Here is a 115,343-nt window from a genome sequence, read left to right as displayed (position 1 = left end):
TATTAATGAAATATACTTGACCCCCACGTTCAATTTCATAAGCTACTGCATCGCGTATCACTTCTTCATTAAACCCTACCACTTGCGTTTCTATGGGGTAACGATTAGGTGGCGGTGTACTGATTACCGAAAGGTCACGCGCTGCCATCAATGAAAACTGCAAGGTTCTTGGGATAGGCGTGGCGGTTAACGTCAGCGTATCTACATTGGTGGCGATGGTTTTAAGTTTGTCTTTTACATTCACGCCAAATTTTTGTTCCTCGTCAATAATTAATAAGCCTAAATCTTTGAACTTAACATTTTTATTGACCAATTGATGGGTCCCGATAACGATATCCAATTGTCCCGACTCTAACTCTTTAACGATTTCTGATTTTTGTTTTGCCGTACGGAACCGGTTAAGATAGTTAACATTTACAGGCAAATCTTTTAATCGAGATTTAAAAGTTCTGTAATGTTGATAAGCTAAAATGGTGGTGGGTACTAAAACGGCTACTTGCTTGCTATTGTCCACAGCTTTAAAAGCCGCACGGATAGCCACTTCGGTTTTTCCAAAACCTACATCCCCACAAACCAATCGGTCCATGGGACGCTCATTTTCCATATCGGCTTTTACATCTTGGGTAGCTTTCAACTGGTCGGGGGTGTCTTCGTAAATGAATGAACTTTCTAACTCATGTTGCAAATAACTATCTGGGGCAAAAGCATAGCCTTTGTCCAAACGTCTTTTGGCATACAATTGAATCAGATTGAATGCAATGTGTTTTACACGAGCTTTGGTTTTTTGTTTTAAAGCCTTCCATGCTCCTGAACCTAATTTGTAGATTTTAGGAGGAGCCCCGTCTTTACCATTATATTTTGATATTTTATGTAACGAATGGATGCTTACATACACGATATCGTTTTCGGCATAAACCAGTTTGATGGCCTCTTGCGTTTTCCCTTCGACTTGAATTTTTTGCAATCCGCCAAATTTTCCAATACCGTGGTCAATATGAGTTACATAGTCACCTACCGTTAATTGATTTAACTCTTTAAGCGTAATATTTTGTTTTTTGGCATAGCCATTTTTGATGGAAAATTTATGGTAACGCTCAAAAATTTGATGGTCAGTATAACATGCCAATTGATTTTCTTCGTCGATAAACCCTTGATACAAAGGGAGTACCACCGTTTCATAATCCTTGGCAAAATGTTCGTGCTGTTGTTCATCCAAACTCTCAAAAATATCATGAAATCGTTTGGCTTGTTGTTCATTGGCACAAAACAGGTAATTTTTAATTCCGTTTTGACGGTTATTTTTCAAATCCTCGAGCAACAAATCGAATTGTTTGTTGAATGAGGGCTGAGGTTTGATATGGAATTCAAAACTTTGTTGGGTTCTAAAAGTAGCCTTTGGTGTTAGTTCAAGTATTGAAAAATTCAACGCTTGCTTGATAAACGCCTGTTGGTTGACAAACAATTCCTCTGGAGAAGCATGTTTGATTTCTTTAGAAAGTTTGGCAAAACTCTCTTCCGCCTTGGCAAATAATTTGTCTAAATTAGCCAAAAGCAAATCCGTATTTTGAATGATTAAAGTTGTTTTCGCAGAAATATACTCCAAGAAACTTTCTCTTTTTTCTTCCAAAAGTTTATTTTCAAAATTTGGGATTATGGTAATCTTATGCTGCGTAGCTATAGACAATTGACTCGCGACATCAAAAGTACGAATACTGTCTACTTCGTTGCCAAAAAACTCAATACGATATGGATGGTCGTTAGAAAACGAAAATACATCTAAAATACCTCCACGGACAGAGAATTCACCAGGTTCTGTAATAAAATCTACTCGTTTAAAATCGTATTCAAAAAGGACTTCGTTGATAAAATCTATCGTTACTTTTTCGCCTACAGCAATTTTGAGCGTATTTTTTTCAAGTTCTTTTTTGGTAACTACTTTCTCAAAAATGGCTTCGGGGTAGGAAACAATGACACAAGGTTTTTTACGAGAATTGATACGGTTTAAAACTTCCGAACGCAACAAAACATTGGCATTGTCTGTTTCTTCAATTTGATAAGGTCTGCGGTACGAACTAGGATAAAACAACACCTCTTGCTCACTCAATAAAGCTTCTAAATCATTTAGTAAGTAGGCAGCCTCTTCTTTTTCATTGGCCAATAACAAAAAAGGTTTATCCGCTTTTTCAAATAAAGCTTGGATGACAAAAGATAAAGAAGAACCTAGCAAACCTTTGACATGGATTTTTTGGTCTCCAGTTAAAGCTTGAGCTATATTTGCGATTTTTGCTTGATGAGCAAACTTTTGTTTTAGGTATTCGGTACTCAAAATGACTTATGATTTTTTAAACTATCAAAAAATCCTGAAAAAATTATCCAGGATTTTTGATTCGTTATTCTTTTATAATTCGTTTAATAAATATCCCTTCTGAAGTTTGAAGTTTCACAATATAACTTCCCTGGGATAGGTTGCTTATATTTATTAATTTATCATGAATAGAGGTTTCATTTTTGATTTTTCTACCTTTTAAATCATAAATTTCGTAACTAGATATAAGCAATGTTTCAGGAACTGTTAAATGAATATGTTCGTTTGAAGGAATAGGATACAAAGAAATTTTATTAGAATCGAACTTGTTTTGAGATAATGTATTTGAGCCCAAAAGACGAACTAAACTCGATGAGGGTTGTGTTTGATAATTGGTGAATTTTCCTGCTACCAATATTTTCCCATCATTTTGAATTTCTAAATCATTAATTTTAAAGTCTGCACCTGCACTAAAATCGTCTATAAAAGCTTGGTTATTGTCAAAAGTTGTATCTAAGCTTCCATCTGTATTTAAGCGTGCTACTCCAATTCTTATTTGAGTTCCTTTAAAATAAACTTTAAGACCTAATAATATTTTTCCATCAGGTTGTAATGCTATTGATTTTAGGCCGTCTAAATAATCTGGAGAAAATAAAAAAGTATTATCTAGAGTTCCATTAGGATTAAGTCGTATTAAATAATCTTTTTCGACACCAGCATTTGAGTAGTGAAAATCACCCACTAATATTATTTTTCCATCGGTTTGTTCAATGATATCATATATTGTTCCGCTAGTAAAACTATTCCCTATTAGAAAAGATGTGTCTAAACTACCATTAGAATTCAATCTTACTAATCTATTTCTTGTGCTACCATTAAAAAGGGTAAACGCTCCACCTATAAGTAACTTACCATCATTTTGCACAATTATTTTTCGAGTGATATTGTTGAAACCAGACCCAATATTGAATGAAGTATCTAGACTACCATCAGTATTAAATCTCTTTAAGTTATCATAAAAATCAGGGTTAGTAAAGAAAAATCCACCAGCTAGTATTTTTCCGTCATTTTGTAAGGAAATGGTGTAAACAGAACCGTTAAATCGTTTGTTAATAAGGAAAGAATTATCAATAGTTCCGTCAGTATTTAAACGAACTAAGTTTTTTATACTATTACCATTATAATTTGAAAAACCACCTCCAACTATTAATTTGCCATCCGTTTGTAAATACGATGTAAGAGCAGCACGATCAAAACCAGTTCCAGTATTAAACGAAGTGTCTTTTGAACCATCATTATTCAATTTAATAATTTTCTTTTCAATTTGATTATTATAAGCATCGAAATATCCAGTTAAAACTGTTTTTCCATCGGTTTGGGTACAGATTGAATTGATTTCATTGTCAAATCCATTTCCAGAACCAAATTTTAGATGGACTTGCCCAAAAATATCTAATTGAATTATTTTATTGTTCGTTTGATTATTATATGTTGAGAATGTACCACCTACAATTGGTCTTTCATTAATATCTAATGCTAAAGTATTAACTGCATTATCAAAACCAGTTCCAACATTAAAATTGTTGTCTAATTCACCAGTACTCGAAACTCGAAAAATATGATTATAATCTTTACCATTTATCGAAAAATTCATAAAACCTTTCCCTGTTATAATATATTTACCGTCTTGTTGAATCGAAATAGACGAAATATCCCAAATGTGTTTTGTCAATGTTGATTGAATAGTAAAACTTGGATCTAATGTTCCATCATTATTTAAACGAATCAAATCACCATTTGCAGATAATAAAATCTTTCCATCTGCAAGTGACTTTACGTAAGCAGCATTATAGGACTGCTGTGCGTAAAAACTAGAATCTTTACTACCATCTGTATTTAGACGCATTAATCCAGAATCTACAGTTCCACCAAATAAAGGACTCAAATACCATGAGACAAGTAATTTGTTGTTTAAATCAAGTGCAAGTGATTTAATATCTATGGTATTATTATTGTTTGCAACTAAACTAGTATCAATATTGAAATCATTATCGATACTACCATCTGTATTTAATCTACGTAAAAGATTCTTAATTTGACCATTGTTAGGATCTCTATAATCAATAGATATAATAATTTTCCCATCGGATTGAAGTAAAATACTCTTAAAATTTGTTATTTGGTTTGATGTTATTTCGATATTTGGAGCAAATGAATTGTCTATACTTCCATCTGAATTTAAACGTAAAAGAAATTTTTGGTTTGAAGTGTTGTAGGTAGTAAATAATCCACCAATTAAAATCTTACCATCTGGTTGTAAGATGATGTCATTTACTGAATTATTAAATCCAGTACCAAAAATGATATTATTGTTTAAACTTCCATCATCGTTTAATGAAATTATTTTAGAATGAATTGTACCATTGTAAGTTGTAAAATCTCCACCAATAAGAACTTTCCCTGATGAGTTAACAACAATTTTGTTTATATTTCCATTGAAACCAGGGTATGCCCCATAGTTGTGTTCTAAATCAGCTTGATTTTGAGCATTTGATGGTACGAATTTTAAAAATAAAAATATAAATAATAGTCTAATTTTCATTTACTTAACCTTTAATAAAATTATTTTACAAATATATATTCTAATTATTATGTTTTGAATTGACTTAAGTCAATTTTACTTTATTTCCTCAAACGATGGAACATTTTCTTGTGGCGTTTTAGCAGGATTTTCAGGCGTAACAGACTCTTTCTTTCCACCTACTTTTTGTATCAAATCCGCTTCACCTTCTTCCATAGGAATTTGGCTACGACGAACGATTTCTTCTATTTGATTGTTAAAAGCATTGACTTCTAAATTCAAATCAGTTACTAATCCTAAAACTCTTTGTTGCGGAATTCGGTCGATGTTTAAAAACATATTTAAAGCTTTCACTTTAGTGACTATGGCAGACAAACGCACTTTTATTTGTGGTTTTTGCAGTCGCACAGGGATAGTGTAGGTCAAGGTATCTGCCTTTTGTACCAAATTCTTTGTTTTAAGTTTAAATGCACTAATCGTACTTTTAGGTTTTTGATTCAACTCATTGTTAAACAAACGCCATTCGTTCCAACTTAAAGCAATGATTTCCGATTCTGGTGTAAGTCGTCTTTCCTGGAAATTCCAAGCTTTATCGAGTGCATTAAAAACCAATTCTTTTTCTTTCAGTGCTTTTTGAATTTCAATTGTATTAGCAGTATCTTCTTTTTTACAAGAAAATAAAAAAACACTTATACATAAAAAGTAAAGAAAAATCCGAGTCATACCAATCCAATTTTGAAAACACAAAAATACACTTTTTGTAGATTCTCTTTTTTTAAAAAGAATGATTTAATTTTTCCTAAGTTTCAATTTAAAAGATTGAATTATTTGAAGTAAATCTATTACGAAAACATTTCTTTTTATATTACTCTTTCTAATTTCCAAAAGTAAAGCCTTGATGTAGCTAAAAATCGAGGTATTAATTTGTTATCTTTGCATACCAAACTAGTTATAAATGGACACGAAAATCTTAATTATTGGCGCTTGTGGACAAATAGGCACCGAATTGACCCAAAAACTACGTGAAACCTATGGCGTAGATAATGTAGTGGCATCTGACATTCGAAAATTAAATATTGATGTGGTAAACGAGGGTATTTTTGAAGTAGTAAATGCCTTAGATTACAATCAAATTGAGTTCTTAGTTGAAAAGTATCAAATTACCGATGTGTATTTAATGGCGGCTTTACTTTCGGCTACAGCTGAAAAAAACCCTGCCTTTGCATGGGATTTGAACATGAACTCTTTATTTCATGTCCTAAATTTAGCTAAAGCTGGAAAAATCAAAAAGATATACTGGCCTTCGAGTATCGCGGTTTTTGGCCCTACAACCCCAAGAGACAATACCCCACAATATACCATCATGGAACCTTCAACGGTGTACGGTATTAGTAAACAAACTGGCGAAAGATGGTGCGAATATTACCACAAACAATACGGCGTAGACGTGCGTAGTTTGCGTTACCCAGGTTTAATTTCTTGGAGTACGCCTCCAGGAGGTGGAACTACGGATTATGCAGTAGATATTTACCACAAAGCAATTACGGAGGGTACATTTACGTCATTCTTGTCAGAAAATTCTGGTTTACCTATGATGTATATGGATGATGCGATCAAAGCAACCATTGGTATTATGCAAGCTCCCGCGGAAGATATTAAAATTCGTTCTTCGTATAATTTAAGTGCTATGTCATTTACACCAGCGGAGATTGCTGAAGAAATCAAAAAACATTATCCAGATTTTACCATTGATTACGTTCCTGATTTTCGTCAGCAAATTGCCGACAGTTGGCCGGCAAGCATAGACGATACTTGTGCAAGACAAGATTGGGGATGGCAAAATGATTTCGATTTAGAAACCATGACCGTAGAAATGTTCAAACAATTGAACGAGAATGTTTACAATAACTAAACTATTTCTTCTCAGATAATTTATCCATTAAAGCGTCTTCTATAGGCGCTTTAATTTTTATCACCGCATCTACATGGTCGTTCGGAATGGTCATGGACAATACATAATGTTTGATTTTCCACTCTTTTCCAACTTTTATCAAAACTCCACTACCACGACAAATTTTCATTTGTGTTTTAAGCAATTCGTCAAACCAAGCCATTTTTTTATCAGCTGAAAAATAAATATGGCGTTCCAAAGCAGAGAAACTCCAAGCTTTCCCTTTATCAAAATACGGTTTGGCAAATGCCATAAAGGCTTTTTTGTCCCAATTTTCAGTAGCATCTGTTCCTATAAAAATAGATTCCTCCGCTAAGGCATTAAAATACATATCAAATTGCGCAGTTGCCGCAGCTTTGTGCCATTGATCTAATAGATTATTAATCTCCGTCATGGTCTTGCTTTGTCCAAAAGCAATTCCAGTCCAACATAAAAATAGGAGGGTGATGTTTTTCATATTTTAAACTCTAATTAGAAACTGCAAATTATATAAAAAATAGTAATATTTTATAACTACACAAATTTGGTTATGCATATCCGTAGGTTTTCCTTTAATCTATTATTTAGTGTATTTAATCTAAAAAATTAAGATTTTTCTTGTCTATTTCTAGATAATTGTTAATTTTAAATAACGTAATTCAATGAAAATTGAATCATGTATCAAATAAACAACTAAACAAATGGACTTAAAAATAATCTTAGAACAACTAAGTAAATTAGTTGATCCGAGCGAAGCATTTATTGAAATTACCAATATTGCTGCCATAAACGACGGAGACGATTTCTTGAAAACCAAGTCGCCCATCTTGTTGTCTATTGTCAATATTGAGGAAGATAAAACACTCAAAAACCAATCGGTTTATATTGCTTCGTCTAACAATCAAACAGATGTTTCAAGGTACAAAAAGCCTACACAGCATCTTATCCTTTCCTTATTGTTTAGTTCCTATAACAAAGATTTGTCGAAGTATTTGGATGGTATTAATAAGTTGAAAAATGTTATTTATTTTTTCCAACAAAACAATTCGTTCTATTATAAAGACGACCATTCTGAACTTATAACCTATGCTACTTTTTTGACTAAAACCGATTCACAAAAGGAACATTATTTCAAAACAACTATCGAAGCCATTAGTTTAACCTCTGAACAGCTCAATCAAATGTGGTCGTATTTAGGGTCTAAATACATGCCTTCTATGTTGTATAAAATGCGTTTGTGCTTCATTCAAGAATCAGGGACTACTCAAGATAAAGTGGTTAAAAAGGCTAAAATTGATTTGTGGGAAAATAATCCTACGAATGTAGCTGGCTTGATTGAATCAGGACAATTTGACTTATAAAAAATAATAAACTAAAAACTTAAATTATGAATGTAAGCTCGTTAAAAACTCCGGGGGTTTATATCAATGAAATTGATGCTTTTCCACCGTCGGTTGCTCAGGTAGCCACAGCCATTCCTGCTTTTGTAGGCTATACGGCTAAAGGGCCAACTACACCCACTCGCATCACTTCTTTGTTAGAATTTGAACAAATTTTTGGAGGGGCTCCCGCTCCCGCTTCTGTAACTGTTGACCTCGATGCAAATCTGAAACCAACGTCAAGTTGTTCCGTGGCAGAGAGTAAATTTAAACTCTATAACAGCCTTCGTTTGTTTTATAGCAATGGTGGCGGTGTGTGTTATATCGTTTCTATAGGCGATTATACGGCATCTATTACTGGGGAGGCTCCATTTATAACAGGTTTAGGGTTGTTGAAAAAATATGATGAACCTACCTTATTGCTCTTCCCTGATGCGGTTAACCTTACTGCACCCAAATTAGGTTTAGTACATCAACAAGCTCTTATGCAATGTGCAGAATTAATGGACCGTTTTACGGTGATGGATGTAAAACAAAGTGCGAATCTAGTAGCGGATAGTGCCGATTTTAGAGATGGTGTAGGGAATCAAAATTTGAAATATGGAGCGGCCTATTATCCTAATTTGCAAACGGCTTTTCCATATAGTTTTAGGTTTAGCGATATTAACGGAACTGCGGTAGGTAAAGTAAATTTTAAAGGAATTTATGCTACTAATGCTACTTTGAAAAATAATATTGAAGAATTTGAAAAAATTATATCAGATTATAATGCGGTAAAAGGGGCTTGGAATCCTACAAATCTAGCTTTGCCTATTGATACTCATGTTAAATTAAAAACAGCTATCGATAAGTGTTGGTCGGCTTTGCAAGTGATGGGACATCCTTCGTCACCTCAAATGACCAGTACAAAATTGCCTCCTGTAGCGCAGGACCAAGTGACAAATTTTTTGAAAATGCACGCGCAAAGCTTGGTAGATTTTAAAATTGCTTACGAAATTCTTAAAAAAGCTGATGGTACTTCTGATGTGGATGATTTAAATAATCTAGATAATAATACCAATTTTACCAGTGTTTGGGGAAATATTTCAGCGTATGCAGAATCGGCTGTAAACCCTTATAAAAACGGAGCGATTAGCAAAAATGTTCCAGTTAATGGCCCTATACCACAGCATGATGAACCCGATTTTCCCAAAATTCAAATTTTAGTAGAAAAGCTATATACAAACATCGTCAATGCAATGAATAATGTATTAAAAGCCTTAAGCGATTTTGTATTATTTGAAGAAAATAATTTGATAGCACAAATTCCAATTTACGATGCTATCCTTGCGAAGCTATCACAATTTATGAATACTGTTCCACCTTCTGGGGCGGTCGTGGGGATATACGCTCAAACGGATGCGACTCGTGGGGTATGGAAAGCACCTGCCAATGTGAGTGTTAATGGTATTCTGGGGTTAACGGACGATGTAAACGATGCCGACCAAGAAAACATGAACATACACGAAACAGGGAAATCTATCAATGCTATTCGCAAGTTTACAGGTAAAGGATTCTTAGTTTGGGGAGGTCGTACTTTGGCGGGTAATAGTAACGATTGGCGTTATGTAAACGTACGTCGCCTAGCCAATATGATTGAAGAATCTGTGAAAAAAGCGTGTATGCAATTTGTTTTCGAACCTAATGTAGCCTCTACTTGGGTAAGTGTGAAAGGGATGATAGATAATTATTTGACCACTTTATGGAATGATGGTGCTTTAGCAGGAGGAAAACCTGAACATGCTTTTTTTGTTGCTGTGGGATTAAACGAGACCATGTCGGCACAAGATATTTTAGAAGGGCGCATGGTGGTAAAAATAGGCTATGCACCTTCACGCCCTGCGGAATTTATTATTCTAGAATTTAAACAAATGCAACAACGTTCGTAGTCAATTATTCAACTAAAAAATTAAAGTTATGCCAAATATGGATTTTCCGCTACCTAAGTTTCACTTTAGTGTAAATTGGGGCGGTAGCAAAATAGCCTTTACTGAAGTTTCGGGTCTTAATAAAGAAATGGATGTCATTGAACATCGTGTGGGGTCTAGCCCTGAATTTTTCAAAAAGAAGATGCCAGGTCTACAAAAACTGAGTAACATCACTTTAAAAAGAGGTGTCTTTATAGGCGATAATGAATTTTATGAGTGGTACAATACGGTGGCGTTGAATACGGTTGAAAAACGTACCATTACCATATCTCTTTTAGATGAAAATCAAGCTCCTAAAGTGGTTTGGACGGTAAAAGATTGTTTTATCGTTTCTCTCAAATGTACCGATATGAAATCGGACGCTAACGAAGCGGCTATTGATACGGTTGAAATTGCTAATCATGGCTTTACTGTCGAATATAAATAACGTGAAGTATGCCTGATAGCAATCCTTTAGTGGGGTTCTATTTTTCGGTAGTCTTTGAGTTAGTACCGCAATTTGCTATAGATACAAAATTCCAAAGTGTCACGGGATTAAAAGTCACTATGGAAACCGAATCCTATACCGAAGGGGGACAAAATCGTTTTAAACATAGTCTCCCTGTCCGGTCAGGGTATCAGGATTTAGTGCTCAAAAGAGGACTAACTACCGATATGTCGGGCTTGTCCATGTGGTGTACCCAAGCCTTAGAGGATTTTGTTTTTTATCCAGCTAATTTAGTGGTAACACTACTCAACGAAAATGGAAATCCTGTCAAAGTATGGTATGTTTCGCATGCAATTCCTTTGAGCTATGAGTTTAGCGATTTAAATGCTGAGGAAAATAAAATTGTTATCGAAACCATTACCCTACGCTATAATTTTTTCAAAGAAATACCTATACCTAGTTTTTAAGATGGCTATAGAAATAAAAGAATTACGAATTAAGGTAACTGTGAATGAGGAAGCGAATCATCAAATGAGTGATTTGAATAGTAATTCGCCTAAATTGAAAGAATTAAAAGCTTCCTTGATACAAGAGTGTACCAAAAAAGTATTAGAACATATTAAAGAAAGAGCAGAACGATGATTAGTGGCTTGTTAGGTATTATAGACAAAATGCGAATTGAGGTTTTTCCTACCAAGGATTATGTCGAACCTCCTAAGAAAACAATTTTTGTTCAATTCAATCCCGAAAAATATTCGTTACGTCACAATGTAGATTTTTGCGACAGTCAAGCGTTGGGAACCTCAGGGACCGATTTGCGTTTCAATAGAATTGAAGGGGAAGAAGTAAATTTTGAGTTCTTATTTGATAGTTCGGGCGTTGTTCCTCCAGGAAAAATAAAAGACGGAAAAGGGGAGGAATCGCTCATGGATAAGCTTGCTGATATAGGCAATGCCCTCATGCCCGCCGTGGTGAATCCCTTTGCGGAAGTACAAACGGTGGAAAAAGAAGTAGAAGAATTCAAAAACCTTTTGATGGGGTATGATGGTGAAACTCACCAAACCTCTTATTTGAAATTGCTGTGGGGAGGCTATACGTTGACCTGTAGACTCAAAAGCATGGAGATTGATTATTCGTTATTCAGAAAAGACGGCAGACCCATTCGTGCTCGCGTAAAATGTGTTTTTAAAGGAACCGTAGATTATAAGGTTATGGTTGCTAAAGAGAATAAATCTTCTCCAGACCTTACCCATCAAAGAACGTTAAAAATGAATGATAAACTCACCCTTTTGGCGGAGGATATTTATCAAAATAATGCCTATTACATTGATGTTGCAAAAAACAACAAACTATTAAGTTTCAGACAAATTGATACAGGTAAAAAAATAAATTTTCCACCTATAAAATAAAATTCAAATGGCCAACGTAAAACCTTTTTATCCTTCTGATACGCTGCTCAAACTGGAATTTCTCATCAATGGAGAAAATTCAGGCTTGGACAATTTAGTCACTGAGGGTAAAGTGCGTTTTGAAATCAATAAAATTCCTTTTGCAAAATTTACTTTTATCAGTTCCGAAGAAGATTATAAAGAAGAAACAGTTTCGCCTTTAAAAAAATTATTTCGTAAACCCGAAGACCCTCCTTTGGAAATCGAAGTTAAGATTGCTTTTGAAAAAGAAATGAAAACCTTATTCAAAGGGATTGTCAAATCGTTAGATTTTGAGCATGAAGGCTGTAATGTAGTGGCTAAAATTGAATGTAAGGATAAAGCGTTGCAATTAACAAGAACTTCTACGGAAGCGGAAAATAATAATCAAACTTTCGAAGAAAAATTGACGACTTTTACTAATAATTTAACCTTGGGCGAAAATTTAAGCGGTCAAACTTGGGGGAGTGAGCATGTTACGCATAACAATACTACCGCTCCTTGGGATTACTTAATTGGATTTTTAGATTCCATAGGTATGTTAGTTACTTTGCGCAATGCCGAATTTAATGCCGTTGATGTATTACAAACGCCACCTACGCCTACCTATATGGCGGAAAATGGTATTAATGTGCATGCTTTTTCAGGCCGTGTAGACCCTGAACGCAGAAGGTCTATGGTAGTCATTCAGCATTGGGATATTGAAACACAAGCAACCACAACGGTTACTTCAGAACAAAATACAGCAGAAAATCCACATACTGTGCGCATAGACCAAACGAACTTGCAACCCGCAACCGTACAGCGCATTGCAGACACTATGGTAGCGAAAAGTAAAATCGCTTCGATTATGGGTAAAGTGACCACATTTGGCAATTTGAAAGCTAAAATTGGTGATTATATAAGGTTTAGTAAGGTCAATCCAGAAATCGATAAAGAGCAATTACTCATTACCACCGAAGAACATAGTATTCAAAACGGCTGTTGGAAAACAGAATTTTCTTATGGTTTAGAAAACGAACGTTCCTTTACTGAAAATACTACCACAGGAATTAATAACAGTCATGCGCAACTAGGGCAAACCAATACCGTTAATGGGCTTCAAATAGGTATAGTCACTCAAATTGTTGAAGACCCTAACAATCAATTTCGTATCAAGGTCAGATTGCCCATGCTTTCTGAAAGTGGTGAAGGGGTTTGGGCGCGCTTAGCGACTTTGCAGGCCGCTAATAATATGGGAAGTTATTTCATTCCTAATATTGATGATGAGGTTATTGTAGGATGTTTAGGCAATAATCCAGATACGCCTGTTATTTTAGGAAGTTTGTATAGTAGTAGTCGAGCAATGCCTTTTCCTATTACGGAGGATAATTTTATCAGGGGTTTTGTGACCAAAGAAGAGTCTAAAATTATCCTAGACGATGAAAAGAAAAGTATTGAAATTAGTACTAAAAAAGGGAATAAAATTACCATTAGTGAGGACTTGAAAGGAATAGTCATCGAGGATGAAAATAAAAACAAAATTACTATGGATGACCAGGGGATTATCATAGAGAGTAGTAAAGATTTGACGTTGAAAGCAAAATCGAATATCAAAATAGAAGGGAGCGCTATTTCAGGAAACGCTTCAGGCAATATGGAATTAAAAGGTTCAATCATAAATTTAAATTAATATGCCAGCAGCAGCACGAGTTACAGATATGCACACTTGCCCTATGGTTACAGGTACAGTGCCTCATGTAGGTGGACCAGTTATTCCAGGAAGTAATTCGACCGTGATTATTGCTGGTATGCCCGCAGCTGTAGTAGGCGATAGTTGTGTATGTACAGGTCCCACCGATGCCATCGTTGCAGGTTCGGGGACGGTGATGATAGGCGGAAAACCCGCTGTGCGTATGGGAGATACGACTTCGCACGGAGGTGTAATTAGTGTAGGTTGTCCTACGGTAAATATTGGAGGTTAATAAGAAGCGCATGAGTAAAAAATCATTTTTAGGAACTGGGTGGTCTTTTCCACCTACATTCAGTAAATTATCAGCAACAGTAGCTACGGTTTCTGATGAAGAAGATGTGCATCAAAGTTTACAAATTTTACTTTCAACACAATTGAAAGAAAGGGTAATGCGGTCTGATTTTGGGTGTGACCTCTCAGCAATGCTCTATGAAAACATCACGTTCACTTTATTGACCAAAATAAAAGAAATTATCAAAAATGCCATTTTACTATATGAACCAAGAATCGATTTGATAAACGTAGAGTTTTATATGCAGGAAGAAGTAAAAGGAGAAATTAAAATTGAGGTAGTCTATCGCATACGAGCCACTAATTCCCGTAAGAATTTTGTTTTTCCTTATTATTTAGAAGAAGGAACTTTTGTTCAAAAATAAATAGCATTACACAAGAAATATACACTTAAACGCTGGTTTAAGAAAACAAACAACAAACAAACTAAAAAAACAAATGAAGGATTGTGCTACAATGCTTTCCATACATGAAGGTATGGGAACTACACAAACTGATAGAATGCTTCAGGCATTAGCTACTGATTTTTTTCAAATAGATGAAAGAAAGACAGAAGATTATATTTTGTTTGTTCAAAAACTTTCAAAATACGTCATTTTTTTCAATGAAACCGATAGCCCTGATGGCGATTGGTCGGTACTTTTTGAAACTGAAAGCACCGCCATACTAGTTTATATTTCTGCTTGGAATATTGAATATGCGGTGCAACAATATGAAATTCAGAAAACAATTATTGCTAAGAACACTGTTTTTTCGGTTCAAAAAAGTATTCTTTTAAATTATTTCCAGCAACTGGAAAAAGAGTATAATCTGCTCCTAGCAAAAGCACAGCGGTTAGATAGTGAAATTCCAGAAAAAGAAAGTTTGATAGGTACGGATTATGCTATTCAAACGCAGTTTGCCACGTTGTACCAACAAATTAATCTAGCAACCGATATCGTTAGCCTATTAGAGAACTATTATTACCTCCGTTGTGTACAACAATTGTTTGGGTTATTAACCACTTGGAAACAATTTGCTACGGCTCCTATTCAACATCAGTTGGAAAATTATGATAAGCACACGCCTCATTACGCATTGTTTTTAGCATTCCTAAAACTCATGGAAGTGGCGAAGGCAAAATTGAATGAGTTTACTAAAAACCAATTGGATTTTTACTATAAAGAGGTTTTAAAAGTACAAAATGAGGCTGCAAAACCTGATTTTGTACACCTCACTCTAGAACCACATAAAGGGACTAAGCCTTTTTTGATTCCTAAAAACACTATTTTTTTAGGGGGCAAAAATGCTTTAGGGCAAAAGAAATATTTTGCAAGCACGGCTGACCAAACGGTGAATGCCATTCAATTGCAATCTTTTTGTAGTGTCCATAGCGATACCACAGCATTGTATAAAGTTCCCGATTTGACAGTTGCAAATGACACGGGAACTAGTTTTGATGTTTTTACCCAAAATCCTATGCTTTTTCAGGAAGGTTTTTTGGTGGCATCTCCTTTACTTTTTTTGCAAAGTGGCGAGCGTACGCTTTTTCTTCGAATAAATGACCAAGATTTAGAAGCTTCAAAGTTTCACTTTTTTATTACTGGAGAAAAGAAAACAATTGAAATTACTGAAAAAACCACGGTTAAAAAAGACCCAAAACAAACAGATACCTACATTCAATTGACTATTCCTGCTACGGAAAAAGCGATTGTACCCTTTGATGCTAAAAAGCATCCCGAATTTTTAGTTGAAACACTTTTTCCAGTGCTAAAAATAGTTCCGGTGAATCGCGAGGTGCTGAAAACAGTAAGTAAAATAGACTTAGAAATAAAAGTTGAAGGATTCAAATCGTTTGTGTTAGAGTCTGATTTTGGCAGTATTAATGTTGAAAAACCTTTTTATCCTTTTGGCGAATTTCCTAAAAATGGAAATGGAATTACCATTGCTTCTAATGAGTTTTTTATGAAGAAAAATGCCAAAGCAACCTTTGATATTACTATGGAATTCAAAACGAAACCCATGGGTAAACCTAAGAAAATTCAAAAGGAAGATAAAAAAATCATCATTTTTTCAGAGAAAAATTGGTTGTATAATAAAGTAGAAACTTTCGAATTGGTTAACGGTTTTTGGTCAAAAAAGGATACTAGTTTGAAACCTATGACGAACGACTATGCTTTACAAGAATATCATTTTGATGAGCTCGTTACTTCAGAAATAGTTTCAAATGGAAAATTTCGAATGGTTTTAGACGACCCCGCTTATGCTGGAGAATCGTATATGCAGAAATACATTAAAGCCAGTGCCGAAAAAACAACCTTGCCCTACAAACCTAAAATTAAAAGTTTTGTCTTTGACTATACCGTGCAGGAAGTCATTCATTTGGGAAAAAATACGGTGAAAGAGAAAATGCTTTTTGGGCAGCATCCATTTGAGTTTTTCAAAGATAAAACAGAAATTTTTTTGAAAGGAAATGATAAAAAAAATCCTGTTGATGTATTTACAGTGGACCCATTTGGTTTCCGAAAAATAACACTAGGCGCATTGAAATTTTCGAACTTAAAACCCAATGAAGGATATATTTATCTGGGGTTTAAAAATGCAAGCTCTAAAGACGGATTAAGTCTTTTGATTCAATTAGAAGAGGGGACTGCTAATCCGCTTTTAGAACCCGCAACTATCAAATGGCAGTATTTATCGTCAAATAGTTGGCTCGATTTTGAAGCAAATGCTATAGGCGACGAAACTTTTTCGTTTACGCAATCGGGTATAGTAGCTATTACAGTGCCTGATTATAAAGCCTCTACAAATACTGTTTTGAGCAAGGAATTGTTTTGGATTCGTATTGCTGTGTCTAATAAGCAAGCGATTTGCAAATGGTTAGGCGTGCATACCCAAGCGTTGAAAGCTGTTTTGACTGATTATGAGCAAATAGGTAGCGTATTTACCGAAATCACACCAAAGGAAACTGTCAGTAAATCCTTTGCTAGTTTAAATGGTGTTAAAAAAATCAAGCAACCGTATGCTTCTTTTGGAGGCAAACTTACAGAGAGTGATACGTTTTTGTACCAACGATTAAGTGAACGTTTGCGTCATAAAAACAGAGCCATTACCTCTTGGGATTATGAACATATTATTTTGCAAGAATTCCCTGAGGTGTATCGAGTAAAAACTTTAAATCACTACCGTTACGATACACAATTGTCTAATGTAGCAGCGGGTTATGTAAGTTTGATTGTGGTAGCAAAATCCTCCCCTACGGAAAATATCAACTGGAAACCCTTGCTAAGTTTAAATAAAATGTTGCAAATAAAAGAGTTTGTCAAAACGATTAGTTCTCCACACGCTCGTATTTGTGTAAAACCGCCTAAACCTGAAAAAGTTGAGTTGCATTTCAAAGTGCGATTTCATAAGACAGCAGGGATGGACAGCCGTTTGTATCTCAAACAATTAGTGCAAACGATAAATGAATTTTTAAGTCCGTGGGCTTATGATGCGGCCGAAGTGCAATTTGCAAATAGTATTGAATTTTCAACCTTAATTCAATTAGTAGATAACCAGCCGTATGTAGATTATATAACCGATTTTAACGTGACCCAATATCTTTTGGATGCGGAATATAATCCTGTTGGCTCGGCTATAAAAAACCTAACAAAAGTGACACCCCAAACGGATTTTACGCTTTTTGTACCCACAGAAACGCATCAAATTCAGGAGATTTAATCGAATAAACAATGGAAACAGCGGACTTTATTACTAAAAATAGAAAACTTTTACCTTCTCAGGATTTCCACTATTTATTCCAAATGGGGCTAACGTATGTGGAAAAACTAGGAGCAAAGTTCTGGACTGATTATAATGCCCACGACCCAGGGATTACCGTGTTGGATATTTTGTGTTATGCCATCACTGAACTGGGCTATAGAACTGATTTTGACATCCAAGATTTGTTAACTAATGCCAAAGGGAAAATAGAAAACAGTACCTTTTTTCCTGCATCCACTATTTTTACCAATGTCCCTCTAACGGCTAATGATTACCGAAAATTATTAATTGACCTAGAAGGCGTTTCTAATGCTTGGTACATTGCTACGCAAACGCAAACCGATAGTTGGGGGTATAATTTGCCTCATGCGTCCGAGACCAAAATTTTTGTCAATAAGCTTGAAGACAAATTGAGTTTAAAAAACAAGGATAAAAAGAATACAAGTTTACCAGAATTGCCCATAAGAGGTCTCGCGAAAATAAAATTAGAGTTAGAAGATGACCCGCTACTGGGGGATTTAAATTTTTTGTTACTCGAATTTGCGTTTTGGAAAGATAATCGTTGGGTCAAAATTAAGATAGTTCCTCAATTCATTGATTGGAACGACCCATTGGCTAAGCTGTTTCAATGGATGGACACCCCAAGTAAGATTACTATTGATAGCGTAAAAAAAATGCAGGATATCGTTTTTTTAGTGGTAAAGCGATATAGTAAACCCAGCGATGCATTACATTTTAGAATTTTTCCAGAAGATGTAAATGAGATGGACTTGATTGTGGCACATTTTCAATTGGAGAAAAATGTGTGCGAGGTCATTTCTAAATTAGAACAAAAAAGAAAACTCATTCTGAATACTTACGCAAAAGTAGTGGAGCGTTTGCAGGACAACAGAAACTTTACTGAAGACTTTCTGTGTGTAGAAGTTGTCGAGAAAGTAGATGTTGCGGTTTGTGCAGATATTGAACTAGAATTAGGCGTGGACCCCGTTGAGGTTTTGAGTCAAGTTCAAATTGCTATCGATACGGTGATATGCCCTAAAATTAATTTTTATACGCTTTCGCAATTGGTTAACGAAGGAATGCATTCGACGGCTATTTTTACGGGGCCTAAACTTACACATGGCTTTATCAAAGAAGAGGAATTGAATAAGGCTCAGTTGCCTAGTGCCATTCATGCTTCAGATATTATTGCGCTATTGATGGCCATTAAAGGGGTGAAGTCAGTTAATAATCTATTGATGACGGCTTACAATAGTTTAGGAAAACCAATTGCAGGAGCTACGAATCAGCGTTGGGTGTTAGCACTGACTGGTGAAGTAAAACCTGTTTTTAATCCAGACCTTTCAAAATTATTATTGTTTCAAAAAAACATTCCTTTTCTTCTTTCAGAAAGCCAACAACTGTTAGTTGACCAAAAAGTGATTTTGCATAAAACACAATTGCAACAAAAGAAACTTCGAGGCACTCGTCAAGATTATGAAATAGAATCGGGAGTGTATTTTGAGCTGGATAAATATTTTAGCATACAAGATGATTTCCCCGTTAATTATGGTATAGGAAAAAATAGCTTGTCTGATAAAGAACCTGATTTACGAAAAGCTCAGGCAAAACAATTAAAAGGATACTTGTACTTTTTTGAGCAAATTTTAGCCGATTTCTTTCATCAATTGTATCATGCGAATAGCCTATTGGATTGTCAACCAATGAGTCAGACCTACTTTCCTAAATTTTTGAGCAAAAACGACTGGAATGGTGCTGATTTTTATTCCAAAATGGTTTTTTCTGCTACGCTTAATGATAAATTATTGCATGGTTTAACCGACGAAGATTTGAATTTGTACGAATCGAAGTCGTTGTTTTATGACCGTAGAAATAGAGCGTTGGACCATTTGTTAGCGCGTTTTTCAGAACGTTTTAACGAATATGTGTTTATGATGTATCAAATTACACAAGATGCATCGGGGACAGGTGTTTTTCCTTTTGATAATGCGGAACTCGTTGAAGATAAGCAGGATTTTTTGAGTGTTTATCCTGAATTAAGTAGTCAGCGCGGGTTGGGCATGAATTACATGCACGCAAGTTACGATACGCAACTTCAAAAATGGAATTTTCATACGTTTTGGAATAGCTTACACCGTGGAGGATACGAGAAACGTGTGGCTCGATTGTTAGGAATTGATGAAATACCCTTGCGAAATATAGTAACCGAGGAAACGCCACAAACCCAATGGACGGTAGAAACAAATCCGATTCATTATGTGTTCAAAATTGTATCGCCTGCCGTTCAATTGATTGAAAAATGGGAGTGGGCTCAACTTCATTTTTTGAATCAAAATTTGTATAAAATAGAATTGGTATCAAGCAAGTTTGGTTTGTATTTGATGAATGAAAATCAAAAAATTGCTCGACTGGATAAGAAATTTGATACGCACGAAGAAGCGTTTGCTTATTTGCAAACCATGATTCGAAAGATGAATCAATACTACGAAAACTTTTATTGTGTCGAACATTTGCTCTTGCGTCCGTTTAATACAAGTCCATGGACAGACGACGAGTTGTTGTCTGTTTGTGTCAACGACGATTGCTTCGATGCCGCAAGCATAGACCCGTATTCTTTCAAAGCGACTTTGATACTGCCAGGTTATTTGTCCCGTTTTCAGAATTTAATATTTAGAAAATATGCGGAGAAAGTTTTTCGTCAGGAAGCCCCAGCGCATAGCTTACTCAAAATTTGTTGGGTAAATAGTTCAGATATGTTAAAATTTCAGAAGGCTTATAGAAATTGGGTAGAAGCTTACGGACACTACCGATTTAAAAAATGCAATCATAGTTTGAAAAAAAGTGATGAGGTTACGTATCACAGCATTTTGAAGGAACTCTTACTAGCTCTGAAGGAGCTGAACACGATATATCCAGAAGGAAATTTATACGATTGTCAAATTAGTGAAACTAAAAACCCAATGGTATTGGGTAGTACCTCTTTAGGAACATTATAAAAAAATAACATGGAAGCATACAACACCTCTAAGTACCCTGTTTTTGAAGCAGACCAAGTTTTAAGTCAGAAAGACCTCAATATGCTTGTTAGTCATTTGGAAGAACAAGACCGAATAGCACGAAAAAATTTGTCAGGTATTGGCATTGTTTGTGGGTTAGAATTGGCTTTCCCTACGTTGGATAGTGTAACTGTAAGTTGTGGTACCGCTGTTACTTCTTTAGGATTTCAAATCAATTGGAAAGAGGTTGTACTAACACACTATCAAGACTATGAGTTGAGTGAACAATTCTTGCAACCAGATTATACTCGCGAACCTTATTTGGAGGCGATTTTCAAATATGTACCCCAATATCAATCGATAAAAAAATGTTATGAGTTATTGCCTACCTCCTCGATTGTGGTGGGTAAAAAGCCTATACCTACTAATTTTTTTGATGATAAACTCATTGTTTTGTTATTAGAAACGAGTTTGATTGATCAAAAAAATTGCGTTACCACGAATTGTGACGATAAGGGGAAAAGAATGGAATTCAACATTCGTCCCTTGGCGGTTAGTCTATCAGCGCTTACACAATCCTTTTTCCGCGAGTTTCCTTTGCCGCAGGTTTATAATACTTTAACTTTTCCACGATATAATGTTCCTTATAAAAATTTAGTAACTTCTGCGCAAGTGTTAGACGGTTTTAATAAAGTACTCGAACCTGCTTTTATAAAAAATCTAACCGATGCTATAGGGGTGTTGTACAACAATCACAAAAACAGTTTACCCGCTAGTTTGAATGTTTTAAATCAAAGTAAAACAACGGTAGACAAGACACTATCTACGTTTAAAAATTCAGTAAGTGTGCAGTATGTATGGGATTGGATTGAAGATATAGTTAATGCTTATAATGAAATCATTAATTTCCAAAAAATAAATCCCGCTTTATGTTGTATCGATGAGAGTTTATTCCCTTTTCATGTGGTATTGGGAGGCAATGCCCCTGAGGATTTGAAATATAGAACACCGTTTTATGCTACCTTGAACGAAAAAGCGAAAGAAGGCGCAAAATTAAAACAGTTGATTCAGCTTTTTGAGCGATTAGCTTTAATTATCAATTCATTTACAATTGACAAAGCAGCTACTATACGTATTACTCCTTCTAATTATGGGAAGTACTCATTGTCCCAAAAAGCAATCCCGTATTATTATACTTCCATTTTAGAGATGAATAAAAAATGGAATCCAGCTTTGACTGAAAAAGGGAAAAACGATACCATTTTGTCGTATCACGCAAGTTTACCTAATTATACGAACAAGCTGGAAGTGCAAAAACCGTTGCTTTTTGATATTGAACCCTATAACTTTTTTAGGGTAGAAGGTCACATTGGTCAAAATTATAAAAAAGCACTTCAAGAATTAAACTTGATTCGCGACAGCTATAACCTGCCTTTTAAAATTACTGCGCTCAATGCCGTTGATTTTATCAACAAAAATATTGATATCATGAAATTTGATGGTCGTTGGGATGATTTGGAAACCGATTATGATTTGGCTCGAAAAAGAGTGTATAACATCACCGAGTTTGTTATCAATTGGATGGACCAACGCAAAAATGTCTTGGAACAAAAGAATCTGATGACTAAACAGAATATTGCGAATTTCAAGAATATTTTAACCCAATTAAAAAATCTGTTAACCAATGATTTAAAAGAGTTTTTGCCTAATTACAAAGCTTTTTATGATATTTTCAAACAACTGAATTTAGTATTTCTCTTCCATAGATGGTGTATACAGCTTTTTAATCCCGATTTGACTTCCTTAGCAGAAGACTTAATAGACCGTATGGATGATATTAACGAACTGTTTCTGGACGACCCTTTTACCGTTATTTATGAAGAAGCTAATTTGAGATGGCAAAAACTTTACAAAGAAATGTTTTTTGGAACTTTTATCAAAAAGCATCCCGGATTAGAACATAAAGCAGGGGTAACTAAGGGAGGAACTTTTGTAGTGGTTTATGTAGATACTACCATTTTCAAAGCTGCGGCTCCTCCACAAAAATATCTTGAATTATTAAATGCAGTAACCGCTTACAAAGACAATATTACCATTGACGATAAAACCAAGGAAGAGATTATTAAAAGCGCAAATTTAACCGATTATCGTTCGCAATTGCCTACCAAGCCAAGTTCAGGAAGCCTAAACAAATGTCAGGAAGAAACGGATAATATTAAGAATGATTTGCTGGCATTGGCGCAGTACAATATGCAAGGGCATTATACCGCAGAAATGTCGGGATATTTATTAGAAAATATCAAAGGTATTTTAGGGTTCGATTTGGGTTCTCTAGCTGATAAAACACCGTATCAACAAATGGTGATAGCTGATTTTTTCTTGCCTTATACCTGTTGCAGTGTGGGGAATACCATAGAAATTAAAATTGAAACGCCTGTACCGCTTAGTATTAGTTTAAATCCGTTGAAATTTTGTAACGACGATAAAAACCAATATGAAATAAAAATTACTGGTAAGACTTCGGGGACATTTACAGGTACGGCAAAAGATGCCTTGGTAAAAAGCGGAGACAAATTCTTTCTGAATCCAAGTCATATATCTGTTAGGCAACCCAAATTTTATACGTTGCAATATGAAGTGGATGGGGAAATGAGTAATATGCTTGAATTTGAAATCAAAACGCCTATTGCCCTGGGATGGTTGGCCGCTAGAGATGCAACCGATGTAAATAAAATTATTTTTTCAAATCCAATAGGAAATGATACACATGAATATGAATTTAATTTTGGTGATGGCAGTAATGTGTTAGTTACTAAAACGAGTTCAATAACTCACGTGTTTCCATTTAGTATGAATAACAAATCATTCAAAGTTTTTATCAAACAATTAGGGGAAGTTTGTATAAATACGCAGGAAATTACAGTGAATATTGTTGCTGATTTTAAATCGGGTGATTTTAATTCTAATGACTTTTTTACAGATAAATAGAAGGTTGAGTGTTCAGTGAACAGGATACAGTGAGCAGTAGTCAGTGAGTAGTAGTCAGTGAGCAGTAATCAGTGAGTAGTAATCAGTATTCAGTTCTTTGAACTTTTAAACGTTGAACTTTTAAACTTTAAACAAATAAAAAAAACTATGGCAACCTATCAACAAATTATAGACAAGATAAATGCAATTACCGACAATGGTAATAATACCGCAGCTGAAGTACGTAGTGTACTGACGGATATGCTTAACTTCAGTGATACTTTAAAACCTTTTGAAATTGGTTCTTCTGATTTAGTTGTTTCTCCTGAAATGACTTATCATTATTCCTTTAGAGGAATTGAGAAAAATATATGTAATCTGTATCTGCTTTTTAATTTAAAGGAAAAAACACTTGCGACCGATGCAGGTGGTTTAACCCAATTGAATATTGAAATTACTAAAGAAGAGTATGAAGTTTTAATCAATTTTATCCCTAATTGGGTATATGTGTCAGGGAAAATTACCCTCTCGACTTATTTAGCTTTTACAGCACCTACCTTACCAGTTGGAATGATAAGATACATCAATTTAGTTTTATATAAAATATTCGAAAAAAATTATATAGTGATTACCACTAGTGTAGCTATTGGTGAAACAATTACTACTTCTTTGGCAATTAATTTTAAAAATTTCAAGATGCCGACCGCAGTAAGAGCAACCGAAGCAAATACGATCTTTTCTGAGAAAAGTATTTTTAATATGAATCCCGATTTATTCAAATAATTATGCATCTTATCCAGCAACATACGTTTGATATTCAGTGTACTTCTCAAGCTTTTGGTCAAGAAGTACAAAGCCAATTGAGTGGTTTGTTGGAACAGTCTTTTTACCCCAAATTAGAACTTTTGTTTCGTAAATACGATGTGCCTCAGCAGTACTGGACTATTGAGGTACTAGAAATCGAAATTCCTGAACTGTCAAAAAGATATTGGAAAGAGGATTTAATACAGAAAATGCTTCAGCAAGCGGAGGCATATTTGACTAATAACCTACCTCATTTTTTTAGTCAAACCAATGATAATGCCCCGCAAACTGGAAATTTTTCTGGAAATGCTACAAAGCAGATGGAGATGAAAAAAAGATTGTTCCTCTTTTTGAAAGAAGGTTTTCTTCCTAGTACTGTTTCCATAAAAAATATTGAGGATTTAATCCAAGAATTGGATTTTGCATCCTTTGAAGTTGCAGAACTTTTGCAACTTTTTAAGGCTGATTTCAATGCCCTTGTTCGATGGGTGTTTGTGCTTAAAAACGAAAATTTTAAAATACAATACAGTAAAGCAAAAAATGAGGCATTATTTATAGAAATAAAAAATATTTGGTTCCCACTTTGGATTAATGAAATGAAAAGGTTTCCTATTGACCACAAATCGATTTTAAAAAGTTTAAACACGGCACATAAAAATCAGTGGGAAGAACTCTTGTTTTGGGCAACAGTACTGTTTCAAGAACAGCAAACGACAGAATTATTTAGCAAATTGAATGGGGTATTACAACGTTTTTTTTCCATATCTATGGAGGAATTGAGGGGCAGTTTTCGGGTGTTTACCTCCAGTAGATTTTCCCAACCTTTACTTTTTAGCAAAGGTTTTTCAACAGCCACAACACAATTCATTCAAACCTGGGAAACTACATTTATCCATCTAAACAAGAATAGGTTAGAAACAGTAGCACTAAAAATGGATTATTTAGATGAGCAACTAAGAGAAACACAATTCATCAAAGAAAACCCATCCTTTTTTATCAATAATGCAGGCTTAGTGCTTTTGCATCCATTTTTGGACCGTTTATTTGCTATGAATGGTTGGACAAATGAAAAGGAATGGGTGGATTATGTAGCGCTTCAAAAAGGCATTTTGAGTCTGCATTTTCTTGTTTTTGGAGAACAACCTATAGATGAAAGTCAGTTGATTTTGAATAAAATTATTTGTGGATTAGCCATTAATGAAGTGGTCGATGTTGCCGTTAGCCTAACCAGCGAGGAAAAAGAAAAATGTGTAAATTTATTAGAAGCCGTTTTAGAACATTGGCATATCATTAAAGGTTCATCCAAAGAAGCTTTACAAGAAACTTTTTTACAACGGGAAGGAAAAATAGAATTGCTTTCGGAGGGTTATGAACTTTGGATAAAAGACCACGGAGCAGATATTTTGTTAGAACAAGTACCTTGGGGAATTAGTATGTTTAAAACCCCATGGATGGAGCATTATATGAATTGTCATTGGAGTCAATAGCAATTTAATAAATGAGAAATCATCTGTTTTTATCAAAACAAGATGAGCGAATAAACAAACAACTAAAAAACAAACAGATGATAACTGCAGCACAAAAAAAGAAAATTTTGCAGGTACTTAATGTTTTTGAAACAGGCACTAAAGAAGGTAAATACGACGCCTTGGTAACCTATCCTGATGGTAAAAACGGTACACGTCAAATCACTTATGGTAGAAGTCAAACGACTGAACAAGGGAATTTAAAAGCCTTAATTGAAAAATATATTGCTAATCAAGGCATTTTTGCTAATGATTTTAAAATTTACGTTTCAAAAATTGGAAAGATTCCCTTAGTGGATGATGCGAATTTTAAAAGCTTACTTCGAAAATCGGCAAGGCAAGATACTATGATGCGACACACTCAGGATGAATTTTTTGATATACTTTACTATCAACCTGCTTTGCATTTTTTTGAAAAAAACAAATTTACCCAAGCTTTAAGTTTATTGGTTATATATGACAGCTATATTCATTCGGGTGGCGTTCCAGCTTTTTTGAGGGAACGATTTCCAGCTAATGTTCCTTTAAATGGAGGTATTGAGCAAGATTGGATAATGCAATATGTACATACTCGACATCAATGGTTAACAAATCATCCTAAGAAATTGCTTAATAAAACAAATTATCGGACTACTTGTTTTTTGCAACAACTTGAAAGTTCCAATTGGGATTTGTCAAAGCCAATCGATGCACATGGAATATTAATTTAAGCTTGTATTGTCAAACTAAAAAATAGGTCTTATGGAATCTAGAAGACGATATTCAGAAACTTTTGGGGCAAGTTCAACTACAACACATTTGTTTAAGCCCGTTGTACAAACAAAATTAGCAGTAGGAGCCTCTAATGATAGTTATGAAACAGAGGCTGATAGCGTGGCTGATAAAGTGATGCAAATGAATAGTTCAGATAGCGCTTCGATAAGCTCAGGACAAACTGCTGTACAGCGTAAATGTGCCGCATGTGAGGAAGAGGAAAAAGTACGAAGAAAACCTTTAGCCGAACATATTACGCCATTAATCCAACGTCACAGTTTAGCCACAGCTGATGCGAGTACAGCTTCACCTCACGTAGAAAGCAAGATAAATAACTCCCGTGGTGGCGGAAGTTTGATGGATAGCGGGACTCGCAACTTTATGGAATCTCGATTTGGAACCGATTTTTCTGATGTCCGAATTCATACAGGAAGTGAAGCCATTCAAATGAGCCGTGAACTCAATGCACAAGCTTTCACCGTTGGGAATGATATTTATTTTAATCAAGGAAAGTACAGTCCTACTACGGATGTTGGAAAACATTTATTGGCTCACGAATTAACTCATACCATACAGCAAAGTGGAAAAGTTGAACGTAAAATTCAGAAATTAAGTGACCCTAATTGTAGCTCAACTACACCAATGCCCGTTTCAGGCTCTTGTAGAGATTGTTTTGTGCATACTTGTTATTCGGAAACATTTATACCCGCAACGAGTGCTGCACTTAATGTTTCGGTCTCGGTAGATTATTGTGAAGACCCTGGAAACACAGGTCCAGAAGATTTTAGTGTTCAAGTTTATAAATGTGGTATGTTGAGTGACACTCGTATCGGTGCTAAACGATTAGGTGGAAACATTCCTGATACACTCACTTTTGCTATAGCAAGTGTTACTCCAGGTGATAAGTACTATATAAAAATTTATTCAAGGTCGCATTTAGGTTTGAATTCCACCTATACTATTTCACAGTAGAGTTTTAAAATTAAAAGGATTTAATTGCCAATGCAACAAACGCAAAACATCAAAGAAACAAATTCTAAAAGTGCTATTGTTAAAACGAACAATACCCCTTTTTTTACACCAGCACCAGTCATCCAAAAAAAGATGGAGATTGGTGCGGTGCATGATGTTTTTGAAGCAGAAGCGGATGCCATGGCAGATAAGGTAATGCAATCGGGAGCTGAATATCATACCTCGTATAAACATACAGGAGCTTTAATTCAAACCAAATGTGCGCATTGTCAGGAAGAAGAAGAGCGTATTCGCAGAAAACCTTTAGTACATTCCATTTCTAATTATATTCAAAAGTCGGCTTTAACGGATGTCGCAAGTGCAGTGGCGCCCACACATATTGAAAGTAGTATTTATAGTTCAAAAGGCGGTGGGCAAAATATGGATACCCAAACGAGAAGTTTTATGGAATCTCGATTTGGGGTCGATTTTTCCTCGGTAAGAATCCATACCAATAGTACTGCTGTGCAGATGAGTCAAGAGTTAAATGCCAAAGCTTTTACAGTAGGGAATGATATTTATTTTAATCAAGGTCAATATAATCCTGATTCTTCTGTCGGGAAACATTTGTTAGCCCATGAGTTGACACATACCATTCAACAAGGGGGAAGCCAAGTAAAAAGACTCCCTTTGCAAAAAACAACACAACCTAAAATACAAAGAGGATTTTGGAGCCGTGTAGGGAATGGAATTGCTGATGCAGCTTCTACTGCTTGGGATTATACTGGTGGAGCGGTTATCCGTTTTGGAGGTAGAGTTATTGAATGGGTAGAAGACCGAGCGGTAGATATTATCAATGAAATTGCCCCTGGATTGATTGACTTTTTGCGTTCAAGTATTTGGGAACCTATCCGTGATATGATTGCAGAAGGATTAGACCGTTTGACCGGTGGTTTATTCTCACGCTTGCAAGAAGAAGGGCTTTCAGGCATTATCCGAGAGTTTGTAGATGCGATACTAGAAACGGTGCAAGGTACGATTGCCGATGCATGTAGGAGTTTTGCGCAACTTGCGGAAAAGGTGTTTAACTTTATCAGAACCTTGAGTGGTGGTGCCTTAGCCCGATTGCGTTCGGTATTTAATCGGGTAAGTGGTTTTTTTAGTGGGATTTGGAATGATTACGCCCAACCTGCCATGAGTGCGATTCGTCATTTTGCGAGCGATGCTTGGAATTGGATAGTAGAAAAAGCCCAATGGCTTTGGGATTTAATAGAACCGATTCGAAATGCTATTGCAGCAGCTTGGAATTGGTTACGTCGTATGTTTAACATTGCTTGGGAAGGTGCTTCTTCGGTTTGGGATTGGCTCGTAGAAAAAGCAACACAAGCTTGGGAGTGGATAAAAAGTGCCATCGAACCTATCAAAACACCTTTGATGATTATCGGTGGAATCTTGATTATGCTTTCGCCACTTGGACCTTTTGTTGCTTTAGGTGCTGCGGTGTACGGAATTTACAGAGCCGTTCAATGGGTTCGCACCAATTGGAATAGTGAAGTAATGGTACGTTTTCGAACTTATTTACAACAAAATATATTAACTCCTATTCAAAATGGCATCGAGCAATTGCGCAGTTTAGTCAACAGTGCATTGAGTTGGATTTCAGGAATGTTTCAACGATTGCAGGCCGCATTTACCTCTTTAGTTAATGCCGTGACTTCGTCTTCGATTTTCGTGTTTTTGAGAGGAATAGTGCAAACCGTAGCTAATGCCATTCAGGATGCTGCTACTTGGGTAGTTACACAATGCCGAAGAATAGGACAGTTTATAGCCAACATCGCACAACGTGTATGGACGCTTATCAGACCCATTGTTTCTTTAGTAGCCAAATTAATTATTTTATCCACTAATCCTTGGTTGATACCTATAGTGTTAATGGCTTGGTATTGGCGTATTTTACCAGATTGTTTTAAACCGCCAATTATCAATTTTGTATTGCGAGTAATGATAGGGGTATTACGAGCTATGCCAAATTTTGCGATGTTCGGAGAAACTTGGCCTCGAGTGAAAACTACCATTATTACATTCTTGCAGGAAAAATTAGAGGCGCCAGATGAGGTAAAAACAGCTGCGGTGAATCGTGTGGCAGTAATGGTTTCTGAAATGGATTTGACTTTATTAAGCAACCAAATTGCAGCGGCCTCAGGGGCACCTGCCGAGTTTGGTGGTCAAATGCAAGAAGAGTTAATTGGTGTGAATTTGAATACGCCTTTGCCTTTTGAGCGTACAACTATGGAAGAACCTTCTTTGGTGAGTCGTCTTGAAAGTTCTGGTATTTCGGAGCATGTAAGTCCGGAAGATGCGGCATTGTTTTCACAAACACAATACTCAAATGAACATATAGGCGTCGATGCAGTTGGAACTTTTGCTCCGTCACCTGAATTAGAGCAAAATATACTCAGTCGTACAGGAGCTGAGGGGGCTGTAGAATTTGGAAATTCTACGGATAGTTCCAGAACGGTGCATGGTATTTTGGGAGAAATGCTTCCTACAGGTATGGAGGGCGAAGGAAACGCAACTGCTGAAAGTGGCGGTTCTACTACAGAGTCGGAAGCAACGACTTCTCCAACGGATGGGGAATCCAGAAGGTTAAGTCCAGAGGAAGAAACAGAACTACGCTTGCAACAAATGATTGACCAAAGTACTCAACAAATGGCTACACAGCCTTGTACAACGGCAAATGCAAGTGAAGGCGGTGGTTCAGCCGATGCTGCTAGTGCTTTTCCAGAAGCGGCACGTTTTGGTCCGCTTACCCCAGCGCAAAGGGCTCGTTATACTTTGAATCAAATGTATAACGGGATGGGACATTGGTGGAACTGTAATAGACATTGGTTGATTCCTACTATTATAGGTACAATTATAGTCGTGGTTTTAGCAATTGTTCTTTCGGGGGGAGCTGTGTTAGAAGCTATTCCAGCTATTTTGAGTGTATTGACCCCAATTATGATTGGAGTAGCGGTAGTACGTGCTTCGTATTATCTTGGAGAATATGTCTATAAGTCTATTTCTGGGGATATTCCAGGAGCGAGTAGGTCATTAGCTAGAGCTTTTGCTGTGGCTGCAGTTGAGGCTATTTTTGCCTTACTAGGAAGTTCAGCCTTTTGGAAAACCTTACGCAATGGTGTAGGTGCTGTGGGAAGAACCGCCGCAAGAGTTATAGGTGGGGCAGGTCGTTTAATAGGAAGTACGGGTAGAGTGGGGGCGGCATTTGTACGGACACTAAGCGCAGGAGGGCGTTATGTTATGCGAACAGTGGGAGCGGTTATTACTCGTGGTAGGTTGATGCTTAGAGGAATACGAGGTAGAATGGGACAAGGATTACGGTCTTTGGAAGAATTTGGTGAACGATTATTGACCCGTATTCGTTTTAGAAGATTCCGATTACGAATAAGAAATCGATGGTTTGTTCTTGAAGGTTACCTTAATCCGTGGGTTATTATTATGGAAGGACCTTTACAAGGACAATTGTCTGAAGTAGATGATTTAGCGGTTGCAGGAAGAAGTGTAGGGGATGATATTGTCTCTGCTGGAGGTACTCGTATGCGCGTGGCATCCTTAGGAGCTGCATCACCAAGAGATTATAGAAGAATTTTTGAAATTTTTCATGGTTTGCCAGAAGGAGGCGCTTCCAATTATGTCATTCACCATTTGGTAGAACAACAAACACGTAATTTTATAAGTCATGTAGATGATTTATTTTTACATTCGGCAGCAAACTTACGGGCTATTCCAAGAGGAGTTGTAAATAGTGTGGTTCATCTTTCTCAAATTAGGGTGATTTGGAACCGTTTCTATACTGTAATGCATACAATGATAGCGGCTGGAACGATGACGGAACGGCAATTGTTTCAAGCTTTGCGACATTTTGAATTGTATACAGATGAATATATTAGAGCTATGTTGCGTATTGCTGAACAAAATAGTCATTTAGCAGATGATGCGTTGCGTGCACTAATGGAAACAGAAAGTAACCTTTGGAGACAAAATCATAATATGCAACAAGCTATTAATGATGCGATAGCTTTTGGTCAACGATTTTAATTTATGGAAAAACAAAAAATTTATGTGCTACATAGCGCTTCGGTTATTGGTATGTTAGGACCCGAGACTGAGACCATCGAAAACAAAATATGCGCACAATGTGCTATAGTTGAATTGCCTTTTCAATATAAAAATGTTCACTTGTATTTAGATAGTTGGAATGCTGAAGATTTAATCCAATCGGGAAATTTATTTTTGGTGAGCGACCAATTAAAAGTTGCTTTAACGAATCATGCTATAAAAGGCTGTGCCTTCGAAAAAATTGAAGTCACCAAAAGTGAGTATTTTTATTCGAGTAATGTTAATCAAGATAATTTGCCTCAGTATTGGCAATTGCAAATAACTAGTCGTTGTAAAGGACCTGAAGTTTGGTGGGAACGTATTCCTTGTGGAAATTGTGACAAAACTAAATGGAAAATTACTAATGCTGGAATAGTTTCTATTTCTGTGCCTTTTAATACAGATGCGGTTCCAACTCGCAAAGTATATTTTGATAGTTGGACGGGAGAAGATATTTTTTATTTAGAAGACCCCGATGTGCCTATAATCACTGAAAAGTTTTTAGAAATTTTAAAGCAATTTAATTGTGAAATGAATATTTTAGAGAGTGATTGGGAGAATTAAATAAAAAAAACTATGCTTTTTGACAACCTAAAAAACTATATCATCGCTCAGTTGAGGTCAGAAGATAAAAATGATATTCAATTTCAAGGGACTTTTTCAGAAGTCTTGCAACATGCTACGACACACGAAGAAGCGTTTTTTTTGGCTTTGGCTTTAGTACCTCATGTGCAACCTTCTTTTTTTGATGCTATCATGAAAGAAGTTTTTCCTGAAGGTGGCGAATTTCCAGAACTAGGAGGTTTGCGCGAAGGAAACCACAGAGGAATGTTACCCACAGCAGAAACAGCATTGTACGTCTTGGCAAAAGATGACCTTAACTACCGCCTACATTTGCAACAATTTTTTACGCCTGAGCATTGGTTTTACCAGAATAATGTATTGTTGTTAGAAGAAGTAAAAGAAGGTTTGCCTTTAACCAGCGGAAAATTAATTATGCCCAAGGAAATAGTCCATTTACTTTGTTACGGAGAGCAAGTAAAGCCAAAGTTTGGGGTGAATTTTCCTGCGAAAGAGGTGAGTACGTTGATGACTTGGAATGATTTAGTCATTAATGTAAGTGTGCAAAATCAAATCAATCAAATCAAATTATGGATAAAGCATCATAAAGCTTTGATAGAGGATTGGGAAATGAAAAAACACATGCTGCCAGGGTATCGTGCGCTATTTCATGGTCCTTCAGGAACTGGGAAAACGCTTACGGCAACTTTACTGGGTAAAGAGTTTCAGCGCGCGGTATATCGGGTCGATTTGTCTCAAGTGGTTTCCAAATATATAGGGGAAACCGAACAAAATCTAGAAAAAATTTTCAATTTAGCGGAGAATAAAAATTGGATTTTGCTTTTTGATGAAGCTGATGCATTATTTGGGAAAAGAACCAGTACAAAATCATCCAACGACCGTTATGCTAATCAAGAAGTAAGTTATTTATTGCAACGGATTGAGAGTTTTCAAGGCTTAGTGATTCTAACAACTAACTTTAAAAACAATATTGATGATGCTTTTTTAAGAAGATTTAATGCTATTATCAAATTTTCGAAACCAACAGTGGAGGAACGAATGCTACTTTGGAAAAAAGCAATTCCTAAAACTATGGCAGTGAATGAAAATTTACTACAGCAAATGGCTAATACTTATGAAATGACTGGAGCTCAAATTGTTTCTGCTATAGTTCATGCTTCCTTACTGGCATTAGAGGAAAAATCTGATTTTTTATCACAACAAAATTTATTATCGGGGGTGCGTGCCGAGTTTGAAAAAGAAGAGCGTCATTTTGCTCCATTAGTTGAATCAAATTATTAGTAGTTTCATTTATTTTAAAAAGCGGATATTGAACTTCAGTATCGGAATGAAAGGAAACTGAATTTACTGTGTTTTTGATGGAATAGTCGTTGTTTATCAACTTTTTGTCGGTTGTAAGTTGTTTGTTTTTAGTGTGAAACAGAATATAGATAATAGACTAAAGTTAAAATATTTGCAGCGTCTAACGGTTTGTTCTCACCCGTTTTGGGTGATGCGTGGTGTTTTTTTTACAATTAAGTTTGCCAAGTTTAATTCTGAAAAATTTTGACAAACTTAAAAAAAAAATGACTATGAGAAAAATTACGCTATTCCTCTCTTTAATTGCAATGATGATTTCTGAAAGAAATCAGGCACAAACCTGTTCGACTTTGGCAGGAAGTGGAGTTTCTGGTACAATGAATGGTTCTGGAACCATTGCTCAGTTTAACTTTCCATTAGGGATTTCAAAAGACGCTCAAGGAGATATTTTAGTTGCTGATTTTGGGAATGGTTCTGTCCGTAAAGTAACCACTACTGGTGATGTTACTACTCCTATTTTTGCTCAGTTTTCTAGACCTCAATATGTTGTGAAAGACTCAGCTGGGAATTATTTTATTATTTGTCAGTTGGATTATAATATATATAAATATAGTACAACTGGAACACTTTCAAGTTTTGCAGGTTCTGCAAGTACGCAAGGGTATTCTGATGGTACAGGGCAAGGTGCTCAATTTAAAAGCCTTAATGGTCTTACTATTGATGCGAACGACAACTTGTATGTATGCGACCAAAATAGAATTCGAAAAATTACTCCTGCAGGAGTAGTAACTACCTATGCAGGTTCTATTTCTTCTGGGAGTACTGATGGTGCTTTGTTAGCTGCTTCTTTCTATAATTTGCAAGGAATAGTTACTGATGGGAATAATAATTTTTATGTAGCAGATAGATTGAATCATAAAATTAGAAAAATTTCTGCTAATGGTCAAGTAACTACCATTGCTGGAAGTGGAGTGTCAGGTTACGCAGATGGACCTGCACTTACTGCAAAATTTAATTACCCTCAAGGAGTGAATGTGGATGCAGCAGGTAATGTTTATGTTTCTGATACTTCAAATCACAGTATTCGTAAAATTGATACTAACGGAAATGTTACTACTTTAGTAGGAAATGGAACTTCAGGAAATGTTGATGGTACAGGTAGTGCAGCACGTTTGTTTTATCCTAATGGGATAGTTTTAGATGCGCAAAATACATTGTATATTGCCGATAGTCAAAATCATAAGATGCGCAAAATTGCACAGAATTTAGCTGTAGAAGATTTTGAATTAGAACGTCAACTTGCGGTTTATCCTGTTCCTGTAACGAATGTTTTGAATATAGTGAATTCGAACGGATTGGTTTTAAATAGTTATAGTGTAATTGATGTTAATGGTCGTAAATTGGTAGACACGACTTTTGAGGCTACCTCTTCTATTGATTTAACTACTTTTACACCGGGAATTTATTTTATCGAATTAAAAACGGAAAAAGGCATTTTAGTGAAAAAGATTATTAAAGAGTAATATGTGTTTTATAAAGATTCTCAGAATATAAATTCAAAGATATTTTTTGGATGAACTATAATATTTGATTTGGGAACAAAATTATAGATTGATAAAAAAAGAGGCTTTCAGATCATTAAAGCCTCTTTTTTTTATTTAAACCACTAAAGCAGGTTGTACCCACTTGAATAATTTTTCTTCCGCTGGAGTAACCATGCGTTCTGCTAAACGGGTCATGCGAGCAGGTAATTTTATTAAATAATCACGCGCTTTTTCAGCTTCGTCTGATAAGTTTGTTACCTTTTCAATTTCCCACTTGTCAATCAATTTCTGAAGAATATCTACATAATCTAAAGCGGTATACACCCCGATACGTTGTGCTGACTCGGAGAATTTCTCAAAAGCGGTACCAATAGCATCCCCTGATTCACGAATTAAATTAGCTGGCATGGTGATTTTTTGCTTCATCATATACTGAAAAGAAAGCATCATTTCACTTGGGTCCACTTGGAAAATTCGGTTCACAAATTCGCTATAAGCTAAATGGTGACGCATTTCATCTCCTGCAATCATGTTACACAGCTTCGCTAATTTTTTGTCTCCATACTGTTTGGCTAACTTTGATACACGCATGTGTGATACATAAGTAGCTAATTCTTGAAAACTCGTAAAAACAAAGTTTTTATACGGGTCTCTATCCGTACCTGGGTCAAAACCATCGTTAATCAAATGTTGCGTTGTGATTTCTACTTCACGCATATTCACACGTCCTGAAAGGTACAAATACTTATTCAACAAGTCGCCATGACGGTTCTCTTCACCTGTCCACTGACGAATCCATTTTGCCCAACCGTTTTCGCCTTCTTGTCCTTTTTGACGTACACCATCCACATCCATTAACCAAGATTCGTAAGTTGGTAAGGCTTCTTCTGTAATGGTGTCCCCAACCAATACTACCCAGAAATCGTAGGGTAAATCCTTAGCTATTTCACGTAATTCTTTGACTTCTTCCATGAAATTTTCGCTTTCTGAATTGGGCAACAAATCGCTTGGTTGCCACATTTTTTCTACGGGAAGCAAATAATTATCTACAAAAGAATCTAAGCTCTTTTCTAGAAACTGCATTACTTCCAAACGCATATTGTGTAATTTATTCATAATAGATATTTAGTGTTTTATATGTTGTTTGATGATGGTTTCTGTTTTTTCAAAAATTTCATCAAACGTATAATCCGATATTTTTAAAGGCGGATGAATGGTATGTTCAATTTTAGTACCTAATCCTAAGGGAAATTTCCCATAACGGTTCATTTTCCAAGAATTATTGATAGATACAGGCAAAAAGTACGCATCAGGCGCATAGCGATACAACATTTTTAATCCATTTACTGAAAACGCCTTAGGCTTTCCATCTTTACTGCGAGTTCCTTCTGGGAAAATGACAACCGAATAATTATTGTCGTTGATAAATTTTCCCACTCTTTGAATTTCCGGTAAAGCTTGTTTAGGGTCTTTACGGTCAATTAATGCAGAACCTCCATATTTTAAATTAAAGGAAACACTTGGAATCCCTTTTCCTAATTCAATTTTACTAATAAACTTGGGATGACATTTGCGTAAAAACCAAATAAATGCAGGTATTTCGTATAAACTTTGATGATTGGCTACGATTATCAAAGGTTTATTGGCTGGAATATTTTCGAACCCTTTAATGTTATAGGTAGTACCTAATACATGTGTACTGCGTATCAAAAACCAATTTAATATAGCCACACTCCAACGGTGAGCGTTATAGCCAAAAAAAGTATAACAAACCCATTGAATTGGATGAAATACAATTAACCAAAAGAAATACAATAAGGCAAATACGAATGATAAAGGGTATGAAATTATTTTTTGCATAGTTTTCGTTTTGGGCAAAAATAATAAATGTCATCTAGCTCTTAACCATCTAGATGACATTTATATAAAAATAACGTTTTGTATTTAGCAGAACTCGTTGTAGGCGTCTCTTAAATTTTCAGCAATAATTTCAGCTGGACGACCTTCAATGTGATGGCGTTCTAGCATGTGTACTAATTCTCCATCTTTAAATAATGCCATAGCTGGCGAAGACGGTGGGAATGGGAACATTTGCTCACGAGCCGCATCAACTGCTTCTTTATCTACACCAGCAAAAACAGTAATCAATTGACTTGGTTTTTTATCGCCTGACAAACTCATCACCGCACCTGGACGCGCATTACGAGCCGCACAACCACACACTGAATTCACAACTACTAAAGCTGTTCCGCCTTGTGCTAATGCATTTTTTACTTCTTCTGCTGTATATAAATTTTGAAAACCATTGCTTGTTAATTCTTCACGCATTGGTTTTACCATTTCTTCTGGATACATATTCTTTTAGTTAAAAAGTTATTGTGGTACAAAGTTACAAAGAATATAATTTTTAAAAACTTTATTTAATAGTAAATTAACGTAAGTATTAATAAATATCTTTAGCGGTTCGATAGGTATTCGCATGTGCCTCAATAATGGTTTTGATTTCGGGCGAATATCCACCGCCCATACTGCATTGCACGGGTATTTCGTAACGCTTGCTCAACGAAAATACTAGCGCATCACGTTGTTTACACCCCGCTAATGTACAGCCTAATTTGCCCAACTTGTCGGTGGCTAAAATATCTACACCACTCAGATAAAAAATAAAATCAGGTTTTTGAGTTTCGATTAACATGGGTAAGGTTCGTTCTAAAATGCTCAAATAATCTGAATCGGTAGTTCCATCGGCAAGCGCAATGTCTAAATCGGAAACTTCTTTTTTAAAAGGGTAGTTACTTTGCCCATGCATTGAAAAAGTAAATACGTTAGAATTCTTTTGAAAAATTTCGGCCGTTCCATTGCCTTGATGCACATCTAAATCCACCATTAAAATCTTCTTAGCCAAGTTATGATTTAATAAATATTGTGCCGCTACAGCTTGGTCGTTTAACAAACAAAAAGCTTCCCCACGGTTACTATAAGCATGGTGAGTACCTCCCGCAATATTAAAAGCAATGCCATCTTTCAAAGCGTTCAAACTTGCAGTAATAGTCCCTTCTGTCAATCGCAGTTCTCTCTCTACTAATGCTTCTGTTAGTGGAAAACCAATTTTTCGAGCTGCTCGAGCATCTAAAGTTAATTGGGTCAAATCTGTCACATATTCTTGTTGATGTACAGTGGTTACATGCGCTAAGTCCACTATTTCAGGCTCAAAGAACATGCAAGCAGTGGCTGTGCCTTCATGGAGTAATTGTTGTGGTAATAGTTCGTATTTCTGCATTGGAAATCGATGACCCTCAGGCAAAGGATGTTTGTAAATGGGATGATAGGCAATCGTGAACATAAATAACTTATAATGAGAAATTACGCATCCATCAATCGCTGAAATTCCTCTACAAAAAGCCCCAGATGATACCCATCTATTAATCCATGATGTACGTGGATGGACATTGGAATATTGTATTTTCCATTTTCTTGTGTAAGTTTCCCGAAAGAAATTTTAGGGCAACTGTCTTCATAAGCAAAGCCTCTGGCGTGGGATAATGAGGTGAAATCTATCCAAGGAATAGCTGAAAAATGAATTAGATTAACAAGAGGAAAGTCTCGGGTAAAAAGTCCTTTGGTGTTTTGTACCCGTTGAATTTCTTGAGTAACAACCTCCTGAAATGCTTGGATTTCTTCCTGCAAAGGCATAAACGAAAACCCAAACGTTTTATCTTCTCGCAATACCGTTACTGAAGCATCTATACGGTCAAAAAGGTATACTTCTTTGTCTATGATGCGCAATCTGAAATTTTCAACCGCATTGACCGCAAGTAATGTTTTATGCAAATAATAAGTAAAAAAAGGAATTTGTATGGCTTTAGCCGTTTGATAGGCTTTCGTACAATCAATGGAAAGGCTTATTCCGTAAAAGGGTTCCTCCATTTGACTAAAGAACTCAAAATGTTCTTTTCTGTTCCATTTTTGTAAATCTATTTTGGTTTTACTTACCACTTGTTTTGTTTAAAAAGTTTAATAATTTTTCTGGTTCCTGTCTATTATCCCAAAAAGCTGTAATAATGATTTTAGTTTCGGTTGGCTTATAAAAAATACTGTAATGTCCTAAAGAAATGACACGTGTATCCTTAAAGTTACTTGGTTTTCCAATAAAAGGTTGCTTTTTCAAAATGGTAACTCTTTCCGAAATACGTTTGTATAAACTTTTTGAATAAGAGGTGTTCTTATTTCGTTCTACCCAATATTCTAAAACATAATCACGCTGAGAAATAGCTGTTTCAGTCCAATATACTTTCAACTGCGCCATCTAACATCTCTTTTTTCGAGTTGTTCTTCGTCAACAATTTTGTTATTTTGGATGTCATTTTCGCTCATGGTGAGCATTTCGATTTGTTCTGAAGTGAGTGCAATTTTTCCTTCAACCACAGACGATTCGAAAATCCCAAAAATAGAGGCTAACAACTCTTCATTTTGAGTCGCTAAAATCTTATCGATTAGATTATTTTTTAAGATTTCTAAAGAGTTCATCTACTGTTGTTTTTATGTAAATTTCTAAAAAAATAAGGACACTACAAAATATTTAAAACTTCTTTAATAGTAGCAACGGCTTTAAAATTTTCATGTTCAATTTCAAAATCAATACGCTCGTATGCCCAAGTAGTATGATACGGAATGTGCACGCCCCAACCGCCAATGTTCAACACTGGTAAAACATCCGATTTTAAAGAATTGCCAATCATCATAAAATCACTTGGAGGGATGTCTAATCGTCCCAACATTTTTGAATAATCCACCTCTGTTTTATCGCTCATGACTTCAATATGATGGAAATAATGTCCTAAACCAGAATCGTGAAGTTTTCGGTGTTGGTCTTTCAAGTCGCCTTTTGTGGCTACAATTAAGCGGTATTTGCCTTTTAATTCCTGCAAAACGGCTTCGACATTAGGGAGTAATTCAACAGGTTTTTCTAGTAATTCTTTTCCAATTTTCAATATCTTCTCAATAGCGTTTCCTGAGATTTGATTCTGAGTCAATTCCAAAGCTGTTTCAACCATAGACAAGGTAAAAGCTTTGATGCCAAAACCGTATAGCGGTAAATTTTTTACTTGATGATTTAAAATCATTTGCAAAATGACTTGATGCGAAGCATAATTATCAAATAGCGCGCAAAATTTTTCTTGGGCTTCATCAAAATAGGGTTCGTTATGCCAAAGCGTATCATCCGCATCAAAAGCGATTATTTTGGGTTTCATCATAGTGCAAATTTTATGAGCGAACCCGCTAAAAATGGAGTGGGTTCAAAAGATATTCAAAAGTACAGTTTTAAAAGTGAATATGGAAATCCATCTTTTCAAGAACTTCTAAACAAAAAACTCCCTCAAATTGAAGGAGTCTTATATTTTTCAATTAAATCAAACATAGGGCATTTTTTGCAACGTTTGGATTCTTTTTTCTTGTATTTTTCACAACATTTTGACTTACACTTTTCTGCTTTTTTGTGTAATTTTTTAGGCTCTTTTTCGTGCTTGTCTTTGCTTTTATGTTTTTCCTTGTTGCTCAAAACCGTTAGGGATTACCGGAAGTGTTATTTTTATTGGTAATCTGCAAAATATCCCTATCAAAAAGATACAAACCGCCTTTATCGTCACCTATCATGTTGATTTTGTCTAGGATGCTCTTAGCCTGGGCTTCTTCTTCTATTTGTTCGGCTACATACCATTGCAAGAAATTGTGGGTGGCATAATCGCGCCCCTCAAAGGTTAAATGCACTAATTCGTTGATGGAATGCGAAACAAATAATTCATGTTTATACAAGGCTTCAAACATTTGCTGAAAGGTATCGAAAGTTGTTTGAGGCATTTTCAAATCGGTTATCAAAGCATGGCCTCCTCTTTCGTTGACATATTTGACCAATTTGAGCATGTGCATACGTTCTTCATCGGACTGTAAATACATAAAACGGGCAATGCCTTCAAAACCGTGAATTTCTGCCCAACATGCCATTGACAAATAAACTTGTGAGGATTCGGCTTCGATACGGATTTGCTTGTTTAAAGCGTCTTCAATACTTTTTTGTAACATAGTTTAGTTGGTTTTCTTATAAAGTTACGAAAAATAATGCTACAAGCTTTCTGAATTATTTACTTCTTATTATTTATAGTTTGCTTTTAAACAGACTCTTTTTTTGATAAATCAGAATGATAAAGCTATTTTAGAATGTAAATAGTCTTATTCATATGAGGGAATCAACATACATAATTGGCTCAAACAACTATATGAAGTAGGCAATTCCTCATTGACAAATGAATCTCCTTTATAGTCTCTGTTTTATTTCAGTGTCTCGTATTCGATTAGGGTTAAAATGGATTTACAATAATGAACGGATTTTTAAGATAAAACTAGGCTTATAGTCATTGTAAAACAATATCTGCATATACAAAATGATCTTCATTTTGGGAAGTTTAATTTGTTAGTTTATTGATAAAAATGCGGAATTATAACGAAGCTCGAAAATAGTGTTTGAAAACGGTACTGGAACAGTGAAAAAAAAAGTGAGTCTGTTGTTATTTTAATATTTCAAGTTCGTAAATTTGGATATAATTGATCTACATTTGAAACCTCAAGATATAAAAATACTACATTTAGATAGTAATCACCCTTTGTTAAGAAATCAACTGGAAACAGCTGGTTTTCAAAACTACGATGATTTTACTTCAACCAAAGAAGCAATAGAAGCTAAAATTTCCGAATATCACGGTATAGTTATTCGAAGCCGTTTTAAAATCGATAGAATTTTTTTAGATAAAGCTACAAACCTACAATTTATAGCGCGCGTAGGTGCAGGTTTGGAAAGTATCGATTGTGATTATGCCATAACCAAAGGCATTCATTTAATTGCCGCCCCAGAAGGCAATCGAAATGCTGTGGGCGAACATGCCTTAGGAATGCTTTTATCTTTATTTAACAATCTAAACAAAGCCAATAACGAAGTCAAATCTGGTCAATGGAACCGTGAAGCAAATCGCGGGTATGAATTAGATGGTAAAACTGTAGGCATCATTGGTTATGGCAACATGGGAAAATCCTTTGCCAAAAAACTCAGAGGCTTTGAAGTAGAAGTCCTTTGTTATGATATCGCTCCCAACGTAGGTGATGCCAATGCACGCCAAGTTACATTACAAGAATTTCAAGATAAAGTAGATGTAGTCAGCCTGCACACCCCTTGGACACCTGAAACCGATAAAATGATAAACACTGATTTTATCAAGGAGCTTTCTAAGCCATTTTGGTTTATTAATACCGCACGCGGAAATAGTGTGGTTACCGTCGACCTAGTGGCTGGTTTGAAAAGTGGAAAAATTTTAGGCGCTGGGTTAGATGTGTTGGAATATGAAAAACTCTCTTTTGAAACACTTTTTGAAGGGGAAAAACCCGAAGCTTTCGAATACCTATTACATGCCCCAAATGTTTTATTAACCCCTCATATTGCTGGTTGGACTTTTGAAAGTAAAGTAGGATTGGCACAAACTATCGTTGATAAAATAATTGCATTATATGAACAAGGTTAGTTATTACATCGTTTTGGCTGTAGGCCTGTTATTGTGCCTTAGCTTTTTTCCACATGCTTTTTTAGGCATGCAAGCGGTCATGGAACATATTGAAAAAGGAGAAATTCAAGCGCCCGCCGCTAATGGTATGCGGATGATATGGTTGTATTCTTCAGTAATGATGTTAGTTTCGGGGATATGGTTGTTGCTATTGGCACAGCATATTTTGATTGGCAGTCATAAAGCACGCTTACAAGTACTCGTTTTGGGCATTGGTTTAGCTATTTTTGGCTTAGGATGCACTTATATTTCCAGAGAAATTGACGCCATGACAGGGTTCACTATTCAAGGTTGTTTGCTGGTTATTGCAACGACATTTACCTATAAAAAAGCACATCATTTATACGAACATCACCAAACAAATTAGAAAATATGAAACGAGTAACAGGTATTGGGGGATTGTTTTTTAAAACAAAAGACCCTGTAGCCATGAACGCATGGTACGGTAAGCATTTAGGCTTGCCCGTTAATGAGTATGGCGCTACTTTTCAATGGAAAGACGAAGAAGGCAACGACGGAATGACCCAATGGAGTACCTTTAAAGAGGATACATCGTACTTTGCCCCCAGTGAAAAACCCTTTATGTTCAACTACCGAGTGGAGAACTTAGAAGAACTGTTAAAAATTTTAGCCTCAGAAGGTGTAACAATTGTAGGGGAAATGCAGACTTATGAGTATGGAAAATTTGGGTGGATTTTAGACCCCGAAGGCAATAAAATTGAACTTTGGGAACCCACCAAGTGACAATACTAAAAAAACAACAATTCATGGAAACAAAGAAACCAAGAGAAGATTGGAACACACCTAACTACGGCAGACCTGTACAGGAAAACAAGAAAGTAATTTGTGGCGTAATGGGGATTTTATTTGGAAGCTTAGGGATTCACAAATTTGTATTAGGCTATACTAAAGAAGGAATTCTTCAAATTATTTTGAACATTTTCTGTGGTCTAGGAGGTCTTATAGGTTTTATAGAAGGTATCGTTTATTTAACTAAAACCGATGAAGATTTTTTTCAAACCTATCAGATGAACAAAAAAGGTTGGTTATAAGAAAAAAGCCCCTAAATGACATTTTAAGGGCTTTTTTTATGAACTCTATGCTTTATGTAGTGTTTATTCTATAAGTGTCGTAGTAAATTTTTTTAGTAACAAAAACAAACTGAATACTGCTCACTGAATACTGACCACTAACTACTACCAATCCCCTCCAGCACCACCGCCGGAGAAGCCTCCGCCACCAAAACCGCCGCCAAAGCCTCCAGAATCGCCACCGCCAGAAGACCAGCTACTTCCACCACGTCCCATACGGCTCAAGATAATAATGTCGCCCAAATCTAAACCTCCGCCAAAACCACCACGGTTATTGCGATTGCCTTTGTTTTTAGAAACGATGATAAGGATAAGTATAACTAGAAAAACAAAAAATAAAATACCACCCAAATCAGGTTCTTGCCCTTTCTTTTTGCGTTCTCCTTTGTATTTCCCTTTTAATGCTTTAAAAATAGCTTCGGCACCTTGGTCAAGACCTGCGTAGTAATTGCCAGTTTTGAATTCTGGAACAATGAAATTTCTTATAATATCACCTGTAATCCCAGCTGTTAAACGGTCCTCAACGCCATAACCAGGTGAAATCCATATTTTGCGTTCCTTTTTTGCTAAAAGCATGATAACCCCATTGTCTTCCTTGGCTTGTCCAATCCCCCAAGTATGTGCCCATCTAGGAGCTAACAAACCTATGTTTTCACCCTTTAAACTTTCAATAGAAATAAATACAATTTGCGTGGTTGTTGAATCGGAATATTTAACCAATTTATCTTCTAATTGACTTTTTTCGCCGTCAGACAATACCTTAGCATAATCGTACACGCTGGTTTGAAATTCAGGTTTTGTCGGAATGTCAAACTGTCCAAAAGTTAAATGGGTGAAATAAAGGAAAGCAAATAAAAGGTATGTGACTTTTTTCAAATTTGCCATTTGTATTAGGGTGGTTCTCATGTTATCCTTTCGAAATAGTGTCAGGTAATTCGTTTTTGTTGCTATGGTCCCAAGGAAAATGTTGCTGTAATTGCTTACCAGCATTCAAAATACCGGCAATAAGCCCTTCTCGGAAATGACCTTCCTTAAAGTTTTTTTGAATGGCATCACGGGTACAATCCCAGAAATCTGTAGGGACAAGCTTATTGATGCCTTTGTCACCGTAAATGGCAAAGGTTTTGGCTTCCACCGCTACGTATATTAGGACTCCGTTATGCAATTCGGTCAAATCCATTTTTAGGAAATGAAACACCTCCTTAGCGCGTTCAAGGGCGGGTAAGGAAGTGTTTTTTTCAATATGCACACGGATTTCCCCTGAAGTCTGTGATTCGGCTATGCGAATAGCATCCACAATAGCTTCTTCATCTGCTTTAGATAAAAAATCTTCTACCGTTGACATTATTTTTTCTCGCTTGCGTTGTCAAAGTTAAATTCCACTTTTGGAGCATTTTGTGCTTGTGGTTCAGCATCAAAATATGGTTTTTCTTTAAATCCAAACCATCCAGCAAATAAACTGTTAGGAAATACACTTACGTGATTGTTGTAAGGTTTGATAGCCTCGTTAAAGCGTGTTCTTGCTGTTTGGATAGTGTTTTCAGTACTTGTCAATTCGTCCTGTAATTTCAAGAAGTTTTCATTAGCCTTCAACTGAGGATATTGCTCCACAGTAACTAATAAACGAGATAAGGCAGAAGAAACCCCACTTTGTGCTTGGTTAAACTGTGTTAATTGCTCTGGTGTAATGTTTGTTGGGTCAACAGTAACCTGAGTTGCTTTAGCACGGGCTTCAATTACAGCTGTTAATGTTCCTTTTTCAAAATCGGCCGCTCCTTTTACGGTATTTACTAAGTTTCCAATTAAGTCATTTCTTCTTTGGTAAGACGTTTGTACATTCCCCCAAGCCTCTTTTACATTTTGGTCTAAAGTAACTGCGGTGTTATTAATTCCTTTAAAATAAGAGTAGCCAATAAATACTACTACTGCAATAATAATCCAAGGCAAAAATTTTCTCATAGTTGTCAAAAATTTAATTTGTAGAATCTTGTTTTAGTTTAATATAAAATTGATAAAATAAATATCCAGAAAGAAAAACCTTCCAAGCAGTGTAAAGATAAACATTAGTTTCGAAATTAAATATCTCAAAATGCGTTGGCATTCCAGACATTTTTTTGATAAAACTTGCTAAAATTAAAATACCTCCTGCTAAGTACAAATAATAAGCTTTCTTCATGTTTTTTGTTTTGCTTATTAGTCGCAGGAGCGGAATTTTTGTTACAAATAATATTTTGTTAAGAATTGATAAGCGTTGAGGTTAGTGTTTTGGAAGGTTGTATTGAAAAAGATAGACTTATTGAATTTTGTATCTTTACAACCCCTCCTTAATCCGTACCAACTGCTCCTTAATACTCTCCAATTTGGTAATAACAGCTAATTTATCCAGCGAAGGTTGTACGCCTTCTTTCAAATGTATTTTAGCGCCCTCTAAAGTAAATCCACGTTCCTTAACCAAATGATAAATCAACTGCAAATTTTTCACATCTTCGGGCGTAAACATACGGTTGCCTTTGGCATTTTTTTTAGGCTTTAATACCGTAAATTCCTTATCCCAGAACCGAATCAGCGACTGATTGACCCCAAAAGCCGTTGCCACTTCACCCATGGTATAATAGCGTTTATTTTCAGGAAGATTAATTTGCATTTTTACTTTGTTTAAGGTTTAAGGTTTAAGGCTTCAAGTTCCCGAACATGGAACTTGAAACCTTAAACTTGAAACAAATTTTTAGTCAAACGACTGATTCTCTTGCGTTGCCATTTTAGCAATTGCTGTGTATTCCACCGCCGAAATATTTCCGTAGTAAAAGTTGATAGGATTAATTTCCTTCCCCCCTTTATGTACTTCATAATGTAAGTGAGGGGCTTGACTACGTCCTGTACTTCCTACAAAACCAATAATGTCACCACGCTTCACACGTTTTCCAGGACGACAATTATAACGACTCAAGTGCGCATACAAGGTCTCGTACCCAAAACCATGACTCACCACAATATGATTACCAAAGCCTGAAGCTCCCGCATCAGCTCTACGTACCACCCCATCGCCCGTTGCATACACAGGCGTACCTGTAGGAGCGGTAAAATCCATCCCTTTGTGCATTTTACGCGCTTTGGTAAACGGGTCGCTTCGGTAACCAAAACCGGATGCCATACGTTTCAACTGTTCGTTCTTCACAGGTTGAATAGCAGGAATCGAACTCAAAAATTTATCTTTAGATTTCGCTAAGGAAAGAATTTTGTCTAACGATTTAGACTGTTCCGCCAACCCTTTTGCTAATTCCAAAACGCGTCCATCAGTACTCGAAATCAACTGTTCGTTATTCATTGCCAACAGGTTTTTAAAACGTGTTTTGCTCACAATTTTCTTTTCCTCTTCCGTTTCACCAGCACTAGCCGTGTTAAAGTAAACTTTGTAAATATTGTTATCACGCTCTTCAATATTGGCTAAAACCTCATTCAATTGGTCAATTTTTTTATTCAAAATTGTATAATTCAGTTTCAAATTTTCCAATTCTCGGGCTTGCATCTTGTCTTTTGGGGTACTGAAATAGCCTAAATCCGATATCAAAAAGAAAAATAAAAATCCAAAAAGTATCGAGGCTAATACAAATAAAACGCCATAACCTAAATTACGCCCTTTTTTAGGCTTTATTTTTCTGTACGCCAGACTTTCGGTGTCGTAATAATACTTAACTTTTTTCGACATAATTTTTTTAAAAAATCCTATTTTTGCACTCGTTATGATGAATTATTTGGTATTTCGTGCAAACGATGTGAGTTGTTAGTAACAAATATATTTTAAACTGATGAAATATCTTAATAAAATGTTTCAAAAATGTAAAGTTCTCTTTCCAACTTTTTTGAAGCAGTATAATTTCGGTGTTTCACAAGTACCGTCCTGCTGTCGGTAGTCGCTTTTTGCTTTGTTTGAAGTCGGTATAAAAACAAACTTTTGTAAAAGCAAAAGAGCTCCAACAATACCTCCATCAGGGCTAATAGAGATAAATAAAATTTTTAAAGATATTTTTTTAGTTTTTTAGTTTTAGGACAACCTTAAACTTTTAAACTTTAAACTTTTAAACAAAAGATTAATGAAATCACAAGACATTCGCAAAGCGTATTTAGATTTTTTCAAAAGCAAAGACCACTTAATCGTGCCTTCTGCCCCTATCGTGTTAAAAGACGACCCAACCCTTATGTTCAACAATTCAGGGATGGCACAGTTCAAAGAATTCTTTTTAGGCAATGGTACGCCTAAAAGTCCACGTATAGCCGATACGCAAAAATGTCTACGTGTTTCAGGAAAACATAACGATTTAGAAGATGTAGGTTTTGATACCTATCATCATACAATGTTCGAAATGCTGGGTAACTGGTCGTTTGGCGATTACTTCAAAAAAGAAGCCTTAGCTTGGGCTTGGGAATTCTTAACCGAAGTATTAAAGTTAGACAAAGACCGTTTATATGTTTCCGTTTTTGAAGGAAACACAGCTGAAAATGTACCGTTTGACCAAGACGCTTTCGATATTTGGAAACAATACGTTTCAGAAGACCGTATCATTTTAGGAAATAAAAAAGACAACTTCTGGGAAATGGGTGACCAAGGACCTTGTGGACCTTGTTCTGAAATTCACATCGACTTACGTACGGAGGAAGAAAGAGCAAAAGTTTCAGGTCGTGATTTAGTAAATGCCGACCATCCGCAAGTGGTAGAGATTTGGAACAACGTATTTATGGAATTCAACCGTAAAGCTGATGGTTCTTTAGAAAAACTTCCAGCACAACACGTAGATACGGGTATGGGCTTCGAGCGTTTGTGTATGGCGATGCAAGGGGTTACGTCTAATTATGATACTGATGTATTTACGCCACTTATCGAGAAAGTTTCAGCGATTACAGGTTTGAAATACACAACAAATGATGTCATTCTGAGCGCAAGCGAAGAAACTCAAAATAAAACCAACATCGCTATTCGGGTGATTGTAGACCACGTGCGTGCGGTTGCGTTTGCTATTGCTGATGGTCAGTTGCCGTCAAATACAGGAGCAGGCTATGTAATCCGTCGTATTTTACGTCGTGCGATTCGTTATGGATTTACGTTCTTAAACAAAAAAGAGCCATTCATCAACGAGTTGGTTGCTGTTTTAGCGACACAAATGGGTGAGTTTTTCCCAGAAATCAAAGCGCAACAAAACTTAGTAACGCAAGTAATCCGTGAGGAAGAAGCTTCGTTCTTACGCACTTTAGAACAAGGATTACAATTGTTAGAAAAAGTGGTGGCTGAAACTTCGGGTAACGAAGTTTCGGGAGAAAAAGCTTTTGAGTTGTATGATACTTTTGGGTTTCCAAAAGATTTAACAGCCTTGATTTTAAAAGAAAAAGGAATGTCGTTTAACGAAAGTGAATTCGACAAATCAATGGCAGAGCAAAAAGCACGTTCTCGTTCGGCTTCAGAAGTTTCAACAGACGACTGGAAGGTATTAATAGACGGAAATGTGGAAACGTTCGTGGGTTATGACCAAACCGAAAATGAAGTAAAAATCACTCGTATTCGTAAAGTAGATTCTAAAAAAGATGGAGTTTTGTACCAAATCGTTTTAGATAATACGCCATTCTATCCAGAAGGTGGTGGTCAAGTTGGTGATAAAGGGGTTTTAGTTTCTGCTAACGAGACGATTGAAATCATCGATACTAAGAAAGAAAACAATTTGATTTTACATTTTGCGAAGCGTTTACCAGAAAATGTGAATGCGACTTTCCAAGCAAAAGTAAATACGGAATTGCGTAGTTTGTGTGCGAGTAACCACTCGGCGACACACTTGTTACACCAAGCCTTACGTACCATTTTAGGAACGCACGTAGAGCAAAAAGGGTCTTTGGTAGCGCCTAACTATTTACGTTTTGACTTCTCTCATTTTTCAAAAGTTACGGAAGAAGAATTACGTCAAGTGGAAGATTTTGTGAATGCACGTATCCAAGAGCAATTGCCATTAATTGAAAGAAGAAGCATTCCGTTTGCACAAGCTATCGAAGAAGGTGCTATGGCATTATTCGGCGAGAAATACGGTGATAATGTACGTGCGATTAAATTTGGAGAGAGTATGGAATTATGTGGTGGTATCCACGTGAGTAATACGGCTGATATTTGGCATTTCAAAATTGTTTCTGAAGGCGCTGTTGCGGCAGGTATTCGTCGTGTAGAAGCGATAACGAATAATGCCGTGAAAGATTTCTTTGCGAAACAAGAAAATTTAATTGCGGAAGTAAAAGAAGCGTTGAAAAACCCACAAGACATTATCAAATCGGTGGTTTCGTTACAAGACGAAAATGCGAAATTGAAAAAGCAAGTCGAGCAATTATTAAAAGAAAAAGCGAAAAACCTAAAAGGTGAATTAGCTTCTCAAATTAAAGATGTAAATGGTGTCGATTTCTTAGCGGTACAAGTTGATTTGGATGCTAATGGGGCTAAAGATTTAGCTTACGAATTAGGACAAAATAAAGATAACTTATTCCTTGTTTTAGCTACCGTGAATGAAGACAAACCCATGTTAACCTGCTATGTTTCTAAAGAATTAGTAGAAGCTAAGAGCTTAAATGCGGGGCAAGTAGTTCGTGAGTTAGGAAAATACATCCAAGGCGGCGGCGGTGGACAAGCATTCTTCGCAACAGCAGGAGGTAAAAATCCAGCTGGGGTGAAAGAGGCTTTGGATAAAGCTGTAGAGTTTGTGAAATAATAATTTAAAAGTCTTTCGGAGTAACAACAATGAAAGACTTTTTTTTTAGAAATTTAAAAATGAGAACTAAAATATACTTGTTGTTACTATTGTTGTGAATACTGTTTTTTCACAACGATATGAAATTATTGAAGGCGATTTAGAAAATTTGAAAGGCATTCAGGTTTTTTCAACTGAATTCAATTATGATAAATTGCAAGTGCATGGTTTCAAATCTGAAGAAGCTTTTTTAAAAGAAAAACTGGAGCAGCGAAAAGACAATCCTGAAAAAGCAGAAGAGTTCAAACGAAATTGGTTTGAAAATCGCGAAAAATATTACAACCCAGCTTTTGTTGCATATTTCAACGATTTATTTAAAAATCAAGAATGTAAAATCACTTCAGAAGCTTCTCATCTTATGAAAGTAAACCTCACTTGGATTTATCCTGGCTATGCTTTAGAACCCGCAAAACTCTCAGCGACGATAGATTTTTATAAGCGAGAGGATCCTTCAAAAAAAATACTTTCCATTCATTTTGATAAAGTTATTGGCTTTGAGAGAAAGACTATCGCGGTAAAGGAACATGAAAGAATTATTGGTGCTTTTGAAAAACTGGCAAGAAATTTAGCCATTCAAATGAAGCGAGTTTTGTAATAGGATACTATGCTCAAAAATACTTGGAGATTGTTTAGTTTTTAATCTTTAGTTAAATTAAAGTGGTCTTTAGTCATACTGAGGAGTAACCATTCAATAACAAGTTTGTTGATTATAAGAAAATTGAAGAGGCTGTCCAAAAAGTTTTGAACAGCCTCATTTATTTTATATATTTTAGAATTTGACAGTTATACCCGTTAAGAAGTTTCTTCCTGCCTGTGGATAGTAGAAATTCTCTGTCACTGCTGGGTCGTTTGATCCTTGCGGGATATAGTAGTAGCTATACGTGTAGCCGTTTGATTCGTATAAACGATTGTACACATTGTTTACTAATAAATTTAAACTGATTTCTGCAAAATTCTTAGGTTTAAAAACATATTGGACAGCTACATTGCCATTGTGATAACTGTCTAACTTCTTACTTTCAGAAGCCGTATTGTCTAAATATTGTTTACCTACAAATTTTTGAATATACGCAATACTCATATTTTTTATTGGGTAAAAAGTAGCTGTTGCTCCTCCTATAAAATTAGGAGAGAAAGAAATGTCGGTATTCTCAAATTTTGTTACTTTGGTCGAATACGTTTCGTTAAAATTCACATCATACTCCGTAACTGCCACCAAATAATCGAATGCTTTAATTTTATTGATACTTTGTGTCAGATTCAATCCTAATTGGAAAAATTTAGTAGGCTGAACAGTAGCTTCAAGTTCAATACCCGCACGGTAACTTTTGCTTACATTTTCACGAATCGGGTCGCCCACTTCATCTAAAGCACCTGTTAGAACCAATTGGTTGTTGTAATGCATATAGAAACCATTTAAATTCACTTGAGCCATTTTATTTTTGAAACGATAACCTACTTCGTAATCAATTAACTGTTCCGCTTTTGGCTCTACTGGGTTTTTAGTCAAATCATTTCTATTAGGCTCTTTATTGGCTACCGCTACTGAACCGTAAATACTATGATTTTTGTGGATATCAAAATTTACTCCTGCTTTTGGATTAAAGAAATTATAGGTTTTATCTACCGAAAGCGTTTTTAAATCACTGCTAAGCCCATTTGTACGATAGTCTACACGTCTTGCCTGTACATCAGCATAAACCAATAATTTATGGAAGAAGGTATAATCTGCTTTTACATATACTGAATAATCCTCCTTTTTTCCTGTTGATTGGTAGTATGGAACATTCGTGACAGGCAAACTAGCATATTTTTGCTTGATTAATTCTCCAAAATGAACCCCATCATATTGATTGTAACCACCACCTAAAGATGCATTGAAGTTTTTATTTTTATAATTCAAAGCATATACAAAGGCATAAAAATCATTATCCAACCATTTTCTACGTACTACATCAGATTTCAGGTTTCCATCAGCATGGTTAGGAAAGTATTTTTTTAATTTTTGCTCTGCTTTAAATTCTTCATAATATCCTTTCCCCTTAGTAAAGTTACCCGAAATAGTTCCAGTTAAATTCGGATTAAATTGGTGCGTTACATGTAATTGATAATGTGTTTGCTCATAATTATCCACCTGATTTTCATAGGTGTAAAAATTATAGGTTCTACCGGCATTCAATAAATTATCTGCTTCTGCGGCAGAAGAATAATTTCTATCGATAAAGGCTTGAATACCCGTCTTATCACCTCTTACAACAGCTTCTGGAGTACCATACCAGGATTGATAAGTAATTTCCTTTCCTCCAAAAACCAAAGCTTTTATAGCGGTTTGTTTCCCTAAAAATCCTGCTTCAGCATAAAAAGATTTTAAGTCGGAAGAAGCACGGTCAAGGTATCCTTCACTGGCAATTTTTGACAAACGTCCCTCAGCATAGAATCCATTTTTAATACCAGAGCCAAAAGTAATATTGTGCTTTCTTGTACCAAAAGAACCCACACTGTGTGATGTACTCGCATAGCCTTCTGCTGAGGGAGTGAGCGTACGCAAGTTTAAACTTGCGCCAAAAGCTCCAGCTCCATTTGTAGAAGTCCCTGCTCCTCGTTGTAACTGAATATCTTGAACCGAAGTCACAAAATCAGGCATATTTACCCAAAACGTTCCTTGGCTTTCCGCATCATTATAAGGAATACCATTTATGGTTACGTTTACTCGTGTAGCATCGCTACCACGCACGCGCAAGCCTGTGTAGCCTACACCTGCACCCGCATCAGAAGTGGTGACCACCGATGGCATTTGGTCTAATAAAATGGGTAAATCTTGGCCTAAATTGGTCTTTTGCAATGCCTCTTTTTTGATAGTCGAATACGCAAAAGGTGATTTTGAGTTCAATCGCGTGGAAGCTACTTTTACTTCTTCTAAGGCGTTGATTTTCGTACTGTCTTGTGTTTTCTTTTCTTGTGCAGTTGTCTTTGAAACTGTTAAGAAAATACATCCTGTTAACAAAACTTTCGCAACCTGCGTGATTACTTTCCAGTTTTGATTACACTTCATTTTTTTCATTCGTTACATTTTGTCACGAATAAAAGGGGCTATTATTCAATGGAATTAATAAATAGCAGCAAAAACTTACAAAGCTTGCTTGGTTTTCCCTTGACAGCATTACCTGTCCAGGTTCGTTGGGTATAATCTCAGCCTGCAACACACAAGCACCCCTTTGAGACGGGCGCAAATTTACGTTAAGGATTTAGATATAGCAAGGATATGGATTGAAACTAGGATCTGATAGTGTAAATACATGATTATCGAATAATTTCTACAGTATAAATTATTGTGTATAAATGAATTATATATACATTGCTTCTCTGAATAAAACCCCAAATTATGAAGAAAATTGTACTTACACTAGCTACACTTGTCTCTTTACAATCCTGTACTTCTGAGCAGATGACAGATAATAAAGAGCAAGCTCAATTTATTAATAGTAATATTTCACAGAAAAATGTAGAACTATATTCAGGGTCTAGGTGGATGGAAAAATTAAATAATAATACTGAAATTGGTAAACTTTCAATTCCTGGCACACATGATTCTATGTCGATTAAAAATTATGCTTTTAGTAGTAATCAGTATGGCACTATAGAAGAGCAATTGGGAGCTGGAGCACGTATTTTTGATTTGCGATTTAATTTTGAAAATGGACAATTCATGGGGTATCATGGAATTGTACGTCTAAATTTGACACTAGAACAAGTAATGGCAACTTTTGAAAAATTCTTAAAAAATAATCCCAATGAATTTATTGTTGCTATTTTTAAAAAAGAAAACAATAATCAAGAAAAGGAATCATGGGTAAAATATTATAATGAAAAAATGCATAATTATGCTCAGCTCGGATTAGTGATGGAGCAATGGAATTCAAACAATAAATTAGTCGATTGTAGAGGGAAAGTATTGCCAATGTCTAGAGAAACCTATACCAATAGTACTTTTGTACAAGGTTGGTCAGGAAATCCTAATTTTTCTAAAACAAATTTAATAGGGAATGGGTTCTATAATACTTTAAACATAAGTGATTATTATCATGTTTCAACAATTCTAGGTGCTTCAATTAACTATAAATTTGAAAAGATTAAAGAAAATATAGATAGAGCTAATGGAAATTCAAGCACACACGATGCGTTTTTGACTTACTGCTCGGGGGCAAGTACATTTGCATATCCTGTGGCTGTTGCTGATCGTGTAAACCCTAAAGTAGCTGAGTATATTCAGCAATCTAATTTGAAATCAGCGGGCTGGATTATGATGGATTTTATTAATTCAGAAAAAGGAAATAAGTTAGCTAATAGTTGTATTCAAACATCAATAACGAATTTTTCAGAATAATATAAAAGCCCTAGGAGAAAATTTCTAGGGCTTTATTTTAATATTTTTTCAATTCGAAACGCGTTCCATCAAAAACCCCATAAGTAAAATAACCAATCCAATCGCCTAAATTCACATACTGCGCATTTCCATTTAAAGTAATCTCCATAGGCAAATGACGGTGGCCAAAAACAAAATAATCATAATGTTTGGTTTCTAATTTGCGTTTGGCATACTGAATCAACCATTCGTTATCTTCCCCTAAAAACTTGACATCTTCTGCTCCCGAAATCATTTTGTTTTTAACCGATAAATATTGCGCTAATTTCACGCCCACATCAGGGTGCAACCAGCGAAACAACCATTTGGAAAACGGATTGGTAAACACTTTTTTCATTCGCTTATAGCCTTTATCCCCAGGCCCTAAACCGTCGCCATGACCAATTAAAAAAAGTTTATTGTTGAATGTAAATTCCTTAGTTGTGTGATACACGGGAATGTTTAACTCTTTTTCGAAATAGTCGTTCATCCAAAGGTCGTGATTACCCACAAAAAAGTAAATAGGAATCCCACTGTCGCGAATCTCGGCTAGTTTGCCTAACACCCGCACAAAACCTTTAGGAACCACCGTTTTATATTCAAACCAAAAATCAAATAAATCGCCTAATAAAAAAATAGCTTCCGCATCTTGTTTGACTTCATCCAGCCATTGTACAAACTTTTGCTCCCGAGGGAAACTCATTTCAGGCGTGGGTGCGCCAAGGTGTTGGTCGCTAGCGAAATATATTTTTTTATTGATGGACACACTCATTAGTAATTGTTTGGGACAAAGATAAAAAGTATTTACTTTTGCTCACCATTAATCAAACAGATGTTTATGACTAAAAAACTACTTTCCATACTCTTTTTACTGGCTACCCAGCTTGTGTTAGGACAGCAATTGACCGCTACAGCTACCTTAATCAAAGATTTATCCTGTGTAGATACTGCTATAATTACAGTAATTGCCTCAGGTGGAACCCCTGATTACGTTTATTCTATTGATGATGGAGCAACTTTTGTGGCTAGTAACACCTTTAGTATATCTAGTGCAGGAATTTATGTAATCCTTGTGAGGGATAAAAATTATAATATAACTACTAGTAATGCTGTAAGTGTTCTTCCAGTTGTTCCACCAACGATAACAACCATTCACACACCAGTTAGCTGTAGTGGAGCTAATAATGGTACGCTCGTTGTTAATACTTTTGGGAATGCTGTACCGTATATTTATACTTTATTTGGACCAGTAATAATTGGTCCGCAAATGAATAACGTCTTTACTTATTTACCAGTAGGTACGTATTTCGTTCAAGTAACAGATGCTAAGCAATGTATAAGTAGGAGTACGGTTACAATCACTCAACCTGCACCGCTAACCGCAACTTATACTATTACCCAAGAAGACGCTTACACTATAACTACTATTACAGCTTCTGGAGGTGTACCGCCTTATCAATATTCTCAAAATGGTGGTGCTTTTACTCCTCTAAATAGATTTGCAAACCTGCCATCAGGAATGTATGTTTTTAATGTTGAAGACTCGAATGGATGCATAGTTGCTTATCCTGTTACCATACCTCCAACCGCACCTATAATAAATAATCCTACCCAAACTTTCCCACAAGGAGCTACACTGGCGGATATCATGGTAAATGGACAAAACATTAAATGGTATGCTACGTCATCAGGAAATAGAGCAATGACTTCTGAATTGCCTTTAAGTACGGTTCTGGTAGATGGAACAACCTATTATGCGACACAAACCGTAAATGGCATCGAGAGTCAGCGTACTGCTATTACCGTAAAAGTAGGCACTTTAAGCAATACCGAAAGTAGCTTTCAACAACTAAAAATATTCCCTATCCCTGCTCAAGAGCATTTGCAAATCACCAATGCTACTATTATAGAATCTGTAGAAATCTATACCTATTTAGGGACAGCCGTAGGGCATTATGAAGTGGCTAGTCAAAATATTTCGTTGGATATTTCAAACTTAGCCTCAGGGGTTTATTTCGCCAAATTAAAAACGAACGAGACTGAAAAGACCGTGAAGTTTATCAAAGAGTAATATAAGTTCAAACAAAAAACCCCAATCTTTTTCGGATTGGGGCTTTTGTATTAATGATGCTTCTTCAAAGAAACATAAGCCATCAGTGTACTTAACAACATTCCAAAGCCTCCCAAAATAAAAGGAGCACCTGCAAAAGGATGCTCAATACTTTCCTGAGTAAAATAATAAAACACATTCGACATAATAGGTGGCCCTATAATAGCTGAAGCACTAATCAAACTCGTCAACGTACCTTGTATTTCTCCTTGTTCGTTTGCGGGCACTTGCCCTGCTATTACCGCTTGTAATGCTGGTCCTGCAATACCACCGAGACAATACGGAATCAGGAAGGCAAACATCATCCAGCTTTGGCTGGCAAAACCAAAAAGAAACATACCTATCGTATACAAAGCCATGCCTACATAGATACTCTTTACATTCCCTAGCTTTGGATTTATCCATCGAATCAAACCACCTTGTACTAGTGCGACTAATAAACCTACCATGCCTAAGGATAACCCTATCATGGTTTCATCCCAATGAAATTGATACATGGTAAAATAACTCCAATTACTTTGCACCGCATGAGAAGCCGTGTGCAACAAGAATACGGCAAGGGTTAATCCAATCAGTTTTGGATATTTTTTTAAACTAATAAAAGCGCCTATCGGATTAGCTCTAGTCCAATCGAAGGCTCTACGGTGTTTTTTGGATAAAGATTCTGGAAGTATGAAATAACCATATAAGAAGTTTAGTAAACATAAAACCGCTGCGGCATAGAAAGGAATACGTGCCCCGTATTGCGCTAATAAGCCTCCAATAACGGGTCCAATAATAAATCCTAAACCAAAAGCTGCGCCAATCATTCCGAAATTCTTGGCGCGATTTTCATCGGTACTGATGTCTGCGATATATGCAGAAGCCGTCGTAATACTTGCCCCTGTAATACCCGCCAATATGCGCCCGATGAATAACCAACTGATGGTAGGCGCAAAAGCCAATAACAGATAATCCAAACTGAATCCAAAAAGTGAAAGCAATAATACAGGACGGCGACCGTATTTATCACTCAAATTTCCTACCAAGGGCGAAAACAAAAACTGCGTAAAAGCATACGCAAAAGTAAGCCAACCTCCATATTGTGCGGCATCACTTACATTACCGTGTATGAGTTCTTGAATTAACTTTGGGGTTACTGGAATGATAATTCCTAAACCTATCACATCTATTAAAAGCGTGATAAAAATAAAACCTATAGCCGCTTGTTTTTGACTTTTCTTCATAGAGCAAATAAACAAAAAAATCCCAAACTCTTTTGAAGTTTGGGATTATAAATAGGTAAGATTGCTTTGTTGCTAGCAATAACTATAATTCTAAAGCTTTTCTTGGATTACCACCCATTAAGATTTCTGCTGGATTTTCTAAAGCTTCTTTCACAGCACATAAGAAACCTACAGACTCACGTCCGTCGATGATACGGTGGTCGTAAGACAATGCTACAAACATAACTGGAGCAATTACGATTTGACCGTTTTTCACTATAGCTCTGTCTACTACATTGTGCATGCCTAAGATTCCTGATTGCGGTGGATTGATGATAGGTGTAGATAACATAGAACCAAAAACCCCACCATTAGAGATAGTGAATGTTCCACCTGTCATTTCATCTACTGTGATTTGACCGTCACGTGCACGAATGGCTAAACGCTTGATTTCAGCTTCAACCCCACGGAACGTTAAGTTTTCAGCATTACGTACTACAGGCACCATTAACCCTTTAGGCCCTGATACTGCAACAGAAATATCACAAAAATCGAAAGACACTTTTTCTTGTCCATCAATCATTGAGTTTACATCTGGGAATAATTGTAAAGCACGGGTTACCGCTTTTGTAAAGAATGACATAAAGCCTAATCCCATTTGGTGTTTTGCTTTAAATTCTTCTTTGTATTCGTCACGTAACGCATAGATAGCACTCATGTCAACTTCGTTGAAAGTAGTTAACATAGCCGTTTCGTTTTTAGCAGATACTAAACGCTCTGCTACTTTACGACGTAACATTGATAATTTTGTTCTTTGAGAACCACGAGAACCTCCTGTAGGAGTACCCATAGAAGCTTTTGCATTTAAAGCATCCTCAGTAGTAATACGACCTGCTTTACCAGTACCTGTAACTGTTGCAGGGTCAATTTCTTTTTCTGCTAATATTTTTTTAGCTGCTGGTGAAGCTGAACCTGTTGCATACGTGGTTGCTTGAACCGGTGCTGCTTTAGGAGCCTCTGCTTTAGGAGCTTCTTCTTTTTTCTCTGCTACAGGAGCTGCGCCACCTTCTGGTTTTGCGGCACTTGTATCAATTAAACAAACTACTGCACCTACAGCTACTGTGTCACCTTCTTCAGCTTTAAGCGTGATGATTCCGCTCATTTCAGCTGGTAATTCTAATGTTGCCTTATCTGAATCAACCTCAGCAATCGCCTGGTCTTTTTCTACATAATCTCCGTCTTGTACTAACCAAGTAGCAATTTCCACTTCCTTGATTGATTCCCCTGGCGAAGGGACTTTCATTTCTAAAATCATATCTTTTTTGTTTAAAGTTGATTTGTTTCAAGTTTCAAGTTGAACTTTAAAAACCTGAAACCTTAAACGTGAAACTAATACTAATTTATTATTTTATTCTTTATTTTCAAATACCATAGCGATGGCATCAGCATGACGTTTCTTAGAACGTGTATAACTTCCTGATGCTGGCGCACTGTACGCTTTAGGTGATGCTACACGGAATTTAACCTCGTTGAAATTCATCAACATAAATCCGTAAGCTCCCATATTTCTTGGCTCTTCTTGTGCCCAAACATAATCCGTTGCGTTTGGATACGAAGCAATAATCGCTTTTAATTGGTCAACTGGTAATGGGAACAATTGCTCGATTCTTACTAATGCCACATCGTTTCTTCCTTGTGCTTCTCTTTCTGCTTTTAAGTCGTAGTAGAATTTACCTGTACAGAAAACCAATGTTTTAACATCCGCTGCATTTACGTGTGTATCATTGATAACTTCTTGGAACGAACCTGTAGCAAATTCTTCAACTGAAGAAACCGCTTCTGGGTGACGCAATAAACTCTTAGGGGTAAAAACCATCAAAGGTTTACGGAAATCTGCCAACATTTGTCTTCTTAACAAGTGGAAGAAATTCGCAGGTGTTGTACAGTCCGCCACATACATATTTTGTTCTGAACAAAGTTGTAAGTAACGTTCCATACGTGCCGAAGAGTGTTCTGCACCTTGGTTTTCATAGCCGTGAGGCATTAAAATAACCAAACCATTTTGGTTGTTCCATTTATCTTCCGCTGCCGAAATGTATTGGTCAATCATGATTTGAGCTCCATTAGAGAAATCTCCAAATTGAGCTTCCCAAATAGTTAATGTTTTAGGCGATGCCATAGCATAACCATAATCAAAACCAACTACACCGTACTCCGATAACAAAGAGTTGTAAGCATTGAAGTAGCCTTTCTTGTTAGGCACATCGTTCAATAAGATTACTTCTTCTTCTGTATCCTCCGTTTTTACTACGGCATGACGGTGTGAGAATGTACCACGTTCTACATCTTGTCCAGAAATACGAACGTTGTAACCTTCCGTCAATAACGAACCATAGGCTAACATTTCACCCATAGCCCAGTCTAACTGGTTTTTCTCAAAATACATCGCTTTTCTATCGTTGATAAGCTTTTGTATTTTGCTGATATATTTTTTTCCTTCTGGTAATTCTGTTACTACTTTAGCGATACCGTCTAAGGTGTCTTTTGCTACTGCAGTATCGATTTTTTCTAACATTTTAGCTTGGTTCGCTTTAGAAAAACCAACCCACTCATCTTGCATAAACGGCTCGATAACTGTTAAAGTTTCTTCGCGCGATGCTGTTAAATTTTCATCCAATTTAGCTTTGTGAGCCTCTTCGATTTCTTTAACATACGAAGTTGAAATCACTCCTTGTTCTACTAATTTAGCACCATATAAATCTCTTACATTTTTATGTCTTGAAAGCGATTTGTATAAAACGGGTTGCGTAAAACGAGGTTCATCCCCTTCGTTATGACCATATTTTCTATAACCTAAAACATCGATATATACGTCTGAACCGAACTCCATACGATATTCTAATGCAAACACCATAGCTTTTACCACTGCTTCTGCATCATCAGCATTCACATGAATAACAGGTGCTGAAGTTAATTTAGCAATATCAGTACAGTAAGTTGCTGAACGAGAATCGGTATAATTTGTTGTAAAACCAACTTGGTTGTTGATGACTACGTGAATGGTTCCTTGTGTTTTGTAACCGTCTAAGTGTACCATTTGTGCAATTTCATACACAATTCCTTGACCAGATACGGCCGCATCACCGTGTACGATAACTGGTAATACTTTATTTGGTTGCGCTGGGAAGAAACGGTCTTGTTTAGAACGTGTGATTCCTTCCACCACAGCGGCTACAGTTTCTAAGTGCGAAGGGTTAGGCACTAAATTGATGTTAATCCCTTTTCCTTTGCGAGTTGTTTTAGGAGTGGTAATCCCCAAGTGGTATTTCACATCGCCGTCAAAATGGTCTTCATCTGCATAGTCTTTACCATCAAACTCACTAAAAATCTTTTTAGGTTCTTTGTCAAAAACATTTGCTAAAATATTCAAACGACCACGGTGTGCCATTCCTAATACTAATTGTTCCACTCCTAATTCGGCAGCTTCCTCAATTAGAATGTCAAAAGCAGGAACAACCGCTTCGTTTCCTTCTAGAGAGAAACGCTTTTGCCCTACGTATTTTGTATGTAAGAAATTTTCGAATGAAACAGCTTCATTCAATTTTTCAATGATAATCTTTTTCTTATCGGCAGTTACCTCATTTGCCATAGCATTGATTTTTTGTTCAATCCATGCTTGCGTTTTAGTATCGCGAATGTATTTGTATTCAAAGGCGATTGATTGGCAATATAATTTCTTTAATAAAGCAATTAAATCAGCCAAAGTCGTTGGATTACCTGCCACTAAACTAGCGGTTTGAAAAACCGTTTGTAAGTCAGAACTTGCTAAGCCATAGTTTTCAATTTCTAAACTAGGTGTGTGGGTTCTTCTATCTCTTACAGGGTTTGTATCGGCAAATAAGTGCCCGTTGGTGCGGTAAGCTTCAATTAATTGAAGTACTCTAATTTCTTTTTGAATTTTATCCGTTAACTGAGCGTTGTTTATAGCTCCTTCCGAAGAAGTTTCTTCACCTGAAAATCCATTTGGGAATTCGTTAGCAAAGTCAAAACCTTGAAAAAAAGCTCTCCAAGATGGTTCAACGCTATCAGGATTTACTAAATATTGGTCGTATAAATCGGCAAAAAAAGCCGTATGTGCTGCGTTTAAAAAGGAAAACCTATCCATAATGCTGTCTGATGACAATTTTTGGTTAAAAAATTACTGCAAAAGTAAAAACTTTTACACGAATATTGCCAACAAAAGAGTATATTTATGTGATTAATTTTTAATTCTTTAAAATAAGTATGAAAAAAATGCGACTAACTATTAAAATGATAATTTTTTCAGCCCTTTGTTTGGTAAATCCTTGTTTGAATGCCCAAGAAGTTTCTAGTTTAGATACTGATTTTTGGGATAAAGTGAAAATAGGAGGAGGTATAGGGGTCAATGTCGGGAATAATTTTACTAACATTGCTATTTCACCTACACTTTATTATAGTTTGACCGAAGAAGTAGCAGTAGGTGCTGGTATAAACACAACTTACATAAAAAGTAATACTTACAATTCTTTACTGTACGGGGTTTCTGGAGCAGTTTTATACAACCCAATAGAAACGTTACAACTCTCGGCTGAAGTTGATCAATTACGTGCTAATATTAGCTATGACACTTATTTAGGTAAAAATGAAAACAATTTTTGGAATACAGCTCTTTTTTTAGGAGCGGGCTACCGCGTTAATAATTTTACAGTGGGAGCAAGGTATAATGTTTTGAATAACAATAATCAAATTTATGCTAATGCATGGATGCCTTTTGTTAGGGTTTTATTCTAATTTGAATGTACTTTCTAAAATAACTTTTTCCCCATCAATAAGTTTTACTTGATAAGTACCTGTTTTCATTTTTTGGACAGGTATTTCTTTTTCAATTTTTTGACTTTTCCCATCGTATTTTATGTAGGCTATTGCGCTATAATCAGCTATACGTTCGCCTGTGGTTGTGGTTTCATTGCTACCTATTATAGAGCCGTCAGGCGCAAATACTTGAATGTATAGAACTTTGTTTTGTGGTGTGGCTAATTCGTTTTCCCCTATTATAAAACTTGTTTTAAGCAGGTTCGTTTTATTTGCTCTATTTTCAAATATCAGTTCGCCTGAGTTTTTCCTTTTGAAAGAATTTCCTTCTAAGTTGTAGTAAGATATTTTGGAAGCTTTAGCTAACTTTTCTCCGTTATCTTGTAATTTTTGGTTTAATTTAAAATTTCTGTTTTCAAGGGTGTCTTTAACTTGTTTGGCTGTGTGTAATTCAGCTTTAGAAGCTGCTAATTCGGTTTTAGTACTATCTATTTGCTTTTTGTACGAATCAATTTCATGCATCAAATAGGCAATTCGTAATTCTAAATTTTTCGAATTCAATTTAATTTGATTTATATTCTTGTCGTCAATGGTTCCAGATTTCAACTGTTTAAGGAGTTGCTCTATTTTAGTGCGCTCGGCTATTAGCTCATTGTTCAAATGTCCTTTTTGAGCGATGGCGCTATCTAGTGCGAGTTTTGTTTTGTTTAAATCATACTCCAAAGCTACCTTTTCACTTCGTAAACCAATAATGATGCCTCTGGAATGATCAGACATTTTATAGATGTAAAATAAGCTTGAGAGTAATAATATGGAAAGTATGGTAATAATAATCTTAAAGCTTTTGTTGTTTATTTGAGACGACATTTAGTTTGTAGGTATTAAGGGTTTGTTTAGATTTTGATCGAGTTTGAAATATAGGCCTATGCCAATTACGCCAGCAATTCCCATGAAAATCCAGTTGTAGTTGAAACTATAGTTTTGTATAATACTAAAACTTAGTTTAGAACTTAGTACTTGTGCAATGCTGAAACTCATGGAATATATGGCCATATAGCGTCCTTCAAAACCAGCTTGTGCTCTAGAGTAGGCAAAAGTATTTCCGAATGAAAAAATAAATATTTGTCCTAAAGTGATACAAATAATGCTTAAAATAAGCACAATAATCCAATTTGCCATTAGTAGAAGAAAGAAACCTAATGCCATAAATATTGCACCTATTTGAAAAATTTTAGTGTTTTGGAATTTTATTTTTTCTAAATAACCAATTATTGGCATTTCTAGAAAAAAAATCAGCAACCCATTTAAAGAAAGTAAGATGCCTATTTGCATTTCATTGAGATTAAATCTTGAAGCGTTAAATAATGGTAGGGTTGTGAAAAGCTGAAAAAATAGTAGCGCTGTTATAAATGTGCCTAACAAAAATATTAGAAAATTTACATCTTTAAAAAATGGTTGTCTGTGCGGGATGTTTTCTTTTAATGTTTGGATGCGAGTGGTGTATATGTCTACTTTACTTTCATCTATTAAAAATAAAAATAGAATTACAGCCAAGATACAACTCACGCCATCTATCCAAAACAAAGGATCGTATGAGTTGTTAGCTATTAGGATGCCTCCTAATACAGGGCCTGAAACCATACCTAAATTTGTAGCCAGTCTAATTAGTGTTAATGCTCGTGTACGTGTTTGTTGATTGCTAAAACAACCTACTGCTACAAAAACAGCTGGTTTATACATGTCAGCTATTGCGGTGATCACAAATAATCCTACGCTGATTTCAACAAAATCATATAAGAACATAAGTGATATAAAACCAAAACCAACCAGTAATAAACTGGTGAGAATAACCGTGTAAAAACCTATTTTATCAGTTAATTTTCCTCCAATCCAATTCCCTATCAATGATCCTAGACCAATGGCGCTCATCATCCAGCCTACCTCCTTCAAGTCGAAGTAAAAACCTTTGTGCAGATAATTGCTTAAAAAAGGCATAACCATAGCGCCAGCTCGGTTAATATAGGTAACTAAAGTTAGTATCCATATTTCTCGGCTAAATCCTTTAAAATTGCTTAAATATTCTTTAATTTTTTTTAACATAATCTGGGGACATGATTGACAAATCTAAAAAAATATAAATAAGTTATAACTGTTTATGTTTTAATTTAACAAAAAATGAGGTTTTCCCGTAATTGCGCATGTTAAATATTTGATTAACTTTATATAGATTTTTTCAAAAACTTATTAACACAAACCTAATTGCTATGAAACGAGTTTTTATACTGTTTTTTATCATGCTCTATGGGTTAAATTTTTCCCAATCAGAGAGCGGAATATATGGCGACTACAACTGGGTTGCTAATTGGACAAATTTCAAATCGAAAGCTACAGAATACAAATCTCCCACCATTATTCTTGCAGGTGAGATCACTGAAAACCGAACGCTTAAAAGAAATCAGACTTATTTACTTACAGGGAAGGTTTATGTGGTTAATAAGGCAATTTTAGAAATCGAAGCAGGAACCATTATTCGCGGTGATTTTGATTCTAATGCGGCTTTGATCATTACTAAAGGAGCAAAATTGATAGCTAATGGAGAAGAAAATGATCCTATCGTGTTCACCTCAAGTAAAAAAGAAAACGAACGAAAACCAGGCGATTGGGCAGGTATTGTCATTATGGGCGAGGCCCCTTCAAATAAATTTACTGGGACTTTAAATCAGGATTTGAATCCTAAATATAATGCATATGGAGGAAGTACTATTTCAAGTTGTTCAGGTGTGTTAAAGTATGTACGTATAGAGTTTGCGGGTAGTAAAACTAAAAATAATGAAGCGTTAAGCGCCTTAACCTTAGCTGGGGTAGGCAATGCCACAAAGATAGAAAATGTACAAGTTAGTAATAGTAAAGGTGATGCGTATAAATTTTGCGGAGGAAACATAGTAGCTAATAAGTTGATTGCAATTAAAAGTGCGTGTAATGACTTTAATTTTACCGAAGGGGTGCAAGCTAGTTTAGAAAATAGCTTGAGTATACGTTGCCCTTTTGTTTCCGCTCAAGGCGCTCCTAAAGTGTTTGAGATTACTAATTATGAAGATTTTAAAAACTCTGATTTATCAAAACCTGTGACTAAAGTGAAAATTAACTTTTCAACTGCAATCCGTTTAAGCGAGAAAGAAAAGGGGTATTTAGACGCTGTAACTTATATTGATACGCAAAGTATGGCAGAAATTTCGAATTCTGTTTTCTCAGGTTTTGAAAAAGGATGCGTTTTTTCAGATAAAATTGATTTCTCTAAATATAAATTTGGAAATCTAATTTTTAGAAATAATATTTTGAATGCTTGCGACAAAAATTTTGTTACTGATAAATTAGAAAATTTTGATCAAGTAAATGATTTGTATTTGAAAGAATCTAACAATATTAAAATTTTAGCACTAGATCCTGTAGCGTTGTTTTATAGTACTGACTTTAAAAGTGCCCCAGATTTAAGAGTAAAATTACAATCAAATGCATTAGCAGGTAAATAATTAATAGGTAATAAATGTTTCATAAATAAAATCCTACTAATTTTACAGCTAAAAACAGATGAGAAGATACTTATTGTTGTGTTTGGGAATTTCTTTTATTGGATTTTCACAAAAATCAAATTTGCAAGCGGGACCTATGGTAGGCTATTGCGAAATGAAAGAAGCGGTTATTTGGTTGCAAACGCAGAATGCCGCACAAGTAAAAATTGAATATTATATTGCGCAGCACCCTGAAAAAAAATGGTATTCTGATACTTATACTACTGCAAAGGATAATGCTTTTACATGTCATGTAAAATTAGAACAGCTTCAGCAAGGGAATAAGTATAGTTATACTATTTACTTGGATGGTAAGCCTGTGAAATTGCCTTATGAAACGAGTTTCGAATCTAAAAAATTGTGGCAATGGCGTGAAAATGCCCCTGACTTTAGTGTAGCATTTGGTAGTTGTACTTATATTAATCAGCCTGAAGTAGATCGTCCTGGTAAACCGTATGGAAGCGAATACGAGATTTTTACAAGCATCAATGCAAAGAATCCAAACATTATGTTGTGGGGAGGCGATAATGTATATTTAAGAGAAGTTGATTTTGATAGTAAAACTGGTGTTTACCAGCGTTATACTCATAGCAGAGCGGTTAAGGAAATACAGCCTTTACTGGCCAAAACGCAAAATTTTGCCCTTTGGGATGATCATGATTATGGTCCCAATGATGCCGACAGAAGTTTTTATCTAAAAAATATAACACAGCAAGCTTTTAAAGACTTTTGGGCTAATAAAACTTACGGTCGTGATGTGGCTCAAACGCAAGGGGTGTATTCTACTTTTAGTTGGGGAGATGCACAGTTTTTTTTATTGGATGATCGGTTTTTCAAATCGCCTAATGATAGAAAAACAGGTGATCGAACTATTTTAGGAAAAGAACAATTGGAATGGTTGATAGATGCATTAAGTAGTTCTAAAGAAACTTTCAAAATTATTGCTATTGGTGGTCAAGTGTTGAATTCTGCTGAAAGGTTTGAAAATTTCGCTATGTACGCTCAGGAAAGAGACTATTTATTGAATGAAATTGAGAAAAATGACATTAAAGGAGTGTTGTTTTTGAGTGGTGATCGACATTTTTCTGAATTATCAATGTTAAAAAGAGGTAGTAAATATCCGCTATATGATTGGACCGTTTCTCCATTAACATCTGGAGCTTCTAATTCAGCGAAAGATGAGGAAAATAAGCATAGAGTAGAAGGGAGCTTGTTTGTACAACATAATTTTGGAATACTTTCTTTTACTGGAGATAAAGAAAATAGACAATTACAGTTAGCACTTTTTGATAAAGATGGTAAGGAACTTTGGAAGAAAATCTTAAGTAAGAAGGAATTAGGGTATTAATAACGATTCCTAAACCATACTTTTTGCCATTCTCTTTTTAAGATTAAAAAAGAAACCTGCTCGGCGAGTTCAACCAAATCAGAACCGTCGAGCTTTTTTATTTCCGCCTCCGAGACATCTATGATATAAAGGAGATTTAAATATTCGGCAAATTTGTGTTGTATCAACTTATATATCTTTTCATGTAATGCCAACTTTAATGCAATAGGACTTAGCTGTTCAGGAAGTGACAAGGATTCATTAGCTAGAAGGAAATCTTTTTCTAACTGTATCACTAATTGTTGATACAGCGCTTCCTTTTGAGCTTCTGAAAGTAGTAAATCGGTGTTTTGTGGAACTATATATGACATTTTTTTCTAAAATATAAACTCAGAGTTAACAAGTGAATCCTCATTTTCTGCAACCTTATCCAAAAATAAACTAAAATTCACTGTGGTCAGATTTTTAAATGGAATTAATTTGAATTCTTGTTTTTTATACGTGTCGTCAATTACTAATTTCCAAATCCGTTTATCATTTGAAATGTAACTAGTTCTTGTTAATTCCTTTATACTGTTTAATTCATAACTAGCTAATACAGTGCTGTCAGCAATGATATAAAGATTAGAATCATCAAAATAAGCCTTATCTCTAGAATAAACAAATGTCTCGATTGTGTTCGAAGCTATATGCGCCTCTATATCTGTTAATTCCCAAAGATTCAAACCTGTATTTTGCTTAAATTCTTCTTCTTTTTTATTGCGTAGTTCTTCAAAAAAAGTCAATTTTATTCTTAAAAACAAGAATTAAAATCAATAAGAGTAAAATACAAAGAATTACTTGTGTTGCCATTTTTCAATTAAAAAAGGCTCAAGATTTTTAATAAACCTAGAACCCTATTATTTCTTATTACTGAAATATATTGTTATACATTTCGACTCATCAAAGTTTCCCCAAATTTTTGTAAAACTTTTTTCTTGTCGGTTTCAATTTGCATTTGGTCTAATACTCCAAAAGCTTTCAGCGTATAGGATTTAATAGCTTCTTGTGTAGCTGTGCTTGCCCCTGTTTCATTAAAAATTGATTTTACTAATGCAATTTTATCCGTATTTTCAGTAGGCTGAATCGAGAATAAATGTTGTAACTGCTTGCCAACTTCAGGGGTTGCAAATTCTAATGCTTTTAGATACAAATACGTTTTTTTGTTTTCAATAATATCACCTCCCACTTGCTTACCAAAGGTTAATGGGTCACCAAAAGCATCTAAATAATCATCTTGCAACTGGAAAGCGATACCTAAATTTAACCCAAAGTCATAAATCAAATTAGCATTTTCAGGAGTTGTTTCTGCAACTATGGCTCCCATTTTTAAAGCAGCACCCACTAAAACCGCTGTTTTATATTCAATCATTTTCAAATATTCAGGGATAGTTACATCTGTGCGGGTTTCAAAGTCTACGTCATATTGTTGCCCTTCACAAACTTCCAAAGCCGTTTTACTAAATAATTTGGCTAAATCTCTAAAAATATGAGGTTCATAGACTTCAAAATATTGGTACGCTAAAATCAGCATCGCATCGCCCGAAAGAATTCCTGTATTTATATTCCATTTTTCATGCACCGTTTCGTTTCCTCTTCGCAAAGGCGCATTGTCCATTATATCGTCATGTACCAATGAGAAATTATGAAAAACCTCAACCGCCGTAGCCGCTGAAAGTGCTTTAGAAGCATCGCAATTAAAAATTTCAGCTCCCATTAAAGTTAAAACAGGTCGCATTCGCTTCCCTCCTAAAGATAAAATATAACGGATAGGTTCGTATAAATTGAAAGGTTGTTTGTCGATGGAAATACTATTGAAATGTTGGGCAATAATTTCTTGATAGCAGGCGATAGATTGCATTTTGATAATTTTTCCGCTAAAGTACTTCAAAAGTGGTAGATGCGCAAAAATTAATTAAATGTTAAAATTTTGTAAATACCTTGGAAACTTTTTTGGTGTTAAAAGTTTCCAATATATATTTGTATCACTTTTTACTTTATAAGTATTTGAATATGAAAGATAAAATCATAACGAAGGCGACCGAAATGTTTTTAAAAATAGGTTTTAAAAGTGTGACTATGGACGATATCGCTTGTGAAATGTGCATTTCTAAAAAAACGATTTATAAATTTTTTAGCAATAAAGAAAAACTCGTTGAAGAATCGACACATATTATTCATCAAAAAATTCACGAAGTCATTGATGAAATCGTTGCAAAAAACTTTAATGCCATTGAGGAAAATTTTGAAATCCGTCGTCTTTTCAAGGAGATGTTTCAATCCTATGACAATTCGCCCGTATATCAATTAAAAAGACATTATCCTGAAATATATGCCAAATTAATGGAAAGTGAAATTGAGGACTGCAACGAAATGTTTGGGCAAAACATTCGTAAAGGTATTCAAGAAGGTTTATACAGACCTGAAGTGAATATTGAAGCTTACATACAGTTTTATTACACCTTAATTTTTAGTATTAATGAAAACACATTGCTAGAAAGTGAAACCTTACAGCTAGAAAAAGAGGCACTGGAATATCATACACGAGCGCTAGCCACCCCAAAAGGGATTGAAGAATTAGAGAAACAACTACTGAAATACAATAATTAAATGAAGAATTTTTATCAACTCGTCCTTTCCGTAATTTTAATGGGACAAGGGGTAGCACAGGAAAAAAAGGATTCCTTTAGCCTCCCCGATGCCATAAATTATGCTGTTAAAAACAATTATACTGCCGTCAATGCTTCAAGTGATTTAGAAGCCGCACGTCACAAAAAATGGGAAACCACGACCATGGGTTTGCCACAAATTGATGCAAATGTGGGCTATCAAAACAATTTTAAAATAGCAACCAACCTGATAGAAATTGGTGGTCAACAGATGACTTTACAATTTGGTCAATATAATTCGATGGATGCAAAGGTGACTTTAAACCAATTGATTTTTAATGGCTCCTACTTGGTAGGTTTAGAATCGGCTAAAACTTATCTTAAAATCTCTCAAAATGCCAAGGTAAAAACCGAGCAAGAAATTCGTGAAATCACCACCAAAGCTTATGGAGATGTGTTATTGGCAGAAGAAAGCATCACGATTATTGAACGCAATAAAGTCATTTTAGAAAAAACGTTAAACGATACCAAACAAATTCATAAAAACGGTTTTATTGAAGAAGAATCGGTAGAGCGTTTGCAAATTACTTTGGCAGAAATCAATAGTGGTTTAGACTATGCCAAACGAATGAAAGTCATTGCTACCAATATGCTGAAACTCTTAATGGGTATAGAAGTCGATAACACTATTGTGTTAACAGATAAGTTAGATACACTTGCAATGAATCAGATTGATTTAGCCTTGTTGTCTGATACGTTTGATGTAAAAAACACCATCGATTATCAAATCAGTAACAATGTAGTAGAATCAAACCGTTTGCTGTTAAAATTAGAAAAAAGTAAAGCGTTACCGACTTTAGGTGCACAAGTAAATCTTGGGGCCAATACTTTTGATAGTCGTTTTACTATGTTCAATGGCGACCAAAAATGGTATAACTATTCTAATTTAGGAGTAGGATTAAATATTCCCCTTTTTAGTTCTTTTGGTAGAGCGTCCAAAACGCAACAAGCTAAAATTGCTTTTGAACAAGCCAAAACGAGACTCGTAGAAACGGAACAAAAATTAAAACTACAATACCAAAAGGCAAAAAGTGATTTCGAATACAGCGTGGCTCAATACGGAAATGCAAAAAACACCTTGCAACTATCTGAACGTATCGAGAAAAAACAACAAATAAAGTTTAAAGAAGGACTATCAACCAGTTTTGAATTCACCGAAGCGCAACGACAGCTATATACTGCTCAACAAAGTTATTTGCAATCTATGGTGGAAGTAATAACTAAGAGAGCTGCACTTGAGAAAATAATGACTAAATAATTTATAAGGGAATTTGTTTATATGTTTAAAAGTAAGTAGTACATGAAAACATACTCATTTGAAAAATTAAATGTTTGGCAAAAATCGAGAGTATTAGTAGTTAATATTTATAAGATAACTAAAAAATTTCCTAAGGAAGAGACTTTTGGTTTTACAAGTCAATTGAGAAGATGTGCACTTTCAATTTCATCTAATATTGCAGAAGGCACTGGAAGACATACTAATAAAGATAAAGCAAGATTCATCGAAATTGCTTTCGGTTCTTCATTAGAGCTTTTAAATCAGTTGATTTTATCTTATGATTTAGAGTTTATTTCAGAAGAGACCTATATCACCCTAAGAAAGGAGATTGATGAAATAAATATTATGCTGGATGGCTTTTATAAATTTCGATTGAACGAGAAAAAATAAACATATAAACTCATAAGCTTTAAACAATAAACTCAAAAATAAAAATATATAAAATGAAAAAATTAGCATTAATAGCACTGACCACATTAACCTTAGCTTCTTGTGGGAGTAAACAAAACGACACTTCTGTGGATACTTTAATTGAAAGTAAGAATTTAACAGAATTAAAAAATAAAAGAGCAGCATTACAAGCCGACTTGACCAAAATTGATGCGGCTCTAGCTTCTCTAGAAAAGAAAACTGATGAAGCATTAGTTGAAACTTTGGTGGTTAAAGACACCACGTTCAATCATTATGTAGAAATACAAGGAAATGTTGACACACAACAAAATGTGTTAATCCAACCTGAAATGCCTGGCGCCTTGGTTGCCTTAAATGTTAAAGCGGGACAGTCGGTTTCAAAAGGTCAAATTTTAGGACGTGTGGACGATGCCGGTATGAGTCAGCAATTAGCCAGTATACAAACACAATATGAGTTGGCTAAAACCACTTTTGAACGCCAAAAACGTTTGTGGGAGCAAAAAATTGGTTCAGAAATACAGTATTTACAAGCACAAACTCAAATGGTAAGTTTGTCAAAATCCATCAACCAAATGAAAGCCCAAATCGCTAAAACCATCATCCGTGCACCTTTTAGTGGGGTTATCGATGAAGTTTTTGTAGAAAGAGGACAAGTGGTTGCCGCAAACCCACAAGGCTTGATGCGTATAGTAAATTTAAGCCAAATGTTTGTGAGCACTGATGTCCCTGAAATGTATGTGGGTAAAGTAAAAGTAGGTTCCATTGTTGAAGCCGATATTACTTCTATTGGAAAAAATTATAGAGGTAAAGTTCGTCAGGTGGCTAAAACCATTAACCCAGCCAACAGAAGTTTTGGCATAGAGGTAAGTATTCCTAACCCTGAAAACTTATTACGTCCGAATCAAGTAGCGAAATTGAAAATTGTGGATTATACAAACAACTCGGTTATTGCTATACCTACTAACGTGATTCAACAAGACGCTAAAGGAAACAAATATGTATATGTAGTAACTAATGCGAATGGAACTACAGGAATAGCTAAAAAAATAACCATCACTATTGGACAAAATGCTAACAATTTTACAGAAATTTTATCAGGCTTAACTACAGGCGACCGCATCGTTTCGGAAGGTGCTAACACCGTTTCGGAAGGGATGAAGTTATCGTTTTAAGTTTAGATGGTTAAAAGATTAGTCGTTTAAAAGCAAAAATATGAGAACATACTCCTTCGAAAAATTAATTGTTTGGCAGAAAGCAATCGCATTTACTGTAGCAATTTCGAAGCTTACCAAGCAATTTCCAAAAGAAGAGATGTTTGGACTTTCAAGCCAAATTAGAAGAAGTAGTAGGTCGATTAGTACAAACATTGCGGAAGGCTCAGGAAAACATTCTTTAAAAGAGAAATCTAGATTTACTGAATATTCATATAGTTCTTCATTAGAAACGATTAATCACTTGATTGAAGCTTACCAATTAGAATACATTACAAATGAACAATATGTATCATTTAGAGAACGATTAGATGAAATTAATGCCATGTTAGATGCTTTATACAAATCACAAACTAAGTGATTCTTATAAACTACTAAACATTTAAACATATAAACTTTAACAAATGTCACACAATCAAAAAGAATTCGGTATTTCAAGTTGGGCGGTCGATAACCGCGTAACGGTTTATATATTGACATTTATCGTGGTGATTACAGGGATTTACGCCTATGTAACCATGCCACGTGAGGATTTCCCAGAAATCATCGAAAACAAAATTTACATTTCTTCCATTTTCCCTGGAAATTCAGCGGAAGATGTTGAAAAGCTGGTTACAAAACCCCTCGAGGACAACATTAAAAACATCAGTGGGGTGAATAAAGTAACGTCGAGTTCGTTTCAAGATTACGGTATGATAGTTGCCGAATTTGACGATGACGTAACTGTAGACCAAGCAAAAATTTTAATCAAAGACAAAGTAGATGTGTCTAAAGCAGAAACTGATTGGCCAACGCTAGACAACGGGAGTAAGGTTGAGCCAAATGTATTTAGCATAAACATCGCGGAAGAAGTCCCTATTTTAAACATCAATTTAAAAGGAAACTATACTGCCCAACAATTGAAAAAATACGGCGAGTATTTAGAAGATGAAATCGAAGATATTTCGGAAGTAAAAGCTGTAGATATTTTAGGGGTAGATGACAAAGAAGTTGAAATTGCGGTGGATGTTTATAAGATGAATGCGGCACAAGTTAGCTTTGACGATATCGCTAATGCCGTTCGTTACGAAAACATGACTTTATCCGGTGGAAACCTGGTATCTCAGGGTGCTCGTAACAATATCCGAATCATTGGAGAAATTGCTACGCCAGCAGATTTAGAAAATATCATTGTAAAATCTTTTGGAGGTTCGGTGTATTTGAAAGACATCGCAACGATTAGTTTCAAAGAAAAAGAACGCACCACGTTTGCTCGCGAGAAAAACCAAGAGGTAGTGATGCTAAACGTAAAAAAACGTTCAGGTCAAAACATGATTTCGGCTATTGACCAAGTAAAAGAAGTAGTCAAAAAAGCACAAGAAACCGTATTGCCTAAAAATTTAGAAGTTACCTTAACCAACGACCAATCGTCACGTGTAGAACATCAAGTAGACGAACTTTCTAATCACATTATTTTTGGGGTTGTGTTAGTAATGATTGTATTAATGTTTACTATGGGATTACGAAACTCCTTATTTGTAGGAGCTGCCATTCCGCTGTCTATTTTTATTGCTTTTACCTTATTACAAGCCATTGGGGTAACCATGAACACCATGGTATTATTCGGATTGGTAATGGGATTAGGAATGTTAGTGGATGACGGTATTGTGGTAGTGGATAATGTTTTTGCTAATATGCAAAAAGGAATGACGCGTATGCAAGCCTCTAAAATAGGGATTGGCGAAATAGCATGGCCTGTAATTTCTTCTACAGCAACCACTTTAATGGCGTTTTTGCCTTTTGCCTTATGGCCAGGAACCATGGGTAAATTCATGATGTATTTCCCTTTGACCTTATCAGTAACCTTGGGAGCATCCTTATTTGTGGCGATGGTAGTAAATGCAGCTATGACGGGTGGTTCTATGGATATTGTCGATAGAAATATTAATCCAAAAGTTTTAAAAAGAAATACTATTATCTTCTTAGCAGTAGGAATTGTGTTTGTAATTCTAGGAAATGTTAGTGACTCTAAATTGGCTCGAGCTATTGGGCATTTAGCATTAATTTCTGTAGGATTAATGTGGTTGTATTATAAAAAATTATACCAATGGACCCAGGACTTCCAACATAGCTTTTTCCCTCGTATGGAAGATAAATACAAAGCTTTATTGGCTCGTATTTTAACGGGTAGAAAAGCTTGGAAAGCATTTGGAATCATAGTGGGCTTATTGTTTTTATCATTTTTACTAGTAATTATTTTCCCAACGAAATCATTATTCTTCCCTGAAAACATCCCTAATCAGGTAATTGCATATATCGAATATCCGCAGGGAACTGACATTTCAAAAACGAATAAGGCAACCAATTTTGTTGAAAAGCAAATCATCAATGTATTGAGTAAATACGTCGATTCCTCTACCGATAAAAACTTTTTGGCAGAATCTATTGTAGCGCAAGTAGGTGTTGGTGCCACTAATCCACAAGTCGATTTGGGTTCGCAATCAGAAACGCCACACAAAGGAAAAGTAACGGTGAGCTTCGCCGAATTCAAATTCCGTCGTGGGATCAATACGGCTGATGTAATGGAAGAAGTACGTGCAAAAATTGCTGCCATCCCTGGAGCATCAGTAACCGTAGAAAAAGATGCGGCAGGTCCTCCAGCAGGCTATCCAATTAGTGTTGAGTTGACAGGTACAGATTACGAGTTAATGCTCAAAGAAGCCGACAAAATGATTGATTTTTTAAATGCCAAAAATATTCCGGGTATCGAAAAATTGAAAGTTGACATCAATAAAGAAAGTCCAGAACTATCGGTTCGCATTGATAGAGCTAATGCAGGTAGTTTAGGTGCTTCCACGGGAATGACAGGATTTACCTTACGTCGTGCGGTGTATGGACAAGAAATTTCAACGTATAAAGAAGGAGACAATGATTATAACATCGTAATGCGTTTACAGGAAGACCAACGTAAAAACGAAAGTGTATTGTTCAACCAACCCTTAACCTATCGTAACCCGAATAATGGACAGATTATGCAAGTGCCTATTTCGGCGGTGGCAAATGCAGAAAAAACCACTACCTATAATCAGGTGAAGCGTAAAAACTACAAGCGCGTCATGACCGTATATTCTAATACGTTGACGGGGTATAACGACAATGAAATTGTTGAAAATATCAAAAATGAATTGAAAGATTATAAGCTTGCTGGTGATATTACCTTCTCTTTTTCTGGGGAACAAGAACAACAGAGTAAAGAAATGGGCTTCTTGATGTTTGCTTTATTTTTAGCTCTTGCTGGTATTACCACTATTATTGTATTACAATTCAATTCCATCTCAAAAACATTGGTAATTATGTTTACCGTATTCCTAAGTTTGAGTGGCGTGTTTTATGGTTATACTATAGCCCGAATGGATTTTGTAGGTTTAATGACCATGATGGGAATCATATCCTTGGCAGGGGTAGTAGTGAAAAACGGAATTGTATTAATGGACTTCTTTGTTTTATTGATGGACAAAAAAGTAGCTGATAAAGGCGTTGCCAGTCACGACGACTTAACTTTAGAAGAAATAAAAGAAGTCATCATCGAATCAGGTAAATCCCGTTTGCGTCCCGTATTACTAACCGCATTAACGGCGGTACTAGGATTAATTCCATTAGCCATCGGGTTAAACTTTGACTTCTTTGGTTTAGTAACTGATTTTAATCCACACCTATACATGGGAGGGGATAACGTAATTTTCTGGGGACCACTTGCCTGGACTATTATTTTCGGATTGACCTATGCTACGGTATTGACTTTAGTAATGGTACCCGTAATGTTCTACTTGGTCAAACGAATTAAATATTGGTTACGAGATAGAAAAAGTGTTAAAACAATCGCTTAATTTTAATTCGAAAATTATTTTAACCCTAATAGCTTGAATGCTGTTAGGGTTTTTTAGTGATTATAAGATTTCAGATGAAGTTCTTGTTGTTTGATGTATATTTTTCTGTAGGAGGGTATAATATACATTGATGTGTGTTTAAATTGTAACATTCTAAAGTCTTATGAAAAACATTATTTGTTATCCAAGATCATAATCTTGAGGATTGTCCCCTTGGGATATAGGAGGTCAAAGAATTGCTCTTTTTAAAAGGAAAATTCAAAGTTAAAATAGTACTCATTGTTTTTAGAACAATCAATTACCAATTGTAGAACCATTGCTCCAATTAGAATTTTTCTCATAAAATGGTTGTTTAAGTTTTGCAAGAGTTAGTCTTTGTAGGTATATGAAAGGTTAATATTTCAAGATTTGATGTTACTTTTTTTGTTAAACATAGTATTTTAGCATTCTTATTTTTTTACAAAATGACAAACATTGATTTTATATTAAAAGGAGTTCAAACAGCTCCAAAAAATATTGAAAATACCCTTGAATTATTAGCTCAAGATTGTACCATTCCTTTCATTGCACGCTATCGCAAGGACAAAACGGGAAATTTAGACGAGGTGGTAATCGAACAAATTGCAAAATTGAACAAGCAATTTGATGAAATCGTAAAGCGCAAAGAAAGTATTCTTAAATCTATCGAAGAGCAAAATGCCTTAACGCCCGAACTAAAAGCTAAAATAGAAACTAGTTACGACCTTCAAGAAATAGAAGATTTTTATTTGCCTTATAAAAAGCGTAAGAAGACCAAAGCTGATACCGCTCGTGAAAACGGCTTAGAGCCCTTAGCAAAAATCATTATGTCGCAACGCAATGACGATATTGATTTTTTAGCAACAAAATATCTTAATGAAAAAGTAGCCAACGAAGAAGAAGCTTTGCAAGGTGCTCGTGATATTATTGCCGAATGGATTAACGAAAATATTTTTATACGTAAAAACTTACGTCGCATGTACCAGCGTAAAGCTGAAGTTACCACCAAAGTTGTTAAAACTAAAAAAGACGAACCCGATGCTCAAAAATACAGTCAGTATTTTGATTGGGCAGAGTCCATTAGCAAAGCTCCGTCGCACCGATTGTTAGCTATGCTACGTGCAGAAGCAGAAGGTTTTGTAAAATTAAATGTGGCTATTGAAAAAGAAGAAGCTATAAATTATATTGGAGAAACAATCATTAAAGGGAATAATGATACTACGCAACATATCGAATTAGCTATTAAAGATTCGTACAAGCGATTATTAGAACCTGCTATTTCTAATGAAACTTTACAAGAAGCAAAAGAAAAAGCGGATATCAAAGCTATTGATGTTTTTGCGGGTAATTTAAGTCAGTTATTGTTGGCGCCACCATTAGGAGAAAAGCGAATTTTAGCCATCGACCCTGGATTTAGAACGGGTTGTAAAGTAGTTTGTTTGGACGAAAAAGGGGATTTGTTATATAACGAAACCATTTTTCCACATGCCCCGCAAAACGACACGACTATGGCGATGAAAAAAATAAAATCCATGGTCAATGCTTATAATATTGAAGCCATTTCTATAGGTAACGGAACCGCTAGTCGTGAAACTGAATTTTTCATCAAAAAAATAGCTTTCGACAAGCCAGTACAAGTATTTGTAGTTTCAGAGGCAGGTGCTTCGGTCTATTCAGCATCTAAAATTGCTAGAGATGAATTTCCTAACTATGATGTTACCGTTCGTGGAGCCGTTTCTATTGGACGTCGTTTATCAGACCCATTAGCCGAATTGGTTAAAATTGACCCGAAATCGATAGGTGTAGGGCAGTACCAACACGATGTGGATCAAACTAAATTAAAAGAGGAATTAGACACTACGGTCGTGCGTTGCGTAAACTCAGTAGGGATTAATATCAACACGGCGAGTAAATCCTTGTTGAGTTATGTATCTGGAATTGGTGAAAAAATGGCCGAAAATATAGTCAATTACCGTTCAGAAAATGGTGCTTTTGAAGAACGAAGCCAACTGAAGAAAGTTCCGCGTTTAGGAGACAAAGCGTTCCAGCAAGCCGCGGCTTTTATCCGAATAAAAGACGGAAAAAATCCATTAGATAATTCGGCGGTACACCCAGAATCGTACAAAATGGTCGAAAAAATGGCTAAAGATTTAGGGGTGAAAGTCAATGAATTAATTGGAAACAAAGAAAAAATAGACAAGATAGAACCTGAAAATTACACTACACCCGAAGTGGGAATTTTAGGAATTAAAGACATTTTAAAAGAATTAGTAAAACCAGGACTTGACCCACGCAAAGCGGCTAAAGTTTTTGAATTTGACCCGAATGTAAAAACTATTGCCGATGTTCGTAGTGGCATGATTCTGCCAGGGATTGTAAATAACATCACGGCTTTTGGTTGTTTTGTAGATGTAGGTATCAAGGAAAGCGGATTGGTACATATTTCCCAATTGAAAGAAGGTTATGTAAGCGATGTGAATGAAGTGGTAAAATTACATCAACATGTTCAGGTAAAAGTCGTTGAGGTGGATGAAGCTAGGAAACGTATTCAGCTAACAATGATACTATAATGCAAAAGAGGCTGTCTAAAAATGACAGCCTCTTTTTTATGATTTTATTTCTTTTCTTTTTAATCTTTTATGCCTAAAAAATCTATAGGAAGCTAAATTTAAAGTTAGATACATAACCAATTCAATCACAGTAACTAATGGGGTTTGTTTCTCGCAAGGTATGTTTAGAATAATAGCAAATAGTATTCCATTCAGACCAATCATCCTTAAATAACTTATGCTAAAAGGCACAATACCATATTTTTTATTTACATAATAAGTTTTAAAGATATTATATAAAACTATAGAAGTAGTAGAACTTATGGCAACCCCTAATAAACCTAATTGAGTGTATTTTAAGAAATAGATTACCATACTTAAATTCAGTACAAGTAATAAGGCAACAATCAACAGATTGAATTTAAAATATTTTGAATACGCTATAATTTCACTGTTAAAACCCGTAGCTACATTACTAAAAGCTCCTAAACATAATATCCATATGATAGTTGTAAGATTAGTGTAATTATTTAAAGGGTCTAATGTTTGTTTTATATAGGGGAGGGTTATCAAAATCAAACCTATAAAAACCAACGCGTAAAAGGATGCTCTATAAGTTGAACTCTTATAAAGTCTACTCAATAATTTAATTTTTTTACGAACAATAAGTTTAGAAATAGCAACACCATAAATAGCATTAATACCTGCTGCATGCATGAATATTATGGACGTTAAAGTAGCTAGAATAGCGTATAAGCCATTTTCACTCATCGACAAGTAATTAGGTATGATAATACTATCAATTTTATTAATTAATAATAAAGCAAATGACCCTAAAAAACTAAAGAAACAATATTCAAAAAATTCTTTAACACTGACTTTTTCAAATAAAAAGTAGTATTTCAATGAAAAGTTAGTACTTCTATCTTTGGTTACATAGAAATGCATTAGCAAGGTCAACACGGCATAGCAAACAACATAAAGAAAGAATAACTCGTTATTAGGTACAATCTTTATGTAATTCAAATAAAATAAAGTGGGTAAAAATAATCTTGGAATTATTTTCTCCAATAAAACTAAAAAACTCACTTTATTATATACGATAGATACACTTTTTGTTAAATCTATTAAGGCTAAAACCAATCCAAGGATTAAACCAAAACGATAATAAACTATATTATCAAAAGGATTGATATTATGGATAAAAAATAACCCTAAAAAAAATACTAAAAAGATGCCAATAGAAATAAGCAAAGAAGTTCCATGTAACTTAGGAACATGGAACTTCTCAAAATAAGGTGTGAATTTTACTAACCCCTGAGCTAGTCCAAAAAGGAAAAAAGGGAAAACAAAATAACCAATAGTCTCTATATATTTAATTTCTCCTAAAATACTAAGACATTTCGGGAATAATAAAAAGCCAGCTAGTATATTCAGAAGCAAACCTATATAATTTGCAGTAGAATACCAGTACAATTTTGCTTTTCGATTATCGTTAAGGATTTTTGGGGCTAAAAAACGCATAACTTACTTTTTTTATAAATTGATGTTGAATAATTTACCAAACCAACTTCTTTTCTCAGCACTTTTAATAGAGTCTCTACCAGTCATGATCAGATTCTGAACATATTCATCCATAGTACGGTTGCGCTCTTCTAAGAAATTGTTCAAGAATAATAGACCACTTGATTCTCCTTTTTTAGCTTCAATCAATTTCACCTCTTCATATAGTGGGATAATAAATTTAGCTAATATGGCATTATTAACTCCTGATAATTTTAAAGTCAAATCAGTAGTTACACCATTAGTGACTGTAGGGATAAAGTCAGCAATAGCCCAAATAAATTTTCCGTTATAAGTTACGAATTTTAAAATTTTAGTAGTTTTTTCAGTTTTTGAATTTAAATCTAAAATTATTTTTTCAATTGATTTCGGCACATCAGGATGTAAAATAGAATTTAAATTTTTGCCGATTAAATCCTTATTTTCAAAACCAAATACTTGAGTGAAAAATGCATTTACATATTCAATCTCATTATTAGGTTGAATCTTAACAACTAAAACATTGCTTTTATCCCACGGAGCCGCATCGTCTATAAGTTTTACAGGAATCTCTCTCTCAGCAACCTCTTCAATTCCTATGTTTAATTTGGTTTCTGCTTCATTAAGTAACGCAACAATCTCTTGTGATGTAGTTGAAAGATCGATAAACAATTCCTCTGCTATAGCGCGGTTACCTTGGTTGTTTTCAATATAGATTTCTTTAGCTAATTTGTGAAGTTTAACGTGTTTAACGTCAAATTTTTGAATTTCATCTAAATGACCAAATTCATCACGGCCCTCTGATTCAAACCATTTTCCTAAACGACACTGTAAGTGTGATACGATTTCATTTTCTTGTAATTCAATCTTACCATCTAATAAATGTCTCATTCTATGCATCCAGGCCAAGTGATCCAGGCGTGCTTGTTCGAAGCTAATTTTCATTCCCATATCAATATCAAGTAAATTATTTGTTTTTTCAATGCAAAAATAAGTTAATTCTATCGATACTAAAACAATAACAACCATAATTGTTATATTTCGCAAACTCATCTAAAGGAATACAGCTTTGCGGTACTATTTTAACACTTTGTTTAAAATAATAGCTGTTTTAGTTTTTTTTAGTTTGTTTTTGAAAAAAAATAGTACAATAGGACTTTATTTTTTAACCTGATTTTTCTGTAGAAATATTTCTACAGGCCCAAAAAATACTTTATCAAATAAGTTAATTTAATAAGAATATTATTTGTTTTTTATAAAAGTAGGAAAAATATTAATACAAAAAAACCATTTTGAAAAGATATTTTCAAAATGGTTTATGCAATAAAGCTAAAGGTTAAATAAAATTTTATTTTTCCTCTTCTTCTTTTTTTGTAGTATTTTCTTCACCTTTTGAAGCTTTCTTGAATTCATTCAAACCACTTCCTAATCCTTTCATTAATTCAGGAATTTTCTTACCTCCAAAAAGTAATAATAAAGCTGCAATAATTAATATAATTTCTGTTGGACCTAATCTACTCATATATAAAAAATTGTGCGAAATGCTATTTATAATAAGACAAAGATAATAAAGAAAGCATTTTGTAAGCTATTTTTAACGAAATATTATTGCCCTTAGGAGTTTCCATATTGATTTTCCTATATTTGTGAGAAGCATTACTAGTAACCTATGGCAACCTTAAAGCGATTCCGACGCAAAGAATTTCTTGATAAAATAATCACCAAACGTCGTTTAATTATCTTAAACGAAGAAACGTTTGAAGAACAGTTTTCATTGCGACTAACCATTTTAAATCTTTTTCTATTGCTGTCAATTGGAGCTATTTTTTTAGTCTCTGTGACCACTTATATTATTGCATTTACCCCTTTAAGGGAGTATATTCCAGGATATTCTTCTACGCAATTAAAGGAAAAAGCCTTATTATTAGGTCTTAAATCGGATTCTCTTGAATTTGAATTAAAAAAGAATGACGCTTACATTCAATCGGTTAAAAAAGTTTTAACTGGTGATTTAGAATATGCCAAAGTAAATAAAGACTCCATTTTAGCTTCTGATTATGTAGACCCATCAGAGTATGAAATGGATGCCTCAGAAGAAGAAAAAGAATTACGCAAGCAAGTTGAAGCCGCTGCTAAGAAAAACAGTAAATAATGTCAATCAAATCAATTGGAGCAAAAATTTTTGCTACTATCATACATCATAAAACCCAAAAATGGGCTACACAACCTGTTGCTACTCAACAAAAAGTATTTCGAAGTTTAATACAGCAAGCCAGCCAAACACAATTTGGAAAAGACCATCATTTTGACCAAATAAAAACATTTGAAGATTTTGCACAACATGTGCCTATTAGGGATTACGAAGCCTTACGTCCTTATGTGGATAAGGTGGTTGCTGGGCAAGAAAACATCCTTTGGAAAGGAAAACCGCTTTATTTTGCTAAAACTTCTGGAACTACTTCTGGTGCTAAATACATCCCATTGACTAAGGAATCGATGCCCTACCATATTGAAGCAGCTAGAAACGCTATTTTAAGTTATGTGCATGAAACAGGAAAAGCAGATTTTGTAGATGGCAAAATGATTTTCTTGCAAGGGAGTCCTATACTAGAAGAAAAAAATGGTGTGATGTTAGGCCGTCTTTCGGGAATTGTGGCGCATTTTGTTCCTAAATATTTACAGAAAAACCGCCTGCCTTCTTGGGATACCAATTGTATAGAAGATTGGGAAACAAAAGTTGATGCTATCGTAGAAGAGACTTTTTACGAAAATATGTCGGTCATCTCAGGGATTCCATCATGGGTGCAGATGTATTTTGAAAAACTGCAAAGTAAAGCTAATAAGCCTGTAGGCGATTTATTTAAAAATTTCAATCTCTTTATATATGGCGGTGTCAATTACGAACCGTATAGGGCGAAATTTGAAAAACTAATAGGTCGTAAAGTTGATTCCATTGAGCTTTTTCCAGCATCCGAAGGTTTTTTTGCGTATCAAGATTCTCAGAAAGCAAACGGCATGTTATTGCTGTTAAATTCTGGAATTTTTTACGAATTTATCAAAGCAGAAGAATTTTTTAGTGAAAATCCACGTCGTTATACTATTGGAGAAGTACAATTAGGCCTGAATTATGTGTTAATCATTTCGACCAATGCAGGACTTTGGGGCTATAATATTGGTGATACCGTTCAATTTACGAGCTTAAATCCTTATCGTGTCATTGTTTCGGGGCGTATCAAGCATTATATTTCAGCTTTTGGCGAACATGTCATTGGCAAGGAAGTAGAATATGCCATGAAGGAAGCCATGGAAGGAACAAACGTTACTGTAAACGAATTTACAGTAGCTCCACAAATTAATCCAATGGATGGTTTACCCTACCATGAATGGTTGATTGAATTTGAAAATGAACCCGAAAATCTGGATGATTTCGCTATAAAAATAGATAACGCTATGCGCAAGCAAAACGTGTATTACGACGATTTGATTGTGGGGCATGTGTTGCGAACATTAGTAATTAAGAAAGTTCCTAAAAACGGTTTTCAAGAATATATGAAATCTATCGGTAAACTGGGTGGACAAAATAAATTACCAAGACTGTCTAATGATAGAAAGATTGCGGATTATTTTAGTAGATAGATAAGAGATGATAGATAAAAGGATTTTAATTTTATTTCTATTTTGTTGTACTTCTATTTTGGCCCAACTAAAAGGCAAAGTAGTGGATGAGAAAAACCAACCCATACCGTATGTAAATATTTGGGCAAAAGGACAAGATATTGGAACCACTTCTGATGAACAGGGTAATTTTAGTTTAGCAGTGTCTCCAAATACGGAACTCATCTTAACGAGTATAGGCTTTGAAACGTACGAAGGTAAATTGCTGGATTCTGCTAATATCGTATTGAAAGAAAAAATTCATCAAATGCAAGAAGTTGCTATATCAAGTAAGAGAAAAGCAACTGTTATATTGAATGATTATAAAAAAGAAAAATTAAACGCTGGTTTTGTATGTGGGGTAAAACCTTGGATTGTAGCGCGCTTTTTTCCGTATAATCAAACCATGGAGAATTATCCTTTCATAAAGAAAATTTTCTTTAAAGCGGAAACTGAAATTCCTGAAACGCAAATGTTACTTCACTTATACAAAGTAAATCCAGATGGTTCCCCAGGAACGGAATTGTTAACAGAAAATCATTTTTTGAATATTAGAAAAGGTAATAAAAATAACACGATTGATTTAGATAAAATGAATATTCAAATACCATTAGAGGGAATTTTTATAGGTTTTGAATGGTTGATTATTGAAAATAACAAAATGGAATATACTTATACTTTACCTACCGATTTTATCCAAAAGAAGTATAAAGGAGTTAAATACGCCCCCTCAATAAAAGCTTATTTGGTCAATTCATCAAATACTAGAATTTTTTCTAAAGGAAGATGGTCTAATAATCATAAAATTCCTATTGATTTTGTGGGTGATAAAAAATTTGTAGGTAAGGAAATGGAACTTGCTATTTCATTAGAATTAACCAATTAAAATCAATGATAAAAAAGGGATACTTCACGAGATTTGGGTTATACTTGGTGCTATTTCTTGCTACACATTTAGTACAAGCCCAACTAAAAGGCAAAGTAGTGGATGAGAAAAACCAACCTATACCGTATGTAAATATTGGGGTACAAAACGAGGCTATGGGCACCACTTCGGAAGAAGATGGGACGTTCTATTTGCCTTTAAAAGAAACTAAAAATTTGGTTTTCTCTGCCTTAGGTTATGAAAAAAGAGTGGTAAAATCTGATGCAGCACATACTGTTCAGTTGCAATCCACCACCTATACCCTTCATGAAATAACCGTTTTGAATAAAAAAGAAACGCGTGTCATGGAAACAGGCAGTGGCGAAGGCATAGCTCAAGCTTTTGAAAGCGGCCCTAAGATGGATGCACGATTTTTTTCGTATAATTCTAAAATTAAAAAGCATCGGTATATCAAGCGCGTATCTTTATTTACGGAAAGTAATTTGGAAGAAGCTACAGTCAAATTACATTTTTACACGGTTACGCCCGAAGGTTTGCCAGGAGAAGAAATGGTAGCTAAAGACTTATTATTTCAAGTAAAAAAAGGAAGTCGTAAAACCTATTTTGATGTTTCTAAATACAACTTATCCTTCCCAAAGGAAGGGCTATTTGTTGCGGTAGAACGCTTGTTTATTGAAAAAAATAAGTATACTAAGGAAGTAGCAACTTCCGAAGTAGGAAAAACTAAAACCCTCACGGTATATTATCCTTTACTTTTTTATAATTATACCGTCAAGGAGTATAGTTATACTTTTTATGGTGGTTCATGGCATAAAGAATACAAGCCGTCAAAAGATTCTAGTGTACCCACACGGATTTTTGAACCAGCTATTTCTTTAATTCTTACCAACTAAACAAAAAATATCATACCTTTGCAGGTTAGAAAAATATAAAAGATGATAGAAATCAAGAACATTTCGCGCTCCAGAGCGCAAGAGTCGTCGGCAGCTATCGAACGACTGTACATTACCATGAGACATTTATTTAACAGAGGTTTTTATAAACCAATGGGTGTTTCAGGAGAAACTTTAAGAGAAGCTTTATTAGAGCTTCGACCAGAAATCTACGGTTCCATTGCCGAGGAAAAAGTAGAATTAAACGGATTGTTATACGTTATTGAACGCCTTCCTGTAGGGATTGAAGAGTGTCGTTACATCAATTTAACCTCTGATGAGGGCTACTCTAATTCACATTTCCAACCAATTGTTCCTCCTAAACGTCGTAGAAATTGCTACCGTATCGATGACGAACAAATGAATGTAGAAATCACTCGTGGTCGTTCTGACATCTACGATATTTTAACACATTTGACTTTCATTTTTATTGAATCGCACAAAATTAAAGATCGCGTGCTGATTGATGATGAAGGTAAGGTGTCTCGCGACTGGGAAAAATTAGAGCAAGCAGCGCTTCAAACAAAGAAACTAACGTTAGTTGAAAGAGAAAAAGCGATTTCACATGCAGCTAATGTTTTAGGACGAACTTTTGCTGAGGTAAGTGCGATTTATGATGATTTTGGAAATGCTTCTCAGCCAGATAGATTCCTACATGTTATTTACTGGTTAGGTAAATTAGCCATTGAGGAAGTTGTGGAAAACAACAAGCGTACCATTACTTTTAGTCCTATTTTAAGAGAACGTTTAGGACATCATATTTATGGCGATATTTGGGCAACGAATATTAAAAATACTTTAGCAGAAAATGGTTTAATTGAAAGACCTATACATATCATTAGTGCGAATATGCACAGTGTGATGAACTCTGTTTTTGCGCCACATGTATTAGCTAATAAATACAAAGGAAAAGGTGAATATCAAATTTATGAAGATTTATCGACTTCGGCCAATAAAGAAATTCGACAAAAAGTAACTGATTTTGCATTGCAACATGGAATGATTGCTATGCCAGATACTTCAGGTACTAATATTGATGTGCAAATTTTTGACACGGCTAAATTTGATTGGAAAAAAACTGCCTTTCCATCGGCTAAAATCGAAGGACAAGCGCCAGTTGTAATCGTAATGGATTATGCATTTGGTGAGCAAGCCTTTGAAACTATCGATGAACTATTGAAACCTTATAAAACCGCTACCAATAAAATTTTCTTGAACGTAGAATCAGTTTCCATTATGGGTAAAGCAGGGATTCTTGAAGGAGGTAAAGGTGATATCATGATTGCTACGGCTCACGTCAATGAAGGTACTGCGGACAACTACCCATTTGAAAATGAATTGACCGCAGCTATGTTTGAAGGAAACGATATTCCTGTATATGAAGGACCTATGATTACAGTGCTTGGAACTTCGTTACAAAACAGGGATTTATTAAAATTCTTCCATGAGTCAACTTGGGCAGCTATAGGATTAGAAATGGAAGGGGCATATTATCAAAAAGCTATTCAATCAGCTTCAAAAATTCGAAAGAGTATCAATCCAAATGTGAAGGTTCGTTACGCGTATTATGCATCAGATAACCCGTTAGAGACAGGAAGTACTTTAGCTTCAGGTGGTTTAGGAACTACTGGGGTGAAACCTACCTATTTAATTACTATTAAAATTTTAGAACAAATATTTAACTGTTAATGAACTTTATAGAGACCAAACTAAAAGGTTGTTTCGTTTTAGAACCTAAAGTTTTTCATGATGAACGTGGTTATTTCATGGAAAGTTTTAATCAAAATAATTTTAACCAAGGTATAGGAGCAGAAGTACAGTTTGTACAAGATAATCAATCGTATTCTTCAAGAGGTGTTTTGAGAGGATTACACTACCAATGTGGGGAACATGCACAAGCAAAATTGGTTCGTGTATTAGAGGGTGAAGTGTTAGATGTAGCGGTCGATTTACGTCCTGATTCGGAAACTTATGGTCAGTCGTATTCAATTTTGTTATCTGCCGAAAATAAGAAACAATTTTATATTCCAAGAGGTTTTGCTCACGGGTTTATTGTGTTAAGTGAAACTGCTACTTTCTTTTATAAATGTGATAATTTTTACAATAAAGAAAGTGAGGGAGGTTTGATATATAATGATCCATCGCTGGGAATTGACTGGGGTATGGCTGAAGAGGAATTGATTATTTCAGAAAAAGATCAGGTATTACCAACCTTGGAAAATGCACGTAAAGTATGGTAGTTCTAGTTACGGGAGCTGGCGGACAGCTAGGTCAATCTATACAATTTATTGCATCTCAGTACCCTGAGATGCAATTTATTTTTGCAAACTCACAGGATTTAGATATAACGGATGCCAAAAAAGTTGATGCTTTTTTTGGGAATCAGGGGATTGATTTTTGTATTAATGCCGCAGCATATACAGCAGTTGATAAAGCCGAATCGGATGTGGAAAGAGCTGAAGCGATAAACGTTCTTGGGGCTAAAAATTTAGCTCAGGCTTGTCAAAAACATGGAGCTACTTTAATACATATTTCTACCGATTTTGTTTTTGATGGTACTGCTAGAAAGCCTTATCTAGAAACTGATGTAACGGCACCTTTAGGGGTTTATGGGCAAACTAAATTAGATGGTGAAAAAGAAGTACAAGCCCATTGTGAAAAGCATATCATCATTCGAACTTCATGGGTCTATTCGCAGTTTGCTAACAACTTTATGAAAACCATGTTGCGATTAGCCCAAGATAGAACGGAATTGAATGTAGTAGCGGACCAAATAGGAACTCCTACTCATGCTGTAGATCTAGCTGATGCAATTCTGAGAATAATTGCATCCATCATCCATCATCCATCATCTAACATTTTTGGTATCTACAATTTCAGTAATGAAGGAGAGTGTTCTTGGTATGAATTTGCCCAAGAAATATTCAAACAAAATAAGGTTTCAATCAAGGTTAATCCCATTCCTACAGAGTCTTATCCCACACCTGCTAAAAGACCAAAGTATAGTGTAATGGATAAGTCAAAAATAAAGAGTACTTTTGGAATAGATATTAAAGGTTGGAAAGAAGCCTTAGCACAAACAAAATTATAATGAAGAGAATTTTAATAACAGGAGCAGCTGGTTTTTTAGGTTCGCATTTATGTGATCGTTTTATTAAAGAAGGGTATCATGTAATAGGTATGGATAACCTTATTACAGGTGATTTAAAGAACATTCAACATTTATTCAAATTAGAAAATTTTGAATTCTACAATCATGATGTTTCTAAATTTGTGCATGTGCCAGGTGATTTAGATTATATATTACACTTTGCTTCACCGGCGTCTCCTATAGATTATTTAAAAATTCCAATCCAAACTTTAAAGGTAGGGTCGTTAGGAACACATAATTTATTAGGATTAGCTAGAGCAAAAAATGCGCGTATCTTGATAGCATCAACCTCTGAAGTATATGGAGATCCGTTAGTGCATCCGCAAACCGAAGACTATTTTGGTAATGTAAATACCATTGGGCCTCGTGGCGTATATGATGAAGCCAAACGTTTTCAAGAATCTATAACAATGGCTTATCATCGTTTTCATGGTATAGAAACACGTATAGTGCGAATTTTCAACACCTATGGACCTCGTATGCGTCTGAATGATGGACGCGTAATTCCTGCTTTTATTGGTCAAGCTTTACGAGGGGAAGACTTAACCATTTTTGGTGATGGTTCGCAAACACGTTCATTCTGTTATGTTGATGATCAAGTGGAAGGGATTTATCGATTACTGCTTTCTGATTATGTTTACCCAGTAAATATTGGTAATCCTGATGAAATCACAATTAAAGATTTTGCAGAAGAAATCATTAAATTAACAGGGACTGACCAGAAAATTGTTTACAAACCGCTACCGGAAAACGATCCTATGCAACGTCAACCAGACACGACTAAAGCAAAAGAAATTTTGGGTTGGGAAGCAAAAGTAGGACGTGCAGAAGGTATGCGTATTACTTACGAATATTTCAAATCGTTACCCAAAGAAGAACTTTTAAAAGAAGAACATAAGGATTTTAAAGATTACATCCGTTAATTAATGGCAGTAGGTAGGTATTCAAAATACATCAGACCTATTTCTTATTTGGTCGACTTTCTTTTGATGGTCTGGCTACTGCTTTTTATTTTTCCTTTGATAACTTTTGGTGTCAAAGGAACTCTTTTTTTAATGTTCATTTGGGTCATCATTGCTTCTTTTACAGAATTCTATGAAGTATTCCGATTTACCCCACCCAGCTCAATTTTTATAAAAATTGTCAAGCACTTTTCTATATTTTCTCTAGTAGTAGTTGCTTTACTTTATCTTTTGAAAAGAGAAGTTGAGCCTAAATTAACCCTACAGTTTTTAAGCTATTTATTACTGTTAGTAACTTTTTTTAAATATGGTATTTATTTTCTATTGCGTAAATACCGTCAATTATTTGGGGGGAATTTTAGGCGTGTTTTGATTTTAGGACAGAGTGATCGAGCCAATGAATTAAGTGCTTTTTTTAAAAAGAATGACGATTTGGGTTACCGATTATTAGCAGTAATAACTTCTGGAGATGAATTGAATGATTTTAGAAATATTGTTAAAGAAAACTTCATCGACGAAATTTATTGTGATTTAAACAGTGTTTCTAAAGAATTTTCAGATGAAGTGATTGCCTTTGCACATAGCAATTTTAAAACCATTAAACTAATTCCTGACAACTCCGCCTTGTCTCATAATATGTTTTTGGATTATTATGGTTATATTCCTTTGATTTCTATCCGAAAAACCCCTTTAGAATTATGGTTCAATTATTGGTTGAAGCGTATTTTTGATATACTATTTTCACTTTTAGTAACCGTTCTTATACTTTCTTGGTTGATTCCTTTGGTAGCTATTTTAATTAAATTAGACTCTAAAGGTCCTGTTTTTTTTAAACAAAAGCGACACGGCATCAATAATCAAGAATTTGATTGTTACAAATTTAGGTCCATGCGGATCAATGACGAAGCACATACGCAATTGGCTTCCAAAAACGATGATAGGATTACTGCTTTAGGTAGATTCTTGAGAAAATCAAGTTTGGATGAAATGCCTCAGTTTCTGAATGTGCTATTGGGTGATATGTCTGTCGTGGGGCCTCGACCGCAAATGTTGAGTGTTAATGAAGATTATGCCCAACGTTTTGACAAGTTTATGGAACGCCATTACATTAAACCGGGAGTAACAGGATTAGCTCAGGTGAATGGGTATCGTGGGGAAATTTTTTCAGATAAAGATGTGGAGAATCGATTGAAATTCGACTTGTTTTATATCGAAAAATGGAATCTTTTTCTTGATATTAAAATCATCTTAGTTACGATTAAAAATTTTATCTTGGGCGATGAAAAAGCGTATTAAATGAACGGTCTGGTTTCCATCATTACTCCTACTTATAATTCGGCAAAATATATTACCGAAACTATCCATTCTGTACAGCAACAGACCTACCAAAATTGGGAAATGCTTATCGTTGATGATTGTTCAACTGATAATACGGTTGATTTGGTTCAGCAATTTATGGAAGACGACCATCGGATTCATTTGATTAGAATGCCTAAAAACTCTGGTGCTTCTAAAGCTAGAAACGAAGCCATCAAACTGGTGCAAGGTGATTTTATGACGTTTCTAGATGCTGATGATATCTGGTTTCCTGATTTTATTCAAAACAGTATCCAGACCATTAAGCAAACGGGAATTCCATTTGTGTTTTCATCTTATAGAAGAAGTAACGAAAAACTTGAATTTGTATATTCTGATTTTATCGTACCTCAAAAAGTAACGTATACCGATATTTTAAAAACCAATTCTATCAGTTGTTTGACCGCTTTTTTAGAGGTTAAAACCTTAGGGGTTAAATTGATGCCTGATATTTTAAAAAGACAAGATATGGGTTTATGGTTGAAATACCTTAAGGAAATCCCTTATGCCTACGGGATTCTAGAACCTCAAGCCATATACAGAATCCGTGAAAACTCCTTGTCAAGAAACAAAAAAGCCTTGCTCAAATACCAATGGCAGTTTTATCGTGAGGTTGAGCATCTTTCTGTAGTTGCTTCAGCCTATTATATGGTGCAATGGATGGTTAGAGGCTTTTTGAAATATAGAAATTAAAGCAACGACTGAAATTGTTTTAACTTTCCTCTGGCACTGCGTTGCAAACTTTCCTTACGATGAAAAGCAAACTCTAAATTTGGCTCCAAATACAAATCGATGGCATGTTTAATTTTTTGAATTTGTTGTGAAGTTAATTCTTTTTCACTTACATAGTCAATTTCAAAAGTGTTTAATGTGAGTTGTTTGATGATGAATTCCTTTACATTTCCATCGTCTTCAATGATACTTTTAGTGACATAATAAAATGTCAACCCAGGGGCTTTTTTTCCACTTGGTAAAACAGCCACATCATTCGTGCGCCCTATCAATTTTTTTAAAATTGGTTTTTCGGGAGTACTGTTTGCATCAATGACACCTATATCGCCTATATCATATCGAATAAATGGATGCGCTTTGTTATAAAGAGAAGTAATCACCACTTTGCCTTCTGTACCCTGTGGAACAGGGCGATTGTTTTCGTCGAGTATTTCTACAAATAAAGTTTCGTTGTTGAGTTCCCATTGTCCATTTGGATTTTCAAAGGCGATGAGGTCCAATTCGGAAGCGCCATATTCATTGATAATGGGGATGCCAAATTGAGTTTCCATAAGTAATTTATCTGCTTCAAACAACATTTCCGAAGTGACAAAACAGACTGTAAGCGTAGGGCAAACGTCTTTGAGAATAATATTTCGAGTGCGCAAAAATTTTGCAAAAAGTACAATCGAACTGGTATATCCGTTTATATGGTCGAATTTCTTTTGTTGGAATTTTCGCAACACTTTTTCTAGTACTTCATCTGATAAATCAAAAATGGTAAACCGATATCTTTTCCCTAAAAAATCTTTAATGCGTTCTTTAGTATGTCCCAAAAAATCTAAGGGGATACCATAAAAGCGCGCTTGATAACTTTTGTTAAAATCTATTCCATACCAACCAAAACGGTAGATGATGGATGCCCAAGTAATGGCGTGGGCGTATTTATCTTTAGCAAAAATGAAGGGGTCACCACTTGAACCCGACGTTTTGTTTTTAAAAATAGTCTTCTCTGTATAACCTTTGGAAAGTCTTTCGATTAAAGGGCGTTGAAAATCTTTTTTGGTCATTACAGGAACATCATTCCAGTTTTCCAGTTTTTTTTCTCCAACAAATTTTCGATAGTAATCATTGTTTTGTAGGTGAAAGTTCAGGATTTCCTTTTTCCTTTTTTCAATAAAGCTAAGCTTTTCGTGAGTTGAAAGTTGTAGTATAGATTCAAACTCGGCCTGAGCTTTACGGATGGGAAAACCGTTTATAAATAATGACCAATCAAAAAACTTCAACATTTAGGCTACGTTTTTATCTGTAAATTTCTTTATAGTATGCAATTCGTCCGCTTTGTTAAAATTTTCTTCTTCAATATCAAAATCATTTTGCAAGCCTAACCAAAACTTGGCGGAATTTCCAAAATAAGCACTCAGTCTCAAGGCGGTATCTGCTGTGATTCTTCGATTTCCTTTTAGAATTTCTGAAACTCTAGTTTGTGGAATTTTTAAATCTTTGGATAAACGATAAGCACTTATTTCTAGTGGAAGTAAAAATTCTTCTAAAAGTATTTCTCCAGGATGTACGTTTTTTAATTTTTCCATAATGATTGTAATTAATGATAATCAATTATTTCAACCTCTTTAGCATGACCATTTTCCCATATAAAAATGATACGCCATTGATTATTAATCCGAATACTATAATACTCTTTTAGTTTACCCGAAAGTTTTTCTAATTTGTTAGACGGTGGTATTCGTAAATCGCTAACATCTTGTGAGTTGTTTAACATTCTCAATTTACGCCTGCCAAGCTCCTGTATTTCTCTAGAAGGCTTTTTTAAAAGTATTCCATTCCATATTTTTTCGGTATCTTGATTTCCAAATGAAATTATCATACTTTTTGCGTTACTAACGTCAAAGGTAGTAAAATATTATTGTTTTTTTTGAGTAAAACCAACTATTTTTGCACCTTCAAACAACAACACAACATGATGACTATTTTATTATTAGGTTCGGGCGGTAGAGAACACGCCTTAGCATGGAAAATGCTTCAAAGTGAAAAATGTAGCCAATTATTTGTTGCTCCTGGAAATGCAGGGACTAACGAAATAGCTACTAATGTAGCTTTGAATCCTTTAGATTTTGAAGCGGTAAAACACTTTACATTAGAAAATAAAATAGATATGGTTGTGGTAGGTCCTGAAGACCCGTTGGTGCACGGGATTTATGATTTCTTCCAAAACGATGCACAAATCAGTCATATTCCTGTTATTGGTCCTTCTAAAGTGGGTGCGCAATTAGAAGGAAGTAAAGAATTTGCAAAACAATTCTTAGTAAAAAACAACATTCCAACGGCTCGTTACGAAAGTTTCACTAAAGATACGGTGGAGCAAGGATGTGAATTCTTAACAACTTTAGACGCCCCTTATGTGTTAAAAGCGGATGGATTGGCCGCTGGAAAAGGCGTTTTAATTCTGAATGATTTGGTCGAAGCGCAACAAGAACTTCGTAATATGTTAGTAGATGCTAAATTTGGCGATGCGTCTTCAAAAGTAGTAATCGAAGAATTTTTAGACGGTATTGAGTTAAGTTGTTTCGTATTAACAGATGGGAAATCATACAAAATTTTACCTACGGCTAAAGATTATAAGCGTATAGGCGAAGGCGATACTGGATTAAACACTGGAGGTATGGGAGCGGTTTCTCCAGTACCATTTGCGGATGCTGTGTTTATGGAAAAAGTGGAAACGCGTATTGTTAAACCTACTATTGAAGGTCTTCAAAAGGACAACATTGATTATAAAGGTTTTGTGTTTATTGGGTTAATCAATGTAAAAGGTGAACCTATGGTTATTGAGTATAACGTTCGTATGGGTGACCCAGAAACGGAAGTGGTGATGCCAAGAGTAAAATCGGATTTGGTGGAGCTATTCCAAGCGGTTGGCAAGCAAGAATTGGCTCAAGCTACTTTAGAAATTGATGAAAGAGCTTGTACTACGGTTATAGTAGCTTCGGGTGGTTATCCTGAAGACTACGAAAAAGGGAAAGTAATTACTGGTATTGAAAATGCCACCGATTCGATTGTTTTCCATGCAGGAACTAAAAATGATGGTGATAGTGTATTGACTAGCGGTGGACGTGTATTAGCGGTTTCTTCGTACGGTGCTACTTTTCCCGAAGCTTTAGAAAAATCGTATGCAAGTATTGCTAAAATTCAATTTGCTAAAATGTATTTTAGAAAAGATATAGGGAAGGATTTGAAAACTTTATAAATTAAAAAATGAGCGTCTTACTTTTAAGGCGCTTTTTTTATAGATTTATTTCATAAAAAAATGCCAAGATACAATCCTGGCATTTTTTATTATTTTAAGAATGAGTGAGCAGTAGTATCTTGCTCGTCTTCGTTATTGTCTTTGAATATTTTTAATTCTTTAGTCCAATACCAAATATAATAACTAATAATACCCCATAAAACCCAGTTGATTAGGTTAGCTACCCACCAGTTTTCTAACTCAGTGAAGCGCATTAAGTCGTGTGGAGCAAATAAAACGGCTTCAAATAACCATTGAATTGCTTCAAATATTGATTTCATCATGACGAATGTATTATATTTACACAGCAAAAATATAAAATATACTCATGATTACAAGTGTTTTTAGTAAATCTCGACCAATAAATTATATAATTGTCACACTTTTATTGATAGTGTGCTTTTCTTTGTACCAATTCAGAATGAGTGGACTCGATTTATCGGGCTTGCAAATCGCTGAAAAAATTGGAATTTTACTGTTACTGATAGGTTCTTTATTGTTAACCAACTTTATAACCAAAAAGAACGGATTGAGTAAAGACAATAGTTATACGTTTCTATTGTTTTTCCTTTTTTTGATATTATTTCCGAGTACTTTGTCCGATTTGAAATTAATTTTAGCAAATGGTTTTATTCTTTTAGCCTTAAGAAGATTGATTTCTATGCATTCGATGATTACCCCAAAAGAGAAAATTTTTGATGCCTCGCTTTGGATTTTTGCGGCCTCTTTAATCAATTTTTGGTGTATTCTATTTATGCTGTTAGTTTTTGTCTCTATTATTTTACACGTTTCTAGAGATTACCGTAACTGGATTATTCCTTTTATTGCTTTTTTTACCGTGGTGGTTTTAGCTGTAATGGGAGCCTTAGCGTTTTATCCCGATTTTTTAAAAGAATACCCGAATCAAATTGTTGTTGATTTGAAATTGAATGATATCACGACTGTTTTTCAAAATGTGGCTGTAGCTATTTATGTGTTAGTAGCTTTGGTTGCTTTTGTGACGATGTTATTTATTTTGCAAAGTAAATTGTCTAACCTAATCTCCTCTTATCGTAAGGTTATTTTTGCTTTTATCATTGGGTTGGCCGTCTTCTTTTTGACACCTAATAAACACAATAGCTATTTGATATACACTTTTGTTCCCGTAGCCATTATGTTGACCAATTATTTAGAAACGATTAAAAAGTTTTGGGTGAAAGAAGGGATAGTGGCCGTATTAGCAATTGCCAGTTTGGTTACTTATTTGTTACAATTGATATAAAAAATAACCACAGATTTTATCTTGAAACCAAAATAAAATCTGTGGTTTTAAATATTATAGTTTAATTCCGTAGGCTAAATCGCCTGCGTCTCCTAAACCAGGTACGATATAATTTTTCTCGTTCAATTTTTCATCTAAAGCGCCTACCCATAAATGCACATTTTCAGGTAACTGTTCTTGTAAGTACTGTACACCTTCTGGAGCAGCTATGACTACAGCAATGTGAATTTCTTTAGGCTGATGTTCAACATGCAATTTGTTTAAAACAGCTACTATTGATTGACCCGTGGCTAACATGGGATCCACTAAAATCATGTTTTTTCCTTCAAAAGAGGGTGTAGCTTGATATTCTACTAAAATGTCAAACGCATCATCATTGTTATAATGATGACGATAGGCTGAAACGAAACCGTTTTCTGCCTCATCAAAATAATTAATAAAACCTTGGTGTAAAGCTAATCCAGCTCTTAATATGGAACATAAAACAATGGGATTAGCTATTGTTGTGGTTTTTTTGATACCAAGAGGAGTTTGTATTTCAAGGTTTTTATATTCAAGTTGTTTGCTAATTTCATACGACATGATTTCGCCTATGCGCTCTATATTTTTACGAAAGCGCATACTGTCTTTTTGAATATTAACGTCCCTAATTTGTGCCAAAAAATGATTGAGTACACTATTTTGTTCAGAGATATAATGGATGTGCATAGTTAATTAGCTTAAATAATTTTGATTAGTCATTTCGAAGTATTTTTTCATCACTAATAGTGAAATTATTCGTTCTCTTTTTTCATCAAAAAATTGTTGACAATAGGTATTAGCATTTTTAATTATTTTTTCAGCTTCCTCAGGGTGTTCTATGTAATAATTAATACGTTCTTCGGTGTCTGAATAATCGGGTTTTATTTCTATATAGTGTACATTCGGAATAAGAGTCCCTTCCATAAACCACGTTTCATAAGTGGGTTTAGGCATTACAGCTATTGAATTGGATGACATAACCCATTTCAAGTTACTTGCTACATCATTGCCTTCAATCGACATGATGAATTTATAATCTAAATGTTCCCATAACGTTTTTTTAGGAACCTCCCATTCAGGTTTTACCTGATGTTTTGATACATCACCGATATCGAATTTTGAATTCCCAAAATACATTTCCATAAAATCAATACGATGTTGTTTGCCTACAATTTTTCCTCTAAAAATAATTTTATTCCATTTTTCTCTAAAAGGTTTTGTGTCTTTTAAAAAGATAAAATGCCTTACTTTTTCTAATTTTAATATAATACTATTTTGATTTTCACCGTGTATAGGTCTACTTTTTACAATAGACGGTACTTCAGGTATATGAGTCACATCACCATAGCAGTTAAACCATTTTAATAAGGGGTTAAAATAGCGAATAATTTCTTGAGCATCATAATAATATACTGAACTGACACTACCCACTTCATTATCTTTTAATCGAATGGCGTGGTTGGGTAAGTCTGCTTTTTGATTCAGTTTGTTGTAATAGTTCACCCGATTAAGGATGTATTCTTTATCTTTTCTATTTTCGAATCCTTTAAGATATCCTTTTAGTTGCCAGCGGAATATAATTTTTGGCAAGGCATTGTTAACGATATTTTTTAGGTAATACTTCCATTTAGGATTTTTACCGCTATTAAAAAGAAAATTTAGATTCATGTATAAAAATATATTTTCAACAAAAGTACAAAAAACCGTACTTTTGTAACACTTATATAATTAATAACACATGTTTGCAGAATTTGCTTTTCCTATTTTTGAAAAAAGTATCCAAGAATACCATATCAAAGACGACGTATATCAAGATGTTGTAAATCCTTTTGAAAAAGGTTCGATTGAACATTTGTTATATGCAAAAAACTGGGTAGATACCGTACAATGGCATTATGAAGATATTATTCGTGATCCACAAATTGATCCTATTGCAGCTTTAGATTTAAAGCGAAAAATTGATGCCTCTAACCAAGTTCGTACTGACATGGTAGAATATATTGATAGTTATTTTTTACAAAAATATGCTAATGTACAGGTAAAAGCTGATGCAAGAATCAATACTGAAAGTCCTGCTTGGGCCATAGATCGCTTGTCAATTTTGGCATTAAAAATTTATCACATGAACGAAGAAGCTACTCGCGAAACGGCTTCAGATGAACATCGTACAAAATGTCAAGAAAAATTGAATGTTTTGTTAGAGCAAAAGAGCGATATGTTTATTTCAATTAGTCAATTAATTGAGGATATTGAGAATGGTGATAAATACATGAAAGTGTATAAACAAATGAAAATGTATAATGACGAGGAATTAAATCCAGTATTGTATCAACTTAAAAAATAGTTCTTTTGGAATTATAAGACAAGTACCAAACGATTAAGTGATTTTGTGAATGACTTAATCGTTTTTTCTTTCAAAAAATAGTTGTGAACTAAAAAAAACTCTAGTAAAGCAATGAAACACATTTTAGTCATCCGTTTATCAGCTATGGGCGATGTAGCTATGACAGTGCCTGTATTGCGTGCCCTTACACAGCAACATCCTGAAGTAAAAGTTACCGTTGTATCACGTCCATTTTTTAAACCTTTTTTTGATGATATAGCTAACGTGAATTTCTTTGCAATCGACTTGAACAAACGACACAAAGGGATGATCGGGTTAGTGCGTTTGTACCATGATTTAAAACAATTGAATATAGATGTGGTTGCCGATTTGCACAACGTTTTACGTTCTAAGATAGTACGTAGTTTGTTTGCTGTGAGTGGTAAAAAGGTCGCCGCTACGGACAAAGGGCGCAAGGATAAAAAAGCATTGACTAGAGCTGAAAATAAAGTTTTTGCTCCTGTAAAGTCTATGGTTGAGCGTCATGTAACCACTTTTGAACAGTTAGGTTTTCCTATCGATTTAACCCAAGTTAGTTTTCCAGCTCCATCGGAATTGACTGAAACTATTAAAAAAGTAACTGGAAATAAATCTGAAAAATGGATAGGAATTGCCCCTTTTGCGCAGTATGATTCTAAAGTGTATCCCTTAGATTTGATGCAAGAGGTTGTGGATAATTTAGCCTCAACGGCTCATAAAATATTTTTATTTGGTGGAGGTAAAACAGAAATTGACAAACTAAATCAATTACAAAACAATCATGCTAACGTTGTTGTTGTAGCGGGTAAGATTAAATTTCAAGAAGAATTGGCTTTGATTTCTAATTTAGATGTAATGCTTTCTATGGATAGTGGTAACGCGCATATTGCGGCCATGTTAGGGGTAAAAGTGATTACACTCTGGGGAGCAACCCATCCGTATGCAGGATTCCAACCGTTTCATCAACCCGATGAGTATTGTTTGACAGCCGACAGAATTACATATCCATTGCTGCCTACTTCTGTTTATGGAAACAAAGTTGTGAAAGGATATGAAGAGGCTATGCGTACGATTTTACCTAAAGCGGTAGTTGAAAAATTGATTAGAGTATTGAAATAGATTTTTTTTTTTGATAATCCTAAAACAAAAGATTACAACCAAATTTTACTTTCTTTACAAACCTCTAAAATATAGTTTTTTAAGTCTTGAATGGATTGTTGGTAATCAGGTAATTCATATCCAAAGCGCTCATGCTCCATTTGTTGTTTTTCTAGCGCAGTACAACTTTTAAGCACCTCTCGTACCATATCGAGTAAAATGAGTTCCTTGTTTTTGTCTTTTTCGAAACGTAAGTCAATCAATTCATCTTCTAAATTTTCGCAATACGATAAAAGCTCCTGAACTTCAGGTTCGTCCAGAAGTTCGGGAGCTTTTTCAAATAGTTTGTATTTATTTTTCATAGAAGGTTACACATCATCAAAATCGATAGTTACATTTGCTGAAGTAGGATGCGCTTGACAAGTCAAAATCAATCCCTCTGCAATTTCTTTATCGGTTAAAATACTGTTCTTTTTCATCACAGCACTTCCTGATGTCACGCGGGCAATACAGCTACTGCACACACCTCCTTGACAAGAATAGGGGGCGTCCATGCCTTGTTTTAAAGTAGCTTCTAACAAGGTTTGCTTTGCCGACATTTCAAAAGTTTCTTCTTCACTATCTAAAACCACTGTGATTTTTGCATGCTCCAAACTGCCATTACTAGCTGGTGCAGCAGTAGTAGGTGTAGCTGAGAATAATTCGAATTTAATATTCTTGTCTGCTACGCCTTTCTCTATCAAAGTAGCATTCACCGCAGTAATCATTTCCTCTGGACCACATAAATAGTATTTGTCAAAATTTTGACCCACATGTTTTCCATGAACGGTATTTACTACATTTTTATCAATGCGTCCCGAAAGTTGTCCTTCTATTTGCGCTTGACTAAATACGTAATGTACCGTTAAACGACCTAAAAAGTTCTTCTGTAATTCAGCTAATTGCGTATGGAAAATAGTTTCTTCTGGCGATTTATTTCCGTACACTAAAACAAAGGAACTTTTAGGTTCTTGTTTTAACACGGTTTGCAGGATAGACATGATAGGGGTAATACCACTACCAGCAGCAAAACCCATGTAGTTGCGTTGTCTTTCGGTATCCGGTTCAAAAGAAAAACGACCTTCGGGCATACCCACTTCTATTACATTGCCTTCTTGCAATTGTTCGTTGGCAAACTTAGAAAAAGTACCGTTTTTTACGGCTTTGATGGCAATGCGTAATTCATTGCTGGAGGGCGCTGTGCATAAAGAATAAGCTCTGCGCACTTCTTGTCCATCTAAAGTTAATTTTAGGGTAACGTATTGACCTGCTGTGAATTTGTAAAAATCTTGAAATTCTAAAGGTACATGAAAAGCTACTGAAATAGCTTGGGGAGTTTCCCTTTTTACCTCTTTTACAGCTAGTTTGTAGAATGTTGACATACAATTTTGTTTTAAACAAAAGTACAAAATACCGTTTGAATCACCTTATTTAACTTAAATATTTAATACCTAAGAAAGTTATACATAAGAAATTTATGTATATTTGTTTCAAATTTCGAACTATGAAAAATTCACAATTATATAAAGGAAGTCTTACCACCATAGTATTGAAACTTTTGGAAGAAAAGGGTAGGATGTATGGTTATGAGATAACCCAAAAGGTAAAAGAAATAACCCAAGGGGAGTTGCAAATTACAGAAGGTGCCTTGTATCCAGCTTTACATAAATTAGAAGCCGAGGGGATTGTAGAAGTAGAGGCGGAACGGGTGGATAACCGAGTTCGGAAGTATTATAAACTTACGGAAAAGGGAATGGCCGAAACCGTAAATCGTTTGGCGGAATTGGAAGAATTTATTAAAAATATGCAAGTATTAGTGAACCCTAAATTGAGTTATTAGTATGAAAGTCACAGCATCACAATTAGAACAACTAAAAGAATTTACCATAAAGCATTATGTTGAATGGGTGGATTTGCAAATGGAATTGGTAGACCATTTAGCCAACGGGATTGAAACGCAATGGGCAGAAAATCCATCGCTTACTTTTGAGGAATGTTTAGAAAAAGAATTTAAAAAGTTTGGAATTTTTGGATTTATGGATGTAGTAGAAAATCGGGTATTTGCATTAAACAAAAAGTACAACAAACTTATTTTACAACATTTTAAGACCTTCTTTACTTTACCTAAAATCTTACTTACGTGCAGTGCAATTTTTTTAGTTTATACTCTTTTACTAAATAAAAATATTGAAGATCCAACATCTGGATTTTTTTTCTTGTTATATGCAGTAGGTTTCGTTGGATTTGTAAGTTTTAATGTTTGGAGAAGAAATAAGAACAAACAAAAGGAAAGATGGTTGTTAAAAGATATCATTTTTGGAAAAAGTTCCTTAATGTTTTTTTTCTTTTTCCCTTTTCAAGTTATGAATACCGTCGATGATTTTTTAGAAGGTAAAGTGGGGGCTTTTCTATTTGCTTTTTTTCTTATCTCCTTTTTGTTAATTATCTACATCATGCTTTTTGAAATCCCTGCAAAAGCTGATAAATATTTGACGGAAACGTATCCCGAATATAAATTTTACCAAAAACTGTAACGTTTTAAAAAAATCGCTACTAAAGAATCAAAAACAAATCAAAATGATTAAACATTTTCTCAATCTTGAAATCAAGTCTTTTTTTAGGTCTGCAAGTGTAGGCAAAAGCTTGGGATTAAAAATTTTAATGGGCTTTCTAGGTATTTATTTTACCTTGGTATTCCTAGCTATGGGAGTAGGTATGTATCCTATTTTAGAAAAATTATTCCCAAAACAAGAACCTGTGAAGGTTTTCAACAACCTTATGGTGTATTGGATATTATTTGAAATGGTTTTTCGTTTCTTTATGCAAACACTTCCAGTCATTAACATTCGTTCGTTTTTGTTTACTCCTATTAAAAAGCAAGCGATTATCCATTATGTATTAATAAAAAGTATGTTTTCTTTTTATAATTTGATGGCGTTCTTGATAGCTGTTCCTTTTGTGATTTTTTGTCGTGTACAAGGTGATATTACAAACCTGCAACTGCTGGTTTGGTTATTACTCTTAACAGCTGTAGTGTTTAGTATTAATTTTGCCAATTTTTTAATCAAAAAGAAATTCACTACTAATATCAAAGGTTTTCTTCCTTTTGTGGGAGGTGTTTTGACATTAGTTGGGTTAGAATATTTCAATGTGTTTAAAACCTCTTTTTATGCTGGGCAGTTTTTTAATTTTAGCATAAATAATCCTTTACCTGTGTTAGGCATGATAGCTTTAGCGGTAGGATTATATGCCTTTAATTTTAGTTATTTGAGAAAGAACTTTTATTTAGATGCCTCTTTAAAGCAAAAAGTAACAGAAGCCGAAACCACTAATTTAGATTGGACACGTCGTTTTGGTGAAATTGCGCCTTTCTTGCAATTGGATTTAAAACTGATTTGGCGAAACAAACGTCCTAAAGCTACCATTTGGATGGCGCTTATTTTCTTGGCTTATGGCTTGATGTTTTATACAAATCCACAGTATTCCGCACATTCACCTTTCTTTGTGTTTGTTGGGATTTTTATGACGGGTATTTTCATGATAAGTTTTGGTCAATTTATTCCTGCTTGGGATGCAAGCTACTACAGTATGATGATGTCGCAAAACATTCCCTTGCGTAGCTACTTAAATTCGAAAGTAGGATTAATGACTGTTTCGGTCATCGTTTTAGGATTACTATCGATTCCTTATGTGTATTTCGGGTGGCATATTTTGCTATTGAATTTAGCCTGTGCGTTATACAATTTAGGAATAAATATTTTGGTGATTTTATTAGCTGGTGCATACAACAAGAAACGCATTGATTTAGAAAAAAGTCCTTTTATGAATTACCAAGGTACAGGAGCCACGCAATGGATAGTTTCACTTCCTTTAATGATAGTACCCTTACTAATTTGGTTCATTTTTTACAAATTAGTCAATCATGAAACGGCAACTTTAGTATTGGCACTTTTAGGGATTATCGGTTTAGTATTACGCAACTGGTTATTGGATAAAATTGCAGGGATTTATTTAGAGAAAAAGTACGAAGCGATTAACGGATTTAAACAACAAGAAAACTAAAAAATTATGATACACGTAGAAAATATTTCAAAAACATATAACGGGACAACCGTATTAAACATCGAATCTTTGACTATTCCTAAAGGAGAAAGTTTTGGTTTAGTGGGCAACAATGGGGCTGGTAAAACTACTTTTTTCAGTTTGTTGTTAGATTTGATTCAACCTACAACAGGGAAAATTACAACTAACGGAATTCAAGTGAATTTGAGTGAAAAATGGAAACCTTTTACTTCAGCATTTTTAGATGAAAGTTTCTTGATTGGCTATTTAACTCCAGAAGAATACTTTTATTTTATCGGCGAATTGCGCGGACAAAACAAAGCGGATGTGGATGCTTTCTTAGAAAAGTATGCCGAGTTTTTTAACGGCGAAGTGTTGAAACAAAAAAAATACTTGCGTGATTTTTCTAAAGGAAATCAGAAAAAGGCAGGGATTGTAGCTTCATTGATTGGAAATCCAGAAGTGGTTATTTTAGATGAACCTTTTGCTAACTTAGACCCAACCACACAAATCCGTTTGAAAAAAATTATCAAGGAATTAGCCGATGACCCAAATGTAACGGTTTTAGTTTCAAGTCACGATTTGCAACACACGGTTGAAGTTTCTAATCGAATTGTAGCCTTAGAAAAAGGTCGTATTGTGAAAGACATTCAGACTTCTACCGAAACCTTACAAGAGTTGGAATTGTTTTTCAACGTCTAATGGTTCAATAAAACATGTGGTGAACATTAAACAAATTCGTGTTCAAATTCAAATTTATATAAACTATTAAATCCCAAAAGTTATGCTGCTTTTGGGATTTTTTTTATATTTACTTCATTACTTTTTAAAAGAAACGTACTTTTACGGGTTATAATACTAAAACCGTCGTTAAAGACGTTTTCTATTTAAAACATTTTTATGTTGAAAAATAATCATTTGAAATATATTACGGCTACTTTTTCAATAGCCTTCATCGTGGCATGTTCTACTAAAAAGGACTCCTTAGTGAACCGCAATTGGCATGCTTTAAACTCGCAATATAACACCATTTATAATGGAGACGTAGCTTTACAGGCAGGTATAAACGAATTAAAATCAGGTTATACCGATGATTTTTGGGAAATATTACCTGTCGAACGCATGCAGATAGATGAAGAAATGATTTTGCCTGGTCAAAAAGGGAAAAATCCGAACTTTACACGTGCAGAGGACAAAGCGGTTAAAGCCATTCAAAAACATGGGATGAATATTGAAGGCAAAGAACGTAATATGCAAATGGATGAAGCGCATTTACTTTTAGGAAAAGCACGTTACTACGACAAGCGATTTATTCCAGCTTTAGAAGCATTTAATTATATTTTATATAAATATTCTAATTCAGATAAAATTAATGAAGCTAAAATTTGGCGTGAAAAAACAAATCTTAGACTGGAAAATGATGGTTTAGCAGTTAAAAATCTTTCCTTACTTCTTAAAAGGAACGATTTGAAACCGCATATTCTTTCGGATGCAAATGCTATTTTAGCACAAGCTTACATTAATTTGGATGAAAAAAACAATGCCATTAAACCCTTAAAGCAAGCCATTCAATATGCTCAAAATAATGAAGAAAAAGCGCGTTATCGTTTTATTTTAGGTCAAGTTTATCAAAGTTTGAACTATGCTGATAGTGCCTATGCGGTTTATCAGCAAGTGATTGATATGAAGCGTAAATCACCTAAACCTTATGTTATTCAATCACACGCAAGGCAAGCTAGTTTAATAGACGTTACTAAAGATACCATTGTTTTTTACGAAAAATACAGAAAACTTTTAAAAGACCGTGAAAATCGACCTTATTTGGATGTATTGAATCATCAACGTGCTTTGTTTTACGATAAATTAAAAATGCAAGATAAAGCGGTTGTTTATTATAATAAATCGTTAGGTGCTAATGGTGGTGATAGCTATTTGATGGCTTCTAATTATAGAAATTTAGCTAAAATTTATTTTGATAAAGCTAAGTACGAAGCCGCTGGTAAATACTACGATAGTACATTAACCCGTTTTACAAAAAAGAATAGAGAATACTTTATTATTGAAAAACGTAGAAAAAACTTAGATGATGTAATTAAATACGAAGGGATTGCAAAAGCAAATGATAGCTTATTGTACGTTACCGCTTTAAGTGATTCCGAAAAAGAAGTCTATTATAAAAAATATATTAAAACTTTGATGCGTAAAGATTCGATTGCCTATGTTTTAGCGAAAAAGAAAGCGCAACTTGAAGATAATCGTCAGCAAAACGAAAACAATGCTCCAGTTTTTGATCCTAACGTTACTCCAACCCCTGGATTTCCAGGAAGAAGCATACAGCCTTTAGCATTAGATGACGATAAGAATAAGTTTTATTTTTATAACCCTACCACGGTTGGCTATGGAAAAATTGAATTCGTAAAAAAATGGGGTAAGCGTGCTTTAGTAGACAATTGGAGATGGTCTAACCAAGTTCAAGATACTAAAAGTAGTAATCAAAATAATGATGTATCAAAAGATTCTATATTAGTTGCTAAAAAAGAGCATAAAAAACTTGAAGAAAAATATACCGTTCCATTTTATACCTCTAAGCTACCCACATCAAAAATTGTTTTAGATAGTTTAGCTAAAGAGCGAAATATTGCTTACTTTAACCTTGGACAAATTTACAAAGAGAAATTTTTTGAGAATAAATTAGCAGAACAAAAATTTGAAACCTTATTAAAGAATAATCCTGAGGAGCGTTTTGTTTTACCAAGCAAATACCATTTGTTTAAACTTTATCAATTATCTGATCCTGCTAAAGCAGAGGTGTTAAAAAATGAAATTGTTGCCAGTTATCCTAATACACGTTATGCTCAATTAGTGAGTGGTCAAATTGTTGAAGATGCAAAAGGTGTTGATGAGCCTGCTGGTGTATATAAAGCGTATTATAAGCAGTTTGAAAATCAAGAATATATGGATTTGTTAGCTGGACTAGACAAGTCATTAATCGCTTTCGAAGGGCATCAATTAGTGCCTAAATTCCATTTGCTTCGTGCCACTACTTTAGGGAAATTAAGAGGACTTGAAGCCTATAAATCGGCAATGCAACAATTAGTTAAACTCTTCCCAGATACAGAGGAAGCCAAACAGGCAGACGAAATCACTCGTATTAACATCCCTCATCTTGAAGCGATGAAATTAGTAGATGATTCGACCTCCACTAAATGGAAAGTCTTATATAAAGTGGGTAAAAAAGAGGATAAGGCTACTGTAGATTTAAATGCTAAGATCAATCAATTTTTAAAAGATAATCAGTATACAACCTATAAAACTTCGTTTGATGTGTATACTGAAAACCAAAATTTTATTGTGATACATGGTATTAGCTCAATTGAATATGCGCGTTTTGTAGTGCAGCTATTAGCTAAAACTAAAGTATATATGATTAAAGAACCAGCTCATGTAATTTCAAGTGAAAATTATACCGTGGTTCAAACGAAAAAGAATTTAGAAGAATATCTAAAATTACAACTTAAGCTCTAAACGATGTTTGACAAAAAACCAAAAAACTACACGGACCTACTAGGAAAAACAAATCGTATTGTTGAAGGAACAATAATTAAAGGGGATATAGAATCAATTGCTGATTTTAGGTTAGACGGGCATCTAATAGGGAACTTCAATTCTAAGGGAAAATTAGTAATAGGACCTGCAGGTAGCGTTATCGGTGACATCTTAGCTCAAAATTTAGATGTTGAAGGAAAAGCCGAAGGTAAACTCGTGGTAGAAGAAATTTTAAACGTAAAAGGTACAGCCACGATAAAAGGCGAAGTGACTTGTGGAAAATTAGCAGTTGAGCCCGGTGCTAAATTCACGGCTACTTGTGTGATGAAAACGGTTACTCCTTCATTAAATGTAGTTAATGGCGAATAAAGAACAAAGTGATAATGAAAAATCTAAAACCAACAAATGGTTGGCTTTAGTTACGATCCCCTCACAAATGGGGGTGACCATTTTTTTGTTTTTCAAGCTCGGACAATGGTTAGATACTAGTTATCCCAATTCTGTATTTTATTATGATAAAGTATTGACTTTGGTGGGAGTCTTTGTAGCTTTGTATAATGTTATCAAACAAGTTAACCAAATTAATGAATAATGTTTATTAAAGAATTTTCTATAAAGCTATTCCTTGCGGGAATGGCTTTTTATTTGCTCAATATGTTGTATGTGTTGTCGTCTGGATCGGAAATGAATCTTGTTTTTCATGGTGTTCATTTTTTCTTTTTGTTTTGTTTTGTCTTAGGAGGTGCAGTAATGGCTTTTTTATTAGAAAACAAAAAAGATATAGTGGGTGTAGGTTTTTTAGTGGTTATAACTAATATTTCTATTTTTACCTATATCTTAAATAAATGGTTAGTGCAAAAGCAATTCGTTTTCTCGAAATGGAATTTCTTTATTTTATTCTTGGGTTATTTGATTGGTTTAACTTTTTTAGTAGGTAAAAAACTAAATAAAACACAATTTTAAGCTATTGATTTACTGTGATTAAGCATAAAAGAATATGTTTTTTAAAGTTCATTAGGAGCAAGAATATTTTTTTTTTCGGACAATCGTTTTTCATATAAATAAAAAATGTACCTTTGCACCGAAATTTACGAACATAGAAATTTTATTTCCTATGATGATTACAAGAAAACCTGTATCATTACTAATGTCGGCCTTTATAGGCTTATTCTCTTGGGTAGCAATGGCTAACCCAACGACGGATTCTACTCATGTAACTGCAAAACCAGCTCATGAGGCACATGCAGTGGCGCACGACAGTGCACATGCTCAAGCAACACACGCTGAAGGTGAGCACACAACTGCGGGTCATGAAGCTAATCACGGTGGTCCAGTTGACGAGAAACCAGAAGTACAAGCATTTATCAAACATCACTTATTGGATTCGCATGATTTCAATTTGTATGCTGATGGAGAAACGGGACACCATGTAGGTTTTCCATTACCAGTTATCTTAGTAGACAATGGTCTTCATGTGTTCATGTCCTCTGCTTTTCACAATGAAAAAGAATTAGCAGAAGTGGATGGTAACTTCTATAAAATGGTTCATGGGGTAATCTATAAATCAGATGCTGAAGGTACAATTACAAACGATGCACATGGTCACCCAACCAATGCTAAGCCTTTAGATTTTTCAATTACTAAAAACGTATTTTCGTTATTAGTAACGGCAATCTTAATTTTCTTTGCTTTCACTTCGTTAGCAAAAACGTATAAAAAAGGAAATCCACTACCAACTGGTTTTGGACGTATCTTAGAACCACTTGTAATCTATGTGCGTGATGAAATTGCTCGTCCTAACATTGGTGAGAAAAAATACAAAAAATTCATGCCGTATTTATTAACGGTATTCTTCTTAATCTGGACGTTGAACTTAATAGGTTTAACTCCCTTAGGAATTAACGTAACTGGGAATATTGCTGTAACTTTATGTTTAGCATTATGTACTTTAATTATTACAAATGTAAGTGCTAACGCAGATTACTGGAAACACATTTTCTGGATGCCAGGTGTACCTGTACCTATGAAAATTGTTTTAGCGCCTATTGAGGTTTTAGGGATTTTCACCAAGCCTTTCTCGTTAATGATTCGTTTATTTGCAAACATCACTGCGGGTCACTCGGTAGTAATGGGATTAATCGCGATTATCTTCTTGTTCAAACAACAGTTAACTGCTGGTGGAGCTGTGGGAGTATCGTTAGCATTAACCTTATTTATCTCAGTAATTGAATTGTTAGTAGCGTTCTTACAAGCATTCATCTTTACTATGTTATCATCATTGTTCATTGGTATGGCGGTTCAAGATCACCACCACGATGATCATCATTAATAGAATAAAAAATTAGAATTTTTTAAAAAAATTGTTTAATTATTATATAAATCTTTTATTATGACAATTCCAAATTTAGTAGGTGCTGGTTTAATCGTAATCGGAGCTGGTTTAGGTTTAGGTAAAATTGGTGGATCTGCAATGGATGCTATTGCTCGTCAACCTGAAGCTGCTGGTAAAATCCAAACAGCGATGATCATCATCGGTGCCTTATTAGAAGGTTTAGCATTCGGTGCCTTAATCTTAGGTGCTTAATCAAATTTAAATTACGCTTTGCAACGGTTGGTTGCAAAGTGTAATTTTATTTAACCTATTTTTATTAATTAAACAGAAAACATCAATAATGGAAAAAATATTTAACGATTTTGGATACGGTCTATTCTTTTGGCTAATTGTAATTTTAACAATTTTAATTGTTTTATTAGCTAAATTTGCTTGGAAACCTATCATGGAATCTATAGAAACTCGTGAAGAAGGTATTCGTAGTGCCTTACAAGCTGCTGAAAATGCTAAAAAGGAAATGCAAGAATTGCAAGCAAGCAACGAACGTATTTTAAACGAAGCACGTGCAGAGCGTGACACGATGTTAAAAGAAGCTCGTGAAATCAAAGAAAAAATGATTGCTGACGCTAAAGAAGAAGCACAAACGCAAGGTGCTCGTTTAATTGAGCAAGCTAAAGCTTCTATCGAAAGTGAGAAAAATGCAGCTATGGCTGAATTGAAAACACAAGTTTCTGCTTTATCATTACAAATTGCAGAGAAAATATTAAAAGACCAATTATCTAGCAACGATTCTCAAGTAAAATTAGTTGAGAAAATGTTAGATGAAGTGAAATTAAACTAATACGAGAAGTATGTCAGGTAATAGAGCCGCAGTACGATATGCAAAAGCAATTTTAGAGGTTGCTACTTCAAAGAGTGTTGCTCAGGAAGTAAACAACGATATGACTTTGATTGCTAAAACTATCCAAGATAATGCTGAGTTAGCGACATTTATTGCTAACCCAACTTTAAAAATCGAAGTAAAGAACAGTGCTTTATTAGAAGTTTTTAAAGAAGCAAGTGCAGTAACAAAATCGTTATTTCAGTTATTATTAGAAAACAAACGTTTTGAACTTTTAGACAAAGTAGCTACGCAATATACAAAATTGTATGATGAAGCTAACGGAGTTGAAGTAGCAACAGTAACTACTGCTATTGCTATCACTCCTGAATTAGAAGCTAAAGTATTAGCTAAAGCAGGTACTTTAACAACTAAAAAGGTTACTTTAAAAAATATAGTAAATCCAGCAATCATCGGTGGGTTTATCTTAAGAATTGGCGACAAGCAATACAATGCTTCTGTTGCGAACAGTTTATTAACATTAAAGAGAGAATTGAGTAATTAATTATAACACGAAAGTGTAAAAATTATATAACAATGGCGGAAATTAAACCAGCTGAAATTTCAGCAATATTAAAGCAACAATTATCAGGTTTTGAATCTGGTGCTACTTTAGAAGAAGTAGGTACTGTACTTCAAGTAGGTGACGGTATTGCTCGTATTTATGGGCTTTCTAATGTACAATATGGTGAGTTAGTGGTTTTCGAAAACGGTATGGAAGGTATCGTATTGAACCTTGAAGAAGATAACGTAGGGGTAGTATTATTAGGACCATCTACAGGTATCAAAGAAGGTTCTACTGCTAAAAGAACACAACGTATTGCTTCTTTAAAAGTTGGTGAGCAAATGGTAGGACGTGTAGTAAACACTTTAGGACAGCCTATCGACGGTAAAGGTCCTATCGGTGGTGACTTATACGAAATGCCTTTAGAGCGTAAAGCACCAGGGGTAATTTTCCGTCAACCAGTAACTGAACCTATGCAAACAGGTATCAAAGCGGTAGATGCTATGATTCCAGTTGGTCGTGGTCAGCGTGAGTTAGTAATTGGTGACCGTCAAACTGGTAAATCAACAGTTTGTTTGGATACGATTATCAACCAAAAAGAATTCTTTGATGCAGGTAAACCCGTTTTCTGTATCTATGTAGCTATTGGTCAAAAAGCTTCTACTGTAGCTTCAATTGCTAAAACGTTAGAAGAAAAAGGTGCAATGGCTTATACAGTTATCGTTGCTGCTAATGCTTCTGACCCTGCTCCAATGCAAGTATATGCTCCTATGGCAGGTGCTGCTATCGGTGAGTATTTCCGTGATACAGGTCGTCCAGCTTTAATCGTTTATGATGATTTATCTAAACAAGCTGTTGCTTACCGTGAGGTGTCTTTATTATTAAGAAGACCACCAGGACGTGAGGCTTACCCTGGAGACGTATTCTACTTACACTCTCGTTTATTAGAAAGAGCGGCTAAAGTTATCGCTGATGACGATATCGCTAAAAATATGAATGACTTACCTGAGTCATTAAAACCAATCGTTAAAGGTGGTGGTTCATTAACTGCTTTACCTATTATCGAAACTCAAGCGGGTGACGTTTCTGCGTATATCCCAACGAACGTAATTTCGATTACTGATGGACAGATTTTCTTAGAGTCTGATTTATTCAACTCAGGGGTTCGTCCAGCAATTAACGTAGGTATCTCTGTATCTCGTGTAGGAGGTAATGCACAAATCAAGTCTATGAAAAAAGTATCTGGTACTTTAAAATTAGACCAAGCACAGTTCCGTGAATTAGAAGCATTTGCTAAATTCGGTTCTGATTTAGATGCAGCTACATTAAACGTAATTGAAAAAGGTAAACGTAACGTGGAAATCTTAAAACAAGGTTTAAACTCTCCATTTACTGTGGAAGACCAAGTTGCAATTATCTATGCAGGTACTAAAAACTTATTAAGAAATGTACCAGTAGCTAAAGTTAAAGAATTCGAAAAAGATTATTTAGAGTTCTTAAACAACAAACACAGAGATACTTTAGACGCTCTTAAAGCAGGTAAGTTTGATGACAACATCACTGACGTTTTAGAGAAAGTAGCAAAAGAAGTATCTGCAAAGTATAACTAATAAAGTAAATAGTGAGTAGTGATTAGTAATTAGCTAATCACTATTTACTAGTCACTAATTACTATAAAAAAATGGCGAATTTAAAGGAAATCCGTAATAGAATTACATCCGTTTCATCAACGATGCAAATTACATCAGCGATGAAAATGGTTTCGGCAGCAAAGCTTAAAAAGGCACAAGATGCCATTACGGCTATGCGTCCTTACGCTGAAAAATTAACAGAGTTATTGCAAAACCTTTCGGCTACTCTTGAAGGCGAAGTAGGTGGAGCTTACACAGCACAACGCGATGTGAAGAAAGTACTTTTAGTAGTAGTTACTTCTAACAGAGGTTTGTGTGGTGCTTTTAACTCTAACGTAGTTAAGGAAGTTAAAAACCTTACCGACAAATATCAAGGGGCACAACTAGATGTGTTAACTATTGGTAAAAAAGGAAACGATGTGTTGCGTAAAACACATAACGTAATTGCGAACGAAAGTACAATTTTTGATAATTTAACTTTTGATGCAGCGGCTGCTATCGCTTCTGAATTGACTGAAAAATTCATCGCAGGACAGTATGATAAAATTGAGTTGGTATACAACCAATTTAAAAACGCAGCTACGCAAATTGTAAAAGCAGAACAATTTTTACCATTAGCACCCATTGCTAAATCTGAAGCTGCTGCAGGTGATTACATCTTCGAACCATCGAAAGAAGAAATCATCATGACTTTAATTCCTAAGTCATTAAAAACACAATTGTACAAAGCTATCCGCGATTCATTTGCTGCAGAGCACGGAGCGCGTATGACCGCGATGCACAAAGCGA

The 115,343-nt window shown here is 35.0% G+C and carries 107 protein-coding genes (2 of these 107 running past the window's edge); 67 read left to right on the top strand and 40 right to left on the bottom strand.

What is annotated here, in order from left to right; all coding sequences use genetic code 11:
* From mfd to ACQY29_RS03780, 3 genes are all read right to left on the bottom strand, one after another.
* Positions 1-2,281, bottom strand: partial view of a transcription-repair coupling factor gene (mfd, locus tag ACQY29_RS03790; RefSeq protein WP_428225867.1) — the 5' portion only. 1,028 nt of this gene lie to the left of the window's left edge; 2,281 of the gene's 3,309 nt are visible here — the first part of the coding sequence; its start codon is at positions 2,279-2,281; the stop codon falls past the left edge of the window.
* A 109-nt stretch (positions 2,282-2,390) separates the two neighbouring features.
* Entirely contained in the window at positions 2,391-4,907 is a 2,517-nt protein-coding gene (locus ACQY29_RS03785) for a T9SS type A sorting domain-containing protein (RefSeq protein ID WP_428223917.1), read from the bottom strand.
* Between the two features lie 75 nt (positions 4,908-4,982).
* On the bottom strand, positions 4,983-5,609 hold the full coding sequence (locus tag ACQY29_RS03780; protein WP_428223916.1) for a hypothetical protein: 627 nt from the start codon (positions 5,607-5,609) through the stop codon (positions 4,983-4,985).
* Between the two features lie 232 nt (positions 5,610-5,841).
* Here ACQY29_RS03780 and ACQY29_RS03775 point away from each other — a divergent pair, with 232 nt between their 5' ends.
* Positions 5,842-6,798 (top strand): NAD-dependent epimerase/dehydratase family protein, encoded by a 957-nt coding sequence (locus ACQY29_RS03775; protein WP_428223915.1) that lies wholly within the window; start codon positions 5,842-5,844, stop codon positions 6,796-6,798.
* Between the two features lies 1 nt (position 6,799).
* Here the strand turns inward: ACQY29_RS03775 and ACQY29_RS03770 are convergent, their stop codons facing one another.
* Positions 6,800-7,294 carry a nuclear transport factor 2 family protein gene (locus ACQY29_RS03770; protein WP_428223914.1) on the bottom strand — a complete coding sequence of 165 codons (495 nt, stop codon included), beginning with the start codon at positions 7,292-7,294 and terminating at the stop codon, positions 6,800-6,802.
* 223 nt (positions 7,295-7,517) lie between these two features.
* Here ACQY29_RS03770 and ACQY29_RS03765 point away from each other — a divergent pair, with 223 nt between their 5' ends.
* The 20 genes from ACQY29_RS03765 (at position 7,518) to ACQY29_RS03670 (ending at position 35,342) form a co-directional block, all read left to right on the top strand.
* Positions 7,518-8,177, top strand: a complete 660-nt coding sequence (locus ACQY29_RS03765; protein WP_428223913.1) for a Pvc16 family protein — start codon at positions 7,518-7,520, stop codon at positions 8,175-8,177.
* A 26-nt stretch (positions 8,178-8,203) separates the two neighbouring features.
* On the top strand, positions 8,204-10,123 hold the full coding sequence (locus ACQY29_RS03760; protein WP_428223912.1) for a phage tail sheath family protein: 1,920 nt from the start codon (positions 8,204-8,206) through the stop codon (positions 10,121-10,123).
* Between the two features lie 28 nt (positions 10,124-10,151).
* Complete coding sequence (locus ACQY29_RS03755; protein ID WP_428223911.1) at positions 10,152-10,589, top strand: phage tail protein; 438 nt, start codon at positions 10,152-10,154, stop codon at positions 10,587-10,589.
* An 8-nt stretch (positions 10,590-10,597) separates the two neighbouring features.
* Positions 10,598-11,056 carry a phage tail protein gene (locus ACQY29_RS03750; protein ID WP_428223910.1) on the top strand — a complete coding sequence of 153 codons (459 nt, stop codon included), beginning with the start codon at positions 10,598-10,600 and terminating at the stop codon, positions 11,054-11,056.
* Position 11,057: 1 nt separating this feature from the next.
* The gene (locus tag ACQY29_RS03745; RefSeq protein ID WP_428223909.1) at positions 11,058-11,231 is read left to right on the top strand and encodes a DUF5908 family protein; all 174 of its coding nucleotides are present in this window, start codon (positions 11,058-11,060) and stop codon (positions 11,229-11,231) included.
* The gene (locus ACQY29_RS03740; RefSeq protein WP_428223908.1) at positions 11,228-11,998 is read left to right on the top strand and encodes a hypothetical protein; all 771 of its coding nucleotides are present in this window, start codon (positions 11,228-11,230) and stop codon (positions 11,996-11,998) included. The genes ACQY29_RS03745 and ACQY29_RS03740 overlap by 4 nt, the downstream gene beginning before the upstream one ends.
* 7 nt (positions 11,999-12,005) lie before the next feature.
* Positions 12,006-13,688 carry a phage baseplate assembly protein V gene (locus ACQY29_RS03735; protein WP_428223907.1) on the top strand — a complete coding sequence of 561 codons (1,683 nt, stop codon included), beginning with the start codon at positions 12,006-12,008 and terminating at the stop codon, positions 13,686-13,688.
* Between the two features lies 1 nt (position 13,689).
* Positions 13,690-13,980, top strand: coding sequence for a PAAR domain-containing protein (locus ACQY29_RS03730; protein ID WP_428223906.1), 291 nt, complete (start codon positions 13,690-13,692; stop codon positions 13,978-13,980).
* A 10-nt stretch (positions 13,981-13,990) separates the two neighbouring features.
* Positions 13,991-14,404, top strand: coding sequence for a GPW/gp25 family protein (locus ACQY29_RS03725; RefSeq protein ID WP_428223905.1), 414 nt, complete (start codon positions 13,991-13,993; stop codon positions 14,402-14,404).
* Positions 14,405-14,477: 73 nt separating this feature from the next.
* Positions 14,478-17,741 carry a hypothetical protein gene (locus ACQY29_RS03720; protein WP_428223904.1) on the top strand — a complete coding sequence of 1,088 codons (3,264 nt, stop codon included), beginning with the start codon at positions 14,478-14,480 and terminating at the stop codon, positions 17,739-17,741.
* 11 nt (positions 17,742-17,752) lie between these two features.
* Complete coding sequence (locus ACQY29_RS03715) at positions 17,753-20,779, top strand: hypothetical protein (RefSeq protein ID WP_428223903.1); 3,027 nt, start codon at positions 17,753-17,755, stop codon at positions 20,777-20,779.
* Positions 20,780-20,788: 9 nt separating this feature from the next.
* Positions 20,789-23,767, top strand: coding sequence for a hypothetical protein (locus ACQY29_RS03710; protein WP_428223902.1), 2,979 nt, complete (start codon positions 20,789-20,791; stop codon positions 23,765-23,767).
* A gap of 147 nt (positions 23,768-23,914) precedes the next feature.
* Entirely contained in the window at positions 23,915-24,529 is a 615-nt protein-coding gene (locus tag ACQY29_RS03705) for a hypothetical protein (RefSeq protein ID WP_428223901.1), read from the top strand.
* Between the two features lie 2 nt (positions 24,530-24,531).
* Positions 24,532-26,037 (top strand): contractile injection system tape measure protein, encoded by a 1,506-nt coding sequence (locus ACQY29_RS03700; RefSeq protein WP_428223900.1) that lies wholly within the window; start codon positions 24,532-24,534, stop codon positions 26,035-26,037.
* 77 nt (positions 26,038-26,114) lie between these two features.
* Positions 26,115-26,786, top strand: a complete 672-nt coding sequence (locus tag ACQY29_RS03695; protein ID WP_428223899.1) for a chitosanase — start codon at positions 26,115-26,117, stop codon at positions 26,784-26,786.
* Positions 26,787-26,817: 31 nt separating this feature from the next.
* The gene (locus ACQY29_RS03690) at positions 26,818-27,801 is read left to right on the top strand and encodes a DUF4157 domain-containing protein (RefSeq protein WP_428223898.1); all 984 of its coding nucleotides are present in this window, start codon (positions 26,818-26,820) and stop codon (positions 27,799-27,801) included.
* A gap of 30 nt (positions 27,802-27,831) precedes the next feature.
* Positions 27,832-31,878 carry an eCIS core domain-containing protein gene (locus tag ACQY29_RS03685; protein ID WP_428223897.1) on the top strand — a complete coding sequence of 1,349 codons (4,047 nt, stop codon included), beginning with the start codon at positions 27,832-27,834 and terminating at the stop codon, positions 31,876-31,878.
* Between the two features lie 3 nt (positions 31,879-31,881).
* Complete coding sequence (locus ACQY29_RS03680; protein WP_428223896.1) at positions 31,882-32,502, top strand: hypothetical protein; 621 nt, start codon at positions 31,882-31,884, stop codon at positions 32,500-32,502.
* 12 nt (positions 32,503-32,514) lie between these two features.
* Entirely contained in the window at positions 32,515-33,801 is a 1,287-nt protein-coding gene (locus tag ACQY29_RS03675; RefSeq protein WP_428223895.1) for an ATP-binding protein, read from the top strand.
* A gap of 290 nt (positions 33,802-34,091) precedes the next feature.
* Positions 34,092-35,342 carry a T9SS type A sorting domain-containing protein gene (locus ACQY29_RS03670; protein WP_428223894.1) on the top strand — a complete coding sequence of 417 codons (1,251 nt, stop codon included), beginning with the start codon at positions 34,092-34,094 and terminating at the stop codon, positions 35,340-35,342.
* Positions 35,343-35,477: 135 nt separating this feature from the next.
* Here ACQY29_RS03670 and ACQY29_RS03665 read toward each other — a convergent pair whose 3' ends face one another.
* From ACQY29_RS03665 to ACQY29_RS03625, 9 genes are all read right to left on the bottom strand, one after another.
* Positions 35,478-36,479, bottom strand: a complete 1,002-nt coding sequence (locus ACQY29_RS03665) for an acyl-ACP desaturase (protein ID WP_428223893.1) — start codon at positions 36,477-36,479, stop codon at positions 35,478-35,480.
* A gap of 9 nt (positions 36,480-36,488) precedes the next feature.
* On the bottom strand, positions 36,489-37,223 hold the full coding sequence (locus tag ACQY29_RS03660) for a lysophospholipid acyltransferase family protein (protein WP_428223892.1): 735 nt from the start codon (positions 37,221-37,223) through the stop codon (positions 36,489-36,491).
* An 84-nt stretch (positions 37,224-37,307) separates the two neighbouring features.
* Positions 37,308-37,718, bottom strand: coding sequence for a BrxA/BrxB family bacilliredoxin (locus ACQY29_RS03655; RefSeq protein ID WP_428223891.1), 411 nt, complete (start codon positions 37,716-37,718; stop codon positions 37,308-37,310).
* An 88-nt stretch (positions 37,719-37,806) separates the two neighbouring features.
* Entirely contained in the window at positions 37,807-38,706 is a 900-nt protein-coding gene (locus tag ACQY29_RS03650) for a histone deacetylase family protein (RefSeq protein WP_428223890.1), read from the bottom strand.
* Positions 38,707-38,726: 20 nt separating this feature from the next.
* Positions 38,727-39,359 carry a CatA-like O-acetyltransferase gene (locus ACQY29_RS03645; protein WP_428223889.1) on the bottom strand — a complete coding sequence of 211 codons (633 nt, stop codon included), beginning with the start codon at positions 39,357-39,359 and terminating at the stop codon, positions 38,727-38,729.
* Positions 39,349-39,669 carry a type II toxin-antitoxin system RelE/ParE family toxin gene (locus ACQY29_RS03640; protein ID WP_428223888.1) on the bottom strand — a complete coding sequence of 107 codons (321 nt, stop codon included), beginning with the start codon at positions 39,667-39,669 and terminating at the stop codon, positions 39,349-39,351. The genes ACQY29_RS03645 and ACQY29_RS03640 overlap by 11 nt, the downstream gene beginning before the upstream one ends.
* Complete coding sequence (locus ACQY29_RS03635; RefSeq protein WP_428223887.1) at positions 39,657-39,890, bottom strand: hypothetical protein; 234 nt, start codon at positions 39,888-39,890, stop codon at positions 39,657-39,659. The genes ACQY29_RS03640 and ACQY29_RS03635 overlap by 13 nt, the downstream gene beginning before the upstream one ends.
* A 41-nt stretch (positions 39,891-39,931) precedes the next feature.
* Positions 39,932-40,618: an HAD family hydrolase gene (locus tag ACQY29_RS03630; protein ID WP_428223886.1), complete on the bottom strand. Its 687-nt coding sequence runs from the start codon at positions 40,616-40,618 to the stop codon at positions 39,932-39,934.
* A 310-nt stretch (positions 40,619-40,928) separates the two neighbouring features.
* Positions 40,929-41,444 carry a ferritin gene (locus tag ACQY29_RS03625; RefSeq protein ID WP_428223885.1) on the bottom strand — a complete coding sequence of 172 codons (516 nt, stop codon included), beginning with the start codon at positions 41,442-41,444 and terminating at the stop codon, positions 40,929-40,931.
* A 530-nt stretch (positions 41,445-41,974) separates the two neighbouring features.
* On the opposite strand from ACQY29_RS03625, the gene ACQY29_RS03620 reads away from it, so the two are divergent.
* Genes ACQY29_RS03620 through ACQY29_RS03605 form a run of 4 tightly spaced genes read left to right on the top strand, consistent with a single transcriptional unit; the run spans position 41,975 to position 44,022 of the window.
* Entirely contained in the window at positions 41,975-42,931 is a 957-nt protein-coding gene (locus ACQY29_RS03620; protein WP_428225866.1) for a 2-hydroxyacid dehydrogenase, read from the top strand.
* Entirely contained in the window at positions 42,918-43,337 is a 420-nt protein-coding gene (locus ACQY29_RS03615) for a hypothetical protein (RefSeq protein WP_428223884.1), read from the top strand. The genes ACQY29_RS03620 and ACQY29_RS03615 overlap by 14 nt, the downstream gene beginning before the upstream one ends.
* 5 nt (positions 43,338-43,342) lie before the next feature.
* On the top strand, positions 43,343-43,714 hold the full coding sequence (locus ACQY29_RS03610) for a VOC family protein (RefSeq protein WP_428223883.1): 372 nt from the start codon (positions 43,343-43,345) through the stop codon (positions 43,712-43,714).
* A 23-nt stretch (positions 43,715-43,737) separates the two neighbouring features.
* Complete coding sequence (locus tag ACQY29_RS03605) at positions 43,738-44,022, top strand: TM2 domain-containing protein (RefSeq protein ID WP_428223882.1); 285 nt, start codon at positions 43,738-43,740, stop codon at positions 44,020-44,022.
* A gap of 144 nt (positions 44,023-44,166) precedes the next feature.
* On the opposite strand, the gene ACQY29_RS03600 is transcribed toward ACQY29_RS03605, so the two are convergent.
* From ACQY29_RS03600 to ACQY29_RS03575, 6 genes are all read right to left on the bottom strand, one after another.
* The gene (locus ACQY29_RS03600; RefSeq protein ID WP_428223881.1) at positions 44,167-44,946 is read right to left on the bottom strand and encodes a TPM domain-containing protein; all 780 of its coding nucleotides are present in this window, start codon (positions 44,944-44,946) and stop codon (positions 44,167-44,169) included.
* 22 nt (positions 44,947-44,968) lie between these two features.
* Complete coding sequence (locus tag ACQY29_RS03595) at positions 44,969-45,406, bottom strand: TPM domain-containing protein (RefSeq protein ID WP_428223880.1); 438 nt, start codon at positions 45,404-45,406, stop codon at positions 44,969-44,971.
* The gene (locus ACQY29_RS03590; protein ID WP_428223879.1) at positions 45,406-46,020 is read right to left on the bottom strand and encodes a LemA family protein; all 615 of its coding nucleotides are present in this window, start codon (positions 46,018-46,020) and stop codon (positions 45,406-45,408) included. The genes ACQY29_RS03595 and ACQY29_RS03590 overlap by 1 nt, the downstream gene beginning before the upstream one ends.
* 13 nt (positions 46,021-46,033) lie before the next feature.
* Positions 46,034-46,237: a hypothetical protein gene (locus ACQY29_RS03585; protein WP_428223878.1), complete on the bottom strand. Its 204-nt coding sequence runs from the start codon at positions 46,235-46,237 to the stop codon at positions 46,034-46,036.
* Between the two features lie 135 nt (positions 46,238-46,372).
* A complete protein-coding gene (locus ACQY29_RS03580; protein WP_428223877.1) occupies positions 46,373-46,705 on the bottom strand; it encodes a MerR family transcriptional regulator in 333 nt (110 codons plus the stop codon).
* A gap of 81 nt (positions 46,706-46,786) precedes the next feature.
* On the bottom strand, positions 46,787-47,767 hold the full coding sequence (locus ACQY29_RS03575) for a M23 family metallopeptidase (protein ID WP_428223876.1): 981 nt from the start codon (positions 47,765-47,767) through the stop codon (positions 46,787-46,789).
* Positions 47,768-48,152: 385 nt separating this feature from the next.
* On the opposite strand from ACQY29_RS03575, the gene alaS reads away from it, so the two are divergent.
* Positions 48,153-50,795 carry an alanine--tRNA ligase gene (gene alaS / locus ACQY29_RS03570; protein WP_428223875.1) on the top strand — a complete coding sequence of 881 codons (2,643 nt, stop codon included), beginning with the start codon at positions 48,153-48,155 and terminating at the stop codon, positions 50,793-50,795.
* A gap of 94 nt (positions 50,796-50,889) precedes the next feature.
* A complete protein-coding gene (locus tag ACQY29_RS03565; RefSeq protein WP_428223874.1) occupies positions 50,890-51,429 on the top strand; it encodes a hypothetical protein in 540 nt (179 codons plus the stop codon).
* A gap of 174 nt (positions 51,430-51,603) precedes the next feature.
* Here ACQY29_RS03565 and ACQY29_RS03560 read toward each other — a convergent pair whose 3' ends face one another.
* On the bottom strand, positions 51,604-53,895 hold the full coding sequence (locus tag ACQY29_RS03560) for a TonB-dependent receptor (RefSeq protein WP_428223873.1): 2,292 nt from the start codon (positions 53,893-53,895) through the stop codon (positions 51,604-51,606).
* Between the two features lie 321 nt (positions 53,896-54,216).
* Between ACQY29_RS03560 and ACQY29_RS03555 the strand changes: the two genes are divergently transcribed.
* On the top strand, positions 54,217-55,218 hold the full coding sequence (locus tag ACQY29_RS03555; RefSeq protein ID WP_428223872.1) for a phosphatidylinositol-specific phospholipase C domain-containing protein: 1,002 nt from the start codon (positions 54,217-54,219) through the stop codon (positions 55,216-55,218).
* A 37-nt stretch (positions 55,219-55,255) separates the two neighbouring features.
* Here the strand turns inward: ACQY29_RS03555 and ACQY29_RS03550 are convergent, their stop codons facing one another.
* On the bottom strand, positions 55,256-56,008 hold the full coding sequence (locus ACQY29_RS03550; protein ID WP_428223871.1) for a UDP-2,3-diacylglucosamine diphosphatase: 753 nt from the start codon (positions 56,006-56,008) through the stop codon (positions 55,256-55,258).
* A gap of 66 nt (positions 56,009-56,074) precedes the next feature.
* Between ACQY29_RS03550 and ACQY29_RS03545 the strand changes: the two genes are divergently transcribed.
* Complete coding sequence (locus ACQY29_RS03545; RefSeq protein ID WP_428223870.1) at positions 56,075-57,307, top strand: T9SS type A sorting domain-containing protein; 1,233 nt, start codon at positions 56,075-56,077, stop codon at positions 57,305-57,307.
* Between the two features lie 50 nt (positions 57,308-57,357).
* Here the strand turns inward: ACQY29_RS03545 and ACQY29_RS03540 are convergent, their stop codons facing one another.
* From ACQY29_RS03540 to ACQY29_RS03530, 3 genes are all read right to left on the bottom strand, one after another.
* Complete coding sequence (locus ACQY29_RS03540) at positions 57,358-58,572, bottom strand: TCR/Tet family MFS transporter (protein WP_428223869.1); 1,215 nt, start codon at positions 58,570-58,572, stop codon at positions 57,358-57,360.
* An 82-nt stretch (positions 58,573-58,654) separates the two neighbouring features.
* Positions 58,655-59,866: a 2-oxoglutarate dehydrogenase complex dihydrolipoyllysine-residue succinyltransferase gene (odhB, locus tag ACQY29_RS03535; protein WP_060383578.1), complete on the bottom strand. Its 1,212-nt coding sequence runs from the start codon at positions 59,864-59,866 to the stop codon at positions 58,655-58,657.
* A 93-nt stretch (positions 59,867-59,959) separates the two neighbouring features.
* A complete protein-coding gene (locus tag ACQY29_RS03530) occupies positions 59,960-62,716 on the bottom strand; it encodes a 2-oxoglutarate dehydrogenase E1 component (protein WP_428225865.1) in 2,757 nt (918 codons plus the stop codon).
* Positions 62,717-62,835: 119 nt separating this feature from the next.
* On the opposite strand from ACQY29_RS03530, the gene ACQY29_RS03525 reads away from it, so the two are divergent.
* Positions 62,836-63,363: a hypothetical protein gene (locus tag ACQY29_RS03525; RefSeq protein WP_428223868.1), complete on the top strand. Its 528-nt coding sequence runs from the start codon at positions 62,836-62,838 to the stop codon at positions 63,361-63,363.
* On the opposite strand, the gene ACQY29_RS03520 is transcribed toward ACQY29_RS03525, so the two are convergent.
* Positions 63,355-64,161, bottom strand: coding sequence for a hypothetical protein (locus tag ACQY29_RS03520; protein ID WP_428223867.1), 807 nt, complete (start codon positions 64,159-64,161; stop codon positions 63,355-63,357). The two genes, ACQY29_RS03525 and ACQY29_RS03520, sit on opposite strands and share 9 nt — an antisense overlap.
* Before the next feature lie 90 nt (positions 64,162-64,251).
* On the bottom strand, positions 64,252-65,484 hold the full coding sequence (locus ACQY29_RS03515; protein ID WP_428223866.1) for an MDR family MFS transporter: 1,233 nt from the start codon (positions 65,482-65,484) through the stop codon (positions 64,252-64,254).
* A gap of 164 nt (positions 65,485-65,648) precedes the next feature.
* Between ACQY29_RS03515 and ACQY29_RS03510 the strand changes: the two genes are divergently transcribed.
* Positions 65,649-66,914 (top strand): hypothetical protein, encoded by a 1,266-nt coding sequence (locus ACQY29_RS03510; RefSeq protein WP_428223865.1) that lies wholly within the window; start codon positions 65,649-65,651, stop codon positions 66,912-66,914.
* A 58-nt stretch (positions 66,915-66,972) separates the two neighbouring features.
* The gene (locus ACQY29_RS03505) at positions 66,973-68,301 is read left to right on the top strand and encodes an alkaline phosphatase D family protein (protein WP_428223864.1); all 1,329 of its coding nucleotides are present in this window, start codon (positions 66,973-66,975) and stop codon (positions 68,299-68,301) included.
* Here the strand turns inward: ACQY29_RS03505 and ACQY29_RS03500 are convergent.
* The 3 genes from ACQY29_RS03500 to ACQY29_RS03490 form a co-directional block, all read right to left on the bottom strand.
* A complete protein-coding gene (locus tag ACQY29_RS03500) occupies positions 68,298-68,651 on the bottom strand; it encodes a hypothetical protein (protein ID WP_428223863.1) in 354 nt (117 codons plus the stop codon). The genes ACQY29_RS03505 and ACQY29_RS03500 overlap by 4 nt on opposite strands.
* Before the next feature lie 6 nt (positions 68,652-68,657).
* Entirely contained in the window at positions 68,658-69,065 is a 408-nt protein-coding gene (locus ACQY29_RS03495) for a hypothetical protein (protein WP_428223862.1), read from the bottom strand.
* 140 nt (positions 69,066-69,205) lie between these two features.
* Positions 69,206-70,180: a polyprenyl synthetase family protein gene (locus tag ACQY29_RS03490; protein ID WP_428223861.1), complete on the bottom strand. Its 975-nt coding sequence runs from the start codon at positions 70,178-70,180 to the stop codon at positions 69,206-69,208.
* Positions 70,181-70,332: 152 nt separating this feature from the next.
* Between ACQY29_RS03490 and ACQY29_RS03485 the strand changes: the two genes are divergently transcribed.
* The 7 genes from ACQY29_RS03485 to ACQY29_RS03455 all read left to right on the top strand — a co-directional run bounded on the left by ACQY29_RS03485 (position 70,333) and on the right by ACQY29_RS03455 (position 80,343).
* A complete protein-coding gene (locus ACQY29_RS03485; protein ID WP_428223860.1) occupies positions 70,333-70,929 on the top strand; it encodes a TetR/AcrR family transcriptional regulator in 597 nt (198 codons plus the stop codon).
* On the top strand, positions 70,930-72,246 hold the full coding sequence (locus ACQY29_RS03480) for a TolC family protein (protein ID WP_428223859.1): 1,317 nt from the start codon (positions 70,930-70,932) through the stop codon (positions 72,244-72,246).
* Between the two features lie 42 nt (positions 72,247-72,288).
* Entirely contained in the window at positions 72,289-72,657 is a 369-nt protein-coding gene (locus ACQY29_RS03475; protein ID WP_428223858.1) for a four helix bundle protein, read from the top strand.
* Positions 72,658-72,710: 53 nt separating this feature from the next.
* Positions 72,711-73,850, top strand: coding sequence for an efflux RND transporter periplasmic adaptor subunit (locus tag ACQY29_RS03470; RefSeq protein WP_428223857.1), 1,140 nt, complete (start codon positions 72,711-72,713; stop codon positions 73,848-73,850).
* Positions 73,851-73,890: 40 nt separating this feature from the next.
* Positions 73,891-74,250 carry a four helix bundle protein gene (locus tag ACQY29_RS03465; RefSeq protein WP_428223856.1) on the top strand — a complete coding sequence of 120 codons (360 nt, stop codon included), beginning with the start codon at positions 73,891-73,893 and terminating at the stop codon, positions 74,248-74,250.
* Between the two features lie 43 nt (positions 74,251-74,293).
* Positions 74,294-77,755, top strand: coding sequence for an efflux RND transporter permease subunit (locus ACQY29_RS03460; protein WP_428223855.1), 3,462 nt, complete (start codon positions 74,294-74,296; stop codon positions 77,753-77,755).
* Positions 77,756-78,219: 464 nt separating this feature from the next.
* Positions 78,220-80,343 carry a Tex family protein gene (locus ACQY29_RS03455; RefSeq protein ID WP_428223854.1) on the top strand — a complete coding sequence of 708 codons (2,124 nt, stop codon included), beginning with the start codon at positions 78,220-78,222 and terminating at the stop codon, positions 80,341-80,343.
* Positions 80,344-80,379: 36 nt separating this feature from the next.
* Here ACQY29_RS03455 and ACQY29_RS03450 read toward each other — a convergent pair whose 3' ends face one another.
* The 3 genes from ACQY29_RS03450 to tatA form a co-directional block, all read right to left on the bottom strand.
* A complete protein-coding gene (locus tag ACQY29_RS03450) occupies positions 80,380-81,846 on the bottom strand; it encodes a lipopolysaccharide biosynthesis protein (RefSeq protein ID WP_428223853.1) in 1,467 nt (488 codons plus the stop codon).
* Between the two features lie 12 nt (positions 81,847-81,858).
* On the bottom strand, positions 81,859-82,893 hold the full coding sequence (locus tag ACQY29_RS03445) for a CZB domain-containing protein (RefSeq protein ID WP_428223852.1): 1,035 nt from the start codon (positions 82,891-82,893) through the stop codon (positions 81,859-81,861).
* 319 nt (positions 82,894-83,212) lie between these two features.
* Positions 83,213-83,386 carry a twin-arginine translocase TatA/TatE family subunit gene (gene tatA / locus ACQY29_RS03440; protein ID WP_428223851.1) on the bottom strand — a complete coding sequence of 58 codons (174 nt, stop codon included), beginning with the start codon at positions 83,384-83,386 and terminating at the stop codon, positions 83,213-83,215.
* 147 nt (positions 83,387-83,533) lie between these two features.
* Between tatA and ACQY29_RS03435 the strand changes: the two genes are divergently transcribed.
* From ACQY29_RS03435 to ACQY29_RS03390, 10 genes are read left to right on the top strand one after another with little or no spacing between them, the layout of a single operon-like run.
* Positions 83,534-84,016 (top strand): peptidase, encoded by a 483-nt coding sequence (locus tag ACQY29_RS03435; protein ID WP_428223850.1) that lies wholly within the window; start codon positions 83,534-83,536, stop codon positions 84,014-84,016.
* The gene (locus tag ACQY29_RS03430; RefSeq protein ID WP_428223849.1) at positions 84,016-85,500 is read left to right on the top strand and encodes a GH3 family domain-containing protein; all 1,485 of its coding nucleotides are present in this window, start codon (positions 84,016-84,018) and stop codon (positions 85,498-85,500) included. The genes ACQY29_RS03435 and ACQY29_RS03430 overlap by 1 nt, the downstream gene beginning before the upstream one ends.
* Positions 85,501-85,507: 7 nt before the next feature.
* On the top strand, positions 85,508-86,404 hold the full coding sequence (locus ACQY29_RS03425) for a carboxypeptidase-like regulatory domain-containing protein (RefSeq protein ID WP_428223848.1): 897 nt from the start codon (positions 85,508-85,510) through the stop codon (positions 86,402-86,404).
* Positions 86,405-86,409: 5 nt separating this feature from the next.
* Positions 86,410-87,297, top strand: coding sequence for a carboxypeptidase-like regulatory domain-containing protein (locus ACQY29_RS03420; RefSeq protein WP_428223847.1), 888 nt, complete (start codon positions 86,410-86,412; stop codon positions 87,295-87,297).
* Between the two features lie 42 nt (positions 87,298-87,339).
* Positions 87,340-89,025: a DUF6909 family protein gene (locus ACQY29_RS03415; protein WP_428223846.1), complete on the top strand. Its 1,686-nt coding sequence runs from the start codon at positions 87,340-87,342 to the stop codon at positions 89,023-89,025.
* The gene (rfbC, locus tag ACQY29_RS03410) at positions 89,025-89,576 is read left to right on the top strand and encodes a dTDP-4-dehydrorhamnose 3,5-epimerase (protein WP_428223845.1); all 552 of its coding nucleotides are present in this window, start codon (positions 89,025-89,027) and stop codon (positions 89,574-89,576) included. The genes ACQY29_RS03415 and rfbC overlap by 1 nt, the downstream gene beginning before the upstream one ends.
* The gene (gene rfbD / locus ACQY29_RS03405; protein WP_428223844.1) at positions 89,570-90,427 is read left to right on the top strand and encodes a dTDP-4-dehydrorhamnose reductase; all 858 of its coding nucleotides are present in this window, start codon (positions 89,570-89,572) and stop codon (positions 90,425-90,427) included. The genes rfbC and rfbD overlap by 7 nt, the downstream gene beginning before the upstream one ends.
* Positions 90,427-91,410, top strand: coding sequence for a UDP-glucuronic acid decarboxylase family protein (locus ACQY29_RS03400; protein ID WP_428223843.1), 984 nt, complete (start codon positions 90,427-90,429; stop codon positions 91,408-91,410). The genes rfbD and ACQY29_RS03400 overlap by 1 nt, the downstream gene beginning before the upstream one ends.
* A 3-nt stretch (positions 91,411-91,413) precedes the next feature.
* A complete protein-coding gene (locus tag ACQY29_RS03395; protein WP_428223842.1) occupies positions 91,414-92,745 on the top strand; it encodes an exopolysaccharide biosynthesis polyprenyl glycosylphosphotransferase in 1,332 nt (443 codons plus the stop codon).
* The gene (locus ACQY29_RS03390; protein ID WP_428223841.1) at positions 92,746-93,498 is read left to right on the top strand and encodes a glycosyltransferase family 2 protein; all 753 of its coding nucleotides are present in this window, start codon (positions 92,746-92,748) and stop codon (positions 93,496-93,498) included. It begins immediately after the preceding gene.
* On the opposite strand, the gene ACQY29_RS03385 is transcribed toward ACQY29_RS03390, so the two are convergent.
* Genes ACQY29_RS03385 through ACQY29_RS03375 form a run of 3 tightly spaced genes read right to left on the bottom strand, consistent with a single transcriptional unit; the run spans position 93,495 to position 95,401 of the window.
* Positions 93,495-94,805 carry a phenylacetate--CoA ligase family protein gene (locus tag ACQY29_RS03385; protein ID WP_428223840.1) on the bottom strand — a complete coding sequence of 437 codons (1,311 nt, stop codon included), beginning with the start codon at positions 94,803-94,805 and terminating at the stop codon, positions 93,495-93,497. The two genes, ACQY29_RS03390 and ACQY29_RS03385, sit on opposite strands and share 4 nt — an antisense overlap.
* Positions 94,806-95,108 carry a HigA family addiction module antitoxin gene (locus ACQY29_RS03380; RefSeq protein ID WP_428223839.1) on the bottom strand — a complete coding sequence of 101 codons (303 nt, stop codon included), beginning with the start codon at positions 95,106-95,108 and terminating at the stop codon, positions 94,806-94,808.
* 11 nt (positions 95,109-95,119) lie between these two features.
* Positions 95,120-95,401 carry a type II toxin-antitoxin system RelE/ParE family toxin gene (locus ACQY29_RS03375; RefSeq protein ID WP_428223838.1) on the bottom strand — a complete coding sequence of 94 codons (282 nt, stop codon included), beginning with the start codon at positions 95,399-95,401 and terminating at the stop codon, positions 95,120-95,122.
* Between the two features lie 96 nt (positions 95,402-95,497).
* On the opposite strand from ACQY29_RS03375, the gene purD reads away from it, so the two are divergent.
* On the top strand, positions 95,498-96,778 hold the full coding sequence (purD, locus tag ACQY29_RS03370) for a phosphoribosylamine--glycine ligase (protein WP_428225864.1): 1,281 nt from the start codon (positions 95,498-95,500) through the stop codon (positions 96,776-96,778).
* Positions 96,779-96,867: 89 nt separating this feature from the next.
* Here the strand turns inward: purD and ACQY29_RS03365 are convergent, their stop codons facing one another.
* Positions 96,868-97,101, bottom strand: coding sequence for a DUF6341 family protein (locus ACQY29_RS03365; protein WP_428223837.1), 234 nt, complete (start codon positions 97,099-97,101; stop codon positions 96,868-96,870).
* Between the two features lie 44 nt (positions 97,102-97,145).
* On the opposite strand from ACQY29_RS03365, the gene ACQY29_RS03360 reads away from it, so the two are divergent.
* Positions 97,146-98,078, top strand: a complete 933-nt coding sequence (locus ACQY29_RS03360; protein WP_428223836.1) for a DUF6427 family protein — start codon at positions 97,146-97,148, stop codon at positions 98,076-98,078.
* A gap of 54 nt (positions 98,079-98,132) precedes the next feature.
* Here ACQY29_RS03360 and upp read toward each other — a convergent pair whose 3' ends face one another.
* Both upp and ACQY29_RS03350 read right to left on the bottom strand, forming a co-directional pair.
* Positions 98,133-98,786 (bottom strand): uracil phosphoribosyltransferase, encoded by a 654-nt coding sequence (upp, locus tag ACQY29_RS03355; protein ID WP_428223835.1) that lies wholly within the window; start codon positions 98,784-98,786, stop codon positions 98,133-98,135.
* Positions 98,787-98,792: 6 nt separating this feature from the next.
* Entirely contained in the window at positions 98,793-99,767 is a 975-nt protein-coding gene (locus ACQY29_RS03350; protein ID WP_428223834.1) for a glycosyl transferase family 90, read from the bottom strand.
* Between the two features lie 70 nt (positions 99,768-99,837).
* On the opposite strand from ACQY29_RS03350, the gene ACQY29_RS03345 reads away from it, so the two are divergent.
* The gene (locus tag ACQY29_RS03345; protein WP_428223833.1) at positions 99,838-100,443 is read left to right on the top strand and encodes a DUF4254 domain-containing protein; all 606 of its coding nucleotides are present in this window, start codon (positions 99,838-99,840) and stop codon (positions 100,441-100,443) included.
* A 111-nt stretch (positions 100,444-100,554) separates the two neighbouring features.
* Positions 100,555-101,580, top strand: coding sequence for a glycosyltransferase family 9 protein (locus ACQY29_RS03340; RefSeq protein ID WP_428223832.1), 1,026 nt, complete (start codon positions 100,555-100,557; stop codon positions 101,578-101,580).
* Between the two features lie 32 nt (positions 101,581-101,612).
* Here the strand turns inward: ACQY29_RS03340 and ACQY29_RS03335 are convergent, their stop codons facing one another.
* Entirely contained in the window at positions 101,613-101,921 is a 309-nt protein-coding gene (locus tag ACQY29_RS03335) for a hypothetical protein (RefSeq protein WP_428223831.1), read from the bottom strand.
* 6 nt (positions 101,922-101,927) lie between these two features.
* Positions 101,928-102,980 carry a 2Fe-2S iron-sulfur cluster-binding protein gene (locus tag ACQY29_RS03330; protein WP_428223830.1) on the bottom strand — a complete coding sequence of 351 codons (1,053 nt, stop codon included), beginning with the start codon at positions 102,978-102,980 and terminating at the stop codon, positions 101,928-101,930.
* A 122-nt stretch (positions 102,981-103,102) separates the two neighbouring features.
* Here ACQY29_RS03330 and ACQY29_RS03325 point away from each other — a divergent pair, with 122 nt between their 5' ends.
* The 14 genes from ACQY29_RS03325 to atpG form a co-directional block, all read left to right on the top strand.
* Entirely contained in the window at positions 103,103-103,438 is a 336-nt protein-coding gene (locus tag ACQY29_RS03325) for a PadR family transcriptional regulator (protein ID WP_428223829.1), read from the top strand.
* Position 103,439: 1 nt separating this feature from the next.
* Positions 103,440-104,132, top strand: coding sequence for a hypothetical protein (locus ACQY29_RS03320; RefSeq protein ID WP_428223828.1), 693 nt, complete (start codon positions 103,440-103,442; stop codon positions 104,130-104,132).
* A gap of 43 nt (positions 104,133-104,175) precedes the next feature.
* Positions 104,176-105,660 carry a DUF5687 family protein gene (locus tag ACQY29_RS03315; protein ID WP_428223827.1) on the top strand — a complete coding sequence of 495 codons (1,485 nt, stop codon included), beginning with the start codon at positions 104,176-104,178 and terminating at the stop codon, positions 105,658-105,660.
* 6 nt (positions 105,661-105,666) lie between these two features.
* A complete protein-coding gene (locus tag ACQY29_RS03310; RefSeq protein WP_428223826.1) occupies positions 105,667-106,362 on the top strand; it encodes an ABC transporter ATP-binding protein in 696 nt (231 codons plus the stop codon).
* Between the two features lie 198 nt (positions 106,363-106,560).
* Entirely contained in the window at positions 106,561-109,185 is a 2,625-nt protein-coding gene (locus ACQY29_RS03305; protein ID WP_428223825.1) for a tetratricopeptide repeat protein, read from the top strand.
* A 3-nt stretch (positions 109,186-109,188) separates the two neighbouring features.
* A complete protein-coding gene (locus tag ACQY29_RS03300) occupies positions 109,189-109,575 on the top strand; it encodes a bactofilin family protein (RefSeq protein ID WP_428223824.1) in 387 nt (128 codons plus the stop codon).
* Positions 109,565-109,798 carry an AtpZ/AtpI family protein gene (locus tag ACQY29_RS03295; RefSeq protein WP_428223823.1) on the top strand — a complete coding sequence of 78 codons (234 nt, stop codon included), beginning with the start codon at positions 109,565-109,567 and terminating at the stop codon, positions 109,796-109,798. Before ACQY29_RS03300 ends, ACQY29_RS03295 begins: the two co-directional genes overlap by 11 nt.
* Complete coding sequence (locus tag ACQY29_RS03290; RefSeq protein ID WP_428223822.1) at positions 109,798-110,169, top strand: hypothetical protein; 372 nt, start codon at positions 109,798-109,800, stop codon at positions 110,167-110,169. Before ACQY29_RS03295 ends, ACQY29_RS03290 begins: the two co-directional genes overlap by 1 nt.
* Before the next feature lie 151 nt (positions 110,170-110,320).
* Positions 110,321-111,535 carry a F0F1 ATP synthase subunit A gene (gene atpB / locus ACQY29_RS03285; protein WP_428223821.1) on the top strand — a complete coding sequence of 405 codons (1,215 nt, stop codon included), beginning with the start codon at positions 110,321-110,323 and terminating at the stop codon, positions 111,533-111,535.
* Between the two features lie 60 nt (positions 111,536-111,595).
* Positions 111,596-111,790, top strand: a complete 195-nt coding sequence (locus tag ACQY29_RS03280; RefSeq protein WP_014165720.1) for an ATP synthase F0 subunit C — start codon at positions 111,596-111,598, stop codon at positions 111,788-111,790.
* 88 nt (positions 111,791-111,878) lie between these two features.
* Positions 111,879-112,379 carry a F0F1 ATP synthase subunit B gene (locus ACQY29_RS03275; RefSeq protein ID WP_354018285.1) on the top strand — a complete coding sequence of 167 codons (501 nt, stop codon included), beginning with the start codon at positions 111,879-111,881 and terminating at the stop codon, positions 112,377-112,379.
* A 10-nt stretch (positions 112,380-112,389) separates the two neighbouring features.
* Positions 112,390-112,923 carry an ATP synthase F1 subunit delta gene (gene atpH / locus ACQY29_RS03270; RefSeq protein WP_428223820.1) on the top strand — a complete coding sequence of 178 codons (534 nt, stop codon included), beginning with the start codon at positions 112,390-112,392 and terminating at the stop codon, positions 112,921-112,923.
* Between the two features lie 32 nt (positions 112,924-112,955).
* Entirely contained in the window at positions 112,956-114,533 is a 1,578-nt protein-coding gene (gene atpA, locus ACQY29_RS03265; RefSeq protein ID WP_105195561.1) for a F0F1 ATP synthase subunit alpha, read from the top strand.
* A 71-nt stretch (positions 114,534-114,604) separates the two neighbouring features.
* Positions 114,605-115,343: the 5' portion of an ATP synthase F1 subunit gamma gene (gene atpG / locus ACQY29_RS03260; RefSeq protein ID WP_428223819.1), read on the top strand. It continues 119 nt past the right edge of the window; the window shows 739 of its 858 coding nt (coding positions 1-739); it begins with the start codon at positions 114,605-114,607; its stop codon lies beyond the right edge, outside the window.

Source organism: Flavobacterium sp. (assembly GCF_965262375.1).
In the GTDB taxonomy this organism is placed as follows: Bacteria; Bacteroidota; Bacteroidia; order Flavobacteriales; family Flavobacteriaceae; genus Flavobacterium.
Note: the sequence above shows the minus strand (reverse complement) of the source record. Positions and strands in the feature narration are given on the sequence as shown.

What these genes read in the sequence shown, in the direction of transcription:
- ACQY29_RS03610 (WP_428223883.1), top strand. Translation starts at nt 43,343, where the DNA reads ATGAAACGAGTAACAGGTATTGGGGGATTGTTTTTTAAAACAAAAGAC.
- ACQY29_RS03640 (WP_428223888.1), bottom strand. Translation starts at nt 39,669, where the DNA reads ATGGCGCAGTTGAAAGTATATTGGACTGAAACAGCTATTTCTCAGCGT.
- ACQY29_RS03605 (WP_428223882.1), top strand. Translation starts at nt 43,738, where the DNA reads ATGGAAACAAAGAAACCAAGAGAAGATTGGAACACACCTAACTACGGC.
- ACQY29_RS03430 (WP_428223849.1), top strand. Translation starts at nt 84,016, where the DNA reads ATGTCAATCAAATCAATTGGAGCAAAAATTTTTGCTACTATCATACAT.
- ACQY29_RS03515 (WP_428223866.1), bottom strand. Translation starts at nt 65,484, where the DNA reads ATGTTAAAAAAAATTAAAGAATATTTAAGCAATTTTAAAGGATTTAGC.
- ACQY29_RS03630 (WP_428223886.1), bottom strand. Translation starts at nt 40,618, where the DNA reads ATGATGAAACCCAAAATAATCGCTTTTGATGCGGATGATACGCTTTGG.
- ACQY29_RS03530 (WP_428225865.1), bottom strand. Translation starts at nt 62,716, where the DNA reads ATGGATAGGTTTTCCTTTTTAAACGCAGCACATACGGCTTTTTTTGCC.
- ACQY29_RS03725 (WP_428223905.1), top strand. Translation starts at nt 13,991, where the DNA reads ATGAGTAAAAAATCATTTTTAGGAACTGGGTGGTCTTTTCCACCTACA.
- ACQY29_RS03395 (WP_428223842.1), top strand. Translation starts at nt 91,414, where the DNA reads ATGGCAGTAGGTAGGTATTCAAAATACATCAGACCTATTTCTTATTTG.
- odhB (WP_060383578.1), bottom strand. Translation starts at nt 59,866, where the DNA reads ATGATTTTAGAAATGAAAGTCCCTTCGCCAGGGGAATCAATCAAGGAA.
- ACQY29_RS03425 (WP_428223848.1), top strand. Translation starts at nt 85,508, where the DNA reads ATGATAGATAAAAGGATTTTAATTTTATTTCTATTTTGTTGTACTTCT.
- ACQY29_RS03760 (WP_428223912.1), top strand. Translation starts at nt 8,204, where the DNA reads ATGAATGTAAGCTCGTTAAAAACTCCGGGGGTTTATATCAATGAAATT.
- ACQY29_RS03420 (WP_428223847.1), top strand. Translation starts at nt 86,410, where the DNA reads ATGATAAAAAAGGGATACTTCACGAGATTTGGGTTATACTTGGTGCTA.
- ACQY29_RS03350 (WP_428223834.1), bottom strand. Translation starts at nt 99,767, where the DNA reads ATGAATCTAAATTTTCTTTTTAATAGCGGTAAAAATCCTAAATGGAAG.
- ACQY29_RS03775 (WP_428223915.1), top strand. Translation starts at nt 5,842, where the DNA reads ATGGACACGAAAATCTTAATTATTGGCGCTTGTGGACAAATAGGCACC.
- ACQY29_RS03735 (WP_428223907.1), top strand. Translation starts at nt 12,006, where the DNA reads ATGGCCAACGTAAAACCTTTTTATCCTTCTGATACGCTGCTCAAACTG.
- ACQY29_RS03715 (WP_428223903.1), top strand. Translation starts at nt 17,753, where the DNA reads ATGGAAACAGCGGACTTTATTACTAAAAATAGAAAACTTTTACCTTCT.
- ACQY29_RS03780 (WP_428223916.1), bottom strand. Translation starts at nt 5,609, where the DNA reads ATGACTCGGATTTTTCTTTACTTTTTATGTATAAGTGTTTTTTTATTT.
- ACQY29_RS03755 (WP_428223911.1), top strand. Translation starts at nt 10,152, where the DNA reads ATGCCAAATATGGATTTTCCGCTACCTAAGTTTCACTTTAGTGTAAAT.
- atpA (WP_105195561.1), top strand. Translation starts at nt 112,956, where the DNA reads ATGGCGGAAATTAAACCAGCTGAAATTTCAGCAATATTAAAGCAACAA.
- ACQY29_RS03635 (WP_428223887.1), bottom strand. Translation starts at nt 39,890, where the DNA reads ATGAACTCTTTAGAAATCTTAAAAAATAATCTAATCGATAAGATTTTA.
- ACQY29_RS03345 (WP_428223833.1), top strand. Translation starts at nt 99,838, where the DNA reads ATGTTTGCAGAATTTGCTTTTCCTATTTTTGAAAAAAGTATCCAAGAA.
- ACQY29_RS03575 (WP_428223876.1), bottom strand. Translation starts at nt 47,767, where the DNA reads ATGTCGAAAAAAGTTAAGTATTATTACGACACCGAAAGTCTGGCGTAC.
- upp (WP_428223835.1), bottom strand. Translation starts at nt 98,786, where the DNA reads ATGCACATCCATTATATCTCTGAACAAAATAGTGTACTCAATCATTTT.
- ACQY29_RS03695 (WP_428223899.1), top strand. Translation starts at nt 26,115, where the DNA reads ATGATAACTGCAGCACAAAAAAAGAAAATTTTGCAGGTACTTAATGTT.
- ACQY29_RS03770 (WP_428223914.1), bottom strand. Translation starts at nt 7,294, where the DNA reads ATGAAAAACATCACCCTCCTATTTTTATGTTGGACTGGAATTGCTTTT.
- ACQY29_RS03375 (WP_428223838.1), bottom strand. Translation starts at nt 95,401, where the DNA reads ATGATAATTTCATTTGGAAATCAAGATACCGAAAAAATATGGAATGGA.
- ACQY29_RS03465 (WP_428223856.1), top strand. Translation starts at nt 73,891, where the DNA reads ATGAGAACATACTCCTTCGAAAAATTAATTGTTTGGCAGAAAGCAATC.
- ACQY29_RS03435 (WP_428223850.1), top strand. Translation starts at nt 83,534, where the DNA reads ATGGCAACCTTAAAGCGATTCCGACGCAAAGAATTTCTTGATAAAATA.
- ACQY29_RS03545 (WP_428223870.1), top strand. Translation starts at nt 56,075, where the DNA reads ATGACTAAAAAACTACTTTCCATACTCTTTTTACTGGCTACCCAGCTT.
- ACQY29_RS03685 (WP_428223897.1), top strand. Translation starts at nt 27,832, where the DNA reads ATGCAACAAACGCAAAACATCAAAGAAACAAATTCTAAAAGTGCTATT.
- ACQY29_RS03580 (WP_428223877.1), bottom strand. Translation starts at nt 46,705, where the DNA reads ATGCAAATTAATCTTCCTGAAAATAAACGCTATTATACCATGGGTGAA.
- ACQY29_RS03745 (WP_428223909.1), top strand. Translation starts at nt 11,058, where the DNA reads ATGGCTATAGAAATAAAAGAATTACGAATTAAGGTAACTGTGAATGAG.
- ACQY29_RS03475 (WP_428223858.1), top strand. Translation starts at nt 72,289, where the DNA reads ATGAAAACATACTCATTTGAAAAATTAAATGTTTGGCAAAAATCGAGA.
- ACQY29_RS03650 (WP_428223890.1), bottom strand. Translation starts at nt 38,706, where the DNA reads ATGTTCACGATTGCCTATCATCCCATTTACAAACATCCTTTGCCTGAG.
- ACQY29_RS03525 (WP_428223868.1), top strand. Translation starts at nt 62,836, where the DNA reads ATGAAAAAAATGCGACTAACTATTAAAATGATAATTTTTTCAGCCCTT.
- ACQY29_RS03655 (WP_428223891.1), bottom strand. Translation starts at nt 37,718, where the DNA reads ATGTATCCAGAAGAAATGGTAAAACCAATGCGTGAAGAATTAACAAGC.
- ACQY29_RS03700 (WP_428223900.1), top strand. Translation starts at nt 24,532, where the DNA reads ATGCATCTTATCCAGCAACATACGTTTGATATTCAGTGTACTTCTCAA.
- ACQY29_RS03665 (WP_428223893.1), bottom strand. Translation starts at nt 36,479, where the DNA reads ATGAATAAATTACACAATATGCGTTTGGAAGTAATGCAGTTTCTAGAA.
- ACQY29_RS03705 (WP_428223901.1), top strand. Translation starts at nt 23,915, where the DNA reads ATGGCAACCTATCAACAAATTATAGACAAGATAAATGCAATTACCGAC.
- ACQY29_RS03290 (WP_428223822.1), top strand. Translation starts at nt 109,798, where the DNA reads ATGTTTATTAAAGAATTTTCTATAAAGCTATTCCTTGCGGGAATGGCT.
- ACQY29_RS03330 (WP_428223830.1), bottom strand. Translation starts at nt 102,980, where the DNA reads ATGTCAACATTCTACAAACTAGCTGTAAAAGAGGTAAAAAGGGAAACT.
- ACQY29_RS03460 (WP_428223855.1), top strand. Translation starts at nt 74,294, where the DNA reads ATGTCACACAATCAAAAAGAATTCGGTATTTCAAGTTGGGCGGTCGAT.
- rfbD (WP_428223844.1), top strand. Translation starts at nt 89,570, where the DNA reads ATGGTAGTTCTAGTTACGGGAGCTGGCGGACAGCTAGGTCAATCTATA.
- ACQY29_RS03390 (WP_428223841.1), top strand. Translation starts at nt 92,746, where the DNA reads ATGAACGGTCTGGTTTCCATCATTACTCCTACTTATAATTCGGCAAAA.
- atpH (WP_428223820.1), top strand. Translation starts at nt 112,390, where the DNA reads ATGTCAGGTAATAGAGCCGCAGTACGATATGCAAAAGCAATTTTAGAG.
- ACQY29_RS03560 (WP_428223873.1), bottom strand. Translation starts at nt 53,895, where the DNA reads ATGAAAAAAATGAAGTGTAATCAAAACTGGAAAGTAATCACGCAGGTT.
- purD (WP_428225864.1), top strand. Translation starts at nt 95,498, where the DNA reads ATGACTATTTTATTATTAGGTTCGGGCGGTAGAGAACACGCCTTAGCA.
- ACQY29_RS03325 (WP_428223829.1), top strand. Translation starts at nt 103,103, where the DNA reads ATGAAAAATTCACAATTATATAAAGGAAGTCTTACCACCATAGTATTG.
- ACQY29_RS03275 (WP_354018285.1), top strand. Translation starts at nt 111,879, where the DNA reads ATGGAAAAAATATTTAACGATTTTGGATACGGTCTATTCTTTTGGCTA.
- tatA (WP_428223851.1), bottom strand. Translation starts at nt 83,386, where the DNA reads ATGAGTAGATTAGGTCCAACAGAAATTATATTAATTATTGCAGCTTTA.
- ACQY29_RS03585 (WP_428223878.1), bottom strand. Translation starts at nt 46,237, where the DNA reads ATGAAGAAAGCTTATTATTTGTACTTAGCAGGAGGTATTTTAATTTTA.
- ACQY29_RS03550 (WP_428223871.1), bottom strand. Translation starts at nt 56,008, where the DNA reads ATGAGTGTGTCCATCAATAAAAAAATATATTTCGCTAGCGACCAACAC.
- ACQY29_RS03295 (WP_428223823.1), top strand. Translation starts at nt 109,565, where the DNA reads ATGGCGAATAAAGAACAAAGTGATAATGAAAAATCTAAAACCAACAAA.
- ACQY29_RS03380 (WP_428223839.1), bottom strand. Translation starts at nt 95,108, where the DNA reads ATGGAAAAATTAAAAAACGTACATCCTGGAGAAATACTTTTAGAAGAA.
- ACQY29_RS03510 (WP_428223865.1), top strand. Translation starts at nt 65,649, where the DNA reads ATGAAACGAGTTTTTATACTGTTTTTTATCATGCTCTATGGGTTAAAT.
- ACQY29_RS03595 (WP_428223880.1), bottom strand. Translation starts at nt 45,406, where the DNA reads ATGTCAACGGTAGAAGATTTTTTATCTAAAGCAGATGAAGAAGCTATT.
- ACQY29_RS03710 (WP_428223902.1), top strand. Translation starts at nt 20,789, where the DNA reads ATGGAAGCATACAACACCTCTAAGTACCCTGTTTTTGAAGCAGACCAA.
- ACQY29_RS03450 (WP_428223853.1), bottom strand. Translation starts at nt 81,846, where the DNA reads ATGCGTTTTTTAGCCCCAAAAATCCTTAACGATAATCGAAAAGCAAAA.
- rfbC (WP_428223845.1), top strand. Translation starts at nt 89,025, where the DNA reads ATGAACTTTATAGAGACCAAACTAAAAGGTTGTTTCGTTTTAGAACCT.
- atpB (WP_428223821.1), top strand. Translation starts at nt 110,321, where the DNA reads ATGATGATTACAAGAAAACCTGTATCATTACTAATGTCGGCCTTTATA.
- ACQY29_RS03315 (WP_428223827.1), top strand. Translation starts at nt 104,176, where the DNA reads ATGATTAAACATTTTCTCAATCTTGAAATCAAGTCTTTTTTTAGGTCT.
- ACQY29_RS03600 (WP_428223881.1), bottom strand. Translation starts at nt 44,946, where the DNA reads ATGGCAAATTTGAAAAAAGTCACATACCTTTTATTTGCTTTCCTTTAT.
- ACQY29_RS03445 (WP_428223852.1), bottom strand. Translation starts at nt 82,893, where the DNA reads ATGGTTGTTATTGTTTTAGTATCGATAGAATTAACTTATTTTTGCATT.
- ACQY29_RS03740 (WP_428223908.1), top strand. Translation starts at nt 11,228, where the DNA reads ATGATTAGTGGCTTGTTAGGTATTATAGACAAAATGCGAATTGAGGTT.
- ACQY29_RS03625 (WP_428223885.1), bottom strand. Translation starts at nt 41,444, where the DNA reads ATGTTACAAAAAAGTATTGAAGACGCTTTAAACAAGCAAATCCGTATC.
- ACQY29_RS03300 (WP_428223824.1), top strand. Translation starts at nt 109,189, where the DNA reads ATGTTTGACAAAAAACCAAAAAACTACACGGACCTACTAGGAAAAACA.
- ACQY29_RS03680 (WP_428223896.1), top strand. Translation starts at nt 31,882, where the DNA reads ATGGAAAAACAAAAAATTTATGTGCTACATAGCGCTTCGGTTATTGGT.
- ACQY29_RS03615 (WP_428223884.1), top strand. Translation starts at nt 42,918, where the DNA reads ATGAACAAGGTTAGTTATTACATCGTTTTGGCTGTAGGCCTGTTATTG.
- ACQY29_RS03310 (WP_428223826.1), top strand. Translation starts at nt 105,667, where the DNA reads ATGATACACGTAGAAAATATTTCAAAAACATATAACGGGACAACCGTA.
- ACQY29_RS03480 (WP_428223859.1), top strand. Translation starts at nt 70,930, where the DNA reads ATGAAGAATTTTTATCAACTCGTCCTTTCCGTAATTTTAATGGGACAA.
- ACQY29_RS03455 (WP_428223854.1), top strand. Translation starts at nt 78,220, where the DNA reads ATGACAAACATTGATTTTATATTAAAAGGAGTTCAAACAGCTCCAAAA.
- ACQY29_RS03335 (WP_428223831.1), bottom strand. Translation starts at nt 101,921, where the DNA reads ATGAAAAATAAATACAAACTATTTGAAAAAGCTCCCGAACTTCTGGAC.
- ACQY29_RS03280 (WP_014165720.1), top strand. Translation starts at nt 111,596, where the DNA reads ATGACAATTCCAAATTTAGTAGGTGCTGGTTTAATCGTAATCGGAGCT.
- ACQY29_RS03785 (WP_428223917.1), bottom strand. Translation starts at nt 4,907, where the DNA reads ATGAAAATTAGACTATTATTTATATTTTTATTTTTAAAATTCGTACCA.
- ACQY29_RS03720 (WP_428223904.1), top strand. Translation starts at nt 14,478, where the DNA reads ATGAAGGATTGTGCTACAATGCTTTCCATACATGAAGGTATGGGAACT.
- ACQY29_RS03660 (WP_428223892.1), bottom strand. Translation starts at nt 37,223, where the DNA reads ATGCAAAAAATAATTTCATACCCTTTATCATTCGTATTTGCCTTATTG.
- ACQY29_RS03365 (WP_428223837.1), bottom strand. Translation starts at nt 97,101, where the DNA reads ATGATGAAATCAATATTTGAAGCAATTCAATGGTTATTTGAAGCCGTT.
- ACQY29_RS03555 (WP_428223872.1), top strand. Translation starts at nt 54,217, where the DNA reads ATGAAGAAAATTGTACTTACACTAGCTACACTTGTCTCTTTACAATCC.
- ACQY29_RS03505 (WP_428223864.1), top strand. Translation starts at nt 66,973, where the DNA reads ATGAGAAGATACTTATTGTTGTGTTTGGGAATTTCTTTTATTGGATTT.
- ACQY29_RS03730 (WP_428223906.1), top strand. Translation starts at nt 13,690, where the DNA reads ATGCCAGCAGCAGCACGAGTTACAGATATGCACACTTGCCCTATGGTT.
- ACQY29_RS03670 (WP_428223894.1), top strand. Translation starts at nt 34,092, where the DNA reads ATGAGAAAAATTACGCTATTCCTCTCTTTAATTGCAATGATGATTTCT.
- ACQY29_RS03340 (WP_428223832.1), top strand. Translation starts at nt 100,555, where the DNA reads ATGAAACACATTTTAGTCATCCGTTTATCAGCTATGGGCGATGTAGCT.
- ACQY29_RS03360 (WP_428223836.1), top strand. Translation starts at nt 97,146, where the DNA reads ATGATTACAAGTGTTTTTAGTAAATCTCGACCAATAAATTATATAATT.
- ACQY29_RS03470 (WP_428223857.1), top strand. Translation starts at nt 72,711, where the DNA reads ATGAAAAAATTAGCATTAATAGCACTGACCACATTAACCTTAGCTTCT.
- ACQY29_RS03500 (WP_428223863.1), bottom strand. Translation starts at nt 68,651, where the DNA reads ATGTCATATATAGTTCCACAAAACACCGATTTACTACTTTCAGAAGCT.
- ACQY29_RS03385 (WP_428223840.1), bottom strand. Translation starts at nt 94,805, where the DNA reads ATGTTGAAGTTTTTTGATTGGTCATTATTTATAAACGGTTTTCCCATC.
- alaS (WP_428223875.1), top strand. Translation starts at nt 48,153, where the DNA reads ATGAAATCACAAGACATTCGCAAAGCGTATTTAGATTTTTTCAAAAGC.
- ACQY29_RS03320 (WP_428223828.1), top strand. Translation starts at nt 103,440, where the DNA reads ATGAAAGTCACAGCATCACAATTAGAACAACTAAAAGAATTTACCATA.
- ACQY29_RS03675 (WP_428223895.1), top strand. Translation starts at nt 32,515, where the DNA reads ATGCTTTTTGACAACCTAAAAAACTATATCATCGCTCAGTTGAGGTCA.
- ACQY29_RS03305 (WP_428223825.1), top strand. Translation starts at nt 106,561, where the DNA reads ATGTTGAAAAATAATCATTTGAAATATATTACGGCTACTTTTTCAATA.
- ACQY29_RS03415 (WP_428223846.1), top strand. Translation starts at nt 87,340, where the DNA reads ATGATAGAAATCAAGAACATTTCGCGCTCCAGAGCGCAAGAGTCGTCG.
- ACQY29_RS03490 (WP_428223861.1), bottom strand. Translation starts at nt 70,180, where the DNA reads ATGCAATCTATCGCCTGCTATCAAGAAATTATTGCCCAACATTTCAAT.
- ACQY29_RS03540 (WP_428223869.1), bottom strand. Translation starts at nt 58,572, where the DNA reads ATGAAGAAAAGTCAAAAACAAGCGGCTATAGGTTTTATTTTTATCACG.
- ACQY29_RS03590 (WP_428223879.1), bottom strand. Translation starts at nt 46,020, where the DNA reads ATGAGAAAATTTTTGCCTTGGATTATTATTGCAGTAGTAGTATTTATT.
- ACQY29_RS03520 (WP_428223867.1), bottom strand. Translation starts at nt 64,161, where the DNA reads ATGTCTGATCATTCCAGAGGCATCATTATTGGTTTACGAAGTGAAAAG.
- ACQY29_RS03400 (WP_428223843.1), top strand. Translation starts at nt 90,427, where the DNA reads ATGAAGAGAATTTTAATAACAGGAGCAGCTGGTTTTTTAGGTTCGCAT.
- ACQY29_RS03750 (WP_428223910.1), top strand. Translation starts at nt 10,598, where the DNA reads ATGCCTGATAGCAATCCTTTAGTGGGGTTCTATTTTTCGGTAGTCTTT.
- ACQY29_RS03765 (WP_428223913.1), top strand. Translation starts at nt 7,518, where the DNA reads ATGGACTTAAAAATAATCTTAGAACAACTAAGTAAATTAGTTGATCCG.
- ACQY29_RS03690 (WP_428223898.1), top strand. Translation starts at nt 26,818, where the DNA reads ATGGAATCTAGAAGACGATATTCAGAAACTTTTGGGGCAAGTTCAACT.
- ACQY29_RS03485 (WP_428223860.1), top strand. Translation starts at nt 70,333, where the DNA reads ATGAAAGATAAAATCATAACGAAGGCGACCGAAATGTTTTTAAAAATA.